99 protein-coding genes are annotated in these 115,343 nt (G+C 48.3%); 40 read left to right on the plus strand and 59 right to left on the minus strand.

The genetic code is table 11. The annotated features are described in order from the left end of the window. Window positions 1-315 precede the first annotated feature (315 nt). The 24 genes from ABD744_RS21510 to ABD744_RS21625 form a co-directional block, all read right to left on the minus strand. Complete coding sequence (locus ABD744_RS21510; protein ID WP_344800668.1) at window positions 316-747, minus strand: F0F1 ATP synthase subunit epsilon; 432 nt, start codon at window positions 745-747, stop codon at window positions 316-318. 26 nt (window positions 748-773) lie between these two features. Beyond that, entirely contained in the window at window positions 774-2,147 is a 1,374-nt protein-coding gene (atpD, locus tag ABD744_RS21515; RefSeq protein ID WP_344800669.1) for a F0F1 ATP synthase subunit beta, read from the minus strand. 80 nt (window positions 2,148-2,227) lie between these two features. Continuing rightward, window positions 2,228-3,091, minus strand: a complete 864-nt coding sequence (atpG, locus tag ABD744_RS21520) for a F0F1 ATP synthase subunit gamma (RefSeq protein ID WP_344800670.1) — start codon at window positions 3,089-3,091, stop codon at window positions 2,228-2,230. Window positions 3,092-3,167: 76 nt separating this feature from the next. After that, on the minus strand, window positions 3,168-4,712 hold the full coding sequence (gene atpA, locus ABD744_RS21525; RefSeq protein ID WP_344800671.1) for a F0F1 ATP synthase subunit alpha: 1,545 nt from the start codon (window positions 4,710-4,712) through the stop codon (window positions 3,168-3,170). Window positions 4,713-4,739: 27 nt separating this feature from the next. Continuing rightward, window positions 4,740-5,276: a F0F1 ATP synthase subunit delta gene (locus ABD744_RS21530; RefSeq protein ID WP_344800673.1), complete on the minus strand. Its 537-nt coding sequence runs from the start codon at window positions 5,274-5,276 to the stop codon at window positions 4,740-4,742. A gap of 14 nt (window positions 5,277-5,290) precedes the next feature. Next, the gene (locus tag ABD744_RS21535; RefSeq protein ID WP_344800674.1) at window positions 5,291-5,761 is read right to left on the minus strand and encodes a F0F1 ATP synthase subunit B; all 471 of its coding nucleotides are present in this window, start codon (window positions 5,759-5,761) and stop codon (window positions 5,291-5,293) included. 60 nt (window positions 5,762-5,821) lie between these two features. After that, window positions 5,822-6,052, minus strand: a complete 231-nt coding sequence (atpE, locus tag ABD744_RS21540) for a F0F1 ATP synthase subunit C (RefSeq protein ID WP_284383072.1) — start codon at window positions 6,050-6,052, stop codon at window positions 5,822-5,824. Between the two features lie 51 nt (window positions 6,053-6,103). Continuing rightward, entirely contained in the window at window positions 6,104-6,946 is an 843-nt protein-coding gene (gene atpB / locus ABD744_RS21545) for a F0F1 ATP synthase subunit A (RefSeq protein WP_344800675.1), read from the minus strand. Between the two features lie 33 nt (window positions 6,947-6,979). Further along, on the minus strand, window positions 6,980-7,354 hold the full coding sequence (locus ABD744_RS21550; protein WP_344800676.1) for an ATP synthase subunit I: 375 nt from the start codon (window positions 7,352-7,354) through the stop codon (window positions 6,980-6,982). A 226-nt stretch (window positions 7,355-7,580) separates the two neighbouring features. Further along, a complete protein-coding gene (locus ABD744_RS21555) occupies window positions 7,581-8,471 on the minus strand; it encodes a ParB/RepB/Spo0J family partition protein (RefSeq protein ID WP_344800677.1) in 891 nt (296 codons plus the stop codon). Between the two features lie 52 nt (window positions 8,472-8,523). Next, a complete protein-coding gene (locus ABD744_RS21560) occupies window positions 8,524-9,315 on the minus strand; it encodes a ParA family protein (protein WP_344800678.1) in 792 nt (263 codons plus the stop codon). 97 nt (window positions 9,316-9,412) lie between these two features. Then, window positions 9,413-10,066 (minus strand): 16S rRNA (guanine(527)-N(7))-methyltransferase RsmG, encoded by a 654-nt coding sequence (gene rsmG / locus ABD744_RS21565; protein ID WP_344800679.1) that lies wholly within the window; start codon window positions 10,064-10,066, stop codon window positions 9,413-9,415. Continuing rightward, window positions 10,066-11,955, minus strand: a complete 1,890-nt coding sequence (gene mnmG, locus ABD744_RS21570; RefSeq protein ID WP_344800680.1) for a tRNA uridine-5-carboxymethylaminomethyl(34) synthesis enzyme MnmG — start codon at window positions 11,953-11,955, stop codon at window positions 10,066-10,068. Before mnmG ends, rsmG begins: the two co-directional genes overlap by 1 nt. Window positions 11,956-12,618: 663 nt before the next feature. Continuing rightward, on the minus strand, window positions 12,619-13,992 hold the full coding sequence (gene mnmE / locus ABD744_RS21575) for a tRNA uridine-5-carboxymethylaminomethyl(34) synthesis GTPase MnmE (protein WP_344800681.1): 1,374 nt from the start codon (window positions 13,990-13,992) through the stop codon (window positions 12,619-12,621). A gap of 150 nt (window positions 13,993-14,142) precedes the next feature. After that, the gene (gene yidC, locus ABD744_RS21580; protein WP_344800682.1) at window positions 14,143-15,813 is read right to left on the minus strand and encodes a membrane protein insertase YidC; all 1,671 of its coding nucleotides are present in this window, start codon (window positions 15,811-15,813) and stop codon (window positions 14,143-14,145) included. A 175-nt stretch (window positions 15,814-15,988) separates the two neighbouring features. Further along, on the minus strand, window positions 15,989-16,360 hold the full coding sequence (gene rnpA / locus ABD744_RS21585; protein ID WP_344800683.1) for a ribonuclease P protein component: 372 nt from the start codon (window positions 16,358-16,360) through the stop codon (window positions 15,989-15,991). Between the two features lie 20 nt (window positions 16,361-16,380). Then, window positions 16,381-16,515 carry a 50S ribosomal protein L34 gene (rpmH, locus tag ABD744_RS21590; protein WP_344800684.1) on the minus strand — a complete coding sequence of 45 codons (135 nt, stop codon included), beginning with the start codon at window positions 16,513-16,515 and terminating at the stop codon, window positions 16,381-16,383. Between the two features lie 173 nt (window positions 16,516-16,688). Continuing rightward, window positions 16,689-17,138: a YiiD C-terminal domain-containing protein gene (locus tag ABD744_RS21595; RefSeq protein ID WP_344800685.1), complete on the minus strand. Its 450-nt coding sequence runs from the start codon at window positions 17,136-17,138 to the stop codon at window positions 16,689-16,691. A gap of 90 nt (window positions 17,139-17,228) precedes the next feature. Next, on the minus strand, window positions 17,229-17,882 hold the full coding sequence (locus tag ABD744_RS21600) for a hypothetical protein (RefSeq protein ID WP_344800686.1): 654 nt from the start codon (window positions 17,880-17,882) through the stop codon (window positions 17,229-17,231). Further along, window positions 17,879-18,460 carry an RNA polymerase sigma factor gene (locus ABD744_RS21605; protein ID WP_344800687.1) on the minus strand — a complete coding sequence of 194 codons (582 nt, stop codon included), beginning with the start codon at window positions 18,458-18,460 and terminating at the stop codon, window positions 17,879-17,881. Before ABD744_RS21605 ends, ABD744_RS21600 begins: the two co-directional genes overlap by 4 nt. A gap of 274 nt (window positions 18,461-18,734) precedes the next feature. Continuing rightward, window positions 18,735-19,958, minus strand: a complete 1,224-nt coding sequence (locus ABD744_RS21610; protein WP_344800688.1) for an aspartate aminotransferase family protein — start codon at window positions 19,956-19,958, stop codon at window positions 18,735-18,737. A 53-nt stretch (window positions 19,959-20,011) separates the two neighbouring features. Continuing rightward, window positions 20,012-21,490 carry a succinylglutamate-semialdehyde dehydrogenase gene (astD, locus tag ABD744_RS21615; protein ID WP_344800689.1) on the minus strand — a complete coding sequence of 493 codons (1,479 nt, stop codon included), beginning with the start codon at window positions 21,488-21,490 and terminating at the stop codon, window positions 20,012-20,014. A 16-nt stretch (window positions 21,491-21,506) separates the two neighbouring features. Next, entirely contained in the window at window positions 21,507-22,556 is a 1,050-nt protein-coding gene (astA, locus tag ABD744_RS21620) for an arginine N-succinyltransferase (RefSeq protein WP_344800690.1), read from the minus strand. After that, window positions 22,553-23,578, minus strand: a complete 1,026-nt coding sequence (locus ABD744_RS21625) for an arginine N-succinyltransferase (protein ID WP_344800691.1) — start codon at window positions 23,576-23,578, stop codon at window positions 22,553-22,555. Before ABD744_RS21625 ends, astA begins: the two co-directional genes overlap by 4 nt. A 300-nt stretch (window positions 23,579-23,878) precedes the next feature. Between ABD744_RS21625 and dnaA the strand changes: the two genes are divergently transcribed. The 5 genes from dnaA (at window position 23,879) to gyrB (ending at window position 31,888) form a co-directional block, all read left to right on the plus strand. Next, a complete protein-coding gene (gene dnaA, locus ABD744_RS21630; protein ID WP_344800692.1) occupies window positions 23,879-25,672 on the plus strand; it encodes a chromosomal replication initiator protein DnaA in 1,794 nt (597 codons plus the stop codon). A gap of 131 nt (window positions 25,673-25,803) precedes the next feature. Next, entirely contained in the window at window positions 25,804-26,904 is a 1,101-nt protein-coding gene (gene dnaN, locus ABD744_RS21635; RefSeq protein ID WP_344800693.1) for a DNA polymerase III subunit beta, read from the plus strand. Between the two features lie 360 nt (window positions 26,905-27,264). Beyond that, window positions 27,265-28,245 (plus strand): esterase/lipase family protein, encoded by a 981-nt coding sequence (locus ABD744_RS21640; RefSeq protein WP_344800694.1) that lies wholly within the window; start codon window positions 27,265-27,267, stop codon window positions 28,243-28,245. Window positions 28,246-28,363: 118 nt separating this feature from the next. After that, entirely contained in the window at window positions 28,364-29,455 is a 1,092-nt protein-coding gene (gene recF / locus ABD744_RS21645) for a DNA replication/repair protein RecF (protein WP_344800695.1), read from the plus strand. 18 nt (window positions 29,456-29,473) lie between these two features. Beyond that, on the plus strand, window positions 29,474-31,888 hold the full coding sequence (gyrB, locus tag ABD744_RS21650; RefSeq protein ID WP_344800696.1) for a DNA topoisomerase (ATP-hydrolyzing) subunit B: 2,415 nt from the start codon (window positions 29,474-29,476) through the stop codon (window positions 31,886-31,888). Window positions 31,889-32,022: 134 nt separating this feature from the next. Here gyrB and ABD744_RS21655 read toward each other — a convergent pair whose 3' ends face one another. The 8 genes from ABD744_RS21655 to def all read right to left on the minus strand — a co-directional run bounded on the left by ABD744_RS21655 (window position 32,023) and on the right by def (window position 42,373). Continuing rightward, window positions 32,023-32,805: a lysophospholipid acyltransferase family protein gene (locus ABD744_RS21655; RefSeq protein ID WP_344800697.1), complete on the minus strand. Its 783-nt coding sequence runs from the start codon at window positions 32,803-32,805 to the stop codon at window positions 32,023-32,025. Window positions 32,806-33,076: 271 nt separating this feature from the next. Next, window positions 33,077-35,143 carry a glycine--tRNA ligase subunit beta gene (glyS, locus tag ABD744_RS21660; protein WP_344800698.1) on the minus strand — a complete coding sequence of 689 codons (2,067 nt, stop codon included), beginning with the start codon at window positions 35,141-35,143 and terminating at the stop codon, window positions 33,077-33,079. Next, entirely contained in the window at window positions 35,143-36,135 is a 993-nt protein-coding gene (gene glyQ, locus ABD744_RS21665) for a glycine--tRNA ligase subunit alpha (RefSeq protein ID WP_344800699.1), read from the minus strand. The genes glyS and glyQ overlap by 1 nt, the downstream gene beginning before the upstream one ends. A gap of 268 nt (window positions 36,136-36,403) precedes the next feature. After that, window positions 36,404-37,852 carry a TrkH family potassium uptake protein gene (locus ABD744_RS21670; RefSeq protein WP_344800700.1) on the minus strand — a complete coding sequence of 483 codons (1,449 nt, stop codon included), beginning with the start codon at window positions 37,850-37,852 and terminating at the stop codon, window positions 36,404-36,406. A 67-nt stretch (window positions 37,853-37,919) separates the two neighbouring features. Continuing rightward, window positions 37,920-39,296 (minus strand): Trk system potassium transporter TrkA, encoded by a 1,377-nt coding sequence (gene trkA / locus ABD744_RS21675; protein WP_344800701.1) that lies wholly within the window; start codon window positions 39,294-39,296, stop codon window positions 37,920-37,922. 106 nt (window positions 39,297-39,402) lie between these two features. Beyond that, entirely contained in the window at window positions 39,403-40,704 is a 1,302-nt protein-coding gene (rsmB, locus tag ABD744_RS21680) for a 16S rRNA (cytosine(967)-C(5))-methyltransferase RsmB (RefSeq protein WP_344800702.1), read from the minus strand. A 133-nt stretch (window positions 40,705-40,837) separates the two neighbouring features. Then, a complete protein-coding gene (gene fmt / locus ABD744_RS21685; RefSeq protein WP_344800703.1) occupies window positions 40,838-41,788 on the minus strand; it encodes a methionyl-tRNA formyltransferase in 951 nt (316 codons plus the stop codon). Window positions 41,789-41,857: 69 nt separating this feature from the next. Continuing rightward, complete coding sequence (gene def, locus ABD744_RS21690; protein WP_344800704.1) at window positions 41,858-42,373, minus strand: peptide deformylase; 516 nt, start codon at window positions 42,371-42,373, stop codon at window positions 41,858-41,860. Between the two features lie 160 nt (window positions 42,374-42,533). Between def and ABD744_RS21695 the strand changes: the two genes are divergently transcribed. From ABD744_RS21695 to ABD744_RS21720, 6 genes are all read left to right on the plus strand, one after another. Next, on the plus strand, window positions 42,534-43,580 hold the full coding sequence (locus ABD744_RS21695) for a LysM peptidoglycan-binding domain-containing protein (protein WP_344800705.1): 1,047 nt from the start codon (window positions 42,534-42,536) through the stop codon (window positions 43,578-43,580). Between the two features lie 130 nt (window positions 43,581-43,710). Further along, window positions 43,711-45,057: a DNA-processing protein DprA gene (gene dprA, locus ABD744_RS21700; protein WP_344800706.1), complete on the plus strand. Its 1,347-nt coding sequence runs from the start codon at window positions 43,711-43,713 to the stop codon at window positions 45,055-45,057. Between the two features lie 105 nt (window positions 45,058-45,162). Then, the gene (tsaC, locus tag ABD744_RS21705; RefSeq protein ID WP_344800707.1) at window positions 45,163-45,726 is read left to right on the plus strand and encodes an L-threonylcarbamoyladenylate synthase type 1 TsaC; all 564 of its coding nucleotides are present in this window, start codon (window positions 45,163-45,165) and stop codon (window positions 45,724-45,726) included. Between the two features lie 179 nt (window positions 45,727-45,905). Beyond that, window positions 45,906-46,814 (plus strand): oxygen-dependent coproporphyrinogen oxidase, encoded by a 909-nt coding sequence (hemF, locus tag ABD744_RS21710; RefSeq protein ID WP_344800708.1) that lies wholly within the window; start codon window positions 45,906-45,908, stop codon window positions 46,812-46,814. A gap of 2 nt (window positions 46,815-46,816) precedes the next feature. After that, a complete protein-coding gene (gene aroE / locus ABD744_RS21715) occupies window positions 46,817-47,683 on the plus strand; it encodes a shikimate dehydrogenase (protein ID WP_344800709.1) in 867 nt (288 codons plus the stop codon). A 238-nt stretch (window positions 47,684-47,921) separates the two neighbouring features. Further along, complete coding sequence (locus ABD744_RS21720) at window positions 47,922-49,358, plus strand: substrate-binding domain-containing protein (RefSeq protein WP_344800710.1); 1,437 nt, start codon at window positions 47,922-47,924, stop codon at window positions 49,356-49,358. A 137-nt stretch (window positions 49,359-49,495) separates the two neighbouring features. On the opposite strand, the gene ABD744_RS21725 is transcribed toward ABD744_RS21720, so the two are convergent. From ABD744_RS21725 to ABD744_RS21735, 3 genes are read right to left on the minus strand one after another with little or no spacing between them, the layout of a single operon-like run. Continuing rightward, complete coding sequence (locus ABD744_RS21725) at window positions 49,496-50,050, minus strand: gamma carbonic anhydrase family protein (protein ID WP_344800711.1); 555 nt, start codon at window positions 50,048-50,050, stop codon at window positions 49,496-49,498. Beyond that, a complete protein-coding gene (locus ABD744_RS21730) occupies window positions 50,047-51,180 on the minus strand; it encodes a cache domain-containing protein (RefSeq protein WP_344800712.1) in 1,134 nt (377 codons plus the stop codon). The genes ABD744_RS21725 and ABD744_RS21730 overlap by 4 nt, the downstream gene beginning before the upstream one ends. A 44-nt stretch (window positions 51,181-51,224) precedes the next feature. Next, window positions 51,225-54,068 carry a response regulator gene (locus tag ABD744_RS21735; RefSeq protein WP_344800713.1) on the minus strand — a complete coding sequence of 948 codons (2,844 nt, stop codon included), beginning with the start codon at window positions 54,066-54,068 and terminating at the stop codon, window positions 51,225-51,227. 311 nt (window positions 54,069-54,379) lie between these two features. Here ABD744_RS21735 and prlC point away from each other — a divergent pair, with 311 nt between their 5' ends. The 3 genes from prlC (at window position 54,380) to ABD744_RS21750 (ending at window position 57,710) form a co-directional block, all read left to right on the plus strand. Then, complete coding sequence (prlC, locus tag ABD744_RS21740) at window positions 54,380-56,443, plus strand: oligopeptidase A (RefSeq protein ID WP_344800714.1); 2,064 nt, start codon at window positions 54,380-54,382, stop codon at window positions 56,441-56,443. 108 nt (window positions 56,444-56,551) lie between these two features. Next, window positions 56,552-56,797: a YheV family putative zinc ribbon protein gene (locus ABD744_RS21745; RefSeq protein ID WP_344800715.1), complete on the plus strand. Its 246-nt coding sequence runs from the start codon at window positions 56,552-56,554 to the stop codon at window positions 56,795-56,797. A 115-nt stretch (window positions 56,798-56,912) separates the two neighbouring features. After that, window positions 56,913-57,710, plus strand: coding sequence for an alpha/beta fold hydrolase (locus ABD744_RS21750; protein ID WP_344800716.1), 798 nt, complete (start codon window positions 56,913-56,915; stop codon window positions 57,708-57,710). 30 nt (window positions 57,711-57,740) lie between these two features. On the opposite strand, the gene ABD744_RS21755 is transcribed toward ABD744_RS21750, so the two are convergent. From ABD744_RS21755 to ABD744_RS21770, 4 genes are read right to left on the minus strand one after another with little or no spacing between them, the layout of a single operon-like run. Beyond that, complete coding sequence (locus tag ABD744_RS21755; protein ID WP_344800717.1) at window positions 57,741-59,156, minus strand: MATE family efflux transporter; 1,416 nt, start codon at window positions 59,154-59,156, stop codon at window positions 57,741-57,743. 21 nt (window positions 59,157-59,177) lie between these two features. After that, window positions 59,178-59,975 carry an iron chelate uptake ABC transporter family permease subunit gene (locus tag ABD744_RS21760; RefSeq protein ID WP_344800718.1) on the minus strand — a complete coding sequence of 266 codons (798 nt, stop codon included), beginning with the start codon at window positions 59,973-59,975 and terminating at the stop codon, window positions 59,178-59,180. Beyond that, window positions 59,968-60,768: a zinc ABC transporter ATP-binding protein ZnuC gene (znuC, locus tag ABD744_RS21765; protein WP_344800719.1), complete on the minus strand. Its 801-nt coding sequence runs from the start codon at window positions 60,766-60,768 to the stop codon at window positions 59,968-59,970. Before znuC ends, ABD744_RS21760 begins: the two co-directional genes overlap by 8 nt. Then, window positions 60,765-61,265 carry a Fur family transcriptional regulator gene (locus ABD744_RS21770; RefSeq protein ID WP_344800720.1) on the minus strand — a complete coding sequence of 167 codons (501 nt, stop codon included), beginning with the start codon at window positions 61,263-61,265 and terminating at the stop codon, window positions 60,765-60,767. Before ABD744_RS21770 ends, znuC begins: the two co-directional genes overlap by 4 nt. Window positions 61,266-61,336: 71 nt before the next feature. Between ABD744_RS21770 and ABD744_RS21775 the strand changes: the two genes are divergently transcribed. The 7 genes from ABD744_RS21775 to norR all read left to right on the plus strand — a co-directional run bounded on the left by ABD744_RS21775 (window position 61,337) and on the right by norR (window position 69,109). Next, entirely contained in the window at window positions 61,337-62,314 is a 978-nt protein-coding gene (locus ABD744_RS21775; protein ID WP_344800721.1) for a zinc ABC transporter substrate-binding protein, read from the plus strand. Window positions 62,315-62,370: 56 nt separating this feature from the next. Beyond that, a complete protein-coding gene (locus ABD744_RS21780; protein WP_344800722.1) occupies window positions 62,371-63,213 on the plus strand; it encodes a hypothetical protein in 843 nt (280 codons plus the stop codon). A gap of 612 nt (window positions 63,214-63,825) precedes the next feature. Then, window positions 63,826-65,235: an FAD-dependent monooxygenase gene (locus ABD744_RS21785; RefSeq protein ID WP_344800723.1), complete on the plus strand. Its 1,410-nt coding sequence runs from the start codon at window positions 63,826-63,828 to the stop codon at window positions 65,233-65,235. Window positions 65,236-65,531: 296 nt separating this feature from the next. Continuing rightward, the gene (locus ABD744_RS21790) at window positions 65,532-65,891 is read left to right on the plus strand and encodes a hypothetical protein (RefSeq protein ID WP_344800724.1); all 360 of its coding nucleotides are present in this window, start codon (window positions 65,532-65,534) and stop codon (window positions 65,889-65,891) included. Window positions 65,892-65,969: 78 nt separating this feature from the next. Further along, on the plus strand, window positions 65,970-67,199 hold the full coding sequence (gene hmpA / locus ABD744_RS21795) for an NO-inducible flavohemoprotein (protein ID WP_344800725.1): 1,230 nt from the start codon (window positions 65,970-65,972) through the stop codon (window positions 67,197-67,199). A gap of 97 nt (window positions 67,200-67,296) precedes the next feature. Next, window positions 67,297-67,515, plus strand: coding sequence for a hypothetical protein (locus ABD744_RS21800; protein ID WP_344800726.1), 219 nt, complete (start codon window positions 67,297-67,299; stop codon window positions 67,513-67,515). Window positions 67,516-67,525: 10 nt separating this feature from the next. Further along, window positions 67,526-69,109, plus strand: coding sequence for a nitric oxide reductase transcriptional regulator NorR (norR, locus tag ABD744_RS21805; protein WP_344800727.1), 1,584 nt, complete (start codon window positions 67,526-67,528; stop codon window positions 69,107-69,109). A 20-nt stretch (window positions 69,110-69,129) separates the two neighbouring features. On the opposite strand, the gene ABD744_RS21810 is transcribed toward norR, so the two are convergent. The 3 genes from ABD744_RS21810 to ABD744_RS21820 form a co-directional block, all read right to left on the minus strand. Next, window positions 69,130-69,948 carry a substrate-binding periplasmic protein gene (locus ABD744_RS21810; RefSeq protein WP_344800728.1) on the minus strand — a complete coding sequence of 273 codons (819 nt, stop codon included), beginning with the start codon at window positions 69,946-69,948 and terminating at the stop codon, window positions 69,130-69,132. Between the two features lie 196 nt (window positions 69,949-70,144). After that, a complete protein-coding gene (locus tag ABD744_RS21815; protein WP_344800729.1) occupies window positions 70,145-71,764 on the minus strand; it encodes a cytochrome-c peroxidase in 1,620 nt (539 codons plus the stop codon). Between the two features lie 125 nt (window positions 71,765-71,889). Beyond that, a complete protein-coding gene (locus ABD744_RS21820; RefSeq protein ID WP_344800730.1) occupies window positions 71,890-72,591 on the minus strand; it encodes a response regulator in 702 nt (233 codons plus the stop codon). Between the two features lie 221 nt (window positions 72,592-72,812). Here ABD744_RS21820 and ABD744_RS21825 point away from each other — a divergent pair, with 221 nt between their 5' ends. Together ABD744_RS21825 and ABD744_RS21830 are read left to right on the plus strand one after the other, a co-directional pair. Continuing rightward, complete coding sequence (locus tag ABD744_RS21825) at window positions 72,813-73,460, plus strand: TetR/AcrR family transcriptional regulator (protein ID WP_344800731.1); 648 nt, start codon at window positions 72,813-72,815, stop codon at window positions 73,458-73,460. Continuing rightward, a complete protein-coding gene (locus ABD744_RS21830) occupies window positions 73,457-75,355 on the plus strand; it encodes an MFS transporter (protein ID WP_344800732.1) in 1,899 nt (632 codons plus the stop codon). Before ABD744_RS21825 ends, ABD744_RS21830 begins: the two co-directional genes overlap by 4 nt. Window positions 75,356-75,425: 70 nt before the next feature. Here the strand turns inward: ABD744_RS21830 and ABD744_RS21835 are convergent, their stop codons facing one another. Beyond that, the gene (locus ABD744_RS21835) at window positions 75,426-77,186 is read right to left on the minus strand and encodes an ATP-binding protein (RefSeq protein ID WP_344800733.1); all 1,761 of its coding nucleotides are present in this window, start codon (window positions 77,184-77,186) and stop codon (window positions 75,426-75,428) included. Between the two features lie 72 nt (window positions 77,187-77,258). Next, complete coding sequence (locus ABD744_RS21840) at window positions 77,259-77,747, minus strand: putative pterin-binding protein (protein ID WP_344800735.1); 489 nt, start codon at window positions 77,745-77,747, stop codon at window positions 77,259-77,261. Window positions 77,748-78,033: 286 nt separating this feature from the next. Here ABD744_RS21840 and ABD744_RS21845 point away from each other — a divergent pair, with 286 nt between their 5' ends. Then, window positions 78,034-78,510: a GNAT family N-acetyltransferase gene (locus ABD744_RS21845; protein ID WP_344800737.1), complete on the plus strand. Its 477-nt coding sequence runs from the start codon at window positions 78,034-78,036 to the stop codon at window positions 78,508-78,510. A 14-nt stretch (window positions 78,511-78,524) separates the two neighbouring features. Here the strand turns inward: ABD744_RS21845 and ABD744_RS21850 are convergent, their stop codons facing one another. The 4 genes from ABD744_RS21850 to ABD744_RS21865 all read right to left on the minus strand — a co-directional run bounded on the left by ABD744_RS21850 (window position 78,525) and on the right by ABD744_RS21865 (window position 82,222). Beyond that, complete coding sequence (locus tag ABD744_RS21850) at window positions 78,525-79,457, minus strand: LysR family transcriptional regulator (protein WP_344800738.1); 933 nt, start codon at window positions 79,455-79,457, stop codon at window positions 78,525-78,527. A 40-nt stretch (window positions 79,458-79,497) separates the two neighbouring features. After that, window positions 79,498-80,766 (minus strand): OmpP1/FadL family transporter, encoded by a 1,269-nt coding sequence (locus ABD744_RS21855; RefSeq protein WP_344800739.1) that lies wholly within the window; start codon window positions 80,764-80,766, stop codon window positions 79,498-79,500. Between the two features lie 169 nt (window positions 80,767-80,935). Continuing rightward, the gene (locus tag ABD744_RS21860) at window positions 80,936-81,892 is read right to left on the minus strand and encodes a homoserine kinase (protein ID WP_344800740.1); all 957 of its coding nucleotides are present in this window, start codon (window positions 81,890-81,892) and stop codon (window positions 80,936-80,938) included. 24 nt (window positions 81,893-81,916) lie between these two features. Further along, a complete protein-coding gene (locus tag ABD744_RS21865; protein ID WP_344800741.1) occupies window positions 81,917-82,222 on the minus strand; it encodes a DUF2782 domain-containing protein in 306 nt (101 codons plus the stop codon). A 167-nt stretch (window positions 82,223-82,389) separates the two neighbouring features. On the opposite strand from ABD744_RS21865, the gene polA reads away from it, so the two are divergent. The 6 genes from polA (at window position 82,390) to ABD744_RS21895 (ending at window position 95,670) form a co-directional block, all read left to right on the plus strand. Beyond that, on the plus strand, window positions 82,390-85,155 hold the full coding sequence (polA, locus tag ABD744_RS21870; protein WP_344800742.1) for a DNA polymerase I: 2,766 nt from the start codon (window positions 82,390-82,392) through the stop codon (window positions 85,153-85,155). A gap of 538 nt (window positions 85,156-85,693) precedes the next feature. Next, a complete protein-coding gene (locus ABD744_RS21875) occupies window positions 85,694-88,048 on the plus strand; it encodes a TonB-dependent siderophore receptor (RefSeq protein ID WP_344800743.1) in 2,355 nt (784 codons plus the stop codon). A gap of 130 nt (window positions 88,049-88,178) precedes the next feature. Then, window positions 88,179-90,356 (plus strand): TonB-dependent receptor family protein, encoded by a 2,178-nt coding sequence (locus ABD744_RS21880; protein WP_344800744.1) that lies wholly within the window; start codon window positions 88,179-88,181, stop codon window positions 90,354-90,356. A 140-nt stretch (window positions 90,357-90,496) separates the two neighbouring features. Next, the gene (locus ABD744_RS21885; protein ID WP_344800745.1) at window positions 90,497-92,389 is read left to right on the plus strand and encodes an IucA/IucC family protein; all 1,893 of its coding nucleotides are present in this window, start codon (window positions 90,497-90,499) and stop codon (window positions 92,387-92,389) included. Continuing rightward, complete coding sequence (locus tag ABD744_RS21890; RefSeq protein ID WP_344800746.1) at window positions 92,386-94,380, plus strand: IucA/IucC family protein; 1,995 nt, start codon at window positions 92,386-92,388, stop codon at window positions 94,378-94,380. The genes ABD744_RS21885 and ABD744_RS21890 overlap by 4 nt, the downstream gene beginning before the upstream one ends. Window positions 94,381-94,383: 3 nt before the next feature. Further along, on the plus strand, window positions 94,384-95,670 hold the full coding sequence (locus ABD744_RS21895) for an MFS transporter (protein ID WP_344800747.1): 1,287 nt from the start codon (window positions 94,384-94,386) through the stop codon (window positions 95,668-95,670). On the opposite strand, the gene ABD744_RS21900 is transcribed toward ABD744_RS21895, so the two are convergent. From ABD744_RS21900 to yihA, 3 genes are all read right to left on the minus strand, one after another. Then, complete coding sequence (locus tag ABD744_RS21900; RefSeq protein ID WP_344800748.1) at window positions 95,654-96,649, minus strand: FecR family protein; 996 nt, start codon at window positions 96,647-96,649, stop codon at window positions 95,654-95,656. The two genes, ABD744_RS21895 and ABD744_RS21900, sit on opposite strands and share 17 nt — an antisense overlap. Before the next feature lie 104 nt (window positions 96,650-96,753). Then, window positions 96,754-97,272, minus strand: a complete 519-nt coding sequence (locus ABD744_RS21905; protein WP_344800749.1) for an RNA polymerase sigma factor — start codon at window positions 97,270-97,272, stop codon at window positions 96,754-96,756. A gap of 172 nt (window positions 97,273-97,444) precedes the next feature. Continuing rightward, window positions 97,445-98,101 (minus strand): ribosome biogenesis GTP-binding protein YihA/YsxC, encoded by a 657-nt coding sequence (gene yihA / locus ABD744_RS21910; protein WP_344800750.1) that lies wholly within the window; start codon window positions 98,099-98,101, stop codon window positions 97,445-97,447. A gap of 224 nt (window positions 98,102-98,325) precedes the next feature. On the opposite strand from yihA, the gene ABD744_RS21915 reads away from it, so the two are divergent. From ABD744_RS21915 to ABD744_RS21925, 3 genes are all read left to right on the plus strand, one after another. Continuing rightward, a complete protein-coding gene (locus tag ABD744_RS21915; protein WP_344800751.1) occupies window positions 98,326-98,928 on the plus strand; it encodes a c-type cytochrome in 603 nt (200 codons plus the stop codon). Between the two features lie 203 nt (window positions 98,929-99,131). Continuing rightward, the gene (locus ABD744_RS21920; RefSeq protein WP_344800752.1) at window positions 99,132-99,761 is read left to right on the plus strand and encodes a thiol:disulfide interchange protein DsbA/DsbL; all 630 of its coding nucleotides are present in this window, start codon (window positions 99,132-99,134) and stop codon (window positions 99,759-99,761) included. 38 nt (window positions 99,762-99,799) lie between these two features. After that, entirely contained in the window at window positions 99,800-100,720 is a 921-nt protein-coding gene (locus tag ABD744_RS21925; protein WP_344800753.1) for an endonuclease/exonuclease/phosphatase family protein, read from the plus strand. Here ABD744_RS21925 and phoR read toward each other — a convergent pair. From phoR to ABD744_RS21945, 4 genes are all read right to left on the minus strand, one after another. Beyond that, window positions 100,689-101,996 carry a phosphate regulon sensor histidine kinase PhoR gene (gene phoR / locus ABD744_RS21930; protein ID WP_344800754.1) on the minus strand — a complete coding sequence of 436 codons (1,308 nt, stop codon included), beginning with the start codon at window positions 101,994-101,996 and terminating at the stop codon, window positions 100,689-100,691. The genes ABD744_RS21925 and phoR overlap by 32 nt on opposite strands. 104 nt (window positions 101,997-102,100) lie before the next feature. Further along, window positions 102,101-102,796 carry a phosphate regulon transcriptional regulator PhoB gene (gene phoB, locus ABD744_RS21935; RefSeq protein WP_344800755.1) on the minus strand — a complete coding sequence of 232 codons (696 nt, stop codon included), beginning with the start codon at window positions 102,794-102,796 and terminating at the stop codon, window positions 102,101-102,103. Window positions 102,797-102,905: 109 nt separating this feature from the next. Next, window positions 102,906-103,781, minus strand: coding sequence for a 4-hydroxybenzoate octaprenyltransferase (gene ubiA / locus ABD744_RS21940; protein WP_344800756.1), 876 nt, complete (start codon window positions 103,779-103,781; stop codon window positions 102,906-102,908). A gap of 53 nt (window positions 103,782-103,834) precedes the next feature. After that, window positions 103,835-104,356, minus strand: a complete 522-nt coding sequence (locus tag ABD744_RS21945) for a chorismate--pyruvate lyase family protein (protein WP_344800757.1) — start codon at window positions 104,354-104,356, stop codon at window positions 103,835-103,837. A gap of 225 nt (window positions 104,357-104,581) precedes the next feature. On the opposite strand from ABD744_RS21945, the gene ABD744_RS21950 reads away from it, so the two are divergent. The 4 genes from ABD744_RS21950 (at window position 104,582) to ABD744_RS21965 (ending at window position 107,481) form a co-directional block, all read left to right on the plus strand. After that, window positions 104,582-104,749, plus strand: a complete 168-nt coding sequence (locus ABD744_RS21950; RefSeq protein ID WP_344800758.1) for a rubredoxin — start codon at window positions 104,582-104,584, stop codon at window positions 104,747-104,749. A gap of 132 nt (window positions 104,750-104,881) precedes the next feature. Beyond that, the gene (locus ABD744_RS21955; protein ID WP_344800759.1) at window positions 104,882-106,039 is read left to right on the plus strand and encodes an NAD(P)/FAD-dependent oxidoreductase; all 1,158 of its coding nucleotides are present in this window, start codon (window positions 104,882-104,884) and stop codon (window positions 106,037-106,039) included. Between the two features lie 186 nt (window positions 106,040-106,225). Beyond that, window positions 106,226-106,543, plus strand: coding sequence for an HU family DNA-binding protein (locus tag ABD744_RS21960; RefSeq protein WP_344800990.1), 318 nt, complete (start codon window positions 106,226-106,228; stop codon window positions 106,541-106,543). Window positions 106,544-106,620: 77 nt separating this feature from the next. Next, window positions 106,621-107,481 (plus strand): hypothetical protein, encoded by an 861-nt coding sequence (locus ABD744_RS21965; protein WP_344800760.1) that lies wholly within the window; start codon window positions 106,621-106,623, stop codon window positions 107,479-107,481. On the opposite strand, the gene ABD744_RS21970 is transcribed toward ABD744_RS21965, so the two are convergent. From ABD744_RS21970 to rph, 4 genes are all read right to left on the minus strand, one after another. Further along, window positions 107,405-107,884, minus strand: coding sequence for a MarR family winged helix-turn-helix transcriptional regulator (locus ABD744_RS21970; RefSeq protein ID WP_344800761.1), 480 nt, complete (start codon window positions 107,882-107,884; stop codon window positions 107,405-107,407). The genes ABD744_RS21965 and ABD744_RS21970 overlap by 77 nt on opposite strands. A 48-nt stretch (window positions 107,885-107,932) precedes the next feature. Next, window positions 107,933-109,330 (minus strand): aminoacyl-tRNA deacylase and HDOD domain-containing protein, encoded by a 1,398-nt coding sequence (locus tag ABD744_RS21975; RefSeq protein WP_344800762.1) that lies wholly within the window; start codon window positions 109,328-109,330, stop codon window positions 107,933-107,935. Between the two features lie 87 nt (window positions 109,331-109,417). Next, a complete protein-coding gene (locus ABD744_RS21980) occupies window positions 109,418-111,316 on the minus strand; it encodes a methyl-accepting chemotaxis protein (RefSeq protein ID WP_344800763.1) in 1,899 nt (632 codons plus the stop codon). Window positions 111,317-111,603: 287 nt separating this feature from the next. Then, window positions 111,604-112,323 (minus strand): ribonuclease PH, encoded by a 720-nt coding sequence (gene rph / locus ABD744_RS21985; protein ID WP_344800764.1) that lies wholly within the window; start codon window positions 112,321-112,323, stop codon window positions 111,604-111,606. Window positions 112,324-112,475: 152 nt separating this feature from the next. Between rph and ABD744_RS21990 the strand changes: the two genes are divergently transcribed. The 3 genes from ABD744_RS21990 (at window position 112,476) to ABD744_RS22000 (ending at window position 115,290) form a co-directional block, all read left to right on the plus strand. Continuing rightward, window positions 112,476-113,342 carry a YicC/YloC family endoribonuclease gene (locus ABD744_RS21990; protein ID WP_344800765.1) on the plus strand — a complete coding sequence of 289 codons (867 nt, stop codon included), beginning with the start codon at window positions 112,476-112,478 and terminating at the stop codon, window positions 113,340-113,342. A 351-nt stretch (window positions 113,343-113,693) separates the two neighbouring features. Next, window positions 113,694-114,950 (plus strand): tyrosine-type recombinase/integrase, encoded by a 1,257-nt coding sequence (locus tag ABD744_RS21995; RefSeq protein ID WP_344800766.1) that lies wholly within the window; start codon window positions 113,694-113,696, stop codon window positions 114,948-114,950. Between the two features lie 13 nt (window positions 114,951-114,963). After that, window positions 114,964-115,290: a hypothetical protein gene (locus ABD744_RS22000; protein WP_344800767.1), complete on the plus strand. Its 327-nt coding sequence runs from the start codon at window positions 114,964-114,966 to the stop codon at window positions 115,288-115,290. Window positions 115,291-115,343 lie beyond the last annotated feature (53 nt).

The raw sequence follows: 115,343 nt of genomic DNA on the forward strand, positions 1-115,343 counted from the left end.
TACCGTAGTCTAACCAGCTTTCCCGCTTGCCCCTCTCAGAACGTGGAGCGCATTATAGGCATCCCCACACACAACACAACCCCTTTCTGCACTTATTTTTAATTTAATTTCAAAGCGGTTAAAAACCGCCCAACAACGATCAAAATACACACAAAATCCAGTGTGGGCGTACAAAATTCAACCAACCCAATCCAAAATTTCACCTTAACCCCAAAACACGAATCTACCGGACACAAAAAAGGCGAGCTAAGCTCGCCTTTTAATACCCGAAAAAAAAGGCAGCCTAAGCCACCTCTTTTCTGCGTCTGCCCGCTACTAACGACCACCACCAACCTTCTTACGAAGTTCGGAGATGGTACGAAGCATTGCGGTAGCTTCAGCAAGTTTTGTCGCAGCAACCGAGTACTCGAAGTCATCGCCACGGCTCTCAAGCTCAGTCTGAGCCTGATTTCGTGCTTCTTCAGCAGCTTGAAGATCCAATTCTTCACCACGTAATGCTGTGTCAGCCAATACGTTGATCAAGTTTGGTTGTACTTCCATAAAGCCGCCAGTAACGAAGAAAACTTCTTCTTCACCATTCTGTTTGATTACTCGAACAGGGCCTGGCTTTAACTCAGTCAGCAAAGGGGCGTGACCAGGGGCAATACCCAGGTCACCCATTTTACCAGCTGCAACCACTAACTCCACCAATCCTGAAAAGATCGACTCTTCAGCGCTTACGATATCGCAATGTACGGTGATAGCCATGTCAGTTGCCTCTTTTACCGGTTAACTTAGACAGTCTTTGCTTTTTCAACTGCTTCTTCAATTGCACCTACCATGTAGAAAGCCTGTTCAGGCATTGCATCGTAGTCACCAGCCAAAATACCTTTAAAGCCACTGATAGTGTCTTTCAAAGATACGTACTTACCAGGAGCACCAGTAAATACTTCAGCTACGAAGAACGGTTGAGATAAGAAACGCTGAATCTTACGAGCACGAGATACAGTTTGCTTATCTTCTTCAGATAGCTCATCCATACCCAGGATCGCAATGATGTCTTTCAATTCTTTATAACGCTGAAGAACTGTCTGTACACCACGAGCAATTTCATAGTGCTCTTGACCAACAACTAACGGGTCCAACTGACGAGAAGTTGAATCCAGCGGGTCAATCGCAGGATAAATACCAAGCTCAGCAATTTGACGAGATAGTACAACTGTCGCGTCTAAGTGAGCAAAGGTGGTTGCAGGAGACGGGTCAGTCAAGTCATCCGCAGGTACATATACCGCCTGAATAGAAGTAATAGAACCTTCTTTCGTCGACGTAATACGTTCCTGAAGTACACCCATTTCTTCTGCAAGTGTTGGCTGATAACCTACCGCTGAAGGCATACGACCCAGAAGTGCAGATACTTCAGTACCCGCAAGCGTGTAACGATAGATGTTATCAACGAACAATAGTACGTCACGACCTTCGTCACGGAACTTCTCAGCCATAGTCAGACCAGTCAACGCAACACGCAGACGGTTTCCTGGAGGCTCATTCATCTGACCATAAACCAACGCAACTTTATCGATTACGTTAGAGTCTGTCATTTCGTGGTAGAAGTCATTACCCTCACGAGTACGTTCACCAACACCAGCAAATACTGAGTAACCTGAGTGCTCAATCGCAATGTTACGAATAAGCTCCATCATGTTTACAGTTTTACCTACACCAGCACCACCGAACAGACCAACTTTACCACCCTTCGCGAATGGGCAAACCAAGTCAATTACTTTAATACCAGTTTCAAGTAGCTCGTTAGAAGCTGCCTGCTCTTCATAAGAAGGCGCTTTACGGTGAATCGCTGCACGAGCTTGCTCACCGATCGGGCCTTTCTCATCGATTGGGTCACCAAGAACGTCCATGATACGACCCAGAGTTTCTACACCCACAGGTACTTCAATTGGAGTTCCAGTGTTTTCAACTTCAAGACCACGAGATAGACCTTCAGTTGAACCCATTGCAATGGTACGAACGATGCCGTCGCCCAATTGCTGCTGAACTTCAAGCGTAGTTTCTTTGCCTACAACTTTCAGCGCGTCGTACACTCTAGGTACGTTGTCACGTGGGAATTCCACGTCGATGACGGCGCCGATAATCTGTACGATACGTCCGCTCATATTGGTTCCTCATTAACCAAATATAATTCGTTTACAATCGCCAAGCGTGTTTGTATTCAACAACGTTACACGTTGGATTACTAAACAGCCGCTGCGCCACTCACGATCTCAGACAATTCCTGAGTAATCGCTGCCTGACGTGCTTTGTTATAAAGAAGCTCAAGCTCCTTGATAAACTGACCTGCGTTGTCGGTTGCGTTTTTCATTGACATCATACGAGCAGCTTGTTCGCTCGCATTATTCTCAACAACAGCCTGGTACACCTGAGACTCAACAAAGCGTTGAAGCAACTTCTCAAGAAGTTCTTTTGCTTCAGGCTCATAAATATAGTCCCAGTTGTGAGCACGTTCGGTTACTTCTTCTGCCTTCGGCAATGGAAGTAACTGAGTCGTCGTTGGCGTCTGTGTCATACTGTTCACAAAAGTGTTGTATGACACATACAGTCGATCAATTTTGCCTTCAGCGTACGCATCCAACATAACTTTTACGGCACCTACTAACTGTTCAACCGAAGGGGTATCACCCAACTGGTTTACTGAGCCGTCGATTTTCATGCCTAAGCCACGGAAAAAGCTCTGCGCTTTAGTACCTATGGTACAAAGGCTGATTTCCGCACCTTGGTCAACCCACTGTTTCATGTCTTTAGTAAGACTACGGAACAAGTTTGAGTTTAAACCACCGCACAAACCGCGATCTGAACTGACAATAATATAGCCAACACGCTTGACCTCACGCTCTTGCATAAAAGCGTGCTTGTACTCTGGACTGGATTCCGCAACGTGACCAATCACTGAACGCATACGGTCAGCGAAAGGACGGCTTGAAGCCATTCTGTCCTGAGCTTTACGCATCTTACTAGTCGCAACCATTTGCATTGCGTTAGTAATTTTCTGCGTGCTCTTCACACTACCTATTTGGGTGCGAATCTCTTTTCCGACTGCCATGATGTCACTGCCTATAAACGTTGATCCAGGCCACTCATGATAAATTCAAAGCTCGTCCTAAGACGAGCTCAGCAGATTACCAAGTTTGAGTAGCTTTGAATTTCTCGATAGCTTCTTTCAGACCAGCAGCGATGTCGTTGTTGTAATCGCCTTTTTCATTGATCTTAGCCATCAAAGTTGCGTGTTCTGCATTCACGTAGCTCAATAGTGCCGCTTCGAATGCTACAACTTTCTGTACTTCAACGTCGTCGAGGTAACCCTCGTTAGCAGCGAACAAGCTCACAGCCATTTCCGCAACGCTTAGTGGAGCGTATTGCTTCTGCTTCATAAGCTCTGTCACACGTTGACCGTGCTCAAGTTGCTTACGAGTTGCTTCGTCAAGGTCAGATGCGAACTGAGCAAACGCTGCCAATTCACGATACTGAGCCAATGCCAGACGAACACCACCACCCAACTTCTTAACTACTTTAGTCTGTGCCGCACCACCTACACGTGATACAGAAAGACCGGCGTTGATCGCTGGTCGGATACCTGAGTTAAACAGGTTCGTTTCCAGGAAGATCTGGCCATCAGTAATAGAAATTACGTTAGTAGGTACGAACGCAGAAACGTCACCACCTTGAGTTTCAATGATCGGCAATGCCGTCAATGAACCCGTTTTACCTTTCACTTCACCGTTAGTGAACTTTTCAACGTATTCTGCGTTAACACGAGAAGCACGCTCAAGTAGACGAGAGTGAAGATAGAAAACGTCACCAGGGTATGCTTCACGACCAGGCGGACGACGTAGTAGTAGAGAGATCTGACGATATGCCCAAGCTTGCTTGGTCAAGTCATCATATACAATCAAACCGTCTTCACCGCGATCACGGAAGTATTCACCCATTGCACAGCCAGCATATGGAGCAAGGAATTGCATAGATGCTGGTTCTGATGCAGAAGCAACAACGATGATGGTGTGATCCATTGCACCGTGCTCTTCAAGCTTACGAACAACGTTCGCAATTGAAGATTGCTTCTGACCTACGGCAACGTAGATACATTTAACGCCAGTGCCTTTCTGGTTAATGATTGCGTCGATAGCGATCGCAGTCTTACCTGTCTGACGGTCACCAATGATCAACTCACGCTGACCACGACCAACAGGAACCATGGCATCAATTGATTTAAGACCAGTCTGAACTGGCTCATCAACTGACTGACGCGCAATAACACCAGGAGCAACTTTCTCTACCGGTGCCATTGTTGCGTTTTCAATCGGACCTTTACCGTCAAGTGGGTTACCCAGTGCGTCAACAACGCGACCAAGCAAACCTTCACCTGTAGGAACTTCAAGAATACGACCAGTACATTTTGCTTTCTGACCTTCTTGCAGACCTAGGTAGTCACCCAATACGATTGCACCTACAGAATCACGCTCCAAGTTCAGAGCCATACCGTAAATGCCACCGTCAAATTCAATCATTTCGCCGTACATCACGTCCGCTAGGCCGTGAATACGTACGATACCGTCAGATACACTGACGATTGTGCCCTCGTTGCGGGCTTCAGAAGTCACATCCAAACTTTCGATGCGCTTCTTGATAATATCGCTGATCTCTGATGGATTCAGTTGCTGCATGCTTTTATCCTCAATGCTCAAGGCAACTTAGGAATTGATCGCTTCGGCCAACTTTTCAAGTCGTCCAGCCACTGAGCCGTCAATAACCATATCACCTGAACGAATTACGACGCCGCCAATCAATGCTTTATCAGTGCCTGTAGACACATGAATTTCTCGATTGAATTTCTGGCTAAGTGCCTCAGCCAATTTTTGTTGTTCGTCATTCGCCAGATCAAACGCAGAAGTAATATCCACGTCAATAGATTGTTCTTGATCGGCTTTATATTTATCAAACAAAACTGATATTTCTGGCAACAATGCCAAACGATGGTTTGCTGAAAGAACCATTAAAAAGTTCTTTAAGCCATCGTTGATCTGTTCACCACATACATCGATGATCAGTCCTGCTTTCTGGTCAGAAGTCAATTGCGGAGCGGACAACAATTCAGCTGCCTTTTCATCCGCCGCTGTCTGAGCAGCAATGCCCAAACCAGCTGACCACTGATCCAATTGGCTGTTCTCAAGAGCAAACTTAAAAGCTGCTTTTGCGTACGGCCGCGCGAGTGTGGTTAATTCAGCCATTGATCAACCTCTGCTTAAAGCTCCGACGCAAGTTTGTCGAGCAGCTCTTTATGTGCATTTTCATCGACTGAACGCTCAAGAATCTGTGCTGCACCTGCTAGAGCCAGTGTAGCAACTTGTGCACGCAATGCTTCTTTAGCACGGTTCACTTCCTGCTCGATTTCTGCTTGTGCGCCCGCTTTGATGCGATCGCCTTCGGCATGAGCAGTTTCTTTTGCTTCGTCGATAATTTGATTTGCACGCTTGTTGGCTTGCTCGATTAGTTGCGCAGCTTCTTCTTTACCTTCACGCATTTGTTGCTTAGCTTTTTCTTGAGCTAGCTCCAAATCACGCTCAGCACGATTAGCGGCATCCAAACCATCAGCAATTTTCTTCTGACGTTCTTGAAGAGCAGCCATCAATGGTGGCCACACATACTTCATGCAGAACCATACGAAAACCGCAAACGCGATAGTTTGGCCAATCAGTGTCAAGTTAATGTTCACGCCAACACCCCTAAAACAGTGAATTAATTTCGGTAACCTTTATTTCGGGTAAACCAAAAATTAAGCTACTGCGAAGATTAGGTACATTGCGATACCCACACCGATCATTGGAACAGCATCCAATAGACCAGCCATAAGGAACATCTTACCTTGAAGCATTGGAGCCAATTCAGGCTGACGTGCAGTACCTTCCAGTAGACGGCCGCCTAGCAAACCAAAACCGATCGCAGTACCTAATGCACCTAGACCGATCAACAATGCGCTTGCGATGTAGATCAAACCTGCATCCATTTTCTTCTCCTAAATTTAAAGGTTGGTTAAGTTAAAGTTTAAGGTTTTTAATTAATGGTCTTCATGCGCCTGACTTAGATACACCACGGTTAGAACCATGAAGATATAAGCCTGAAGCGAGATAACCAGAATATGGAAAATAGCCCATCCTAATTGCAATACACCACCAAGTACGCCCATTGCCCAGCCTGCGCTGTACAGTAAAGCAATCAAGATGAAGATCATTTCACCGGCATACATGTTTCCGAACAAACGAAGGCCAAGTGAAATAGGTTTTGCAATTAGGTTTACAAGTTCAAGCACCAGGTTGAAAGGAATCATAGCCCAGTGGTTGAATGGGTGTAGGCCAAGCTCTTTTGAGAAGCCGCCAATCCCTTTGATTTTGATGCTGTAGTAAAGAATCAGAGCAAAAATGCCCAATGCCATACCCAGTGTGATGTTCGGGTCTGTGGTTGGTACCACTTTCATGAAGTGAATGCCGACCATCGTACTCAGGTGCGGAATCCAGTCAACCGGAACCAAATCCATTAAGTTCATTAAGAAAACCCAGGTAAAGATCGTCAATGACAATGGAGCGATCAGTGGGTTACGGCCATGAAATGAACCTTTTACCGTGCTATCGATGAATTCAAGTACCATCTCAGCGAAATTCTGGAAACCGGTAGGAACACCAGTCGACGCTTTTTTCGCAACGCTACGGAATAAGAAAAGGAAAAGAACACCTAAAGATAGTGTCCAAAACATGGAATCTACGTGAATTGCCATGAAGCCCATATCGGAAGCTTCCTGGGCAGTGTGAGCAAAGCCCCAACTACCATCTGCTTTTTGACCATAAGTCAGGTTTTGCAAATGATGTCGGATATACTCGGTAGAGGTTAATGCGTCTCCGGCCATAGTTTCTCTCAACGTCCTAAAGGTTAGTAGTTATCAAAACTTTATATAAAGCGGCGCTAAAATGTTGCACATCATAGCTGCCATAAAGGTTGTAAACACGGCGATTAAATCGGCTTGAGGATAACTCTTAAACAGCAAACCGAACAACGCAGCTGATAATAGCATCTTCCATGTTACACCTTTGTAAAAAGACTGAACTGCATGAGCCGCCTGACTGGCGCCTACATGTTGCCAAGCCTTTTTAACAAAATACGCATTGGGGACCGTATAAATCATGCCGCCAAAAAATGACGAAATTGCGGCAACTTCACCCGCAGCAAAAAAAAACACACTTGCAATCACACAAGTTATGATGCTTTGGACAATGATAATTCGAAATACAGGCGGTGTTGGAATCGTAGATTGCATACGCGTTTTATCTCTTCCCACCACTTACGAATTTATCGCTCAAATCACAAAAATTGGTTACCGGTCCCAGTACCCCTGATTTTGAGTTCGCAAAGTATATTGATAATGCCTGTGCTCTTCAACAACTGTGGGAAAAAATGTAGCATTTTTTTGATTAAATAATATACAAACACTAGATATAGGGAGTGAACGGCCATTCACTCCACTATTCGGGCAGAAAAGGACACTAGTTCAAGTGTTTCAAGATCCCATCCAACTCATCCAAAGAGCCGTACGAGATGGTCAACTTGCCTTTTCCTTTATCAGAATGGTTAATTTTTACCGGCGATCCCAGACGATTTGCCAAGGTTTCTTCCAAACGCAGGATATCCGGATCAACTCTCTTTTCTTTGACTGGCGGTAAATCGTCCTGACTTAATACCTTTTTAACTAACGCTTCGGTTTGTCGAACCGTCAACTCCTCAGAAACAACCCTTCGAGCCAACAGAATTTGCTCATCCCCTTCCAAAGACAGCAAAGCCCGGGCATGCCCCATATCCAGGTCGCCACGCTCAAGCAAGGTTTTCACTTCGTCCACCAGATTCATAAGACGCAACAGGTTAGTCACCGCCGTGCGTGATTTGCCCACCGCATTCGCCACTTCCTGCTGAGTGAGTTCAAACTCTTCCTGCAGACGAGCCAATGCCCTGGCCTCTTCAATCGGGTTCAGGTCTTCACGCTGAATATTCTCAATCAGGGCCATGGCAATGGCGGCATCGTCTGCAATTTCGCGAATCACGGCAGGAACTTTTTCCAAACCAGCCATTTGTGCCGCTCGCCAACGTCGCTCGCCCGCAATGATTTCATAACGATTGGCTTTGATTGGGCGAATGACTATTGGCTGCATGATGCCCTGCGCTTTGATCGACGCAGACAACTCTTCTAAAGACTGAGGGTCTATATCCATACGAGGCTGATATTTACCTCGCTGCACAAATTCCACCGGAACTTCCGTGTACGAGCCATCCAGAGAAGAAGCGGCTCCCGCCTCAAGTTCCGGATTTGAGGCTTGCTTGGCCGATGTAGCACCCAATAGAGCGTCCAGCCCACGACCTAATCCACGTTTTTTTGTTGCCATTAATTCACTACCTACGTATTCACCACAGTCCATTGCCTATGTATCACCTGTATCAGGCAGGAACTAAGGCCGCTCTCTCTGCTTTGGTTTTTCGATTAACTTCTCCGGCCAACGCAATGTATGCCTTCGCCCCTTTTGAATTTCGATCGTAACTGATGACAGGCAAGCCGTGACTCGGAGCTTCCGCCAAACGAACATTACGGGGGATTACCGTGGTATACACACGATCATCAAAATAACTGATCAGTTGTTCCGAAACATCCCGAGTCAGGCTGTTTCTCGGATCAAACATGGTTCTCAGTATGCCTTCCACTTTCAGTGCCGGATTGACCCGTTCAGAAATTTGCTGAATGGTATTCATCAATGCACTCAAGCCTTCCAACGCGTAATACTCACATTGCATCGGAATCAAGACACCACTGGCAGCCGTTAACGCATTCACGGTCAACATATTCAGTGATGGCGGACAGTCAATCAGGATGTAATCGTATAACTCCCGAACATCGTTCAGAGTGTTTCTCAAACGCAGTTCTTTGAAATCCAAATCCAGTAATTCAACTTCTGCAGCGGTAAGATCGCCATTGGCCGGAATCAAATCATAACCGGCAGGCACCTGTTTTTTAATGATGTCGTAAATATGCGCCTTGCCGACCAGCAAATCGTAAACGGATAATTCAAGATCGTGTTTATCAACGCCACTGCCCATGGTCGCATTGCCCTGCGGGTCCATGTCAATAATCAGTACTTTACGCTTAGTCGCAGTCAAGGACGCGCCTAAATTGACACAGGTCGTTGTTTTGCCTACGCCACCTTTCTGGTTTGTCACAGCAATGATTTTAGCCACAGGCTTTTTCCTTAAACAGGTTTGTTCTTTTGGGAAGTTCCTTTAAGAACGCGAGTCCCTAATGAAGCCAGCTGAATAAGCTTAATCGTCATGAAGATCAGCTAGCATCAGGCTTAAGAATGATCAGATGACGCTCACCTTCAAGGTTAGGGACATGCAGTGGTATGATCTCTTCCACCGAAACCCAGCCCGGTAAATCGGCTATTTCTTCGTCCGGCACCACGCCTTTCATCGCAACAAAACGACCATCTTCGGCAAGCGTATCACGGGCAAGTGTAACCATATCTGATAAGGATGCAAAGGCTCTGGAGGTGACGATTTTATATCTTTTATCTGAATTCCCGTTGGCACCTGAGACGGCCTGCTCTACCCGGCCGTGAATGACCGTCACATTCTCTAATTTAAGGCTGGTTTTGGCCTGTGTCAGGAAACGAGTTTTTTTGCCATTACTGTCCAGCAAGGTAATGTCCAGCTCCGGCCGGGTAATGGCCAAAGGAATGCCCGGTAAACCCGGACCGGTGCCCACATCCAACAGCGGGCTGTCATCAATGTGCTTGACGATGGAAAGGCTGTCGAGCAGATGTTTCACCACCATTTCTTTCGGATCACGGATGGCGGTCAGGTTGTAAGCCTTGTTCCACTTCATCAACAAATCAATGTAATCGGCCAGTAAATCGACTTGCGACGTGGTCAGATCCAACTCCAGGCGATCAACACCCTGAATCAGTTGTTGTTTTAACGCTGTTTCCATTAGGCACTCTGTTTTGTTACTAAATCACGTTTCTTTAGATGCACTAACAACAATGAAATTGCCGCCGGTGTGACGCCCGAAATACGGGATGCCTGAGCAATGGTGGCCGGCCGGACGTCTTTCAGTTTTAATTTGATTTCATTGGATAATCCAGACATAGCATCGTAGTCCAGGTCATCCGGCAGCTTGGTGTTTTCATTTTTCCGAAGGCGTTCAACTTCTTCTTGCTGACGCTGAATGTAACCTTCGTACTTAATCTGAATTTCAACCTGTTCCGCCACTTGTTGACTCTCTGTGACTGGCTCGCCTTTCAGGGCTGCCACGTCCTGATAGCCGACCTCTGGGCGTTTAATCAAATCAAACAAGGAGTATTCACGATTCAGAGGGCTCTTCAACTTAGGATTGATCAACTCGGCTTCCTCGGTATTCGGCAATACCCAGGTTGAGGCCAAACGCTGATTTTCTTTTTCAATGTGGTCACGCTTTTCACAGAACACTGCCCAACGGTGATCGTCGACCAGGCCTAATTCGCGACCTTTCTCGGTTAAACGAATATCGGCGTTGTCTTCACGCAAAATTAAACGATATTCGGCACGGCTGGTGAACATTCGGTACGGTTCTTTGGTGCCTAATGTAATCAGATCATCCACCAATACCCCAATGTAGGCTTCATCCCGACGAGGGCACCAGGCCTCACGCCCCTGCACTTTCAAGGAAGCATTGGCACCGGCCAGCAACCCTTGGGCGGCGGCTTCTTCATAACCGGTTGTGCCATTGATCTGCCCGGCAAAAAACAAGCCGTCAATAAATTTGGTTTCAAGTGATGATTTTAAATCCTGAGGATTAAAGTAATCGTATTCAATGGCATAACCAGGGCGCACCACATGCGCATTTTCAAACCCTTTAATGGAGTGAATCATGTTCAGCTGCACATCAAACGGTAAGCTGGTTGAAATGCCGTTCGGATAAAGCTCATTGGTGGTCAAGCCTTCCGGCTCCACAAAAATCTGATGAGAATCCCGGTCGGAGAAGCGAACCACTTTGTCTTCAATGGACGGACAATAACGAGGCCCCACGCCTTCAATCACCCCCGCATACATAGGCGAACGGTCAAGCCCGCCACGAATGATATCGTGCGTTTTCTCATTGGTGTAAGTGACATAACAACATACCTGCTCAGGATGCTGCTCTACTGAACCAAGGTAAGACATCACAGGTAGTGGGGTATCGCCCCACTGTTCCTGCATCACAGAAAAATCGACCGTGCGACGGTCAATTCGTGCTGGTGTTCCGGTTTTCAGGCGATCAACACGAAATGGTAACTCTCTTAAACGTTTGGCTAAGGCGATGGACGGTGCGTCTCCGGCACGGCCACCGGCATGGTTTTCCATACCAATATGAATAACACCACCTAAAAAGGTACCTGTGGTTATAACAACACTGGGGGCCATAAAGCGAACGCCCATGTTAGTAATAACCCCTTCAACACGATCACCCTGAACAATTAAGTCGTCTGCCGACTGTTGAAAAATTTGAAGGTTAGCTTGGCTTTCTAAAATTTCCCGGATCGCAGCTTTGTATAATTGACGATCGGCCTGGGCACGGGTGGCTCGAACTGCCGGTCCTTTTCGTGAATTTAATACCCGAAACTGAATGCCACCTTTGTCTGTGGCTACAGCCATGGCACCACCCAAGGCATCCACTTCTTTGACTAAGTGACTTTTACCAATGCCGCCGATGGCCGGATTACATGACATCTGACCTAATGTGTCGACGTTGTGGGTCAATAATAACGTTTTGCTTCCCATACGTGCAGCGGCTAACGCAGCTTCTGTACCTGCATGACCACCACCAACAACAATGACATCAAAACGATCTGGAAAATTCACTGGATGTACCTCAAGTATTACGGACTAAACGGGCTTTGTGATGACAAAATCAATCGGCCTGTCTGAAAAGTTGGCGCATTATATATGTAAGGTTAATAAATGACCAATTGATTCAAGCTTATCTGATTAATAAATTATATCCGCTTTCTTTATGTATATTTATATATTGTATTTCTTTTATGTTTTTTAGATATATGTAGTAATTATTGTACCCCCTGTTTTCTGTGTATAACTAACTTAAGACTATGAAAAAAAAGGCTTATTTGAAGTTATAAGTCGGTATGTAAGCTCGGTAAAACCTCAGCAAAGGCTGGTAATAAGTGGTTGAACAACCCTAGGGTTATCCACTTGCTAAAGTTTTCCACAATTCATACCGGGTAGGATGAAGAATTTGTTAGGCCTCTTATCAAAATGTTATTCATTTGGGGGGTTATGGTAAATGTATGAAATTTCTTTGTGGATAAATAGCTTTGTATAAATCAACTAACTTCAGATTATGACTCTAAGCATTTGTTTTTAATGATTATAGTTAATTAATGAAGTTGTGAATAAAAATAGGAATAAGTGTCAGAAGCCGAGAGTTTTTAATAACTTAAGGTATTTGGAATGGAATAAGCGGCAATGTGAAAATATAGCTCTTCAGTAAGAAGAGCTTGGTAAGCGTTATTTTCCGATACAAAAACTGGTGAAAATCCTGCCCAGCAGGTCGTCGGGTGTAAACTGACCGGTAATTTCAGAGAGGTGATTTTGCGCGTCTTTCAGGTCTTCGGCGAGTAACTCGCCTGCTCCCATCATGACTAATTGGTCTAACCCTTTTTCCAAGGCTTGCTCGGCTCGGTCAATGGCGTCCAGGTGACGACGTCGGGCGATGAATCCGCCTTCGGTGGTGCTTTGGAATCCCATCGATTCTTTCAGATGTTCTTTTAATAGCTGAATACCGTCTTGGGCTTTGGCCGACAGGCGAATTACCTTTTGTTGTTGATTGTTTTCAACCAATGAAGCCGTTTCATCCGATTGATCGATTTTATTGCGAATGATGGTGATCGGAATGTTGGTCGGCAGCTGATGGACCAATTCTGGCCAAATGGCTTCCGGATCATCAGAATCGGTTTCTGTGGCGTCCACCATGAGTAAGATGCGATCGGCTTTTTCAATTTCCTGCCAGGCGCGTTGGATGCCTATTTGTTCGACCTCATCGGGACTGTCGCGTAAACCCGCAGTGTCAATGATGTGAAGTGGCATACCGTCGATGTGGATATGTTCCCGCAGTACATCGCGGGTGGTTCCGGCAATAGAGGTCACGATGGCGCTCTCTTTACCGGATAAGGCATTTAATAAGGAAGATTTACCTGCGTTGGGCCGACCTGCAATGACCACTGTCATTCCTTCCCGCATCAATGCCCCTTGATTGGCTTCGGCTTTGACCGAATACAAATCTTGTTGAATGCTTTTGAGGTCATTCTCAACTTTTCCATCGGCCAAAAAATCGATTTCTTCCTCCGGAAAGTCAATGGCGGCTTCCACGTAAATACGCAGTTGAATTAAGGATTCAACCAACACATTAATGCGTTTTGAAAATTCACCCTGAAGGGAGCGCAAAGCACACTTGGCGGCTTGCTCGGAAGCGGAGTCGATCAGATCGGCAATGGCTTCGGCTTGAGTCAGATCCATTTTATCGTTGAGAAAGGCGCGTTCAGAAAACTCACCGGGCTTCGCCATACGAACACCGGCTTTGACGATCGTGGAGAGCAGCATGTCGAGAATGACCGGGCCGCCATGACCTTGCAGTTCAAGCACATCTTCGCCGGTGAATGAGTTGGGTCCCGGAAAAAAGATGGCCAGACCTTCATCGATCTGATGGTTGTCCAAATCGTAAAACGGCCCATAGTGCGCGTATCTCGGTTTTAACTCTCGTTTCACCAATTGTTGTGCAAGGGTTCGTGCTTTTGGGCCGGAGATACGAATGATGCCGACACCGCCTCGCCCAGGAGGGGTGGCTTGCGCTGCAATGGTGTCTTCTGTGTACAGTTTGGACATGGATAACTTCTATTCAACAAAAAATGATAAGCCGTCTAAGACAAACAATAGGCTTTGAATAGGAAATTTTATACGGCCTGTGTCGCTGGCGGTAGTCTTACAGGCATAAAAAAAGCTCCCGAAGGAGCTTTTTAAACGAGATAAGCGGGCTTATCCGGCGATTTGTTTGTTGATGTACCACTGTTGGGCAATCGACAAGATGTTGTTCACCAACCAGTACAATACCAAACCGGCCGGGAAGAACATGAAGAAGAAAGTGAACATGATTGGCATCATCTTCATCACTTTCGCCTGCGTTGGGTCTGGTGGTGTTGGGTTTAATGAGGTCTGGATGAACATGGTGACACCCATCAAGATTGGCAGAATGAAGAACGGATCTTTCACTGACAAGTCGACGATCCAAAGCATGAACGGCGCCTGACGAAGTTCCACACTTTCCATTAACACCCAGTACAAGGCAATGAACACCGGCATCTGAACCAGAATTGGTAAACACCCGCCTAATGGATTGATTTTTTCTTTCTGGTACAGCGACATCATTTCTTGCGACATTTTTTGACGATCGTCGCCATAACGTTCTTTCAACTCTTGTAGCTTAGGTGCCACGCGGCGCATGTTCGCCATCGAACGATAACTGGCGGCAGACAGCGGGAAGAAGATGGCTTTAATGACCACCGTTACCAAAATAATAGCCAAGCCCCAGTTCTGAACCATGCCATGCAACACATTCAATAACCAGAACAATGGTTGGGCAACGAACCATAACCAGCCATAATCCACTGTCAGCTCAAGGCCTTCTGAAATCTCAGCAAGACGTTCTTGCAGCTTTGGCCCCGCATAAAACTGCAGACCTACGGTTTCTGTAGCGCCAGGCTCAACGGTAAAACGACTGCCTGTCATGCCAACAATGTATAAGCCTTTGTCTTTAAGCACTCGGGTCTGATAGTTGTATGCATCGTGAGAAAGCGGTACCCAGGCACTGACGAAATAGTGTTGAAGCATGGCCAGCCAACCGTTGTCGACTTTCTGGCTGAAATTACCGTCGTCCATGTCGTCGAAATCAATTTTGGTGTAAGGCTGATCCTTGGTGTATAACGCAGCACCTAAATACGCCTGCATGCCCATGGCGTTGCCCTGGCTTGGGTCTGCACTTCGGTCGCGTTTGATTTGGGCAAAGACATTCGCATTCCAGACTGCATCGGTCTGGTTATTTACGATGTGCTCCACTTCAACCAGATAGTCACCACGGGTAAAGATATAACGTTTGGTGATGGAGATATTGTCCTTGGTGTACGTCAAATCCACAGATAATTTTTCTTCGCCGTCTTTCAGAGTAAATTCACTGGCGGACGTTTGATAAACCGGGCGGGTTTTGGATGATTTATCCGGGCCGTCTTTGCCGATTAAGCCGGATTGGGCTGTGTATATGCGCGTTGGCGTTTGCTCCAACAGGCGGAATGGGGTGTCCGGCTGGTCGATTGATACAGGGTATTGCGGAAGTTGGACTTCAATGATGTCGCCACCGAGGGTATCAATTAATATTTGCTGAGTGTCGGTTGTGACACGAATGATACGGCTTTTGGTTTGGGTATCTTCCATCGGTGTGACTACCGCTTCTTCAACAATGCTTGGAACATCGCTGGAGGAATCGGTTACCTGAACTGTTTCTGTCGGCAAACTTGCGGTTGGCTCGGAAGAAACCGGGGCGGAAGATACTTGTTGGGTAGTTGCTGGTTGACCGTAGTCCTCATTCCATTGGAGTACCAACAGATAAGAAACAACCGCTAAACCAAGAACCAATGCGACTCTTTGAAAATCCATAATTTAGGCCAAACTTCTATTTTAAATGAGTTTGAGGAAAGCCTGAAATTGGCTTCCTGTGAAAACAGCGCACATTTTATTCATTTGTAGCGAGAAGAGCCAGAAATAACCTGCCTATTTATGGTGCTATCGCAAAGAAAATGGCAATTTTAAGGCGGATTTTAGCAAAACGGAATTATTTGGATTCTGCTTTTTTCGCTTGTTCGTTGAGTTTGTGCCAACTGTATTTACAGAATTTGGTGATGGCGAGGTTGTCTTTTTTATCAATGCCTGGACGGGCAATAAAAACGATATCAACGGCGGGCAGCTTATGTTGATTCAGACGATAACAATCCCGGATGATGCGCTTAATACGATTTCGGCCGACGGCAAAACGCACTTTCTTTTTGGCGATGACAAAGCCAAGACGAGGATGATTCAGTTGATTGGGAGTAGCGATGAAGAGGCCAAGTGGGCCGGAGACTTTGAACTGACTGTGGTCAAATACCTGGCTATAGTCCCTTGGGGTTAAGAGTCTTAACTGTTTGGGGTAGCTATAACCAGACATTGAATAAGTTTCAACTGCAATTAAACAGTTAAAGCCTTACGACCTTTTGCACGACGTGCATTAATGATCTTACGACCGTTAGCTGTCGCCATACGAGCACGGAAACCGTGAGTACGCTTACGCTTTAGTACGCTAGGTTGAAAAGTTCTTTTCATAATATTACTACCTATTAAGGCAAATGAATTGTATACACTTCAAATTTGAGGCCGAGGATTATAGTGAAAACAAGACGGCCGTACAAGCATTGTTTAATTTTCAGGCACTACTTTTTATCATTTAAAGCAAGATTTTGGCTTATAAAGGCTCATCTCTGGATATTTGGTGGTATTTAGACCGTTTGCTGGATGAATGCGTAGGTACCGGTGGTGCGACAGCCGGTGCCTTTATCGGTTAACACTTCAATTTCTACGGTCAGTTTTGCCCGGCCCTTTTCTTTGTATTTCTCAATGAAGGAGACAAAACTGGGTTGATCCAGTTTGGCCTGAGCGACCAGGTCGGTGGCGACCGGTTTCTCAAATAAAATATTGGCTTCGGCGATGACTAAATCCCCTGCAGGCAACCATTGATCGGTGATTTGAGAGTGGATCAGGCTCCAGCCGGTCAACAGCGCAATCGACGATAAACTGCCTCCAAACGCGGTGCCGTGCATATTACTGTTGCTGGATAGTGGGGCTTTCAGAGTGAGTGAGTATTTACTTACATTAATCACCTCAACATTCATTGCCTTGGCTAATGGGATGTTGTTGTATAAATATTCTTTGATTTCGTGTTCAGTCATAACCGGCTCGATCGATACAGAGAGGCTGCAGTATAAAGATATCTCCGGGAATATCGAGTTGGGGACTGACGTTTGTTGACTGAAGTCAAATCAATCCGGTGCGCTGACCGAGGCCATGATCAACCCCTTCTCTTTCCATAGGGCAACTTTATAGCCATCACTGTATTGAATTATAGGCGTCAGTCCGGCATCCACGTCGGGAATGTTCTTAAAAACCGATGGCTCGTAAGCCGTTTCATACAAGGTGGTCATCTCCCCGTTTTCATTTTGATAACGGATTTGTGCCGCCATCACGCCTTCAATAGAGCAGTACCGACCGCCTATCAGAGTGCTGTTCTGAGGATCGAATAACTCAGAACGACTCGGACGGAAGTCCAGTTGGGTAAAGTAATCGCGGACTTCATGAAATGCGCTGCTTGTGACTTCCAGGGGCCGTAATTTTCGATGATTAAGGGTGACCTCTTCTGCGATGCGCTGAAATTGATGTTGAGCTTCCTGAGCAGCGACAGAGGTATCGGGCAAAACCTGAGTGGATGAAAACTGAGTTCCAAAGATTATGCCTGCAGTTAAGGCCAGCAACAAGGTGGCGGCAATGGCATAAGGCGGCGTTTTGCGCGGCTGTGGTTTGGCTTCGTCGACTTTGTATTGCGCTTGTAGCCGATCCAGTTGATTCAGCTGTGCCTCGCTCAGCTCAACGGATTGATAATGTGCTTTGAGTGCGTGTTTTAGTGGTTGATCACTCATGATTTGCTCCCGTTGCGGTAGCCGGTCATTCGGGTGGTGTATTGTTCGGCTTTCTTTCGGATTCGGTGCAGTTTAGACAGCAAAGTACCCTTGGGCTTGCCGGTTTCATCAGAGATTTCCTGAACGGTGTATCCTTCAACGGCCCAGAAATACAATAACTCATTTTCTTCGGTGTTCAGTTGTTCGGTAAATGCGTTCACTTGTTGTTCATTGATGAGTGACTCTTCCAGGCAATGGGTATTCATTGCGACCAGATTATCGTAGCCGGAGTGGACTGTGCCGTCTTGTTCATGGCTGATGGTGTCTTCAATGAATACTTCCCGTTGGTGTCGGGACGACTTTAAATGATCAATAAACGCATTTTTGATGGAGCGCTTAAGGTACGCCATGGCTTCTTGTTTTGGCTGGTTTTGTTGCAGGTAACGTTCCAGAGCGCCGTAAACCAAATCGTAGGCATCGTCTTTATTTTTCGTCAGCGCGTTGGCGTACTGATACAGTTGATTCAGTTGCTGTTCATTAAACATGGTGTGATCCCGGCGTTCGATGCCTGTTTGTGTGATCACTGAGTGAGATAACAATCATTGCTTTCGGTTCCACTGAGCATCATCCATTGGTTTCACTTAGGGCTAAACGGGTGTGTACCAAACCAATAAACTCAACGACGTTTGAGCCGTTGTTGAGTGTTGCATTTATTATTTGAACTCGAGTCCGGATGCAAGGGAAAGTGATACACAATATGAAGGACGAATGATGCTGTGGTTTGATTGCAACCAAGCAAGTTTTTTCGGACAAAAGGCCGAGGGGAAACGAAACAAACGGCCAGCAGGAATGGGTGCTGGCCGTTGTCAGTTCTTATTCCTGTTCAGCAGGTGCCTGTTCGGCCACAAACTGTTCAATGGCTTTATCCAGACTCATCAAACCTTGTTCGATGTCGCTGTCCGGGATAATCAAAGACGGTGCCAGGCGCATAACATTCGGGCCTGCAACCAATACCAGTAATTTGTGCTTTAAAGCCAAGGTCAGCAGATCCTTCGCTTTGCCATGGTATTCCGGCTTTAATTCACAACCAATTAACAAGCCCATGCCTCGGATGTCTTTAAATATCTTGTGGCGTCGATTGATGTGATCCAATCCGTCTATGAACTTCAGGTGTTTGGCCTGGACATTATCCAACAGCTGACGGTCTGAGATGATATCCACAACCACTTCTGCCACGGCACAACCCAGCGGGTTACCACCGTATGTGCTGCCGTGTGTGCCGACGACCAAAGACGCTGCAATGTCGGTGGTGGTTAACATGGCGCCGATCGGGAAGCCTCCGCCAATGCCTTTGGCGGTGGTCAGAATGTCAGGTACCACATCATAACGTTGATAAGCATAAAGCTCACCGGTACGTCCTGCGCCAGTCTGAATTTCATCAAAAATGAGCGTTGCATTGTGCTGATTACAGAGTGCTCGTAAGCCGTTCAGAAAATCTTTGGACGCGGGTGTCACACCGCCCTCTCCTTGGACGGGCTCAATGATAACTGCACAGGTTTTGTCTGAAATGATGGCTTCTACTGACGCTAAGTCGTTGTAGGTCGCGTGCAGAATGTCGCCCGGTAATGGCCCGAAGCCATCGGAATACTTGGCCTGGCCTCCGGCAGAAACCGTAAATAAGGTTCGTCCGTGGAACGACTCGCTGAACGATATAATCTGAGTCTTTTCTGAGCTGAATTTATCACTCGCGTATTTTCGCGCCAACTTTAATGCCGCTTCATTGGCTTCCGCGCCGGAATTACAGAAATAGACTTTCTCAGCGAAGGTTAATTCGGTAAGTTTTTTAGCAAGACGTAATGCCGGTTGGTTGGTCATCACATTGCTGACGTGCCAAAGTTTTTCAGACTGTTGTTGAATCGTCTGAACCAGTTTCGGGTGGCAGTGACCTAAACTGGAAACCGCAATACCGCCTGCTAAGTCTATGTATTCGTTGTCGTCTTCATCCCACAAACGGCTGCCTTTTCCGTGGGAAGGAATCATTGCCAAAGGGGAATAGTTCGGGACCATGACATCATCAAAGGTCGATCTGTTTGTCATTGTTGTACAGACCTCAAAATAGTTTTATAAAAATTGTCTTGTTGGCCAATATGCTATTGGGTCAGGTTAATGCCCGGAATGGGTGAGGAAGGAAAAGAAACGCCTTGCTGGCACATTGTTGTGGTTGGAAATGCACAATAATCTGCTGAATACCACCCTCCTGGTCGGTGATTGCCACTAAGCCCTATGCCTCCATAAGGTGCAGCACCGCTAACGCCCGTTATTGGTTGGTTCCAGTTAACTACACCCGCCTGGATTGTGCAATCAAATTCATCAAACTGGGATTGTTTATCACTGATTAAACCGGCGGTGAGCTTATATTTGCTTTGGTTGGCCATTTCTATTGCCTGCTCAAAGTGCTGGTAGCGGGATACCTGTAACACAGGGCCAAAAATTTCTTCGTCAAAAGGCTCTTTGATTTCAGTGACATCCAGTAACCCCGGACTCATGAACGCGCTGTTTTCATCCGCTTGATTGGCGCTGAGTAATACATTGGCGCCTAACGACAACAAAAGCTGTTGTTGTTTGAGTATCTGTTTGGCGGACGGAATGTTGATTACCGGGCCCATAAACGGTTTGGGTTCTTCATTATAGTGGCCGATAAATAATAAATGGCATTGCTCGATCAGCTGCTCCAGTATTTGATCACCCTGGGCATTATCCGGTAAAAATAACCGGCGAGCATTCGAACAACGTTGGCCTGAAGTAATGAACGCTGAGTGAAGAATTTGATAGAGCGCGGGGTTGATTTGCTGGGTGTCGCCAACGATCAGCGGATTGTTGGCGCTCATGTTCAGGCACACCAGCTTGTCGGGTCGAGTGGCCATGGTTTGGTTGATGCTGATGCCGGTTTCCGTTCGCCCGGTGAATAATACGCCGGCAAGGTCAGGGTGATCGGTCAGTGTTTGACCAATGTCGTTGCCTCCCTGCACTAAGTTGAAGACGCCGTCAGGCAATTCCGCTAAGTGCCAAAGTTGGGTTAAGTAATCGGCCACCTTTGGCGTCATTTGACTGGGCTTGTAGACAAGGGTATTGCCCGCTAACAGCGCAGGAATGATTTGACCCATAGCGATTAATGCCGGGAATGAAAACGGGGTGATGACCGCCAATGGGCCATGGGGGCGATGACGTAATTGTATGTGGCCACCGGTGGTGGCCATCACTCGTTCTCCGGTTCGTTGTTGATAAGATTCAAAGGCCAATTGGGTTTTATCCACCACCGCCTGAACTTCCAGCTGAGCCTCCCACATGGGGCGGCCAGTGTCATGACAGACGGCCTCAATCAGGTGGTGTTTATGGCTATGAATCAGTTGTTCAAAGTTATGAAGGTATTTTAAGCGTGCTGAAACGTCCAGCTTACGCCATGGGTCAAAGGCTTCGCTGGCCGATGTTACGGCTTGATGCACCTGATGAACGTTTGCTCCCCGACCTTCCCAGACTACGTCTTGGCTGGCCGGTTCTCTGGAGCAAAACTCTCCGCCCATCCCTGCTTGCCATTGTCCGTTAATGAGAAGATCGAGTTTGGTCTTCATGCTTACCTTGTCATATTTAGCCTGTCATGGTGAATAACTGGCTCTGGTCTCTGGCATACAGTGATGCCACCGTGACTTGGTTATCCTGTAAGTTTAGTGCATCCAGCACCTGAGCAGGTAACTGGATGCTGTTTCCTTCTATTCGGTACTGAAAACTGAGCGTGGTTCTGAAGTCTTCCAGTGACTGATTAGAAAGCAAGATCGGCGGTTGTTCATCGGCATTGTCAGTGATCAGCGCTTCGGCCGTAAATACGATGGAATCTTTGATTAATCGCAGATCATCGATGTAAGCTTCCATAACAGGGCCGCCATCAAAAATGGCAATGTAATTTTCAAACCGAAGCCCTTCTTGTTTCAGCATTTCCAGCGCTGGCTGGGTGTTCGGATGGACCTTACCAAAGCAGGCGCGGGCGGACTCTGAGAGTAAATGGCTGTAGACCGGGTATTTGGGCATGAGTTCAGCAATCACGGAACGTTGTCCCCGACCGGTCAGAAAATCAATACGGTCAAATTCCATGTTAAAAAACTTTCGGCCCAGGTTATCCCAAAATGGCGATTGACCTTGTTCGTCGTTAAAACCTCGCATTTCGGCGAAAATCTTTCGGGCGAACAGTTCTCGAAATTGGCGAATGAACATAAAACGCGCCCGGCTTAATAACGGCCCGTTTTTCCGACCCCGGGCATCGGGATGCAACAGGAGTGAGCATAATTCCGAATAGCCAATCTGGTCGTTGGTTAAAAACAAGGTGGGGGTATTGCTGTAGATGTTGATGTCCTGACAGGCATGAACCATCTGGCTGATGCGGTAGGTATACCAAGGTTCATCCCAACCGATGGAGGCCTCAATGCCGCATACGCCCAGCGCCCGATCCTGGTCATCGGCCAACACAAACAAATAGCTGGCTTGCTCTTTTGGCAGCGACAGATTGAATGATTGCACTGCGCGGTCGATTTTCTTGGCCAGATAGGCTTTGTCTGCGGGCAGGCTGTTCATCCCGACGCCGACCGATTGAGCAAGGGCGTATAACGCGTCAAGGTCTGAAGTCTGAATGGGTCTGACGATCATAATACGCCCTCCCCTTGATGATGTTCTGACATACCTTCCGTGTTCAATGTGACCCAACGTATCCACTCTTTAGACGTTAAGTTGAGCGGTTGAATGAAGTCAGGCTGGTGTTGAGGCAATAACAAAATAAGTGGGTGCTCCTTGCTGGTGTTCATGGCGATGGTGTCGGTGTGATTTTCAGGCAAACCCGTCAGGCGGGTTCTGGCGCTTTCTTGTTTGGTCCAAAGCGAGGAAGTAAAACAGGTCAGGCATGGGCCACCATCAAAAATATCGATATGACTTGACGGACGAAACCCTTCACTGATGAATGCCTGATAGTAATCGGCCAGATCCTGTTGCGGCTCACCGAGGGTTGATTGGGTGGTGTTACTGAGCAGGTTCTCGTACAAAGGTTGGTTGGGCATCAGCTGCGCGATCAGAGCTTTGTCTTCTATGCTGGCGTGATAACAGGCTTCTTTGAGACTCATCTGGAAAAAGTGTTGGCCAAGGTCATTCCACAATGGGGATTCTCCCCGTTCATCTTTAAATCCTGGAAATTCGAAGAGTAACCGGTCGCTGAAATAGGACGCATGTTCGGCAATAAAAAGCAGTATGCCCTGAATCAGAAAGGCAATGGCCCTTGGGTTGCGATGTTCGCTGGCCAGTGTGATGGAGTGAAGCTGTGAGTAACCGGCCAACTCATGCGATTGATATAACACCGGTATGGATTGTTTTACCTTTAATCGATAACTGGCGTTGATCAGTGTTTCCCGGCGGTAACTGTAAAACGGTTCTTTTTGACCCGTAAATGCTTCGATGGCGATGGTGCCGACGACCTGATCCTGATCGGTTAATACCCAGAAGTAATTCCCGGACTGGGCTGTCAGGCCTTTGGGGGTTCGGAATGAATCTTCACTGGTTTGTATGAAGCTTCTCAACGACTGTGTTGTTTTTGGCAGGCTGGCATGGCGAGCGCCCTGTTCGTTGGCGAGCGGTAAAATCGCCGTTATGTCCGATGGTTTTGCAGGTCTTAGAGAATACATCCAGGCTCCTCATAAATTTGTCTGTATAGAGTTTAGTTCAGATAAGTGGTCTCGCTGAGAGATTGACCTTTAGCTTGTATATATGTTTGTTGGTAAGTATGTGGATATATTGTTGTAAACTTGTTCTTAAAAGGTTGTTAAGTTTGTAACTTATTGTTTATAAACGTCTAATTAAATTCATGCACCGTAATGTATCATAAAATAAATTGTGGATATATGTGTTGGTAGTGCTATTTTTTATTGTTCATGCTGTGATCTTTTAGGTACAATCCTGCGGCTGTAATAACTTTGGAGTTTGTCGTGTCTGTTGAGCTATGGAAGCAATGTTTGAGTTGCCTTGAGAGTGAGTTGCCTTCTCAGCAATTTAATACTTGGTTACGCCCTTTGGAGATCGAAGGGGATGAAAAAGAATTGACCATAGTTGCGCCTAACCGATTCATCCGAGATTGGGTGGCTGATAAATATTTAAGCCGCATCACCAGTTTGATGATGGAAAGCTCCAACTCGGCGCCTCCCCGTTTGACCTTTGAAGTTCGGCAAGGCGGTCGTGGCAGTTATGGCATGAACCGACCAACCCGACCAATGAATAACTCGCGGGTCTCTGCTCAATACGAAACGTCCAACAGAGCGGCGGAATCAAATAATCACTATGGGGTGGAGAATCCTCCGAGCCAGCCAAACTTTACTCCGCCCTCGGGCATGTACTCCACTCAAAAAACACCAAGCTGGAGTGAATCCGGAACAACGAATGAAACCGGCCAGTCGGGTATCAGCGTTGAATCGGCGATGCAGAACCTTGCCAGCTCCGAATCTGTGATTGATTCGGAAAGCCCTTCGGTCCAAGTCTCTCAGGCGATGTCTGAGCAAGGCGGTCAGGCGCAGAATTACGCATCCGTATTGGAAAACAGTTCGGCGATCATTCACCGTGCAACGCCTCCGCCACAACAGCAGGAGCCGACCCCTTCCCGTTCAAACTTTGGGACTTCTTCGTACGACACTGGTGGTCAAAGTGCACAGTCGAGTGCGCCATTTCAGGGGAATCGAAATCATGGCATTGCCGGTAAAATTCATCGCGAATCGAATCTCGATCGAAATCTGACGTTTGAAACCTTTGTTGAAGGTAAGTCCAACCAGTTGGCGTTGGCTGCGTCGTTGCAGGTGGCAGAAAGTCCTGGCGGCAGTAATAACCCTCTGTTTTTGTACGGTGGTGTGGGTTTGGGTAAAACTCACCTGATGCACGCCATTGGCAACTATATGTTGCAAAAAAATCCGAACGCAAGAATTTTGTATCTTCGCTCCGAACAGTTCGTGGCTGATATGGTTCGTGCCCTGCAATTAAATGCCATTACTGAATTTAAGCGCTATTACCGCCAGGTGGATGCGTTGCTGATCGATGACATTCAGTTTTTCTCGGGTAAAGAGCGTTCTCAGGAAGAATTTTTCCACACCTTCAGTGCTTTATTGGAGGCCGGCCAGCAAGTCGTGATGACTTCGGATCGGTTCCCGAAAGAAATTGACGGTGTGGACGATCGATTGCGTTCGCGCTTTGGTTGGGGGCTGACGTTTGCGGTGGAGCCGCCGGAGCTGGAAACCCGGGTGGCGATTCTTAAGAAAAAAGCAGAAGAACAACGTGTTGACCTGAAAGATGAATCGGCTTTCTTTATTGCTCGTCGTATACGTTCGAACGTGCGAGAACTGGAAGGTGCCTTGAAGCGTGTTGTGGCGAATGCCCACTTTACCGGCAGTGAAATTAACCCGGACTTCATTAAAGAATCTTTGAAAGACTTGCTGGCTCTGCAAGATAAACAAGTCAGCATTGATAACATTCAGAAAACGGTAGCCGATTACTTTGATATTCGTCAAAAAGACATGAACTCGAAGCGTCGAACACGCTCGATTGCGCGTCCACGACAAGTGGCGATGGCCTTGGCGAAAGAATTGACCAACCACAGCTTGCCTGAAATTGGTGAGGCCTTCGGTGGCCGGGATCATACAACGGTGTTGCATGCGTGTCGTAAGATCAAAGAGCTGAAAAGCACAGACAACGACATGGCGTCGGATTATGGAAAACTGATCCGAATGTTAACAACCTGATCACAGAATAACGAAGCAATTTGTGGATAACCTTTAAAATTTGCTCCACTTTGCATTCAAAGGTGCATCCGATTGTTTTTTAGTGAATAATAAACTCATTTGAATTACTTAGAATAAGAGAGCGGGATCTAATGAAATTTGCGATTTCCAGGGAAGCTCTGTTGCGGCCTTTGCAGCTGGTCGCAGGGGTGGTTGAGCGTCGACACACATTACCAATTTTATCCAATATTTTAATGGTACTCGAAGACGGCCAGTTAAAATTGACTGGTACCGATTTGGAAGTTGAATTGGTGGGTGCTTTAACGTTAGAACAACCGGGAGAGTCCGGGCAAATTACAGTACCGGCTCGTAAGTTACTGGATATCTGTAAGTCGTTACCCGACCAGTCTTTATTGGAGTTTTCCACCGACGGTGCCAAGGCTCAGGTAAAAGCCGGTCGCAGTCGTTTTGTGTTAGCGACCTTGCCTGCGGACGATTTCCCGAAAGTGGAAGAAAGCGAAGCCGCTTTGAATTTCACCATGAAAGCGGATGATCTGAAAAAACAATTTGATCAAACCAGCTTTGCCATGGCACAGCAGGACGTTCGTTATTATCTGAATGGCATGTTGCTGGAAGTTTCTCAGGGTGTGGTTCGTACAGTGGCGACTGACGGTCACCGTCTGGCGATGTCCGACAGTTCAGCGGATGTGGCTTGCGATAAAAAGCAGGTCATTGTACCTCGTAAAGGGGTCATTGAACTTCAGCGTTTATTGGGCGACAGTGACGATGTGATTTCTGTTACGGTTGGCAGTAACCATATTCGTATTGGTGCAGGTGACTACCTGTTCACGTCAAAGCTGGTGGAAGGCAAGTTCCCGGACTACGAACGTGTTGTCCCGAAAGGGGGTGATAAATTCTTGTGCGGAAACCGTCAGGAATTACGTCAGGTTTTCCAGCGTACGGCGATTTTGTCGAATGAAAAATACCGTGGTGTTCGTTTGACGGTAGAAGGTGATTCGCTGCAAGTGGTGGCCAACAACCCTGAGCAGGAACAAGCGGAAGAAACCGTTGGCGTCGATTACGAAGGCGACTTGTTGGAAATTGGTTTTAACGTGACCTACTTGCTGGATGTGTTGAATGCCCTGTCCGGTGAGCAAGTAAAAATGACCCTGTCAAATGCCAACAGCAGTGCCTTGGTTGAAGATTTTGACGGTGGCACGTCTGTGTATGTAGTGATGCCGATGAAGCTCTGATTGAGCGATCAAACTTTACGCTGAAGAAAGGAATGCTTGATTAAGTTGGGCCGTTAAAATCTTCAATGTAAAAAAATGAAAAGCCGAATACGTTAATCAACGTATTCGGCTTTTTTTTGCCTGCTTGTTTTGAAGCACGTCCCAAAGCTCGGTTTGCGTGGGTCGTTTCATGTTGATGAGATTGAAAGATAAACCTTTCGTCTGACACCCGTTTGGGTGGGGTTCAATCTACCTGAACTATCGCTTCTTAGGTCAGTTGAGACCTGTTCAGTTTTTAGTCCTCTACTATAATCAATGGATAGCTACACAAAGTAGCAAGCCGTACCTCGTTAACAAAAATAAAATATTGAGGACAACAACATGAAATACTTCCTTAACTGGGCTGCTCGCTTAGCGACGGCATTCACTCTTCTTATTGTTAGTTATTCTGCATCAGCGGGCTGCTGGTTTTTTTGCAGCAACGACAACAGTAATTATGCACAAACAAAATACCCTATCGTGTTAGTTCACGGTATGTTGGGGTTTGACAGTATCTTGGGCATGGACTATTTCTATGGCGTGGAAGATGCGCTTGAAGACAAAGGGGCCAATGTCTTTGCCGTTCAGGTCACAGCACTGGACTCTTCAGAGGCGCGCGGGGAAGAGCTTTTGCTCCAGGTTCAGCAAATCCTTGCGGTATCGGGTGCTTCCAAAGTGAATCTGATCGGTCACAGCCATGGCGGCCCTACCGCTCGTTACGTGGCATCTATTCGTCCGGATTTGGTGGCATCGGTGACCAGTGTCGGTAGCCCTCACACGGGTTCAGATGTCGGTGATTTGGTACAGGACATTTCCGACAGCAGCGACACTCTGACCACAGGTATCAGCGCGATTGTTAATGCGTTGGGCAGTTTCATTAATCTGTTATCAAGTAATCCAACCGATAACGGACAAAATTCTTTGGGTACTTTGGAGTCATTAAACTCTGAAGGTGCGGCTGCATTTAATGCGGCTTACCCGGAAGGTATGCCTACTTCGTACTGTGGCAGTGGTGCTAACCCAGCGTCGAATGGCGTTCATTACTACTCTTGGAGCGGAACCTCTCCTTACACAAACGTGTTTGATCCGGTTGATCCGTTTTTGGCCATTGCTTCCACGGCATTTGCTCTGGACAGCGGCGAAGCAAACGATGGTTTGGTTGGGCGTTGCAGCTCTCATTGGGGCACCGTTATTCGCGACAACTACCGGATGAATCATCTGGATGAAGTGAACTTGATGATTGGTATCCATCACTTGTTTGAAACGGACCCTGTCTCTGTGTTTGAACAACAGGCGAATCGTCTTAAGAAGGCGGGTTTGTAAGTCTAAGGTTAAAATTGTTAGACCAAAAAAATCCCTGCACTGTGGTCATTATGGTGTAGGGATTTTTTTATGGGGTTGCTAAAATGGTTGCTCAATACATACCTGTTTTAGGAATTTCATGCTGATTACTCAGTTAAAGGTAAGTGGGCTTCGTAACCTTCAAGACGTAACCGTTCCGATCGGCTCGGATAAGCACGTCAGCCTATTTGTTGGTAATAACGGAGCTGGAAAAACCAGTTTCTTGGAAGCCATTCATTGTTTAGCCACTGGCTCGACCTTTCGAAATTCGTCAATCAAACACCTTATTGGCCGAAGCGATGATGCCTATTTCATTCATGCCAAAGCCGAATCGTCAGGCGCCTTTTCAGAAACCAGTGTCGGCATTACCAAGAACAAAGCAGGCAAAGGTGAGGCTCGGCTCAACGGTGAGAAAATTCGGACTCAGGAGGCGATCAGCTCTCTTTTTCCTGTGATGGTACTTGAACCAGGCTCATTTGATCTGGTGATCGGTAGCCCGGATTATCGCCGAAAGTTTCTCGATTGGGGTGTGTTTCACGTGAAACATGAGTTCTGGGCTTTGTCGGCCAGATACAAAAAAGCGATCAAACACAGGAACGCCCTCCTCCGCAAACAAGCCGACCCTTCTTTAATATCTCCATTCTCACAGCAGCTGGTTCAGCTTGCTGATCAGTTGACATTCATGCGTGAAAGTTACTTCCAGCAATTAAAAGTTGAGTTCGAGGCCGTCGCAGGTCAATTAACTGATTTAGAAAATGTTGAGATGAGATATAATAGGGGGTGGTCGAGAGACCTGGAGTACGAAGACTACCTAAAGGTGAACTTCGACAAAGATTTAGAGTCCGGTTATACCCGTTATGGACCACATCGAGCAGATTTGGTGATACGGGCTTCCGGGCTACCCGTTAAAGAGGTGTTGTCCCGAGGACAGCTCAAACTGTTGGTTTGTTCATTGGTGCTTGCACAGTGCCGTTTGTTTGAGCGGAACGGGAATAAAGAAACTATTCTGTTACTGGATGATTTGGCTTCAGAACTGGATGAACAACACCGAAATAAAGTATTGCATGAGCTGGTTCAAATGGGACGTCAGGTGTTCATGACGTCGGTGGATTTGAATGGGTTTAGTGAAGAGATTTTGAATCAGACTCAAGTGTTTCACGTGAAACAAGGGAAGATAACAGTAAGCTCATAATGAGCTATGAGGAAGGTTATGTCAGAACAAGAATATAATTCGTCCAGTATTAAGGTATTAAAAGGCCTGGATGCTGTAAGAAAAAGACCTGGCATGTATATCGGTGATACCGACGATGGTACAGGTCTTCACCACATGGTGTTTGAGGTGGTCGATAACTCCATTGATGAGGCATTGGCTGGTTATTGCAGTGATATCCGTGTCACTATTCATCCGGACGAATCCATCAGTGTGTCGGATGACGGTCGTGGTATTCCGGTGGGTATTCACGAAGAAGAAGGCGTTTCTGCTGCCGAAGTTATCCTGACGGTACTTCATGCCGGTGGTAAATTCGATGACAACACCTATAAAGTCTCCGGTGGTTTGCACGGTGTGGGTGTTTCGGTTGTGAACGCATTATCCGAAAAGCTGAAGCTTACTATTCGCCGTCAAGGTAAAATCTGGGAGCAGGAATACGTACACGGAGTACCAAAATCTCCGCTAGCCCCTGTGGGTGATTCTGAAGCCACAGGTACTGAAATTCACTTCAAGCCTTCCGCTGAAACCTTCACTAACATTGAATTTAGCTTCGATTATCTGGCTAAACGTCTTCGTGAGTTAGCATTCTTGAACTCTGGCGTGGGCATTATCCTGAAGGATTTACGCTCAGGCAAAGAAGAAACCTTCAAATACGAAGGCGGCTTGAAAGCGTTCGTTGACTATTTGAATACCAATAAGACGACCGTTAACAGTATTTTCCACTTTGAAAATGAGCGTGAAGACGGCATTTCGGTGGAGGTTGCTCTTCAGTGGAACGACAGTTTCTCGGAAAATATTTTCTGTTTCACCAATAACATTCCACAGCGTGATGGTGGGACACACCTTGCCGGTTTCCGTGGTGCTTTAACCCGTACGTTGAATCAGTACATTGAGAAAGAAAATCTTCAAAAGAAATCGAAAGTAGCCACTACCGGTGACGATGCCCGTGAAGGTTTGACGGCGATTATTTCAGTAAAAGTGCCTGATCCAAAGTTCTCTTCTCAGACTAAAGACAAGCTGGTTTCTTCGGAAGTGAAATCGGCCGTGGAACAGGAAATGGGCGCGAAGCTGGTTGAGTTCCTCGAAGAAAATCCGAACGAAGCCAAGATGGTTGTTCAGAAGATGGTGGATGCTGCACGCGCCCGTGAAGCGGCGCGTAAAGCCCGAGAGATGACGCGTCGTAAAGGTGCATTGGACATCGCAGGTCTGCCGGGCAAACTGGCAGACTGCCAAGAGAAAGACCCTGCCCTTTCTGAAATTTACCTGGTGGAGGGTGATTCAGCGGGTGGTTCTGCAAAGCAGGGCCGTGACCGCCGAACCCAAGCGATTCTGCCGTTGAAAGGTAAGATTCTAAACGTTGAGAAAGCACGTTTTGATAAGATGTTGTCGTCTGTTGAAGTGGGTACTTTGATTACAGCGTTGGGTTGTGGCATTGGCCCGGAAGAGTTTGATCCGGACAAACTGCGTTACCATCGCATCATCATCATGACCGATGCCGACGTGGACGGTTCTCACATTCGAACCCTGTTGCTGACCTTCTTCTTCCGTCAAACACGGGAATTGTTAGAACGTGGTCATATTTATATCGCTCAGCCTCCTTTGTATAAAGTGAAAAAAGGCAAGCAGGAACAATACATCGACAGTGATACAGACCTGGACAACTTCCTGGTGCAAATCGCTTTAGATAATTCGTCACTGCACATCAATGCTGATGCGCCAGGAGTCAAGGGTGAGTCTTTACAGCTGTTGGTGGATAAATACCGCAGCGTGATTAAGATGTTGGATCGTCTGGATCGTGTTTATCCTAAGAAGATTATGGAAGACCTGATTTACAGCCCGGCCATTACCTTAGACGGATTAAAAGACGAAGCCTTTGTTACGGACTGGGTAACTCAACTGAACAGCGAACTGGAAACCGGACGCCGCAGTGGCATTCATTACCACTTATCGGTTCGTAAAGATGAAGAGCGCGGTTTGTTCTTGCCGGTTATCGCAGTGACCGAACACGGGTCGACGCAAGAATATTTGGTCAGCCATGAGTTCTTTGACTCTCCTGAATACGCCAGTATTCTTGATCTGGGTAAAAACATTGCTACCTTGCTGGAAGACGGAGCTTACGTTCAGCGTGGCGAACGCGTTCAGGAAGTGTCTTCGTTCAAAGAAACTTTGGAGTGGCTGATGAAAGAAGCGCGTAAAGGCTTCAACATTCAGCGATACAAAGGATTGGGTGAGATGAACCCAGAACAGCTTTGGGAGACAACCATGGACCCAGATTCTCGTCGTATGCTGAAAGTGAAAGTGGAAGATGCCATTGCCGCTGACCAAATGTTCACCACGTTAATGGGCGACGACGTAGAGCCTAGACGTGAGTTCATTGAGAAGAATGCATTGAACGTGTCTAATCTGGATTTCTGATTCAGGATGCATGTGGAGCGTTAACGCTAAGCTAGGGGCAGCGCTCCATACCCGCATACAGGCCAAATACAAAAAAACCGCTGAGGAATTAACTTTCTCAGCGGTTTTTTTGTGCGTTGTTTGTTAGTTGTTGATCAAAGTGCCGTGCGGTTATGGTGAAGGTGATCAGTTATGGCGGATGCAGCTTTGCTCTCCCCTTCTATGGCCTTGAGAGCGTGCTCAGTCCAGTTTCTAAGTTCGTGGGTAAGTTGGCCTGGGGATTTTTCTTTGCTGCTGATAGGCGGCCCGATATGAACCCGAATTGTGCCCGGATACTTAATAAAACCGCCGTTGATGTAATAGCGTCCTGCGTTGTGGGCAATGGGTAATACCGGAACATTCGCCTCGATGGCCAGCGTTGCGCCGCTTTTGGCGTAGGAGCCTAAGTGCGTCGGTGGATTTCGGGTGCCTTCCGGAAAGATCAGTACCCAGATGCCGGTCTTCAAATACTGCTTACCCTGTTCCATTATCTGGGCTCTTGCCTGCTGGCGGTTGCCCCGGTCAATTGCAATGGGTTTGAGCAGCGAATAGGCCCAGCCAAAAAAAGGTATCCAAAGCAGCTCTCGTTTTATGACCTGTGTCTGAGGAGTGCAAATGGACTGAAGAAAAAAGGTTTCCCAGGCACTTTGGTGGTTACTGGCAATCAGGCAGGGTTGTTCGGGGATGTTGTCGATGCCGGTGACTTGATAACGAACACCGCAGATGACCTTCAGTAACCAAATGAAGCCGCATGTCCAGGTGGTGATGATCAGCTTGTACCTGAGTTCGTAAGGTAAAAAGAGGCCAATCAATAAACCTAAGGTGTTTTGAATGATAGAGAAAACTACGACGACCAGATAGAAAATGACCGAGCGGATAAACAGCGACTGAGGCAGCATATTGTAAGAATCCAAAAAAAGCGGATTATCTCGCAACCGACCATACAGCCCATTATCTTTTGTTAAGACGCTGATAATTTTTGGGATGATTTAGCGGACTCTTGATGGGTGGTGAGTGATATTAAAAGGCGTGCTATGTATGTGAATGCTGGGCATTAAAAAACCTTAGCTGAATGGATATTCAGACCAAGGCTTTTTAAGTGTTTTAGCTGATGGTCAACCTGGGCAACTGCAGATGGTCGTCACCCGGTTGAACGCGCAGGCGACCACTCTATTGCGCCTGAAGTAACGAAATATCTGCAACTTCAAGGAATAAGTTTCTCAGGTTGGACAGCAATGCTAAGCGATTTGCGCGAACCGCTTCGTCGTCGGCCATGACCATTACTTGGTCAAAGAACTGATCCACAGGCTCACGAAGCTGGGCTAAGGTTTCCATGGCTACGGTGTAATCTGCGGCCTTGAATACGGCTTCCAGTTCATTGGCAACGAGGGTTACTTTTTCTGCCAACTGCTTTTCAGCCTCTTCTTGCAATAAAGATGCATCCACTTGGTTACCGACGCCCTCACCTGCCTGCTTTGCCAGGATATTGGATACACGCTTATTGGCGGCGGCCAACGCTTGTGCCGCTTCTAATTTATAGAAGCCAAATACGGCGTGAACCCGGCTGTTGATGTCCAGTGGTTTAGTGACTCCGCGAGCACGAACCGCCTGGAATACTTCCGCCGGAATATTTTCGTCCTGATACCAGGCGCTGAAGCGATCCAGCATGTATTCGGTTAAGCTGGCTTTGGTTTCTGCTTTCAGTTCGATCGGCCAGTTATTGTCGATGGCCCAGTCGATCAGATCGGACAAGTCCAGGTCCAGGTTCTTTTCAACAAGAATACGCAGAACGCCAAGAGATGCGCGTCGTAATGCAAATGGATCTTTGGTGCCGGTTGGTACCTGACCCAGGCCAAACAAACCGACCAGGCTGTCCAGACGGTCTGCCAATGCGATGGCGGTACCGGTTGCGGTGGCAGGCAGCTGATCACCGGCGTAGGCTGGCATATACTGCTCAACCATTGCGGCACACACTTCGGCGTGCTCACCGTCGTTTTCAGCGTAATAACGGCCCGCGATGCCCTGCATGTCGGTGAATTCATACACCATGTTAGTGACCAGATCGGCTTTACACAGCTTGGCTGCGCGCTCGGCCAATGCAGTGTCGGCTCCGGTGTTGGCTGCAATCTTGGAGGCGAGAGCGGCAATACGTTGTGATTTGTCTGCAATGGAACCCAGCTTATTTACCCAGACCACCGAACGTAACTTATCAAAACGATTTTCCAGCGGCTGTTTTTTATCGGTATTCCAGAAGAACGCGGCGTCCGCCAAGCGAGGGCGAATCACTTTTTCGTTACCGGCAATGACTTGCGCCGGATCTTTACTTTCAATGTTGGCGACCGTAATGAAGTTCGGCATCAGCTGATCGTTACTGTCCACCACATGGAAGTATTTCTGGTGTTCCTTCATTGACGAGATCAATGCCTCAGAAGCCACTTCCAGGAAGCTTTCTTCAAAGTTACCAGCTAAGGCAACAGGCCATTCATTCAATGCCGTTACTTCATCCAGTAAGTCTTCGTCAATGACGGCCTGGCCACCGAGTTTTTTACCTTCGGCAGTCACTTGCTCTTGAATTAAGCTTTTGCGCTCTGCAAAACTTGCCATGACATAGGCTGCGCGAAGTTTTTCTTCGTATTCCGCCGGAGAGGCAATTTCAATGGCGTCGGGTGCATGAAAGCGATGACCCTTAGTGGTGTTACCTGCTTTCAGGCCTAACACTTCCCCTTTCACTACGTCGCTGCCTAATAACATGATCAGCCAGTGGACCGGGCGAACAAATTCAGTACGGCTTGCCCCCCAACGCATCCGCTTAGGGATTGGGAGTTTGTCCAGGCTGTTTTGAACGATGTTGGCCAGCAATGAGGCCGTTTGTTGGCCTTTAATGCTCAACTCAATCATGAGTTTGCCGTTGTCTCCGGTCTTAATCTCAGACACGTCGACGCCGGAACGCTTGGCAAAGCCTTCTGCGGCTTTGGTTGGATTACCGGCTTCATCAAAGCCGATTTTAGCCGGTGGTCCATAAACCACTTCTTCTTTGTCTTCCTGTTTTTCCGGCAGGTCAGCAATGCGAACGGCTAAGCGACGTGGCGCAGCGAAGATTTCAGTTTTGGTGCCTTGCAGGTTTGCGTCCGCTAAACCTTGTTCGATGCCTTGGGCAAAAGCTTCGCTGAGTTTTTTCAGTGCTTTTGGCGGTAATTCTTCGGTGCCTAGCTCAACTAGGAAATCCTGAGTCGACATTATTTATCTCCTTTTTGAGCGTTTTCTTTCTGAGCCTTAGCGGCCTGATATTTTGCAAGTACTTCAGCCCGGGTAGCTTCTTCAGCTAACGGAAACTCAAGTTCGGCCCGGCTGTTGAAATACGCTTCGGCGACGGAACGAGCCAAAGTACGAACGCGCAGAATGTAACCCTGTCGCTCGGTCACTGAAATGGCACCGCGCGCGTCCAGCATGTTGAAGGTGTGCGATGCTTTTAATACTTTCTCATAGGCTGGCAGTGCCAAACCGGCGTCAATCAGGCGAGCGCAATCTTGCTCATGCTGGTCAAACGCTTTAAACATGAAGTCTGTGTCGGCGTGTTCGAAGTTGTAAGCAGACATTTCCACTTCGTTCTGATGGAACACATCGCCGTAGGTGACTTTGGAGCCGTCCGGGCCGTAGCACCAGGTCAGATCGAAAATACTGTCGACGCCCTGCAAGTACATGGCAATACGCTCAAGGCCATAAGTGATCTCGCCAGTGACCGGGTAGCACTCCAGGCCACCCACTTGCTGGAAGTAGGTAAACTGGGTCACTTCCATGCCATTCAGCCACACTTCCCAACCCAGACCCCAGGCTCCTAAGGTCGGTGATTCCCAGTTATCTTCCACAAAACGGATGTCATGGACACTCGGGTCGATGCCCATCATGCGCAAAGAATCCAGATACAGTTCCTGGATGTTGGCCGGTGAAGGCTTCATCGCCACCTGAAACTGATAGTAATGTTGCAGGCGGTTCGGGTTTTCACCATAACGGCCATCGGTTGGTCGACGGCAAGGTTGGACGTAAGCGGAGTTCCACTTCTCCGGGCCAATGGCGCGTAGGAAGGTGGAGGTATGGAAAGTCCCTGCGCCGACTTCCATATCAATGGGCTGATTGATTACGCAGCCTTGTTGAGACCAGAAATTTTGAAGCGCGGCTATGAGCCCCTGAAACGTTAGTACATCTGGTTCTTGATAAGTTGGTTTGGTCACAGAAGACCCCTTAATTTAGTAACATTATTTTGTTAGTACCGCCAGCGTGTGATGAAGGATGTCTTGAGGCGGATGACATGGTGCTGACGGCTCAATCAATCTGTCATTATGGACGAGTTAAATAAACGGATAATGATAAAGATAAAAGGCCTCTCCATGCAATGGAAAGGCCTATGGAATGGCAGTATTTATCGGATTTATTTCAAGTTTACGGTCGAAACAGGTTCCACACCGTGTGATTCAGAAATCAAACCGGGTTGACCGTGTGTTAACGCTCCCAGAAATCAGGAATAAATAACACCAGCACCGTAAAAATCTCCAGACGTCCGAGCAACATGGCTGCGCTCAAAATCCATTTGGCCGGGTCATTGATTTCACCGTAGTTGGCCGCCACTTCACCGAGTCCTGGCCCCAGATTGTTAATGCACGCCCCAACCGCAGACCAGGCCGTGACCATATCCAGGCCGGACATGAGTAAGCCGATCTGAAGGCCAATGAAGGTGATGATATACACGGAGAAGAATCCCCAGACGGCCTCAATTACCCGATCCGGTACCGGCTTTCGACCCACTTTGATCGGAATGACCGCATTCGGGTGCAACAGACGACGGATTTCACGCAGTCCTTGCTTGTAGACCAACAGGGTACGGATGACTTTCATTCCGCCCCCTGTGGAACCGGCACAACCGCCAATGAAGGCTAATGAGAACACCAGAAACGGCAGGTAGCTTGGCCAGCTGGAAAAATCGCCGATGCCGAAGCCTGTCGTTGTGGCTACCGAAACCACGCCGAATAGCGCATGTCGCCATGAATCCGTTTCTGAATAAGCCTGGGTGGTGGCCAGCGTTAAACCGGTGATGATCACCGCCAGCGCTAAAATGCCTAAGAAAAAACGGGTTTCCGGGTCTTTCCAGTAATAAATGAAGGAGCCTCGGCGCCAGGACAAAAAGTGAAGGCTGAAGTTAAAGGCCGAAATGATCATGAAGAACACACAAATGAGTTCAATGGCGGCGCTGTTAAAATAGCCCATGCTGGCATCGTGCGTGGAGAATCCACCGATGGCGACAGTGGCGAAACTGTGGCAGATGGCATCAAAGACATTCATTCCGGCAATCCAGTAACCGACAGCACAGGCGACGGTTAAGGATAAGTAGATGTACCAAAGCGCTTTGGCGGTTTCGGTAATCCGGGGCGTTAATTTGGAGTCCTTCATGGGGCCGGGGGTTTCTGCCCGGTACAACTGCATACCACCAATGCCCAGCATTGGTAAAATGGCGACCGCTAATACGATGATGCCCATGCCGCCCAGCCACTGAAGTTGCTGGCGATAAAATAAAATGGAATGGGGTAAATCGTCCAATCCAGTGATGACGGTGGCACCTGTGGTGGTTAAGCCGGATAAAGACTCAAAAAAGGCGTCGGTGAAGGAAAGGCCGGGGTGATCAGATAACATCAACGGAAAGGCACCAAATAAGCCCAGTACCAGCCAGAACATCAGCGTTACAAAAAAGCCGTCGCGCACGGAAAGTTCTTTTCGATACCTTCGGGCGGGATACCAGAGAATAAATCCGGCGATTACGTTGATGGCAAAGGCAATGCCAAAGGCTTCGGTGCCGCCATCCTGATAAATTAATGAGATAACGACAGGGGGGAGCATCGCCAAACTGAAGATCATCAGCAGGATGCCAAGAATGCGTGAAGTCAGCACTAAATGCATAGAAAACTTTCCGTATTAAATCGATTCGTCACAGCCATTTGAATGGTGCTGTTCTGTCGTTTAAACATCAGAAGAACATAAACGAAGGTTGGAACAAACGCTCTACTTCCGTCACCCGGCGCTTATCCACCAGAAACATGATGACATGATCGTTCTGTTCGATGACGGTATCGTGGTGTGCGATGATGACCTGCTCTTCGCGAACGATGGCGCCAATGGTGGTGCCTTCCGGCAGTTTAATGTCTTCAACGGCGCGTCCGACCACTTTACTGGAGCGTTTATCGCCGTGGGCAATGGCTTCAATCGCCTCTGCGGCGCCTCTTCTCAGAGAGTGAGCACTTACTACATCGCCTCGTCGTATTTTGCTTAACAGGCTACCAATGGTTGAAATCTGAGGGGAAATGGCGATGTCGATGGCGCCGCCCTGAACCAGATCCACATAAGCCGGGTTATTGATCAGCGCCATGACTTTGCGTGCGCCCAGTCGTTTGGCGAGCAAACAGGACATGATGTTGGCTTCGTCTTCGTTGGTCAGTGCACAAAAAACGTCGGTTTCTTCGATGTTCTCTTCCAGCAACAGCTCCTGATTTGAAGCATCGCCGTGCAATACGATGGTTTTGTGAAGGGTATTGGATAAATATTCACAGCGATCGTAATTACGTTCAATCAGACGAACCCGGTACAGGTGTTCAATGTCGCCTGCCAGCCGCTCACCAATGTTGCCGCCACCGGCAATGGTGATGCGTTTGTAAGAGCCTTCCAGCTCGCGTAATTCACTCATTACTTCGCGAATGTTCGATCGGGCAGCGATGAAAAAGACTTCGTCGTCCGCTTGCACGATGGTATCGCCGGTGGGAATGATCGGGCTGTCTTTACGGAAAATGGCCGCAACACGGGTATCAATGTTGGGCATGTGCTCACGAATGTCTTTCAGTTCATGGCCGACTAAAGGCCCGCCTTCTCGCGCTTTGACCGCCACCAGTTGCACTTTTTTATCGGCAAAATCCAATACCTGCAGCGCGTCCGGGTATTGCAACAGACGTTTGATGTGGTTGGTGACCGCTTTTTCAGGACTGATGACATGATCCACCGGGAAAGCTTCACGAAGGAACAAAGAGTCTTTCAGGTTGGTGTAATTGGACGACCGAACCCGGGCAATTTTATCCGGAGTTCTGAACAGGGTGTGAGCCACCTGGCAGGCCACCATGTTGATTTCATCGGAGTTGGTCACTGCGATCAACATGTCAGCGTCTTCCGCCCCCGCCTGCTTCAGCACGTTGGGATGGCAACCCATCCCTTGGGTGGTACTGATATCCAGCTTTGCTTGAAGATCTTTTAACCGACCTGCATCCAGATCGACGACAGTGATGTCCTTATCTTCGCTGGACAAAGTCTCGGCAAGAGTGCCGCCGACCTGTCCTGCGCCCAAAATAATGATCTTCATAAGAGCGAAATCCGGGAAATTGTGTTCAGATTTAAAGGCTGAATATTGTACTCGGATTATCCTTAAAATAAATAAGGATGTTTGCTTTGCTCAAGGAATTCTGGGATTAGTGGCTTCCTTTCTTTATTTTTGCGTAATAGAAGCCGTCCTGTGCACCCTCTTCGGGCAAAAATTGCCAGCCAATGGTTTGTTTGAAACCGGTAGGCAGTTCGATGGGGACAATCTCGGCGTCGGGGTGCTGAGCTATAAAGCGCGACATCACCTGTTCGTTTTCGGGTGGTAATATCGAACAGGTGGCATATAACAGCTCCCCCTGCTCTTTTAACAATGGCCAGAGTGCGGTCATCAGGTGCAGTTGGGTGTCTGCCAGTGCATTGATGTCTTCCGGGCGGCGCAGGTACTTAATGTCGGGGTGCCGACGAATGACACCAGTGGCTGAACACGGGGCGTCTAATAGGATGCGGTCGAACGGTTCCCCATCCCACCACGCCTCGGTGTCGGCAACGTCTCCGGCCTTGAGGGAAGCACTTAAACCTAAGCGATCGAGATTTTGCTGCACTCGTTCCAGCCGGTTGGCTTCAAGGTCGATGGCCGTTAATTGTTTGAGCGCAGGTTCCGCTTCGAGCATGGCGCAGGTTTTACCCCCCGGAGCACTGCAGGCGTCCAGTACATTCAGACCCGGTTGCAGGTTCATTAATTGCGCCGAAAATTGTGCCGCTGTGTCTTGGACAGAGACCAGCCCTTCCCCGAACCCCGGTAACACCCGCACATCAATGGCCTGTGTTAAGGAGATGAAACCGGTGGTTGGGTGCTGCTCAAACTGAATGCCTTCGGCGGTCAGTTGCTCGATGTAGTCGGTCAGGCTTATTTTCGCTTGATTGACCCGCAAGGTGATCGGTGGCTGACTGTTGGTGGCTTGGTACACGGCCTCGGCTTGTTCAGGCCAGAATTTACGAACACGCTTGGCCAACCAGCCGGGAAAGGCACTTTGGAAACAAATATCGTTGGCCAGTTTGTCTTCAATTTTAGCTTTGTCGCGCTGGAAGTTACGCAGCACGCCGTTGACCAAGCCTTTTGCCCAGGGTTTTTTGAGGGCTTGGGTGGCATCGACCGTTTTGCTGAGAATGGCGTGATCTGCAATTCTCATGAACTCCAGCTGATAGAGACCGATTAAAATCAACGCCCAAATGTCTTTGTCTTTTTCTTTCAGAGGTTTCTGAACCAGTTGAAGTGCGATTCGTTCCAAACGCGGTGCTTGCCTTAATGTACCGAGAATCAATTCATGGGCCAGCCCCCGATCTTCAAAACTGATGTTATTTAACATAGGCTCAAGCGTTTGAGACAGACTGCCCTGGCCTTTGAGGATTGGGGCAAGCAGGGATGCGCATTTAGCTCGGATGTGACTCATAAAGATCGCTTTTGGTTCGTTATCAGGGATTCAGAAAAAATCTTACCAGCGCCATCGATGTCATGTTCTGGCGGTCATTAAGCCAGTGCCTGTCATTAATGGGTACTGGCCGAATGTTTTAACAAGGCACTGCTTACTGGAAGCATTGGCCTTGGCTGAACAGCTCTTTGTTGCCATTCAGAACCTGCTCTGCGGTCATTGCTTTTTTTCCGGCGAGTTGCAGTTTTTCAAGCCGAATGACACCGTTGCCTGTGGCTACACAAATGCCTTGTTTGTCGGCTGAGATGATCTCACCGGGTGCCGCCTGAGTACTTAGGTTTTCAGACGTTGCCTGATGAATGCGTATGTTGTGTTCGTTCAAAAACGTATACGCCGACGGCCATGGAAATAATCCGCGAACTTTCTGTGCAATGGCGTCTGCCGACTCAGACCAGTCAATCTGCCCTTCTTCTTTGGTCAGCTTATGGGCGTAATTGGCTAAGGCGTCGTCTTGTTTCTCCGGCGTTAATCCGTTGCTTTTCAACTGTTCTAACGCAGTTAAGAGCGCTTCACCCCCCTGGATGGCCAAGCGATCGTGCAAGCTGGCGCTGGTGTCCGTGTCTTCAATCGGGGTATGCGTTTTGAGCAGCATGTCGCCGGTGTCTAAGCCCACATCCATTTGCATGATGGTGATTCCGGTTTCTTTGTCGCCGGCCAACAGCGCCCGGTGAATGGGCGCAGCCCCGCGCCAACGCGGTAGCAACGATGCATGAACATTAATGCAGCCATATTTTGGCGCATCAAGAATGGCTTTGGGCAAGATTAAGCCATAAGCGGCGACGACCATGACGTCGGCATTCAGTTGCTCCAGTTCATACTGACTTTCGTCGTATTTCAATGAACGAGGCTGGTAGACAGGAATGTTTGCTTCAACAGCCACTTCTTTCACCGGGCTGGGTTTCAGCTTTTGGCCTCGACCGGCTTTACGGTCTGGCTGGGTATACACCGCAATGACTTCATCTGGGCCATTTAATAAGGCTTTCAGTGATTCGGCTGCAAACTCGGGTGTGCCGGCAAAAATAATTTTGAGCGGTTGAGCAGACATGGGCTTCCTTGAAAATGAGGGTGGTGATGTTGACGGAATGAAGGGCCATTCCGTCTGGCAGAAAAAAGATCAGGCGCGTTTTGCCTGGCGCTTATGTTCTTTTTCCAGTTTGCTTTTGATGCGGTTACGTTTCAGTGGAGAAAGGTAATCCACGAATAACTTACCGTTCAGGTGATCCAGCTCATGCTGAATGCAAACGGCCAGCAAACCGGTGGCTTCCATTTCAAACGCTTTGCCCTGACGGTCAACGGCTTCGATTTTTACGTGCGCAATGCGCGTCACGTCTTCGTAAAAACCGGGAACCGAAAGACAACCTTCCTGCATGGTTTCAGGATCGCCGTTCAGAACGGTGACTTTTGGGTTGATAAAAACAAGCGGCTCGTTTTTATCTTCAGAAATATCAATCACAACAATTTGTTGATGGATATTTACCTGAGTAGCGGCTAAACCAATACCAGGAGCTTCGTACATGGTTTCGAGCATGTCATCGATGATGGTACGAATTTCATCATCGACATTTGTGACCGGTTTGGCTTCTGTACGCAGTCTTGCGTCAGGAAATTCTAAAATTGTGAGCTTTGACATAACAAGGTTTTCAACATTAGGTAGTAAATCTGTGGATTTGGCTGCTAATATTAAGCAATGCCATTAATAACCCGCGCGATAGAGTTCAATTTTGAATCTATTCTAGCAAAAAGCGCAGGTGACCGCACTGTTGGTCACGAGACAAATAAGGATAATTGAGATGCGAACTTGGCTTATATCTGTTGCCATTGGCTGTTTTATCAGCCTGTATTCCGTCGCAGCAGATTTTGCGGCACAGAACCCATTAAAAGATGGTCACCCTGATAAGTACATTGTGCTGAAGGGCGATACCCTGTGGGGGATTTCTGACAAGTTTCTGGAGAGCCCTTGGTTGTGGCCTGAAATCTGGCAAGTGAATCCGCAAATTGAAAACCCGCACTTGATTTTTCCGGGGGACACTATTGGTTTGGTGTACGTGGATGGTCAGGCAAAACTGACGGTATTGCGTCGTGGCGCTCAGGGCAGAACGGTGAAGTTAACACCGACCGCCCGGATCACACCGATTGATACCGCGATTCCTTCCATCCCCATGGATGCGATTGACAGCTTCATCGTGAATAACCGCATTGTGGAAGAAGAGCTACTGCTACGGGCGCCTTACATTATTTCGGGCGAAGAAGGTCAGCTGATCGGAGGTAAAGACGATAAGGTTTATGCGCGTGGTAATTTTGGTGGCCAGCCATTAAAACGTTATGGCATCTACCGTGGTGGTGATCGTTACATTGATCCGGTGACGAAAGAATTGCTTGGCTTCGAAGCTCTGGAAATGGGGTCTGCTAAAGTCACGGCACAGAATAACGATGTTTTGACGATGATTCTGACGGAAACCAACCAGGACATCCGCATTGGTGATCGTCTGTTGGAATCGGAAGAAGTGAAATTGGAAACGGTATTCCATCCGAGTTCACCAGAACTGGACATTCGTGGTCACATCATTGCTGTACCCGGTGGCGTGAGTCAGGTGGGTCAGTTTGATGTGGTGGTAATTAACAAAGGTGAGCGTGAGAAAATCAAGCCGGGCAATGTGTTGGCCATTTACCGCAAAGGCACTTTGGTGAAAGATCCGATTGCCAAAGAAACGGTGGAGTTACCTGCTGAACGCGCCGGTTTGCTGATGATCTTCCGTGTGTTCGACAAAGTAAGTTATGGCTTGGTCCTGCGTTCGAAGCGCGTTCTGTCGGTATTGGATGAGGTTCGTAACCCATAGTTTTCGCTGATAATCACTCAACCCATTGAGTGACTTTCCTTTAAAAACCGAAGGTTTTCCCTTCGGTTTTTTTATGCCTGTTGCTATTTGAGTAGACTGAACCGTTCCATTTAATAACAGGCTGCTCTGTATGGCTCGGGAACAATCCACTCACGACTGGTTATTGCTTTCTCTCATTCCCGGTGTTTCGACCCGAACCCTGATGAAATTGTCGACCATGTACGCTTCTCCGAAAGAGATTTTGGCGGTCTTGATCACGGAATGGCGTCACTTGCCATTACACAAAACGGCCAGACAATGGCTGGCAGAACACGGACATCGGATCGAACAAGCGTTGTCACCGGTACTCACTCAAACGGATCGTTGGCAACAACAAGGGGGTGTCATTCTGGATTGGCACAGTCCTGCTTATCCGACGCTGTTGAAGGAAATATACGATCCACCAGTGGTGTTGTATGCCCTGGGGCGGACGGAGTTGTTGCAAGCCTCGTCTGCGATTGCGGTGGTCGGGAGTCGCAAAGCCACTACGTATGGCGTGGCAATGGCAGAACAGTTCGGTTATCAGTTCGCAGAACAAGGTTGGCAGGTGATCAGTGGTTTGGCGCTGGGCGTGGATGGTGCGGCCCATCAGGGGGCGTTAAATGCGTATCAGCGACTGCAGGCGGGCTCAACCATAGCAGTGGTCGCAACGGGGTTGGATCAGGTTTATCCTTCGGCCCACAAACGGTTACATGAAGCGATATGTAATGAGGGTTGTGTGGTAAGTGAGTATGCACTTGGGGTGGTGCCGAGAGCCAACTTTTTTCCCAGACGGAACCGGATCATCAGCGGTTTATCACGAGGCATTGTGGTGGTGGAGGCCAGCCGGAAAAGCGGTTCTTTGGTGTCCGCTCGCTGTGCTTTGGAACAAAACCGTGACGTGTTTGCGATTCCCGGAAATGTCACCAACCCACAGGCGGAGGGTTGTCATCTTTTGATTCAGCAGGGCGCCAAGTTAGCGACGTCTGCTAGCGATGTGCTGCAGGAGCTTGAGTATCCGGTGTTTGAGCGACAAGCTCAGGCCACAGGAGAGGCTTTGCCAGTTTCATTGGAAAACAGAACAACGCCCATCGCCAAGGAACCTCAGCAGCTGGTCTTGAGTCAGGAGAAGGCGCTTCATGAGAGTGATGTTGCAGCGGGCGACTCTGTTCAGAGCGATCCTATTCAGGACGATCATTGTCGTGACGACTCTGTTCAGAGCGACCCTGTTCAGGAGGACCCTATTCAGGACGATCACTGTCGTGACGATCCCTTACTCATGGTGATGGGGGTTGAGGTGTGTACGGCGGATGAGCTAATTGTAAAGACCGGAATGTCCTGGGCGGAGCTGAGCCAGAAGTTATTGATGCTCGAACTGACCGGTAAAATACGCTCCACTCAAGGGGGCTATCAAAGAAGCCTCGAACAAAGAAACACTGATCGTTCATTTTCAGTGTAATTTGCCACTTTCTTTATTCTACGATGAAATCATTTTTGCCCAGAAACTTGCAGGATTCGTTCAGTCTGTCGACAATGTCAGTTTTAAGTTGATGAAGTGATGCGTATGTATGTTTCTCCGGTTCACTTAGGTTTGGCCAGTCGCGTTCTGAATCATGGTGGTGTCATCGCCTACCCTACCGAGGCCGTTTGGGGTGTTGGGTGCGATCCTTGGCATGCCGATGCTGTGTTTCGGTTGTTGATGATCAAACAACGTCCATGGCAAAAAGGGCTGATCATAGTGGCGGCCGATATGAAGCAAATAGAACCTTTGTTGGGCAATCTGAATCATGCTCAGCTTGCCAAGCTTGAAATGAGCTGGCCCGGGCCGGTGAGCTGGGTGTTGCCGGATACCGAAGGGTGGGTGCCTGAGTGGACGCGCGGTGAGCACAGCTCGGTTGCGGTTCGGTTATCGAATCACCCGTTGGTGCATGGCTTGTGCCGTCGTTTTGGACGGCCGATTATTTCGACCTCAGCCAATCTTGCAGGTGAGGAGCCCGCCAGAACCAAGCAGCGATTGTCCGCAATGGTGGCTTCCAGGCTGGATTACATCGTACCGGGTGAAACACAAGGGCTTGAGCAACCTTCCGTGATTCGGGATATATTGACGGATAAAGTGTTCCGAGCCTGAGGCTCAGGACTCAGTGCTCGGTTATTCGTGCTCGGTTATTCGTGCTCGGTTATTCGTGCTTGGTTTTTAGCGCATTAATAATGCCTCAGGATCAAACCGTGATGGAAATCAGTCGCGGGTTTGCTCTTCATATAACAAAGAAATAAACATCGCTTGTCTGAGCGGATTAGGAGAAAACAATGACCGATATGGTCTCAGTGGTAAAAGAATTTTTATTGGATCTTCAAGACCGTATTTGTGAAGGCATTGAACAGGAAGACGGCCAGGCAACTTTTTTTGAAGACAGTTGGACCCGCGAGCAAGGGGGCGGTGGTCGCACTCGGGTGATTACCGATGGCGCAGTCTTTGAAAAAGGCGGTGTTAACTTCTCTCATGTTCATGGCACGCAGCTGCCAGCGTCAGCCACAGCCAACCGACCTGAGCTTGCCGGCCGCAGTTTTCAGGCGCTGGGCGTGTCTTTGGTGATTCACCCTAAAAACCCATACGTACCGACGTCTCATGCCAATGTTCGCTTCTTCATTGCTGAAAAAGAAGGCGAAGCGCCTGTGTGGTGGTTTGGCGGAGGCTATGACCTGACGCCGTATTACGGAAACCTGGAAGATTGTCGCCATTGGCATCAAACGGCCAAAGAGGCATGCGACCCGTTTGGTGATGACGTTTATCCAAAATATAAAAAATGGTGCGATGATTATTTTCACATCAAGCATCGGGATGAGCCTCGTGGTGTGGGCGGTTTGTTTTTTGATGATTTGAACGAATGGGGTTTCGACCGGAGTTTTGCGTTCATGCAGTCGGTTGCTAACAGTTATATTGATGCTTATCGTCCGATTGTGGCGCGCCGTAAACACACCGAGTTTGGCGAACGTCAGCGGAAGTTTCAGTGTTATCGACGTGGCCGTTATGTGGAATTTAATCTGGTGTATGACCGGGGCACGATTTTTGGGTTGCAGACGGGAGGCCGCACCGAGTCGATTTTGATGTCATTACCTCCGGTGGTGCACTGGGATTACGACAGTCAGCCTGAGCCGGGCAGTGAAGAAGCTGAATTGTATGAGGTGTATTTGAAGCCGCAAGCGTGGGTGTCTTAAATATGACCTTAACCAATGAACCTTCTGAACAAGCGAATGCGTCGGCACCGGACTTGTATGCCGTGATCGGCTCTCCGATTCAGCACAGTAAATCACCGCTCATTCATAATGCGTTTGCACAACAAACGCAGCAGTCCCTTTCGTATGAAGCCGTACTCGGGGACGAAAATGATTTTAAAGGGTCGGTCGATGCCTTCCGCGCCCGTGGTGGCTGCGGTTTGAATGTGACCGTGCCGTTCAAACAAGACGCGTTTCAATACGCCACCGAACACTCTGAGCGGGCGCTGAGAGCGGGTGCGGTGAATACGTTGGTCTTTCGTGAGGATGGCAGTGTCCTGGCAGAAAATACCGATGGCGTGGGCATAGTGACGGACATCCAGAATAATCATCAGGTTCTGATCTCGGATAAGCGGGTGCTGATTTTGGGTGCGGGTGGCGCGGTACGGGGTATTTTAGAACCTTTGCTGTCTCAGCGTCCGGCGGAGGTGGTGATTGCCAACCGTACGGTCAGCAAGGCCGAAGAACTGGCCACTGACTTTTCCGATCTGGGCTGCGTTGCCGGCTGTGGTTTTGAGGCGGTGGAAGGTGTGTTCGATCTGATTATTAACGGCACTTCGGCCAGCCTGGCTGGCGAACTTCCTCCGGTACCGGAAGCCGTGATCGGGGCGGAGACCGTTTGCTATGACATGATGTATGGCGCAGATCAAACGGTGTTTAACGCCTGGGCTGATAGGCTGGGTGCGAAAAAAACCATAGATGGTTTAGGCATGCTTGTTGAGCAAGCGGCGGAGTCTTTCTTTATTTGGCGAGGAATTCGCCCCGAGACCGGCGCTGTCCTAGAAAAACAAAGGGCTTTGTTGCATCAGTAATTTATTGTCACTTATATCAATAAGTTAGCTTTTGTTTTTCTGTAACAAAATTGTCATAAAACTGACTTATAGTGCGCGCTGATAAAACATTCAGACTAAGGACTGAGTTTTTCAGCGCATACTGTGTCGGACTTTCGTCGCTTGTTTTCTCAGAGACAACGGCCGCCACGAGTACTTATCTGCTGAATAACCGCTGAATGTTTTCCATTTTTCGCTTTTTTAAAGCCGGGGGCATTCAATGAATTCGTCAAAGACTATTTATCCAGCAACCATCTTGGTTTGGTTTGCTACTGCCTGTTTATGGATTGTTTCATTCTTCTCTTTAATTCTGGTTTCTGTGAATACCCATGCACAGCCCTACCCGATGACGTCGGTGTCGACTGTGAATGCACATCAGCTGGCCAATAAGACCGACACCTGGATTCACATGCAAGGCTCCAATACCGTGGGTGAACGTTTAACTCCGGCCATTGCCAAGGCGTTTTTGGAATCGAAAGGCGTTCAGGACATAGGTTTGACCACTGGCCGGGATCGATATGACAAGTTCATTCAGGGGTATGACCCGAAGAATGACCGCTATGTTCAGATTCGTATAGAGTCCTATGGTTCCAGTACCGGCTTCAAAGGCCTGATGGCAGGGGCTGCGGATATGAGCGCATCGTCCCGTCCTATCAAGCAGAAAGAAGTTGAGAAACTGAAAGAGATGGGCAACATGACGTCTCAGCAAGCCGAGCACGTAGTGGGGATTGATGGTCTGGCAATTCTTGTGCATCCGTCCAATCCTGTGACGTCATTGACGGTGAAACAGATTGCAGAATTGTTCAGTGGTCAGATTAATAACTGGCAAGAAGTGGGTGGCCCGAATCTGGCGGTGAGCCTTCATGCCCGAGATCATGAATCCGGCACCTGGGATACCTTTAAAGGGTTAGTGTTGGCGAAGAAATATAAACTAGACGCTTCGGCCAAACGATATGTGTCTAACGATGCATTGTCGCAACAGGTGTCTGAAGATGTGGGAGCCATCGGCTTTTCAGGCCTGAGTTCAGTAGGCAACAGCAAATTACTTGCGGTGGCTGACGGAGACAACGCCCCTGCTCTGTACCCAACCCGGTTAACGGTGGGCACCGAGGATTACCCGTTGGCTCGCCGTTTATTTTTGTATACGCCGGTGAAGGATAAGAAAGCGGTGGTGGATGAGTTCATTCAGTTTGCTTTGGGGCCAAAGGGGCAAACGCTGGTGGATGAAATCGGTTACATTTCTCAGAACATCGAAAGCCATACCTTGGCGGTGTCCTCTGATTTGCCGGAATATTATCGTCAGGCGGTGGCGGGTGCGGATCGATTGTCGTTGAATTTTCGGTTTAAAGAGGGCAAATCAAAGTTAGACAATAAAGCCTTTGTTGATGTGAAACGTTTGGCTGAGTTCATGAATGCTCAGGGCAATGAGCAAAAAAGTGTGGTGTTGGTGGGGGCTTCTGATCCTCGCTCAAAAAATGAAAACGCTGTGCTGTTATCCAAACTGCGGGCTAAAGTGGTCAGACGGGAGTTAATTGACCTGGGTATACCGCGAAACCGGATAAAGATGGTGGCAAACGGCGCTTTACTGCAAGTGGCTGATAATAGCTCTTTAACCAGCCGGATTAAAAATCGTCGTGTGGAAGTTTGGTTGCAGTAAGTGTTGGTCTGAATTCACGTAGCGGCCCCTGAACCAACCTGCTATTTACAACCTGTTACTTAGCCCGAATAGCCCTATGGCATCTTTGCCTAGTGCTATTCGTATTATTCGTATTATTCGTGCTCGGGCTTTTTGGTTCAGGGTTCGCTTTCATGGTGCGACGTTGCAAGGTATTCGTTTTTCAGTTTCAGGTAATTCTGTGCAGAGTACGTCAGGTAATGGTATTCAGAGTCTTTCAGAGGACGAATTTTTTTGGCCGGACGCCCCATGTACAAATGACCGGATTCAAGTGTTTTGCCGCCAGGCACTAAACTGCCTGCACCTATGATGACGTCATCTTCGACCACGGTGCCATCCATAATCACGGTATCCATGCCCACCAGAACTCTGGAGCCAATACTGCAGCCGTGCAGCAACACCCTGTGGCCTAAGGTGACGTCGTCACCAATGGATAAGGGGTAGCCACCTGGATTGTAATCACTGGCGTGGGTGATGTGTAAAATGGAGCCGTCCTGAACGCTGGTGCGATCCCCTATCGTAATTCGGTGCATGTCCCCGCGAATGACGGCGGTTGGCCAGACTGAGCAGTCTTCACCCATAGTGACGTCGCCAATGACCTGGGCGCTGGGGTCTACCCAGGTGGTGACCGGAATGGATGGGGTTATGTTTCTGTGTGATCGTATGTTGTTCATGAGTTTGGTTCTCTGGGAATCAGGTACACGCTGAAAATATATACAAATAAGCCTGCCAGGAAAGCAACGAGTAAGTAAATGACTAACTGCCACATAGGGGCATGGTATTCAGACAGGCGAATTGCTTTTGCCAGAGAATAATTGGTGTTGCTGATGGGGGTAAAGAAAACCTGGTACTCTTCTCCATCAAACAAAGCCTGGCCATTGCCCTTTTTGCCAGACACCATGTTGCGGCCAATACTTTTTAAGGAGTCTGACTTCTCTGCCAGAATGTTGAAAAGTTCGACCGTTTTCTCCCCCCGTCGATCGAGAATTTCTTTGCCTTGATCATCGGTTTGCACTTGGATGACCTTCTCCGGCTGCCAGTGATACCAGTAATTACCGTCCTTTGAAACCAGCATGTATTTGGCTGCGGCCGCTTTGATTTTAGATGGTTCTTTGGTTTTAGATGGTCCCTGGGCTTTGGTGCGTTCGTTGGCTTCGGGAGGTTCGGAGCTCTCGGAGTTGGCGGACAAGTTGTGGATCAGTTTTGTAATTTTACGCCAGGAGATGGAGCCGCCTAACAGGCCAATGACGTTGTTTTGGTCATCGTGAATGGATGAGGCTACGATGACCTGTTTGATGCCTGTGGTATAGGAGATCATTGGATTTGAAACGTAATCGATGCGTTGGTTTTTAATGTTTCTGCCCACGGTCACTTGCCAGTAGTCGCGTTGGGTGATGCTTTTGGGTTTGGCGGTCGGACTTGCATCGTCAAAGGTTGCCAGATTCTCTGCGTGTGGGTTACCTGCCAGGGTGGTGTAGAAGTGGCCATTGGGTAAGCCAAGCACCAGCTTCTCAAAATTCCGCTGACCGATGCTTTTCTGAGTCAGAAGAAAGGGTCTGATCTGAGCCCAGTCCATGGATTGAAGGGTGGCGGTATTGGACAGTGAACGTATTTCCGCTTTGCGGGCTTCGATGAAATCGGCAATGGCTGCGGCACTGGAATTGAGTCGGTACTGGTAGACATCCTGCTGCTGTTGTTCAAACAACGGCATGATCAATGCGCGAACCATGAGCAAAGTGACCAGCAAAGAAGCTGCGCTGGCGAGTAAAAATCGGGTTGGTTTGGTGCGGTGTCTTTTAGCCATAAGTTATAAATATAGCAGTTTGAACGAAATGATCCTTATCCGGGTCACAACCATTTTAGTAAAATTTTGTGCAAATCCTTCATGTGAAAGGGTTTACTGAGGTAATCCTTCATGCCTTCCTGCTGGTATTTTTGTTGGTCTTCTTTCATGGCGTTGGCAGTCAGTGCCACGATGGGCGTTTTCTGATTAATGCCCTCCTGAAGAATGGTTCGGGTGGCCTCGATGCCATCCATGACCGGCATCTGAATGTCCATTAAGATTAAATCGTACTTTTGAGCTTTCGATTTTTCTACGGCCTGTCGCCCGTTTTCAGCGGTTTCCACTTTGATGCGGCCAGCCTGTTTGATCATTTCTACGGCGATTTCGCGGTTAATCATGGTGTCTTCCACCAGCAAGATATTGCCTTCGATGGGCTTGTCGAAATCAAGGGTGACGGAATCTTCAGACAGGTCTGCCTGGTGGCCGATCGGGAAGGTCAGAGTGAAATCAAACGTGCTCCCTTTGGTTAGCTCAGATGAGACTTCGATGGAGCCTCCCATCATGCGCACTAACTCCTGTGAGATGGAAAGCCCCAAGCCGGTGCCGCCATACTCTCGTGTGGTGGAGTTGTCTGCTTGCTTAAACGCTTTAAACAAGGTGTTAAGCTTTTCCTTGGCAATGCCGATGCCGGTGTCTTTTACCTGAAAGGTGAGCACGACTTGTTTGTCGTCGGTTTCCAGGCAGCGAACAATCAGTTGAATGCTGCCTTTGTGGGTGAACTTGGTGGCGTTGGTGCCTAAATTCAACAGCACTTGTTTGAGCCGGTAGGGATCACCAATCAAGGTGGCTGGGATTTTTTCGTCGAACTCTAACTGCAGTTCAATACTCGACTCGGCCAGCTGGATGCTCATCATGGATTCGATGTCTTTCATGAGTGCTTTGAGGTCGAAGCTGATCGTTTCAATATTAAGTTCACCGGCCTCGATTTTGGAGCAGTCCAGAATGTCGTTGATCAGATTTAATAAAGAGTTGGCGGAGTCGTGGACGTTGGTTAATTGTTGCTGCTGTTTTTCATTCAAATCGGAATTCAGGCACAGTTCAGTCATGCCTATGATGGCGTTCATCGGAGTGCGAATTTCATGGCTCATGTTGGCCAGGAAACGGCTTTTGGCATGATTGGCGGCTTCCGATTTTTTTTGGGCTATCAAGGCTTCATCGCGGGCAACGGCCAACATTTTATTGGTGTTGGTCAGTTCTTTGGTTTGTTCATGAATGCGTTCTTCCAACTCATTATTGAGCGTTTTTAGTTTTTCTTCTGCCTCCACCCGTAACGTGATGTCGGTCAGAATTCCGACCACGCGGGTGGGCCAGCTGTCTTGGTCCGGCCGAACGGCAATGGCTTTCGCTTCGACGTGCACGTAATGACCCAGTTTATGGCGGATACGGAACAGGGCTTCGAAGCCGTTGTTCAGGCCTTGAAGGTAGGTATTAAACTGCTGCTCTACCCGCGCTTGGTCTTCGGGGTGGATCAGATCCAGCCATATCTCGATGACGGTGCCCAGCTCATCTGGTTGGTAACCGACGATGGCTTTCCAGCGAGGTGAGTAATATACCGTATTGGCTTTAACGTCCCAGTCCCATAAACCATCGTTGGCGGCTTTCATGGCCAGGGCAAACCTCTGTTTACTGGCTTTTAAGTCGGTTTGACTCTCTTCCAGGCTACGAATCAGCTGGTTCAGGGAGGTGCTGATGTCCTGCAGCTCCTTAGGCCCTTTCGGAGTGAAGGGCTTGAGCTGTTGATGCCGGGCCTGATCCGATAACGCGGTGCTTAAATTGGATAACGGCCTTGAGATGGCGCGACTGTTCCACCAAACCCCAAGGGCAATCAGAATAACGGTAATGAGCAATAAAACACTGTAATAACGCACTAAGTTGAACGCCGGGGCATTGACGGTGGATTCATCAACAAAGGCGGCAATGGAGTAGTTGGCGGCTTTAATGGGGGCGTAAAACAGATAGCCGTGAGTTTGTTCTTTGTCGAGATTAAGGTAAGTGTAGCCGGAACCTCCGGCAATCATCCGGTTGCCGGTGTTGCTTAGCTTCAGATTGGGCTCTTTTAAAATATTGCTGATGATGGTCTTATCTTCACCAATTTCATCCACAGCAACCTTGCCCTGCTGATTGGTTTGCAGATGAATAACCCGTTTCGGGTCCCAGTGATACCAGTACACACCATCTTTGGACACTAACATAAAGCGGGTGTTTTCCGGGTAATATTGCTTGAGCTGTTGCTGCATGTTGTTGATCAAGGTTTCCATGTAGCTCCATGGCAGAGCGCCGCCAATCAAGCCAATCACTTGCTGCTCGTCATCAAAAATGGTGGAAGCAACCACCACCTGTTTTACTCCGGTGGTGTAAGAAATCATGGGGTTGGATACGTAATTCTGATCCAGATTCTCGCCGTTTTCCCCCACCGTATTTTTCCAGTAATCCCGTTTGCGGATATTTTTAAGCTTGGCGTGAGGGTCGGTGTCATCGAACGTTCTGAAGTGGTTTTGATGGGGATTGCCACCGGCGGTGTTATGAAAATAACCATTGCGGTTGCTGATAATGAATTTTTCATAAATTCCGGCGTGACGCTCCAGTTTGTCCATCAGAAATGGTCGCATATGAGGGAAGTCCATTGAGCGGACAGCTTCGTGCTCGGAATAGAGGGAGATTTCGGTCAGGCGTTCGGTAAAAAACCGGGACATGGTTTCAGCCCCGGTTTCAATGGAGGCGACCATGGTTTGGAGTTGTAATTGCTTGGTTTGATTCAGACTTTGAAACAGGGCAATGATCATTGCTATGGAGATGGGCAATAATGCAATAAACAGGTAGCTGATCAGAAGTCGGGATCGGATTTTCATCAATATAAGTCAGGGTCCGGAATGAAATTTTTATAGGACTAGGGAACTGAACATGCCCTTAATGGCTCATAACCTAGTATAGACAGTTAAACCAAGTCGCAAGCTCTATTATTTCGTGTTAACCGTTTCCTAAATAATCGAAGGGGGCTTTAAAAAAACTTCGATAGCCCTATATATTTGGTACTATGTTGTGAATTGTGAATATTGAACAGAGCCTTATTAGCGCGTGCAGCGATCAACCGACTTGTTCAGAAGCTCCCAGCTTTTCTTCACAGGAACAGAATTTAACAGGCAGGTTAAATAGGATATTTATGACAAACCCAAACCCATCGGCCAATCCGTTGTTGAAAAACCCTGAATTACCTCATTTTTCTGAAATCAAACCAGAACATGTACAACCTGCGGTTCAGCAGTTGATTGAAACCAATGAAAAGAACATTGAAGCGCTGTTGGCCGACTTGGGCAGTGACCCGACCCGCGTCACCTGGGATAACCTGATTACGGCGTCCGATGACTGGGATGATCTGCTGGGTAAAGCCTGGTCACCGGTCAGTCATATGAACTCCGTGGTTAATTCGGATGAACTCAGAGACGCATACAATGCCTGCCTGCCGTTATTGTCAGAGTATTCTACCAAACTGGGTCAGAATCAGGACTTGTTCGCGGCCTATAAAGCCTTGTCGGAAAGCAGTCAATATGCTGAGTTAGACGAGGCTCAAAAACAGGTCATTCAATATGCGTTGCGTGATTTTCATTTGTCGGGGGTGGACTTACCCGAAGACAAAAAACAACGCTATTCAGAGCTCAAAAAGGAGTTGTCGGAGCTGACCAGCAAGTTTTCAGAAAATGTGCTGGATGCAACCAATGCCTGGTCAAAACTGATCACCGATGAACAAGCGTTGTCCGGCGTCCCCGAGTCTGCGCTGGGGCTAATGAAGCAACAGGCGGAACAGCGCGAGCAACAAGGTTATTTGCTGACTTTGGACATTCCCGTGTATTTGCCGGTGATGACTTACTGTGATAACCAGGCATTGCGTCAGGAAATGTATACCGCATTTGCCACCCGAGCGTCGGATCAGGGGCCTGAGGTGGGTGATTTCGACAATACCCCGCTGATGTATAAAATTCTTAACTGTCGCAAAGAGCTGGCGAAGTTGTTGGGTTTCAATAATTACGCAGAGCGCTCGATTGCAACCAAGATGGCCGAATCCACCGATCAGGTGGTTGAGTTCTTGTATGACCTGGCTGAAAAATCCAAACCGGTGGCTCAGCGTGACTTGGATGAACTCAAAGCCTTCGCTCAACAAGAGTTTGGTGTGGATGAACTCAATCCATGGGATGTGGGTTATTACGGTGAAAAACTGAAACATGCCCGCTACGACATCAGTCAGGAGCAGTTGAGACCATACTTCCCGTTTCCGAAGGTTGTGTCCGGCATGTTTGAACTGGTGTCACGTCTTTACGGGGTCGAAGTGGTTGAAATTGAGACCTTTGATCGCTGGCACGAACAAGTGTATTTTTATGAAATCCGCAAAGCGGGTGAAGCCATTGCTCGCTTCTATCTGGACCCGTATGCCCGTCCTAAGAAACGTGGTGGAGCCTGGATGGATGAATGCCGGGTTCGTCGGATTGATGGACAGGGCGCGTTGCAGCTGCCGGTTGCGTATCTGGTTTGTAATTTCACACCTCCGGTGGGTGATGCGCCGGCGTTACTGACCCACGATGAAGTGACCACTTTATTCCATGAGTTCGGTCACGGTCTGCATCACATGCTGACCCGAATTTCTTACTCGGCGGTCTCCGGGATCAATGGTGTGGCCTGGGATGCGGTGGAGCTGCCGTCTCAGTTCATGGAAAATTTCTGCTGGGAAAAAGAGGTGCTGGACTTCATCTCCGGTCACTACGAAACCGGTGAAACCCTGCCGGACGAGCTGTTAAACAAGATGTTGGCTGCAAAGAACTTTCAATCGGGCATGATGATGGTGCGTCAGTTGGAATTCTCTTTGTTTGATTTTATTTTGCATCGTGACTTTGATGAATCCACTGATGTGCTTGAAGTGCTTCAGCAGGTTCGGGATAAAGTGGCGGTGATCATTCCACCGGAATGGCACCGTTTTCCGAACAGCTTCAGTCATATTTTTGCCGGGGGTTACGCCGCCGGATACTACAGCTACAAGTGGGCTGAAGTATTATCTGCCGATGCCTACAGTCGCTTCGAAGAAGAAGGCTTGTTCAATCCGGAAGTCGGTCAGTCCTTCCTCAGCAGCATTCTGGAAAAAGGCGGATCACAGGCACCGATGGATTTATTCGTGAATTTCCGTGGCCGTAAACCTACGGTAGATGCTTTGTTAAGGCATTCAGGCATCACCGCTTAAAACACGAGTGCAATGTTTTCAGTCCGCTTCTGTCTGTCAGAAGCGGACTGCCCTTCCCCGTTTTTTATTGTAAAATATTCTTATCAACCTTCGTGAAGAGAGACCAACATGAAAAAGCGTTTCATCGCAGGTGCGGTATGCCCTCGTTGCAGTGAGATGGACAAAATAGTGATGTACACCTCGGACGATGGCAGTCAAACCAAAGAGTGTGTGGCTTGTGGCTTCTCTGAGAACATGAAAGATTTGGAGAAACAGCAGGAACTGGCAACGCGGGTGACGCCCGTACAAGAAGCCGTTCGTGATGAAGAAGTGCAAGTATTGCAGTTCCATTCAAACCCGACCTCCAAACACTGAACCTGAGGTGGTATTGGTGGCGAAAATCGCATAAATAAATGCATTTTTGCCACTGCTGTTCATTCCCTTTTCGCCGTAGTCTGCTGTGTATTCAACAGCACTTGAGGACTACCGCATGCAACTGACGGTCAACGGTCAAACGATTAAATACCTTCTTCGTGGCGAAGGTGAACCCATTTTGTTTTTGCATGGCAACCCGGATACATCGCATCTTTGGTCGGGCATGATTGCCCTCCTGGAAAAACAGTACCTTTGCATCGCACCCGATCTGCCGGGGTACGGTGAATCAGAGATAGCGCCGGATTTTGACTTTTCGTTATCGGGTCAGGCCAATTTCATTGATGATTTCGTCAAAGCGCTGAAACTGGACTCCCCCGTGCACTTGGTGGTGCATGATGTGGGGGCGTTCTTTGGGCTGAGTTGGGCGGTGGCGTGCAGTGAACAGGTTCGGTCGATCACTATTTTTAACACGGCTTATACCCGTGACTACCGTTGGCATAAATTAGGACGTATTTGGCGGACGCCATTATTGGGTGAGCTAAGTTTGGCGCTCATGGATGAACGGACATTTGTGGGCAGCATTCGTCGGGTGGCGCCCAAGCTGCCTAAAAATGTGATCACACAAAGTTATCAACAGCTGACCAAGAAAACCCACAAAACCATGTTAAAGCTGTACCGGGCGATGAACCCTTCGGTCTTCATTGGCTGGGATGAGCGCTTTCAGCGTGTGGCCAGACAAACGCCTGTGCAGGTGGTCTGGGGCAGCCAAGACCCTTACATCGAACGAAGGATTGCCCGGACATTCGGCACCGAAAAGATCACTTACCTGGAAGATTACAGCCACTGGGTGCCAGCGGAAGCGCCGGAGCAAGCCGCTGAATGTTTGGTTTCGTTTTTAAATGACCTTGATTGAGCAGACCGTCAGAGAAGCGAGTTATAACGCTTAGCTGAACCACTGCCGGTGTTTTGAATAGTGACGGCTACACAGCGCCATGCCCAGGCTTCTGGCGGCGATGAAGGCGCTCATTGCCAGCCACAGGCCGTGGTTTTGCCACTGCTCGCTCTGACTGAACCCAAAGTATTGATTGAGCCCAAGGTATTGGCTGAACCCGATGAGCGGCAGAAAGATCAAAAAGGTGCTGACCAGCATGATGTTTTGCATGGCCTGAACCTTGGTGGAGCCAATGAACACGCCATCGTAGGTATAACACCACACCCCAATTAACGGCATCGCGGCCAGCCAGGGTAAATATTGGTTGGCGAGGGCACGGATGTGGCTCAGGTCGGTCAGCCATGAAATCAACAATGACCCGCCGAGGAAAAAGGCCAGCGTTAATATCAGCGCCGAAATGGCAGACCAAATCAGGCAGACCCGGATGACGTTCACTACCTTCCCGTGATTTTTTTGACCACAGGCTTCACCGACCAACGCCTCTGCGCCGTGAGCAAAGCCATCTAAGGCATTAGAAATCAACAGTAAAAAGGTTAATAACACTGCGTTGGCGGCCAGCGTTTCCTCCCCTATTCGAGCGCCCTGGGCGGTGAAGAGGGCAAAGGTGAATAATAAGGTGCCGGTGCGGACAAAAATATAACGGTTGATGAACACCATTTCTTTCAGGGTTTTCAGGTGCGGCAGCCAACGGTGAATTTTCTGAAACTCATCACGGTAGTGATACAGAATGAAGGTGCCGCCCAATAAGGTGGCTGAAATGTCCGCCGATAACGTGGCAAGCGCTACCCCTTCGACATTCATGCCGAAGCCGATGACTAAAATCAGATCCAACAGGATATTGATCAAATTGGCAACCACCAGCATGTACAACGGGATTTTAGTGTTCTGGCGGCCAACGAACCAGCCTATGATGGCGTAATTTAATAACACGAAAGGCGCGCCCAGAATACGCCATTGGGCGTATAAGGTGGCCTGCAGATATATTTCATGGTTGGACGTTGCGTCATTGCCTGCCAACAGACTCAGCCCCAAGGGCATCCACAGCGGACTGAGTAGCACTAACAGTAAACCGATGAATACGGCCAGCCAGCCTGAAGACAGCAACAGTTGCAGGATGCGAGGGGTGTTTTGGCTGCCGACCGCTTGCGCGGTCATCCCGCAGGTGCCCATGCGTAAAAATCCGAACAACCAGAAAACGGAGGTGAACAAGGTGGTGCCCAATGCCACGCCAGCCAGGTATTTGGATTCTTCCAAATGGCCCAGTACGGCAGTGTCGACCAACCCCAACAGCGGCACTGTGATGTTGCTTAACATCATCGGCCAGGCCAATAACCAAAGGCGCCGATGCAAATTGACCGGCGCTGGTGTTTCGGAAGGTTCCGTTTGAGAAGGGTTGCTTGAACTCATAATTTGGGTCGCGTTGCGGACTTAGTTTTGCTGGCCTTGAATTAACCGCACCAAACTGTGGGTGATCAGAAACATCATTCCGGCGCTGGTGACAATGGCCGGGCCAGCGGGGAGATCCATAAACCAGGAACCGGCCAAACCAGAGCACACCGCCAACATGCCGAATAAAGTGGCAATGACCGCCATTTGTTCGGGAGACTTACTCAATACCCGGGCAATGGCGGGTGGAATAATCAGTAACGAGGTGATCAATAAAATACCGACGATTTTCATGGCCAAGGCAATGACGACTGCAATCATGATCATCAGTATCCACTGTAACCACTGGACTTTATACCCTTCTGCGGCGGCCAGTTCAGGTTGCAGAGTGATCGACAGCAAGCCCTGCCAGAGCTTCACCAACAACCCGATGATGATCACGGACAACGCGGCGATCCAATAAAGGTCGAAGGGTTCAACCGATAATAAATCACCAAACAGGTAGGCCATCAGATCGATTCTGACGTCATCCATCATTGCTGTGACCAGAAGCCCCAGCGACAGAGTGGTGTGGGACATGATCCCCAGCAAGGTGTCCATCGCAATGGTTCGGCTGTGCAAAATAACCAGCGACGTTGCTAACAGCACGCAACCGGCAGTCACCGCCAGCATCAGATTGATTTCAAGCAACAGGCCTAAGGCAATGCCCAGCAATGCCGAGTGCGCCAGGGTATCACCGAAGTAGGCCATTTTACGCCAGACCACGAAGCAACCCAGAGGCCCGGCCATTAATGCGATGCCCAAACCGCCCAAGAGTGCGTACAACATAAACTCAGGCATGTTTTTGTCCTTCGGTGTGTGAATGGCTTTTGGCCATGGTCTGATCGGACGGATGGCCTTCATGTTGGCAGTCACCGTGCAGATCATGGGTGTGATCGTGATGATGGGTATAGTGTGCCAGCATCGGGTGGATTTTCTGAGGACCGAAAATCGAGATGTATTCGTCGCTGCGGGTGACTTCGTCGGGGTGCCCTGAGCAGCAAATATGGTGGTTCAGACACAATACCTGATCGGTTGCCGCCATGACCAGATGCAAATCGTGCGACACCATTAACACGCCACAGCCCAGTTCGTCCCGAATGGACTGGACCAGCTGATACAGTTCTGCCTGACCATTGATGTCTACGCCCTGCGCTGGCTCATCGAGAATCATTAACTGGGGCTTGTTCAGAATGGCTCTTGCCAATAACACCCGTTGTTGTTCGCCGCCCGAAATGGTTTGCAGCGGAGACTCTGCAATGTGATCGACCGACACGCGTTGCAGTGCCGCAAGCCGGTCATCTTTGGAAGACTTAGGGCCTAACGATAAAAACCGGTCGACGGTGATGGGCAGGCTTTGTTCGACGTGCATTTTTTGCGGCATGTAACCGATGCGGGCACCAGGTTGAATAGTGACATTGCCTTTCTGGTATTTTTGTAAGCCCAGAATACAACGAATGAGCGAAGATTTTCCGGCACCGTTCGGGCCGATCAGGGTGACGATTTGCCCGGGCTGAATGGTGAACTCAATCTGATCAAGAATGGTTCGTTTCTGCATCTTTAAGGTCAGTCCCGAAACGGTTAACAGGCTCATGCCAACCCCTTATTGTTGTCGTGCTCATCCGGGTGTTGGCACTGTGGACATAACCCGTAGACTTCGGTGACGTAGCTCTTCATTTGAAAATGATGCTGTTCGCTGACCTGTTGAATGGCGTGGAGAATGTTTGCGTGATCCACTTCCTGAGCGTGTTCACACCGTTCACAAATGATGAAGGTGCCGGTGTGGCGTGCGCCCGGCTGGCAGCAACCAATGAAGGCGTTCAGTGAGTTAATGCGATGAATTAAGCCTTGTTCCAGTAAAAAGTCGAGCGTGCGGTACACCGTCGGCGGTGTCGCTGAAAAATCACTGTCCTTGATTTGATCCAGCAATTTATAAGCGGTGACAGGTTTATGACTTTCCCAAATCAGAGTAAACAATTGCTCCCGAAGTTTGGTGAAGCGAACGCCTTGTTCTTCGCACAAGCGGCGAGCCTGTTCGACGGCCGAGGTTTGACATTGATGATGATTATGATGGGAAAACGCAGAATCCACTTTCCAATACGCCTGTAAAAAAGAGATAATGTAATACTATAACATTTATTTGAAGTATTGAGAGCGTTTTAATGGGGTTAGTTGGATTTAAACGAGCGGCTCGCAGAGCGTTGAGTTGGCCATCACAGGCCGTGTCGTGGGTTGTTTTGAGTATGGCGGTTGGGCTTGTGGCTTATTCTGGTACGGCGAGTGCCGGGTCAGACCCCCAAATTCTTGCCTCCATACCGCCGCTGGCGATGATTGCACGCGATGTTGCCGGTGGGAAAGCGCAGGTCAGTGTATTGAATCAAAATGGCTCACCGCACCACCGGGTGTTGAAGCCTTCTGACATCCGGGCAATGACCAGTGCCGACATCATCTTATGGGTGGGGTTGCCCTTGGAACAATACATGGTTCGTTTTGAATCACGCTACACCGATAAAATGTTGGCCATGCTGGAACACACCAGTGATGCGACCCATTTATACAATGACGGTCACTCACACCACGACGCAACGGACCACCATGGGCATGCCCATGGCTCGGTCGATCCCCACATCTGGCTCAGTGAACAGGCCACGATTGAACTGGCTCTTGTGATTGCCGACCGGTTGTCGGCGCTTAACCCGCCGCAAAGCAAGTACTACCAGGCGAATGCGGCCCGTTTTGCAGAACAGGTCAGCGCTTCACAGAACCAGTGGGCGCAACAACTGGCACCTCATCGTGACGCGCCTTATTTTGTCTATCACAATGCCTACCAATATCTGGAAAAGTCATTGGCCATCGCCAACCAAGCGGTATTAACCGTCAATCCCGGCATTAAGCCGACGGCCGCTCAATTGGGCCGGCTTGCCAAAACCCTCGACGGGGTGACGAAAGCCTGCGTATTTTATGAGCCTGAGTTTCAACAGATTCGGCTGGATCGGGTCACGAATGCTCAGTTGTATTATCAGGTGCTGGACCCGCTCGGCAGTCAGTTTCAGCTCTCGTCGGATCAACCAAACCAATACATCCGGTTTATGAACGGGCTTGTTGATCAACTCTCGGGATGCCTGTCACAGCTAAAATGAGTTTTCTAAACTAAACTCAGAGATGTCTTTTTTTTGAATGGGAAAGTGAATCCAGTATGAAAGAGTCTCAGGTGTTTCGGTCTCTGTGTTTTGGCTTGGTCGTATCTATGACCGGGTTGGTGGCTTTGCCGGTGGCAGCGTTGCCCAAGGAAATAGAAATAGATCGCCTGTTGTTGGCGGTGGAAACGTCGGTGGCCAATCAAAACTGGGACAAAGCGAACGCCCGGCTCATTTCGGTGAAGGCTCTGGACGATGCCCCGCCTGCGGAATTTTATTATTATCGGGGAAAGGTATCGACCGAACTGCAAGAGTATTCAGAAGCCAAAGAAGCGCTGGAGTTTTATCTGGAACAACAAGGCCGGGAGGGCGAGTTCTATCGCGCCAGTCTTGAGTTACTGAACCGTATCGAAGATTCTGAAGTGAAGCAGCAGACGGAATCGGCACGTAAGTCGATGGGCAGTCAGCTGGTCATCGAAGATAAAGAACATAAGAATTACATCAACAAACTGCAAAGTCTGTATTTGGTGGATTCAGGCCGGGACGCGCTGGAACTGCATATCAATACCTTGTTATCCAATCACAGATACATTCCCGGCCGATACCGGGATACCCGGAAATGGCTTGGCAGCGAATATCAGATTCAGGTGCGCCGGGGTGTCGTCTCCATTCTTGAAAAACGATCCAACCAGTCAGGTGGCTACAGCCTCAATCAGGATCAAATCACTGTCTATGGGGTTAACCCTTACTTGGGGGTTGAGTGTGATTCGGTTGGCGATCAATGCTGGATTAATCACCCTGAAACCGGTAAGCACTGGTTGGAGTTGGAGCACGATCGTGATGCTGCCAGTAAGGCGGCAGAAGCCTTTTCTCACCTTATTCGTTTGATGCAGAGCAGCTAACCCTATCTGCTTCCATTTGCGGTTGTGAATGAAAATTGGTCGCATTCTCTGTAGCTGCTGTGAGCATTCTCCTTTATTGGTGATTTGCCACACAATTGTCATAAATTAGACCTATCTTATAAGTTGATCAATAAACAACCAGTTTAGTGCGTCAGCGCGTTTCCATGCCCCGTTGGAGTTCGTTTTTTGAACAGTAACAGACAAGAAAATTTGTCGGCTTTACTTAACTGTTTGAAAAAGAATGAAAATTTTAAATTGGTACAGCTGATGCTCTGACTAAAGTGTCAAAAAAAGCTTATTCAAACTTTGGAGAATATCATGTTGGACGATAGCAGCTTTGTAGTAATGATGGCATCGACAGAAAAGGAACGTGAAAGCATGCGGGCTTTGAAAGATTATTTTGAGGGCATGTATTTCGCAAACTGATCGGTACGATGCTTTGATTGCTTGTACAACCGTTTTACCCTGAGACCCCACCTCTCTGTGTAGCCGCTTTCTTAAGCGGCTTTTTTGCGTCTGGGTGAAAAATAGTGCACCAAGAATTTTGATTTATATCAGCCAGCCTGCCATCATTCCGTGCTTTCATGGCCAGAATGCTTGTAGGGGAACACCATGGCGCAAAATATCGGATCACAAACATCTCACAGCTCGCATTACGATGTGCTTATTGTTGGCGGCGGAATGGTCGGCAGCGCCATTGCCTGTCAGTTGGGTCAGGTGGGAATGAAAGTGGCTGTGTTTGACCGTTTTGCGCCGAATGCCTTTGATGCCAGTCAGCAGCCGGATCTAAGAGTATCTGCATTAAGCCCGGCGTCGATTGAGCTTTTAAAGAAAGTGCACGCCTGGAAAAACATTGAGGCGATGCGCTACGCACCTTATCAACGCATGGCCGTGTGGGAAAAACTGCATCACCCGATTTCCGGCGCAGAAATACCAACGCGGATGAACCGAACCGAGTTTGACGCCGAAGAGCTGGGTGAACCTTTATTGGGGGTGATTGTTGAAAACCGGATCACCCAGCTGGCATTGCATCAGCGCATTGCCGAACTCGATACCGTGGATTTAATTGTTCCGGCGGAAGTGGCAGACATTGAACAGACCCAAGGCGTTGCTGTTACCCTGGCGGATGGCCGTCGTTTCACAGGAGAGCTACTGGTGGGCGCTGACGGTGCCAATTCGGTGGTTAAACAGTGGGCTGGCATTGATACCGAAGCCAAAGCGTATGAGCAACACGCGTTGGTGGTGACGGTAAAATATCAGGGCCGACAGGAAGACATCACCTGGCAAGGGTTTACAGCCACCGGGCCGGAAGCGTTTTTACCGTTACCGGACATCAACGGTGAGCATTATGGTTCGTTGGTGTGGTACAACACGCCTGAAAACATCGATGCCTTAAATTTGTTGAATGACGAGCCGTTTCGGAAAAAACTGCAACGCAGTTTTCCGGATGAATTACCGGAAGTGACGGAAGTGCTGGAACGAGGCAGTTTTCCTTTAATCAGGCGCCATGCAGAACGTTACTTCGGTGAGCGCGTGGTGCTGGCTGGCGATGCCGCGCACACCATCAACCCGTTAGCAGGTCAGGGGGTGAATTTAGGTTTTCAGGACGTGCTGACCTTAACCAATAAAATCATTGATGCGCGAGATCGCTGCGAAGACTTCTGGACTCTGGACGTGCTGAGCGGCTATCAAAACGTCCGTCGTCCTCAAAATGCGATGATGATGCGCATCATGGACTTGTTTTATCATACCTTCAGTAATGACATTATGCCGGTGAAGCTGGTCCGAAATCTGGGGCTGAGCGTTGCCGGTCGTTTTACTCTGGGCCAGAAACTGGTGATGAAATACGCGATGGGTTTGGTGCATGTGTGGCCGGAAAAGCTACCTAAGGTGCCTGCATTGTCTGAACTGACCAGCAACAACCCACTGGAAATGATCAAATCCCAGTTGAGTGGAATGCCTGACCTTCCCTCTCCGAAAAGCCTCTGGCAACAATTCAGAAACCGCGATAACTCTCTTTAAGGCGTCCTGCAACAAGGCTGTCCATCCGGCTGCGATTTCATCGCGGCCTCAGGTGGAACATCATGCCCTACTTGTTTTCTGATTCTGGATCACCTTCGCCGTTCAGGCTTTCCCACAGTTCGCTTTCGCGTCTTCATCTTTTGTTGTCTAAATCACAACATTGTTGTCTTTATGACCATTGTTTTCTGTGTCTTTATCACAACCGGTGAAAAATATATTGATCTAAATCAATAGTTTAGTTGTTGGCATGGCTCTTGGAATGGTTAAAGGACTTTTAACCACTTGAGAGTAAGGCGATGAATAAATCCCTTCTTCTTTTTTTAATCAGTTTATATGGGGCTGCGTCCGTTGGGTACGCCGATGAAGTGATCGGTCGTGCGCCCAATAACACCGCTGGCCATTTTATTGGCGGCTGGACCGGGGTAATGACCGGCGGGGTCGTGGCGGGACCTGTGGGTGCTATTTTGGGCGGCCTGGGTATCGCTTGGTTGGGCGGTCAACTGCAGGAGACTTCCGGGTTGAGCGAGCAGGCTTATCAGGTCAGTAATGAGCATGGTGACGTTCAGGTGGTGCGGTCGCCTAATCGTCAGTGGAAAATAGGTGATCAAGTCGCCGTGGTTGCCAACCGTCTGCAACCGGCAGCCAAGCAAGATTGATCCCCGGTTTTCAAAATTACAGATAAAAAACACAAATTTAAAATCAAGACCAAAAAGACTCGAATCAGGAAAATAAACATGATCTCACAACAACAAAAAGCCATTATCCAGGCAACATTACCAGCGGTTGAGCAAAACGCAGTAAACATCACCTCGTGCTTTTATCCGTTGATGTTTCAGCGTTACCCAAGCGTGTTGAACTATTTTAATCAGGCCAACCAACAACAGGGAACCCAGCGTGAGGCGTTGGCGAATGCGGTAGTGGCCTATGCGAAAAATCTGGATCGGTTGGATGTTTTATCCGATGCGGTGAGCTTGATTGTTCAGAAACACTGTTCATTAGGCATTTTGCCCGAACATTATCCGATCGTGGGCGAATGTTTGTTGGCGGCGATTGCAGAGGTACTGGGCGATGCCGTTGATGATGCAGTGTTGGATGCCTGGGGTGCGGCTTATCAGCAACTGGCCGAGATCTTAATCGGGTCAGAACAAGCGACGTATCAGTTCATGGCGGAGCGTCAGGGTGGTTGGAATGGCCTGCGCGATTTTGAAGTGATTGAAAAGCGTCAGGAAAGTGAAGTTATCACCTCGTTTGTGTTGGCTCCGGCCCATGATCGTGAGGTGATCGACTTTCATCCAGGACAATACATCACCATCGTTAAGACCCTCAATGAGAGGCAGGTCAGACGCAGTTACAGTTTGTCGTCGTCGCCGGGACGGGACACTTTGCAAATCAGTGTCAAACGGGAAGACGGTGGCACCCTATCAAACCATTTACACGATGACGTTCAACCCGGCGATGTACTGGCGCTTACGGCCCCGTGCGGTGATTTTACCCTGAACCAGAATCCTAAACCTCTGATGCTGGTGACTGCTGGCGTGGGCATTACACCTGCCTTGTCGATGTTGAAGGCCAGTCTGGGCGATTATGCAGTGGCAGGTCGGGAGATTCATTTTCTGCATTGTGCCCGCAATGGCCAGGCGCATGCTTTTGGTCGTGAGGTCAGACACCTGGCCGAGACTCACGCGCATGTATCGAGCACCTTTATTTACAGTCATCCGGCCGAGTCTGATTTGTCTGGGGAAACGGGGCTGGCCGATGACTTCGGTTTCTTAACGGAAACGCACCTGAAGGATCATTTGGGCGCAAAGCGAGACGTAGAGCTTTATGTGCTTGGCCCTAAGATTTTTATGCAACAAGTGTTGCAGCTGGCGGCTGATCTGGGCATTCCGGAAGCTCAAACGCATTTTGAGTTCTTTGGGCCGCTGGAAGAGTTAGCGATTGACCGGAGCCAACACGCAGCGTAATTGGAACCGTGCCGCTGGTGGTGCTCGGTGCATTGATCTTCACCGACCACCACCTGGTTGGGTCGACTGTCCGGTACGAAGTGAACGAGGAGTGATAATGAACTATCAAACGATGTTATTGGTGGCCAATCAGGCCATGGCGGCTACATTTTTATTGCTGCTGGTATCGCTGGCGGAGGCCTTTTGGTTGCCTTTAGAATCGTTGATGCTGACGGTGGTGGCACACTTGTCGAACATTGTTTTGGCGACGGCCTTAAAAATCAGTTATATACTTCGGCTCATAGCGCAAAAAGAATTGGGCCTACAGCTTCGCTAGGTTGCGATGTTTGTTCGAAATATTAGGAGGGCGTGTCACTTTGACATCCGCGTTGTATCAGGTGTTGGCTGAAATCCTGGGCGATTTATCAAAACATATGACCAGCCAGGCGCGGTATCAGCGGTTGATGGATGCCTGGTTAACATTAATGCCCTGTGATGCTTGTGCCATGTTACAGCTGGAAGGGCATCAACTGGTGCCGCGTTCCGTCAATGGCTTTGGTTCCGACATGATGGGGCGGCAATTTGCGGTGGATGAACATCCCCGTTTGGCTCACATCTTACACAGCCGTCAGTACGTCCGGTTTGATCTGGACTGCACCCTCCCCGACCCTTATGACGGCTTGATTCCCACCGAAGATGGTCACCTTCATGTGCATGATTGCATGGGGGCTTCGTTGTACATCGATGAGCAACCCTGGGGCGTCATCACTTTGGATGCATTAACCCCCGGAACCTTTGATCAAATTGACCCGCCGTTGTTGCACACCTTGATCCGGATAACCGAAGCGGCGATCAAAACCGCTGCTTTGATTGAGCGTTTAGAGCAGGAAGCTGAACATCAAACCGAAGTGGCCCGGGCGATTTACGAACAAAAAGCCAAATTCAGCTTCATCGGCCAAAGTCCGGCGTTTAATCGTTTGATGGACGAGATTGAGACGGTGGCTCAGTCCGATTTAACCGTATTGATCACAGGCGAAACCGGTGTGGGTAAAGAGCTGGTGGCGCACAGTATTCATCAGGCGTCAGGCCGGGCCGATGCCCCTTTGGTGGCGGTGAACTGCGCGGCGTTGCCTGAAGCCTTGGTTGAAAGTGAATTGTTTGGCCATGTGGCGGGAGCGTTTTCCGGCGCCACCAAGAACCGGGCAGGCAAATTTGAATTGGCCGATGGTGGCTCGTTATTTCTGGACGAAGTGGGCGAGCTGCCATTGGTGGCTCAGTCTAAACTGTTGCGAGCCATTCAAAGTGGTGACTTGCAACGTGTCGGCTCTGACCGTGAACTGCATGTGGATGTGCGCATTATTGCGGCCACCAACCGGAACCTTTCTCAGGAAGTGGCCGAAGGTCGCTTCCGGGCCGATCTGTATCACCGTTTGAGCATTTATCCGATTGCTGTTCCGGGATTGCGGGACAGGTTGTCGGATATTGGTCCGTTATCCGGTTTTTTTCTGAGCCGGATGCAGCGCAAGTTGGGCCACATAAACCTGGCATTGTCTCAGTCTTCTGAGCAAGCATTGGTCAGTTATGGCTGGCCGGGCAACGTGCGGGAATTAGAGCACGTCTTGAGCCGGGCCGCGTTAAAAGCGTTTGCGGAGCGCGGTAAACAGGATCGGTTGGCGGTGATTGAACCTCATCACTTAGGACTGAATGAGTCTTCGCATTCGGTGTCGGTTGGTTTGACGACGGCAGCAAAACAAGATGCCTGTGCTGAGTTTCAGGCGGGTGATTTAAAGTCTGCCATGGACGAGTTTCAGGCCAATTACATTCGTAAGTCGTTGGTTGCGTTTCAGGGCAACCGATCCAAAACGGCGGCGGCTCTGGGGCTGGATCGGAGTAATTTTCACCGATTGTTAAAACGGTTGGATATTAGCTGATCACAGAAGGTGATGCGTCATCATTCGAAGAGGCTGCCCAGGTAAAAGGCGTTTCGGATGTTGGCCATTTCTTCCGATTCGCGAACGTCGGCGATGGTTGTCCAAATGGTTTCTGCAAGCTCCGGGTGGTTTCTTGCCAATTCAAAAGACAGCATTAAATAGTAAGGCTTGGTCTGAATGGGCACTTTGTATTTTTTTATGTTTGCGTCTAAATCCGGATTGTTTTTAAGAATCAAATCGACTCGGTCGGTGTGCATGGCGGCACCGGCGGCTCGGCCTTCTATGACGATTTTTAAATTGTCTTTCGGGTTGGTGAACTCGACGGTTTGTACCCCCAGTTTTCTGATGAGGTCGCCAATCGAGAAACCGCTTTGAATGGTGATGGGGCCGTCCAGATTGATGAAGGTTTCGCCATTCCAGCCAAGTTTGGATTGTTTGGGAATGTAGAGTGAATAACTCGAGGTATGAATACGCCGGTTTGCATTCAGGTTCCCTTTGGCGGTGACCGGGTAACGGCCCATGTTTAAACGCTCTGCTTTAAAGCTGGCTCCGATGGCGCCATGTACCTTGGCGTTTTGCAGATGCAATAAACAGCGCTTCCAGGGCAAAGAAATAAACTCCACCGGAATATTGATTTTTTGGGATACCAGTGACAGTAAGCTGATGTCCAGCCCTTGGTTTTTGCCGTCCACTTGGAATACCCAGGGATAAGCGTTTTGGTCTTCATGACAGAACTTTAATGACGTTAGCGCAGGCTGAGGTTCACTGGCAATCAATGCCGGGGATACGCTAATGATACACCACATAAGAACGGCTCGTGTCCTTGCGAAGGTTGTCATGAATAGTCGCCTTTTTTAACCCTGAGTCATGTGTATTGATGAAGTATAGATAGCTTATGGCGGGCGTGGGGTTTGTTTATCGGAAGTCTGTGGTTTGTATGCTGGTGAGACGGGGGCTGGTGAAGACGTTCTGAAGGGCACCGAAAGTACAACGTCAGTGTACTTAATCAGCACACTGGCGTTGTATTCAAAAACATTAAAGCAGGTTGTTGTTTTGATCGACGGCGTTTAACTGATTGCCGTCCGGGCCGGTATTATCGGTGTCAGGAATCCAGGGTGAAATACAGCTTCGGTCATTAATGCAAGGGTCGGTGAGGGCTTCTAAAAATGCCACTAACTGATTCACTTCGTTGTTATTCAGTCGTGCATTTTGCGGGAAACGGGACGTGCCCGCCTGGCGTTCAGCATCGAGTTTGGTCAGCGCCAGATTCGAGTTACTCTCAGCGTTAGGATACAACGTAGCACAATCAGCAACATTATCGAATTGTTCCAGTTGGCACCAGCCGCCATCGTCGAAAAAGTCATCCACCCGGCCTCTTGGGTTGGTGTAATGTCGAACCACTTGGGACAGTGTTTTATAGGCTCCGGTGTGGCCATAAGGTGCGGTTTCCGCAATGTTCAGTAACGAGGGTGTTCTGAATTTATAACGATCATCGCTGTCGCCCGTGACATTTTCTCGGGCAAAGTCGTCGTTGTTGGGGTTGCCTTTGCCTGGGCCAAATTGGGGGAAGGCCACCGTATTATGGCTTTGATCCGAAAACAGGTCGCCATTATGGCAAGCGGCGCACCCCGCCCCGCCTTGGTCGACGGAGGTGAAGAATAAAATCGCCCCTTCTTTTTGTTCTTCGGAGATGGCATTCAGGTCACCGTTCAGGTAGTTATTCCAAGGGTTATTCACAAACACCAAAGAGCGTTCGTATTCACCAATCGCCTGAGCGATATTGTCGAACGTAATTAAGGTTTCGGCGTCTGCGGTGCTGCCAAACGCGGTTTGAAACTCGGTCAACCAATCGTTGGTGGTCAACTCCCCTGCCCCGACGCCATAATTCCCGATTCTGGCGGCCAGATGATCACGAACCGTGTCGTTGTCGCTGCCGACTTCAAAACTGTCCGTCTTCATTTCTTCGGCGGACGTCACCGGAAACCGCGCTTGCGCTGCCGTCAGGTTGGCGCCGGCATTGGCATCGGTGATCCCAAAGCCGCTGTCTGGGGTACTGATGCCGGACAAAGCGCCGTTGGTGTCGACCTCTTTGCCTTGGCTTTCCACGCGTGAATCAAAAAATAAACCCACGTCCCACAGCGCGACGTTAAATACTGTGGGAGCGTTTCTCGGTACCACTGGGATGCCGTCGGCATTTTGCCGGCCTTCACCCAGTTGATCCGGGTTGAGCGCAGCCACACCGATGGAAAGTGAAAGGTCATCATCGCCTCCCAATGCGGGGTGATGACAGGAAACACAGGCACTGTCCATGGCGCCCCCCAGACTTTTGCTGAAAAACAGTTTCATTCCCAGTTGGGGTAAATCTTCTGTGATGTCGGGCAGATCTCGGTTTTCGGTCGGGTTCCCGGACAGGTTTCGATCGGTAATGATCACCGATAAACTTTCATCGGCGGCGGTCAGTGTCACGGTATCGTTGTTGCTGTCTTCGGTCGTGGCGCTGTTGTCTGCCGAAACGTCGTCGGAGCTGTCGCTGCTGCCACCGCCACCACAGGCGGTCATTAATGTGATGGCGGCAATCAGTGTCGGTAATCGAAGCAAGTTCCCGGATGATGTGACTTCTTTATTTAAGGTTGGCTGTTGTGTTGTTGTAAGCATGTCCCCTCCTGACATCAAGCCTCTGGAACGAGGCACTGTGTATGTCAATCTAGAGCGGCACCATGCATCAAAAGGTCACAAATTGTGCAAAGACTGTGGAAGCGCGAGCGAGTGTGCCACAGGTCTCACAAAGTGGTTTCAGCGTGATCAGGGTTGTGTTTGGCGATCAGCGATTTAATTTTACCGAAGGAGAGAGGTTTGCAGAGATAGTCGTTCATGCCTGCTGCCAGGCAGCGCTTTTCAAAGCCACGGGCGTTGTTGCTGGATAATGCAATGATCGGAGTGGCCTGATAGACGTTCCCCATTGCCCGGATTTCGCTGGCGGCCGTTAAACCATCCTTAACGGGCATTTGGCAGTCCATAAAAATGATGGACCATGGGTGGTTTGAAAGAAGGTCGAGAGCCCGCTGCCCGTCGCAGGCAACCACCGGTTGGTAGTTCAGCTTAGACAGAGTTTTAGTCAGTATCCGTTGGCTGACCGGGTCGTCTTCAACGATCATTGCGTAGGGTTTTTGATCGGTCAGGCAATCCCTCGTAGATTTTATTTCATTGCGTTTCGTGGCGATCACTTTGATGTAAAACCATATCAACAGAGCAACGCCGACGAACATCCCTTGCAAAAGCGACGGTTGGTCCATGTTAAAAAAGGTCGTTTGAGGAGAGGCTGACTGAAGATTGGTAGGCGTTGTGTCTTCAAAAGCTGCAGTTTCAATAGCCTGAGGTGGCAAATGGTTGGCAGGCAAAGCGTGTGAAAATGCCAAACCGAAAGCGAGCGTCATTAAAAGAACGGCGCGCAGGTGCAGATGATAAGAGCCAATGACTTCCATGCGATGGTTATTAATCTTTTTGTCAGTAAATCCATATTTGGCTGAAAGATACCAGATATTTGTGAGTGAGTGCTCAATTCGACCGGATTAATGGATGAGCGGTCTGCTTTATAAGAAAACGTTACTTGAATTTTAATTGAACAGTGTTAAATTTATGGTTAATTGAACGGTGTTCATTATCGATTATTCAATAGTAATTATTAGTTATGGGTTAGGTGAGCATGGCAAGACGATCAGACCATTCCGCGCAACAGATTACCGAGATGACTGTGGCCTGGGTACAGGATTATTTGAAAGGGCAAAGCCATCAGCAGTTGAGTTTGCGTCAGATAGCAAAAGCGATTGGCTATTCGCCAGGCACTTTGATTAATCACTTTGGCAGCTACGCTATGTTACTGTTGCACGTGAATGCACACACTCTGGATGCATTATCGGATACGATGGCGGGCAGTACGGTGGTGGGTAGTACGATGGCGCCTCTTCCACCGCAACAAGCGCTGTTGGCGATGGCAAAAGCGTATTTGAACTTTGCCCAAAATCAACCTTATGCCTGGCGACTGGTGTTTGAGCATCGGTTGGCCGCAGAGGAAGCGATTCCTGAGTGGCAACTGCACCGCATTGATCAGATGTTTGCTCAATTGAAGGCGCAATTAATTCGGCTGAATCCGAGCGCCTCGGAGGACGGGTTGGAACAAACCGCACGAGTCTTATGGGCGGGCGTTCACGGCATCTCAGTGTTGGCCGTCGAAGACAAGTTGTTTTCGCCCATAGACATTTCAAAGGAACACATGGTAGAAAATCTTATGACACATTTTTTATCGGGTTGGTGCAATGGTGAGACATCATTTACTCAGGGAGCGACGTTATGAGTCAGCACAGTCAATTTGAACTCTTAAAGACAAAGCGGTTTTTACCTTATTTCTTAACTCAGGCATTGGGCGCGTTTAATGACAATGTGTATAAAAATGCGCTGTTATTGTTTGTTGCGTTTGGCACCTTTGCTTCCATGGGGGATGCTTCAGAGGGCGGTCTGGATAAAAACCTGATTAATAACTTGGCGGCGGGTTTATTCATTTTACCTTTCTTTATTTTTTCGCCTTTGGCCGGACAGTTGGCTGACAAATATGAAAAATCTCAGCTGATTCGTAAGATTAAACTGTTCGAAATCGTGGTGATGGGCCTGGCCTGTGTTGCCATTTGGTCTGAATCGATCTGGGGCATGATTTTACTGTTGTTTGCGATGGGCACACAGTCGGCATTTTTTGGCCCGGTGAAGTTTTCGATTTTACCTCAGAATTTGAAACGAGAAGAATTGGTTGGAGGTAATGCTTTGGTCGAGATGGGAACCTTTCTTGCCATCTTGTTAGGCACCATCTTTGCTGGGTATTTAGTTAGTGCTACCGATGTAAAAGTGACGGTTCCAATCGCGATAGTTGTATTTGCGATGTTGGGATATCTGGTATGTCGCAGCATTCCAAAAGCTGAGGCTCCTTCACCGAAGTTAAAAATAAATTGGAATCCCGTAACAGAATTGTCAGGTGTTTGGAAAAGTACCTTGGCGAACAGACCAGTGTATTTGTCGATTATGGCAATCAGTTGGTTCTGGTTTATTGGTTCAAGTTATTTAACTCAATTCTCAAGCTTCACAAAAGATGTACTCAATGGGAATCCCGAAGTATCAACACTATTATTGGCCCTATTTTCAATCGGTATAGCCCTTGGTTCTTTGCTGTGTGAGCGCTTGTCCGGTCGAAAAATAGAACTAGGCATTGTTCCGATTGGTTCGCTTGGCATGAGTGTATTTGGCATTGATTTATTTTTCGCAGTACCGGACGCTTCGGCAACGGACATAGGGGCGGTCGACTTTATTCAGAACACTGAAAATTGGCGCCTGATGGCAGATTTATTGCTTATTGCTATGTTTGCAGGTTTGTTTATTGTCCCTCTGAATGCATTGATTCAGCAGCGCTCTAATGAAGAAGAGAGAGCACAGGTTATGGCTGCTAATAATGTGTTTAATGCGTTATTTATGGTAGTTGGAGCTGTGTTCTCTATCATATGTTTAAGTGTTATAGAGTTATCCATTCCTGAGTACTTCTGCGTTTTAGCGATTATGAACCTTGTGGTGGCGGGGTACATTTATAGTCAGCTTCCGGAGTTCGTCCTTCGGTTCTGCATTTGGATGTTGTCCCATACCATGTATCGGGTGAAACACCAAAACCTCGATAACTTACCTGATGAGGGTGCTGCTGTGATCGTAGCCAATCACGTCAGTTTTGTGGATGCCTTGCTGATTGCCGGGGCTTGTCGTCGACCGCTGCGTTTCGTAATGGACAAACCCATTTATGACAGCAAAGGGTTGAACTGGTTTTTCCGTTTGGCGCAAACTATTCCGATTACCTCTGAGCGTCGTGATCCGGCGGCTTATCAAGCGGCCATGGATCAGGTCAGTGAGGCATTATCGAACGGTGAAGTGGTGTGTATTTTCCCGGAAGGCCGGTTAACCCGTGATGGTGAAATCGATAACTTCAGACGCGGTATTGAGTTGATTCTGGAACGCAATCCGGTGCCTGTGTTACCGGTGGCCTTACGTGGTTTGTGGGGGTCTTTTTTCAGCCACGGCAACGGTAAGGCGTTGGCCAGTTTGCCAAAACGGTTTTGGTCGAAAGTGGATATTTTTGCGGGTGACCTGGTGGGCGCTGAGCGGGCGTCTGCTGAGTATCTGGAATCGACCATTAAAGGATTGCGTGGCGACCGGGCCTGACCCTTGCTGTTTTCGAAAGGAAGGCCCTGGCGGGCCTTAAACGATGGTTATTTACTGCATTGATAGCCCGTCACAAGGTATCAAAGTGAAGTTTCAGCGCCGAATGCAGTGACTCCAGTTTGAACGGCTTGGAAATGAAGCCGTTCATACCAGCATCAAAACAAGCTTGCTGGCTTTCGATGGTACTGTTGGCGGTGAGTGCAATGATGGGGGCGGTATAGCCGCCCGTTCGGATTTCTTTGGTGGCCTGAATCCCGTCTTTTTCGGGCATTTGCAGATCCATTAAAATCAGATCAAAGTCATTTTCAATGACCGCCGTCACCGCTTCGCAGCCATTATTGGCCAGCATCACATTCAGCCCTAACTTGGTCAGCATGGCCTTGGCGATTTTCTGGTTGACCAAATTATCTTCAGCTACCAGGACATTCCCCTTGAGCAAAAAGTCCTGTTGCTCCTCGTTATTCAGCACCTTGCTTTCAGCCAATAACACATCTTCTTCCACCGGATAAAACGGCAAATGAATAACAAAGGTGCTGCCTTTGCCAGCTTCACTGGTGACGGTTAAGTCCCCATTGAGCGCTTCGGTGAGCTTTTTACTGATGGTCAGGCCAAGCCCGGAACCGCCGAAACGGCGGCTGATGGATGAATCTTCCTGACCAAAGGGCTGGAAGATGGCGTCGATGTTCTCGTTGGCGATGCCGACGCCGGTGTCCTCAACTTCGATGGTCAGTTCCTGTTCGACGACGTACAGTTTCAGGGTGATTTGTCCCTGTTCGGTAAACTTGATGGCGTTGCTGATCAGGTTTAACAGAATCTGACGCAGCTTACTGGGGTCGCCCAGAGTAATCAACTGGTGGTTGGATCGTAAAAAAGGCTTGAGCTCATGGTCTTCCAGAATCAGTTGCAGGCCTTTGTTGGTGGCCTGAGCCGAATAAATGGAAATTACGGCTTTGACTAAGCCAATCAGGTCAAACGGAACGTGCTCGATGACGTGTTTCTCGGATTCCATTCGGCTGTAGTCCAGCACATCGTTGATTTGCGCCAACAATGCTTCAGAGGATTGTTCGAGGGTATCCAGCAGGGCTTTTTGGTCGTTATGATCGGGCGTTACTCGCATCAACTGAATGCTGCCAATGATGCCATTAAGGGGGGTTCGTATTTCATGACTCATGTTCGCCAGAAACTGGCTTTTGGTTTTACTGGCGCGCTCGGCGGAGATTCTTAGCCGGTTACTGCGTTTAAATTCCTGATATAAAATGTAGGATAAGATGAAGATGATCAGCCCCAAAGCAATGATCAGGTTGCGGGTGACCCGGTAAGTGTCCTGAACTTCATTGGCAATGTCGTGGAAGTTGGAATAACTGCGCTGGAATACTTCCCCCATTCTTAACTGATATTGGGCAGCCCATTTCTGGTTAACCCTGTGCAGTTGTATGGCGGTGTTTTGGGTCATCCGATAGAGTTTATTTTCGTTTTCAAATAAGTACTTCTGGATGTTTTTTAAAAACTGGTAAGACGTTGGGTCATAACGTTTTAAATCCTGGCCTGCTAAGCCGCCCACTAGAACATCCGCCCGGTTCCACATCAGTTCCATTCTTAAGATGGCTTTTTCGCGCGCTTCTTGCGAGGGGGTGTATTTATAGTTGAGTAAGGCGCTGTTCAGCCGTTCCATTTCAATTTGAAACTGGGACAGGTGCCATGGCCGGTTGTCCGTGATGATGTCGGAATAATTTTTTATTTCGTGGGTGATGCGCACGAAAATAATGGCCAACCAAATGGACACGGCCACAAGTAAGAAAAGCCAAATGCTGAGAATACTGAAGCGCTTCATGAATAGCGTACTGTCATTGAGGTTCGGTTTATGTTGGTGTTAGATACGTGTTACTGATGTTCGTTGTTACGTTCACTCAACGTTGATTTCAATCATTTGCCAAATGGACCAGTCCTGATACTGACGATCGTTCAGTTCGGGTTGTTCGCTCCACGGGAAAATGATCCAGAATGGGCCTTTGTTGCGAACGCGCATGGGTTGATTGTCGATGTGTGATACCACAAATGCATTGGCTGCAATGGCTTTTTGCAGGTCAATTTCGACAACATAATCATTCAATGCTTTGGCTTTGGCAATCTTTCCTTCAATTTTAAAGTGTTTTAGTAAAGAAGCTAAGGTTGCTCCCTGAAACGTATGTGGCTCATCTGTCCAAGGTGTGATGGTGACCAAAGATTGATTGGTTAATGCATGAAACTCAGACTGATTCACGGTGTGCTTGGTGTTCTGGTGTATCAAGGTCAATTCATAGCCAAAAACGTGACTGGTCATAAGTAAACAGAAAATGGTCAAGACACGAAGACCATGTTGGTATGACTTGTTATGTACACTCAGATACTGCATAAAAACCTCATAGATTAACCGATGTTGAATTGTTCATTGTTTTATTGTGCCTTGGCCGGAATGTGTTTGATGACCAATGATGTATTGTCTTGTAAAAATATATTGCTTTGTAAAAACGACAGTGTCGTACGCAAAACCAGCACAGCACATATAAACTTAGCAAACTTATGACTAAATAAGGAAGTCACGAATCACCTGATAATGTGTTCTTATGGTCTGCCATGGAAATTCAGTCCGGCTGAGTTGAAGGTGATTGTGGATAAATTGATCCAAAGGAGGTGGAATAATGTTACTGAGACCGATAGAAACAAAAGATAATCCGGCCATTGAGGGTGTCATTCGGACTGTATTAACCGAGTTCGGGGCGAATAAGCCGGGGTTTGCCTGGCAGGACCCGGAGCTGAGCCGACTGTCAACGGTGTATCAGTCGCAAGCGTGTTGTTACTTAGTGGTAGAGCACATGGGGAAGGTGGTTGGCGGCGGAGGCATTGCTCCGTTTGTATGTGATCGGCCAAAGGTGTGCGAGTTACAAAAAATGTACTTGTTGCCGGAAACTCGCGGGCTGGGGTTTGGTCAGGTGCTGATGACGGAACTGATGTCCAAAGCAAGTTCATTCGGTTATCAGTGCTGTTACCTTGAAACCATTGCAGAGATGAAAGGCGCGAACGCTCTGTATCAGAAAAACGGTTTTAAACGCATCGACCAGCGTCTGGGCAACAGCGGTCACAGTGCATGCGATGTTTTGTATCTGAAAGAGCTGTAGCCTCTGGCGGAGGTTCAGAATTCAAGGTGATCCAGTATCAGTTGCCGAAACCATTGTTGTTCCGGTGGCTTGTGTTGGCGCTGGTGCCAAATGGCTTTGTAAGAAAAGGAAGGCGTCACCAATTCTTTGGGAATGGGTAAGGTGGTTAAGCCCAGCTGTTCAAACAGAGAGTCATTAATCCCTTTACCGCCCAGCATGACATAATCGGTCACTCGTAAGCTTTGTAATGCACTGTTGATGTTGTGGGTTTCAAGGACGATGTGCCGCTCTTTCCCCAAGGCGGCCAGTGCTGCCTGGTCTTTTTGGTGAGTGTCGTTGAATTCCGGGATCACCATTTTAATGAACGAATACGATAGAAAGTCGTCCAGATTTGCGTGGCCTTGATTGTTTATGCGCTGAATGAGTGGGTGGTCTTTTCTTAAAATGGCACAGGGAGCAATTTTAACCACTTCGTGCTGATAAAAATTGGCGCGGTCAATTTCCACCAGATTAACGGCAAGGTCGAGTTGGCCGGAAGCCATTTCATCAAAACTTTTCTTGGTCCAGGGTTTGATATGCAGCTTTACTTTGGGGGCTACCTGGCTAAGTGTCCGTAACAACGCGGGACATAGCTTGACCGCAATGTGGTCCATCAGTGATACCCTAAATACCCGATCACATTCAGCCGGATCAAAGACAGGCGGTTCCACTAACTGCTTGAAATGCTCTAAGGCCGTGTAAAGCGGCTCCCTGAGTGCGAGTGCCCGCTCGGTGGGTTGAATGCCATGGGTTGTGCGGAAGAATAAATCTTCACCAAACATGTCTTTTAAGCGAGCCATCATCTTACTCATGGCTGATTGGGTGACATAAAGTCGCTCCGCAGCGCGGGACACGTTTTGCTCTTCCAGCAATACCTGAAACGCCACTAACAGTTTGATGTCGTATCGAGCCAGTTCTTCCAGTTTCATACCATAGCGGCCTTGTGAGCAAACGTCTCTTGGATATACGTTAAAATTTATAGTTTACCGATAAAGAACCGGCGATGGCACTGTTATCATAATCACCTGCCGGACTGGCCAACAGGCCTTCGTGCTCTTCAATTTTAGCGTTACCCAAGTCTGCATATTCCAAACCCAGTGATAATTGCGTTTGATCGTCCATCTGATACATGGCGCCCAAAGTGTAGCGTTTAATGTCATCCAGAGGCAGGTCGGCCGTACGGTCTTCCGTTTCCACCGGGCTTTCGTCATAAGAGAAACCGGCCTGCAGGGTCAGGTCTTGAGTGAGCTTGTAATGGCCTCCGATGGCGTAACGGTTGGCGTCTTGCCAGTTCCGTTCGATCGGAATGTCCAGCCCGTCGCCCAACTCGGCACTGATGGTGGTGGTTTCGAAGCTGCTGTAAAAGGTGCGGCCTACGTCCCACAGAAACGCAGTTTTATCGGTGACCTGATGATAACCACTGACCATAACACTGGCCGGGTTCTCCCAGTTCAGGCGCGTGGTGGCGCTGCTGTCCATTAAAGGGGTTCCGCCGATGTTGGCGGTGATGTCGGCATCGCCTTTGAGGTCGGTTTCCACTTCCGAGCGATAGACCACGCCCATGCGATGATCCTGATTGAACTCCCACATGGCTCCGGCGGTCCAGCCGTAATCGATACCGTGAGCGTCCAGCGCCATATCAGCTTCTGCGGTTTGTTCAAAAGGCCCGACGCCAACGGTAAAACTTGGAGACAACTCCTGCTCGGCCGTGGTGTAGTTGATGTTCACCCCGCCGCCCAGTGATAAGTGTTCGTTGACTCGATAAGAAATCGTCGGCTGGGCCTGAATGGTTTGGACGCTGGCGGAGGTTACCGCATTACTGCCGGTCCATTGACTGCCGTAGTCAATTTCACTGCCGAACGGTGCCAGCACAGTGAAGCCGAGTTTTACGTCATCGCTCAGGCTGTGCACGTAAGCAAAGGATGGTATCACGACGGTGCTGCCGGAGTCGCCGCCACTTTCCTGGGTTGAATCGGCGGCATCAAATTGTAAGTCGGTGTCTGCGACGATGGCACCAAAGCCGATCTGATTGCCCTCGACCAATGACATGGTGGCCGGGTTGGCCCAGCTCGAACCTGCACCATTGCCTTCGGCCGCATGGCCTGCACCGGCGGTACCAAAGTTGGATGAACCAGGCATGAGTTGCAAACCCACGGCGTGAACGTTTGAGGCCAATAACGGACCGCCCATAGCCACCGCTGTTAATAGGGAAGTTTTCTTGAGTTTGTTGGCGTTCATTAAGCAGCCCTTCTCCGTTGTCTGTTGAGGGCTGCCAATCTAACCTTTGACCGAATGGTTAAGGTAATGAAGTTTTGGACTACTGGATATTCCTGTAAGGAACGGAACTTTTTATAAAATTTCTGACAAGGAATAATGTGTTTTGTATAAGTTTGTGCTCACTTACAGTTTAATCCTCGGTAGCATTGCGTGTTGTCTGCAGCGATATTAAAAAATATTTCATTGCATTTGGGTCTTTGGTGGAGATATGCCCGTCGTTTTGGTGCTGTTGAAAGGTTTGTTCGGTGTCGATGCGGGATAACCAGAAACGTAACGCTGCCGCTTGCTGCATGATCGGCAGTGCGGTTTGTTCAGCAGCAGACAGCGGGCGTAAACTTTGATAGCCATCTAACATTGCTTGATATTTAACGCCGTCACATTGATGGCGGTCATCGTACGCCCAGTCGTTTAAGGTGATTGCAAGATCGAAAACAGCGAGGTCGTAACTGGCATTAAACAGGTCAATGATGGCGGTCAGCTTTCCTTCGTTGACCAGTACGTTATCTGCAAATAAGTCACCGTGCACACTGGTTTTGGGTAAGCCCTCACAGACCGACAAATAGTCGCTGATCACCGATTGAATCAGTTGGACGTCATCATCTGGCAGGTTACTGAATGCATGGACACTTGCTTGCCAGAACGCAAGCCCCTTCGGGCACGCGTGTTGTTGGGGATAACTTTCTCCAACCTGATGGAAGCGGGCCAGACCTGCGCCGCACTGAAAACATAACTCGGTTGTGATCTGTTCTGGTGGCCGGCCCGGTAAGCGCGGAAAGACTGCGCCCGGTTTATCATGCAAGGTGATTAAACGGTGGCCTGCTTTATTCAGTAACGGGTCGGGAACCGGTACGCCACCCTGATACAAGTGATCATAGAGTTCGAGGTAATAAGGCAAAGACGCAGGTTGTGTGTATTCGAACAAAGTGAACACCCACTCGTTGATCTGGTGGTCTTTTTGAGTTTTAAAGAAATACGTGGTGTTTTCAATGCCGTCCGCAACCCCTTTAAATTCAATGGGCGTACCTAATTGATAGGCTTGGCTGATGTATTCAAAATCTTGCTGATCTAACTGGGTGTATACGGACATAAAAAGGCTCTGACTGCAGAGTGATTACCACTCAAGAATTTTCCAACCGGGGACTAATAACTGAGATTCGTCAGTGCGAATCATCTGGCCGCTTTCGGCGGGTACCAAATAATAGGCGGGCGCATTTTTTGGCTCCACTTTAATTTCCACCAGAATACCATTCACATAATATTCCGAAATCTTTTTATTTTCGCTTTGTTTAATAATGACTTCCGGCTCGGAGATGTCATTCTCGGTTTCCGCAAAACCCGGGTTGCTAAACGTCGCAAAGGTAAACAGCAAACCTGTGGCAAATGCGAGTCTGTATAAACGTGATCTTGGTTGTTTCATGGCTTAACCCTCTGCCGTCTGCTAATATCTTGCGCCAGTTCGATGATAACGGTTTGGGTATCCCGCTGTACACTGCCCATCGATTTGTTCCTGTCTGTATTCATGGTTTTCTAGCTGTCAGACAATAACGTTTTGCTTTCGTTTGTTTAATTCTGGATGAGTTTGTTATGAGTGATCAGCCTGCCGCTCCCTTAATTCTAGTCGATGGATCATCATATTTGTTCCGCGCCTTCCACGGTTTGCCGCCGTTAACCAATAAAGACGGTCACCCAACGGGCGCGATCAAAGGCGTCATCAGCATGTTACGTCGCATGTTGAATGATTATCCGGGCAGTGATGTGTCGGTAATTTTTGATGCCAAAGGCAAAACGTTCCGTAATGATATGTACGAAGAATACAAAGCCAATCGTCCGCCGATGCCGGACGATCTGAGAGTCCAGATTCAACCGATTCACGACATTATTCGCGCGATGGGTTTACCCTTGGTGGTGGTGGAAGGGGTTGAGGCAGACGATGTCATTGGTACCCTGTGTCGTCAGGCCACCGAGCAAGGTGTGGATACCATCGTCTCGACGGGCGATAAAGATATGGCGCAGCTGGTGACCGAACATGTCTCGCTGATTAATACCATGACCAATACCACCATGGATCAGGCTGGGGTGGTGGAAAAGTTTGGCCTCAAGCCGGAACAGATCATTGATTATCTGGCGCTGATGGGCGACAAGGTGGATAACATTCCCGGTGTTCAGGGATGCGGTCCGAAGACCGCTGTAAAGTGGTTGCTGCAATATGAAACCCTGGAAAACCTGATTGAACATGCCGATGAAATCAAAGGCAAAATCGGTGAAAAACTGCGAGCCAGTCTGGATCAGATTCCGTTGTCGAAAGCGTTAGCGACGATCAAATGCGATGTACCGCTGGATAAAGGCCCGAAAGACTTTCAGCTGGAAACCCCGGACAACGATATTTTATTGGACTTCTTTGAAACGTTTGGTTTTAAAGGTTGGGTGGAAGAGCTTAAAAAACAGGGGGCATCCGGCTCTGGTGCCATGTCGGTGGCGGCCAGCCCGGTGAAGGCCGAAGACCAGGCAGAATCTCAGGACATTGAACCCCCGGAGATTGCAGAAACCGACTACCAAACCCTGCTGACCGAAAATGCGTTGATGGGCTGGGTGGCTCAGGCGTCCAAGAAACCGCTGTACGCATATTATCCGGTGGTTTCGGATGATCATTATAAGGCGGCCAAACTGATCGGTCTGGCTTTGAGTATTGAACCGGGTAAAGCGGTTTATGTGCCGTTTGCTCATGATGTGGTGGGTGCACCTGAACAGCTGTCGGCAGATCAGGCATTGTCCATTTTGTCGCCTGTGTTATCCGGTGGGCACTGCAATCAGGTTGGTTATAACACCAAAAAAGACAGTCACATTCTGGCGAACTACAACACTGAGTTGGTTGGACAGGTTCATGATGTGATGTTGCAGTCTTACGTGTTTAATTCTGTGGATTCCAAGCACGAGCTGACCGACATGGCGTTCACTTATCTTAATCAGACCATCGACAAAGATGAAGTGTTGCAGGGCAAGGGTAAAAAACGTTTGGCGGCGGGTCAGATTGAAATCGAGGCAATGACAGATTTTGCCTGCCAACAGGTGGACATGATCATTCGCTTGTATCAGGTATTAACGGCCAAACTGAAGCAGGAAAGTCAGTTGGAATGGGTGTATCAATGGATCGAGCGCAAGTTGTCACCGGTGTTGTCGGACATCGAAGCGAACGGTGTGACGCTGGATCAGGCGGAGCTGCATCAGCAAAGCACGCACTTGGCGGATACTTTGGCTGAGATTGAGCAAAAAGCCTACGACTTAGTGGGCGAGCCGTTTAACATGAACTCGCCCAAGCAGATCGGCGAAGTCCTGTATGAAAAGCTTGAATTGCCGGTGAAAAAGAAAACGCCAAAAGGCGCTCCGTCTACGGCCGAGCCGGTGCTTCAGGAGTTGGCTCAGGAGTTTGAACTGCCTCGTTTGATTTTGACCAACCGCAGTTTGGCCAAGCTGAAATCCACTTACACCGATGCCTTGCCCGAATTGATTCGACCGGAATCGGGTCGGCTGCACACCACTTATCAACAGGCTGTTGCGGCCACAGGTCGCTTATCTTCGACCGACCCGAATTTACAGAACATTCCGATCCGTACCGAAGAAGGTCGTAAAGTACGTAAGGCGTTTGTTGCGCCGGCAGGTTATAAAATTCTGGCAGCGGACTATTCGCAGGTTGAGTTGCGAATCATGGCCCATTTATCGGGTGATGAAGGTCTGGTGTCGGCGTTCCGGAATAATCTGGATGTACACAGAGCCACCGCAGCCGAAGTTTTCCATGAAACCTTAGACGAAGTGACGGCGGATCAACGTCGTAAAGCGAAAGCCATTAACTTCGGTTTGATTTATGGTATGTCGGCGTTTGGTCTGGCACAGCAGCTGGACATTTCACGTGGCGAAGCCGGCGAATACGTGAAGCGCTATTTTGAAAAATATCCGGGCGTGAAAGAATACATGGATCAAACCCGTGGTGAAGCAGAAGACAAAGGTTACGTCGAAACCTTGTTTGGCCGCCGTTTGTATTTACCGGGCATCCGGGCTTCTAATCAAATGGTCAAACAAGGCGCGTTAAGAACGGCGATCAACGCTCCGATGCAGGGAACGGCGGCGGACATCATCAAAATGGCGATGATTGATGTGCATAACTGGTTACGAGAGTCACACCTCAACGCGCGCATTGTCATGCAGGTTCACGATGAATTGGTGCTGGAAGTGGCGGAAGCTGAAGTTGAAGCGGTGACCGAAGGCATTCGTTTCCGTATGGAGAATGCGGCCTCGCTGGCGGTGCCGTTGCTGGTGGATGTGGGTGTGGGCGATTCCTGGGATGAAGCCCACTAACGAGCCACTCCGCAGGTTCAAACGGTTGTTTTAAATAAATTTCAAATATTTATGAACCAAATTGAGGTATTGAGTTCTAACTCAATAACACGCACATAATGTGCCATACGTCATGTGTTTCACTCTTTGTATTTCATACCGAGTATTTCATACCGAGCGTGTAGTGTTTTCCTCGTTATTCTCTGTTTTCAGGTAGTTAGCCCCGATATTTATCGGGGCTTTTTTTGTCTGGAATTTTTTGTCAGGAGTTTTTTGCCTGAAACTTTTGGACTGAAACTGCTTAAGAGTGGGTGATCAAGATGCATTGCTCGCCGCTGTTGGTTTGACTCGCTTGGTTTGAAAAGCGAAGCATGGACTCTCCTATTACCAAAGTATGGCTCTAGGCCATTCTCTCTGCTCTCTAATTATTGATATCAGCCTTTTTGCTGTTGTTTGAGTATTGACAGTGTTCGTTAGGAAAATATTTCGTTTCAATTGATAGTGATTATCATTATTATTGTCGTGGTGTTGCTGGTCGTGATGTAAGCCATGAGGAAATATGTATAGGTGTTTATGCGCAGTAATTTTGTTCGTTGTTACTGCTGAGTACTCAGCTGCAACGGCCATTTTCGGCGTCTCAGATAAGGCTGATCCAACCGGCGAAATAACTGATGAAGTGACACCCGGCTCAAGAGATCAAAAACACACCTTTAACATTGATTTACCTGCCAGTGATTTGTCTCAAGCGCTCATTCTGTTTTCTGATCAGACTGGCGTGCACCTGATTTATTCTTCAGCCCTCACAGAGGGACTCTACTCAACTGGCTTGAAGGGGATATACACATTACAGAGCGCTCTGGATGTCTTACTCGAATCTACCCACCTGAAAGCCGTTAGAGTCAATGAAAATACCCTATCCCTGCAACAAGGCTCAGACCGAAAGGCCTTGGAAGTTCAGACCTTAAAGAACATTAATGTCGTCGCTCAACCATGGGACTATGAGCAAGCCCATCAATCCACTCCGATAGCCAGCCAGGCTGTCACCAAAAGCCAAATAACAGAACAAGGCATGCGGGATACCCGTGATGTGCTTCGAATGGTGAGTGGCGTGGTTGCGAACGATGGCGAGTCCCGACGAGATGAGTTTTTTATTCGCGGTTTTAACGCCCAGAGAGATACCTATATTGATGGGGTACGAGACGACAGTCTTTATTTTCGTGACCTATCGAATACCGAACGTATTGAGGTGATCAAAGGTCCGGGAGGTGCCATTTACGGTCGCGGGTCGGCTGGAGGGGTGATCAATCGTGTCACCAAAAAGCCTCAAGCCACGGCTTTACGTGAGGCTTCTCTAATCCTGGGTTCGTATGACAAGGTACGAGTAGAACTCGATTTTGCCGGTGCGGTGGCTGCTCGTCCGGATTTTAATTACCGCTTTACGTTGGCTAATGAAGATTCGGAAAGTTTTCGGGACAACGTCGAATCACAGCGGTTTGCCATGGCTCCAGCCCTGAGTTGGTCGCCTGATTTAAATACCGAAATTTTACTGCAGGCGGAATATCTGAAACAGAACAGTGTTCCCGACAGAGGTCTGATTGCAGACCCTGAACAAGGAGAAATTATTGATGACGACATCACTCGTTTTTACGGTGAGCCAACCGATTACATTGATAATGAAATATGGAATGTTCGAACACGGTTCACGAAACGTCTGTCCGAGCGGCTGAGTTGGGAATCTATAGTTCAATGGTCGAAAGCCACGCTTGATGCAGTTAACTCCAAACCCTTCGGCTTCGATGAGGACATCAATGGTAGAACGACGGTTAAGCGGACAGCGATTTACTTTCCCCAGACACAGCAAAACTGGCTGCTGAAAAGTGAAATGAAATACGAGTTGTTCTCAGGTTGGATGGATCAGGAGTGGCTGATCGGCATGGAGTGGTTGAATCAGCGCCGTGAGCTTTGGGTTCAAAAGACGAATGTTCCGAACATTGATTTGTTAAGCCCTGAATCACAGAGTCCCCCGGTTCGTTTTAGCGAGGAACCAACGGTGGATTCTCAGTTCACTGCCCGGACCTGGGGCGGGTATTTGCAAAGTTTATTTAGCTGGTCTTCTCGTTGGCATGTGCTGCTGGGAGGCCGTCTCGATTACTTCCGTGTCCGTCAGTGTAATCTCGATGCGTGTTCGGTAGGCAATCCTTATAAACGACGTGATTGGGAGTTCACTCCGAGAGTGGGATTGACCCACCAATTTTCTGAAGAGCTTTCTTTTTATGCTAATTACAGCCAAGCATTTATACCCAGCGGTTATAAGTTATTTCAATCCAATCCTGAGGTTTTGAATCAAAAACCAGAACAGTTCTATCAGCGGGAAATTGGATTTAAAACGCACTTGTTTCAAGACTTTGATGGCTCGCTGGCGCTCTATCAGATTGATAGTAAGTCGCCTCTGACTGCTGTTCAGGAAGGTTGTGGCTCAAATCACAACAGAAAGCAGAGTCAGGGGATGGAAGTGAATATTAACGGGGAAATGATCAACCGCTGGTCTGTGCATGCCAATCTGACCTATACCGAGACCGTGGAGAAAAGACGTTGTGAGGTGGAAAATAAATTTGCAAATATTCCTACTTGGCAAGCCGCCCTCTGGAATAGCTATCGATTTCAACATGGATTTGGCGCTGGCGTGGGCATTTATTATGTGGGTGACCGTTTCGCCAGTTATCAGAATAAAGTGACGCTGCCCGCTTATACGCGCGTGGATACCACGTTGTTTTATGAATCCCCACTCTTTGACGTTCGGTTCTCGCTGAACAATATTTTTGATCGTGATTACGTTGAATCGGCAAACCGCGCATTATTGGTTGCCCCTGGAGCCCCGTTGAACTGGCACTTCGCGGTTACCACCCGACTGTAATTAATCTAAATAAAAATTATTATTATTCTTATTGGGGGTGTTTGAAATTTCCGTCGTCTTATAGTTGCTTTTAATTGATTTGTCACGACCTCAAGTTGTTGTGGCTTTGTAAATCATAGGGAATAACTGAATGATGACGAAGAATACCCTTTTACAAAATGGCGTTATGGCGTGCTTGTGCTTTTCTGCTGCACCGTTGCTGTTAGCAGAGGATTTAAACAACGCGCTAGACCAGGAACCGCCGGTACTTATGGATGAGCTTGTGGTTCAGGGCGACTGGCTGGTGAACGCAAAAAACCAGCAAGTATTTGAACATCCGGGCGCCAGGACTTTGGTTGATCGGGATGATTTTAAAAAAGAAGGTGCCAGTAATGTACAAGAGGCATTAAGAACGGTGCCTGGTGTCTTTGTTCCGGAAAATACAGGCAATTCGGACAGCTCGCTCCGACTGGGTATCAGGGGGTTGAACCCTCGCTTTTCGGCGCATACCAACGTGTTGCTTGATGGTGTACCGTTGGCCGTTGCTCCTTATGGTATGCCCCATTTGTCCATTGCTCCTGTGGCGCTGGGTAACCTGGAAAGTATCGATGTGGTGAGAAACGGTGGTGCGGTGCGATACGGCCCTCAGAACGTCGGTGGAATCGTGAACTTTAATACCCGCGAAATACCTTTGGAGCATCAAACTACGATTAAGGTTAAGGGCAGCCACTGGTCTGATTCTCCCAACAGTACGTTGGGCCAACAGAATTATGACGTCTTCACCGGCGGTACGCTGGATAATGGCTTGGGCTTGGCTTTGATGTATTCGGGTCAGAAAGGTGACAGCTATCGTGAACACAGCAGCAGCGACATTGATGATGTGATCCTGAAATACGATTATGGCCTGACTGAGGCTCAGTCGTTATCCGGGCGCTTTCACTATTACCATGCCGATAATGAAATGCCCGGCGGTTTAACCCAGAGCGAGTTTGATGATGATTCGCTTCAATCCGCTCGGCCTCTGGATGCGTTTAAAGGGTATCGAAAAGAAGCGGTGGTGAAATATCAGAATGAGTTTTCTGAATACAGTACTTTTGACGTCACCAGTTACTACACAAAAAGCCTGCGTGAATTTACCTATTTTAATTTGCGGGATCATGTGAACCCGGCCAAGGGGGATAAATATTATCGTAAGCCAAGATATTACGATGTGTTTGCGATTGAGCCCCGTCTCAGCCATTTATTTGTGGGTTCCGGATTTGACCAGGAGGTTTCCGTTGGGTATCGCTATTTGGAAGAAGATGCTGAAGAAAAGCAGTATTTAACGCCTGTGGATGCAGACTTGAATCCCAATGGTTCTGAATCTGCGTTGGAGACTAAAACGGTTGAAGGGGAAACCACCGCTCAGGCGTTCTATATTGATGATCGAATTTCTTTTGGTGACTGGGAGGTAACCCCAGGCATTCGTTACGAGAAGGTTCGGTTGTCGGTGGATAAGCCGAATGTTGATCAATATGAAGTTAGAAAAAATGACTATGAAGCCTTCTTGCCCTCGTTAAATGTGCTGTACCGATTGAACGACGCCACGCGCTTGTTTGCCAACTATAACGCTTCTTTTGGGAGCGTTACGTTTAATGCCCTTAGTAAGAATGAAGACCTGGAAGAAGAAAAAGCGGGCATTACTGAATTGGGCGCTCGGTACAGCCAAGGGGGCGTTGAAGCAGAAATCACGCTATTTCATATCAAATTTGAAGACATTCTTTACTCTTCTTACGACCAGAGTACAGGGAGTACCTTGTTTTTTAATGCGGCCGAAGCAACACATCAAGGTGTTGAACTTGCTGCCGAGTTTGATCTTGGCCTGCTGCTGAATTGGTCGGGCTTCAGTGTCTTCGGTACATATACTTGGCTGGACGCGCGTTTTGACAAAGGCGTTGATAGTAAAAATGTATCGTTTGCCGATAACCGGACGCCGTTTGCTCCGAAACATGTTGCCACTTTGGGAGGGCGTTATGAAACGGGTAACTGGACATATCACCTGAATGCCTACGCGCAGAGTCATCAATATGCGGATGTGCATAACTCGGAGAAAGCAGACCTTACCGATTGGGAGCAGGAGTTGGGCTATAAAGGCAACATTCCTGGCTTTGGTTATGTGAATGCCCGAGTGGACTATCAATTACCTGTGACCGGCTTGGATGCGGTTATCAGTGCCGGGCTGAAAAATATGTTCAATAAAGAATATTACTTAAGGTCGGATACCCAGCTCGCGGGTCTTTATGCCGGAGCCCCTCGTCAGTTTTATGTGGAAACCGAGATCAATTTCTAACCACATAACGATTTAGTACACACAGATCAGTCATGATGCCGTTGAAGAAATTTCACTTTGAATGAAGTTTCTTCGGCTGGCTGGTGCCTGTCTGTTATTTGAACGCTTATCTCTGTAAAACTTTAATGGAAGGGTTGATTATGTTGATAGCTACGCAAATACATGAACAAAGTGAAGCCGATAAAGAAGCCAGTCAATTTACAAGCCAGAGTTTATTGAATTGTTATTTGAGGGAAGTGGCGGCACCCGGAGGTCACATTACGATAGAAAAACCGGGCGATATGAAGGGCTGGCCTGAGCACTTGACTGCCCTTCAGAGGGTGACCGATGGGATGTGTTTAATCGTAAGTCTGCCGATGGTTCAGCGATGCGTAATGATTTTGGTGGATAAAATATCACTGACTCAAAATTATCGTTACCTTTCAAGTGCTTATTTGATTGAAGATGATAAACCCCAAGCGATGCTGGATTACAGCGGGTTGGCTCAATGGCTACTGAAAGAGTTAGCTGTGATGTTCGATCAGCCATTGAATGATGAATTATTTGAGCAAATTCAGAACAGTTTTCAATTAACAAGAATGATTTTAGAGGCGGAACATCCCCCTTTGTTAGCTGAACAGCCGATGGCCGCGTATTTGCAGTCGGAACAACTTTTATCATTGGGTCATAATTTTCATCCTGCGCCTAAGAGTCGTCAGGGGTTGAGCTCTGTTCAGTTAAAGGCATATTCACCGGAATTTCATACCGGCTTTGCTCTACATTATTTTAGGGTTCAGAAAGCATTAATTGTTGAGCAGTCCTATCTATCAGAAAGTTGCAGTGAAATTATTACCAGATACGCGCCTGAATCTATTTCGGCGGCAACGGGCTTTGCTTTGATTCCTGTGCACCCCTGGCAGGCTGAGTATCTGTTGGAGCAATCGTTGGTGGTGGATGCAATTGCGCAGGGAAAACTAGAATACCTGGGAGCACATGGCGCGTTGTTCCATCCCACATCTTCTGTGCGAACTCTTTATAATCCGAATATTCCTTATTTTTATAAAAGTTCTTTAAATGTCCGATTGACCAACTGCGTCCGTAAAAATGCCATTTATGAACTGGAGAGTGCACTCTTTCTGAGTCAATTAATAAGAGACGGCGCTGACGAAAAATTCAGTGAGTTATTTCCTGACGTGGTGTTTATGGAAGAGCCTGCGTTTATGTCTGTTGATCTGGGAGGCAATGATGAAAAGGCGCGCTTGGAGGCATTGGAAGGGTTTGGTTTGATTTTACGTGAAAACGTGACAGAAACACTTCGTGAGAATAATACAGCTGTATTAGCAGGCACTCTTTTTTCTCAATCCATCAGTGGCCCTTCGTTAATACAAGACCGACTATGGAACCTTGCCAGAGCGCAGGGGTGTGATCATCAAAAAGCGGCGATCTTGTGGTTTTCAGACTACGTGGAACGATTATTACATCCCATTTTGTACAGTTACTTTAGGCTGGGAATTGTTTATGAACCCCATCTTCAAAATGTACTGATTGGTCTTGATGGTCACCAGCCCCGACAGCTGTTTATTCGTGATATGGAAGGTGTCAAATTGATGCCTGAGTATTGGCCGGAAGAGCGCTTAACTGGCTTGAGCGAAAGAGCCAGGCAAGCGGTGTATTACGATGAAGAAAAAGGCTGGAATCGGATTGCCTACTGTTTGTTCGTGAACAACTTATGCCAGGCGGTGTTTTACATCAGTGCAGGCGATCCAGTCCTGGAAGCTTGTTTATGGAGCCAAGTGGGTCATCAACTTAAGCGCTATCAATCATTGTATGGTTGCGCCAAATCAGGACAACGTATCCTGTCGTTGCTTAATGGTGATCCGCTCCCGAATAAAACGAATTTACTCACTCGCGTTTTAAAACAGGCGGATAAGCAATCGGGCTACGTGCCTCTCACCAATCCGATTATTAATCCCCAGCACTCTAATTTTCAAGCCGTCCCCAAAGTGCAGAGTATCGATCTTGAGGCCATTCAAACACAGGGGGTCAAAGCATGATAACCACCGACGGCAGCAAACTGGGCGATTCCGAGCATGTGATTTCTTGTTGGCCGGCTTTGAAGGCTAGAATCGACGCTCAGAAAACAAACTGGTTGGCTCAATTAGATACTGAGTTAACTTCACATCGTTCGTTTTCAATATCCAAGATACATCATTGTCTGGAGATAGCGGAAAAGCGCAGCCTTCAAAAATTGCTTAATGCCATGTTGAGAGAGGGCTTATTAACGTTTCAAGACACCGAATTCTTTTGTCTTGAACGAAAAGACAGATGGATTTGCATGAATGGGCAGGCTCTGTTGAAGGCCTCTTCCGCGCTCAGATCAGGTTTAGGGGGGCTTCTGGTTTTTGATGGTCTGATTCGAGTGCTTCCGTTAAATATAGAGGGGCGTTGTGTATCAGAGATCAATTATTCCGTTGAGTTATTAAGTGTGCTGGTGGACTCTGGTCAGGTGAGTCTTGATGTGGCCAGGCGGTTCTCTTTCGATGTCCAAGACAGCATTTTGAACGATGCTCTGGCGCTGGCTTACAGAGACTCGTGGGATGCGTACCTCCGAGATCAAATGGTAGAACATCAAACGGAGAATCTTTGGTGGTGGTGCCTGAACGTACTGCCGGCCAACCAACGATCCATCTTTTTTGAGCAATGGGGGACGACCGGACACCCTTTTCATCCGACAGACAAATCAAAACAAGGGCTGTCTCCCGCCGAAGTGGTTTCTATGTCACCAGAGTATGAGGGGGGCGCGGAAGTCCGGTTAGCGGCGATCGCTAAAGTGCATGTTCATGTGGAGTCGATGGACAACCTGCTTTATGAAGATTGGTTTAAGGCGCATTTTCCTGAATGGTTTGGCCAGTGGCAAGCGAGGCTGGAAGCCCTGACATTGAGACCTGAGGATTACTGCCCTATTCCCGTTTACCCTTGGCAGGCAGAGAATATCTTGCCTGAACTGTTTGAACACTTGCTGGAGAGTCGAGACTTGGTGTTGTTGGATGGTCCACTGCTTGAAACACGGGCAAGCATGTCATTTCGGACCATGATGGCAGCCGATTTGTGGATGAAACCGCACATTAAGTTGCCGATTGCTTTGCAAATGACCAGTGCAAAGCGGTTGCTGTCGACTCGTTCCTGTGAAATGGGCCCTCGTTTCAGTCAGCTGATGAAAGGCTTGCTCATTCGGGATGCACGGTTAGGTCAATATTTAGCCATTATGCCTGAGTTGGTCGGTGTTCATTATCGTACGGATCAAGGCAATGAAGACTCACTGGGTGCCAACTTATCGGTGCTATTCAGACTAAACCCTCAGTTATGCTGCGAGTCTGGGAAAATTACGGTACCTGCCGGCAGCTTATTAACGAACCTGCCAGAGTACCCGGGAAAAACGGCAGGCTCATCTCCTTTTATCGTTGACGTAATGCATTGCAATGGTGTGGTAACCCGGGATCAGGTCTTGGCGTATGTTAAGACTTATCTTCAGGTGGTTTTAGACGGGCCATTACGACTGTATTTGCAATACGGTATCGCCTTGGAAGCTCACCAACAAAATAGCCTAATTGAGTTTGATCCGGATGGCACGCCCAGAAAAATCATCGTCAGAGACTTTGGCGCATTTCGTATTCATAAAACGCGCTTTTTGCGCGCAGGCTTATCGATGACATTTCATCATGATCAAAGGTTACTGACCGATGATTTAAATGAGGTAAGAGACAAGCTGATTCATGCGTTGCTGATTTCTCATGTTGGGGAGTTGGTTCAGGCGGTATCTCTTCATTATCAAATACCTGAAATTAACTTCTGGTGTCTGGTTCGAGAAATCATCGATGGCGTAATGTCAGGCTACAGAGCCGAAATGGAGCCGGAGTCTTTTGCTGCTGATTATCATGCCCTTGTCCAGCAAAGGTGGAATATTAAAGCGTTATTACGCATGAGGCTTGAAAATACGGGCGACTATATTTATCAGCGTTTAGACAATCCTCTGACAAAGGTGTAGTGCATGGTAAGTCTTGAAAACACTCTGCACCTGAACACGGGTAATGACTGGCAGAAACAGGTGCATTTGCTGTGGGTATGCCAATTGGTTGCGATCGCCGCATTGGAAATGAGCGGCCCTTTCTGGCCTGTTTACTTGCGTCAACTGGGTGTTTCCAGTGATGCGTCATTGCAGTTTTGGAGTGCTCTTATCTATATGGTTCCTTTAATCGGGGCTATGCTAACGGCCCCGCTGTGGGGTCGGTTAGGTGATAGGATAGGGCATAAGTACATGATACTTCGTGCTTTATTCGCATTAGGATTGACACAGATCTTGATCACTTTCAGTAACGACCCTTTGGTCATTGTGATTGTTCGATTCGTTCAAGGCGTTTTTGCTGGCTCTATTGCGGCGACGCAAGCTTATGCTCTTAATGCAAGCCCGGATCATAAACGCAGCTATGTGATGGGGCGGCTGCAATCTGCAGTCGCAGCAGGTTCCTTATGTGGCCCCCTGATTGGCGGCTGGGTCATTGATCAATGGAGTATGAACCATGTGTTCACGACCGGGGCCTTTGCTTGTCTATTTATGCTGATGGTCATGATATTCCGTTTACCCGATCAACAGCCTTCGTCTCAACGCGTTCTTCAGCGTTCTCATCAGGACCCTTCTCACGATTCTTCTTTCGACTCTTCTCATTCCAAGTCGGCACAGAAATTAAAGAAGGCGAACGCGGTGGATATCAATGACCGTTTTCGGATCAATCTTTATCTGCTGTTGTTGGTTATTTTAGTGGCCCAAATCGCAAAGCGAATGCCAAGTACGTTCTTTGCGCTCTATGCTGAGCAGTATTTGTCGGCTTCCGCTTTGTTAGTGGGTGGTTTATATGCCGCGACAGGTTTGTCTGTGTTATTGGCGGCACCTTATTGGGGGAAATTCTTTGATGGCATCTCACTCTCTCAACGAATCCGGTGGTTAACCGGCATCAGTATGGCGGCAGCTTTGACTTTGTTGTTACAGGCGTGGGTGGTGGAGGTTTGGCTATGTTTTATTTTACGTCTGTTATGGGGCGTTTGGCTGGCCGCGTTATTACCTATGTTATTTGCGGTATTGAGTGTACAGGCAGAGCAGCAACATCTTGGTCAAACCATTGGCGTTGGTAATAGTGCAACCAAACTGGGTGGGCTACTGGGCATTTCCATCGGTGCTTTGGCTGCGGCAGCGTTAGGTAATCAATACGCATTCATTGCGATTGCGGTAACTTATCTGGCGTTGGCTGGAATGTTACTTTTTGCTAATAAAGCACCGTGAGGTATTCCCCTAACTGATGCTTTTTAAGACCCATACTCTCTTGCAGAGCAGTTAAAGCCTGGTGTACATCGGCAATATGGAAAACTCCGTTCACTTCCGATACGGCAAGTGAACGGTTTAATAAAATGATCTGGCCTGGATAGTAATGATTGAGTTCTGTGATTACATTCTCCAGTGTTTGATTATCAAAAATTAATTGCTGATTCTGCCAGGCAAGTTGATGAAAGTTTGCAGTTTTAACGGCGGCCAGTTGATCTGCACTATAAGAGACCTGCTTTCCGGCTGTTAAAGCCGTTTGCTGGTTCGCTGTCGCGACGGACACCTCGCCTTCCTTTACAATGATTTCGACGTCTTCTTGATAGTGGTCAACGTTAAATTGGGTGCCTGTCACTTTGGTGACTCCTTCGCCGGCCTTCACCATAAATGGCCTACTCGAGTTTTTAACGACCTTGAAGAATGCTTCGCCTTCTATGAGTTCTATTGAGCGCTCATGTTCATTGAAATCAACATTAAGAATGGTGTTGCTGTTCATGAAAACGGTGCTGCCATCCGTTAACTGAAACTCCATTTGTTGGCCTGGTTTGGTGTAATAGTCGCTACGCAGTGCTTTGGTATTATTAAATATCATCAAGCCGATAAAGACGGTCAGCATTAAACTGCAGGCAATGGCCAGAGAGTGTTGTGGCCACCACGCATTTTTAGGTGAGGTCTTGGCTGCTCGCAGAGCGGCTTCAATTTCTTTTTGATAATCCGGGTAGATTTCCTGTGCTGGTGAATCGACGGCTTGCCATAAGCGAACTGCGCTTTGATAGGCATCGCTATGTGCTTGACTCTGTGACTGCCAGCTTTCAAAGGCATCCAGATCTTGCTGAGAGTGAAGATCTGATTGCAGCTTTGCTACCCATTCTAAAGCTTGATGGTCTATTAATTCTAGGTTGTTTACTACAGGCGCATCAATTTGCTTTAAATTATTGGTCATCACTCGTTGCCTCAAAGCGTCACTGCTTCTTAATTGTCACATCTTTTTTAATTATTAATGTCTGAGAGTCATCATTAGGACCTTATATTGTAAGACGTCCATGTTTAAAAGCTCCCCCCTTCCCATTTCAATTCTTTTTTACATATTTTCAGTGCTTTACTTATATGCTTTTCAACGGTTTTATGCGAAATCCCCAAATTTTCAGCAACTTGGCTGTAAGTCAGGCCATTTATCTTATGCAGCAGAAAGACAACCCTGCATTGGGATGGCATTTTTTTAATGGCTTGCTGAAACAAGGCGTATTGTTGTTGTGACGCGAGTATTTGGTCTGGCGTAGGTGAAGGAGACTTTTGTTGTTTTAGCGTTGTGTCGGGCAAATCAACTTCGGCCAGTCTTTGTTGTTTTCTCCAGTAGTCAATCACCAGGTTTTGGGCCACCCGAAATAAGTAAGCTTTTACATCTTGAATGTTATCCGGCCGTTCAAGTTGGGAAAACCGAAGATAAACCTCTTGGGATAGGTCTTGTGCGGCATCAGGCCCTACTTTAAGGGACAAAAACTGATTTATCTCTGAGGCATATTCATGAAATATCGAGGTTAACCGCTCCATGGTCTGCTTTGACATAACAAAATAACCCATTTAGGAAATGCAGGCTATATGCTAATGCAAGTGATTATCATTTGGAATAGTGGTTTGGATGAACTTTTAAATATGATAAGTGCGACGTAGTTTTATTGTGCGGCAGGCTCTCAAACAGTCTGCTGTTTGAGAGCACAACACTCATTAAATGAATGGCTTATTCGTCTTCATCAATAAGAGCATCAATAAACGGCTCAATGTCTTCGGCACTTAACCATTCGTTGAGACGATTTTTCAATTGATCCAAGCCGTCTCGTTTTAACGCGGAGAAGGTTTGAACGGAAACTTCACCCTGGAAATCTTTCAGTGCACGGGTAACGTCCAACATGGTGTTTTTGGCCGGGCCTCGTTTCAGTTTATCGGCTTTGGTCAGCAATACATGCAAAGGCATATTACTTTGCTGAGCCCAGTCAATCATCATCTGGTCAAATTCAGTTAATGGGTGCCGAATGTCACTGACCAGCACCAGACCGCGTAAAGATTCACGCTCTTCCAGATATTTAGCCAGATTTTTCTGCCACTCCAGTTTGGTTTTCAGCGGCACTTTGGCGAATCCGTAGCCGGGCAAATCCACCAGCCTCGTGTTTTCATCGCCTAAGGTGAAAAAGTTGATTAATTGAGTTCGACCCGGTGTTTTACTGGTTCGGGCTAATTTCTTATGTTGGGTCAGGGTATTAATGGCGCTGGACTTACCAGCATTCGAGCGGCCGGCAAAGGCAACTTCGGCTCCGATATCCGGCGGACATTGCTTGATGGTAGGGGCACTGGTAAGAAACGCAGCGGCGTTAAATTTAATTGGGGTTCGTTCAGACATGAGTGATCTCTTGTAAAACAGCAAAATGCTAATATTAGGGCTATCTTAGCACGTACCGGAATAACCGTTTGGAAGTTGAGATAGATAGTATATAATACCCGCACTTTTTTGGTGGAGTCTTGGATTTTTCCTCGATTTCAGAGAATTATAATGATGAGGAGAGCGAAATCGCCTTAATTGCGACTATTTCGCTCACACGTTTAAGAAAAGAAACGGGTTTTCCAATGAAAAAAATCATTCTGACTGCTTTGGTTGCACTGAGCGTTACGGGTTATAGCCATGCTGAAGGTAATGCGGAAGCGGGTAAGGCAAAAGCTGTAGTATGTGGCGCGTGTCATGGTCCTGATGGAAACAGCGCTGCACCTAACTTCCCTAAACTGGCTGGTCAGGGTGAAAAGTACCTGTTAAAGCAAATGAAAGATATTAAGGGTGGCGATCGTAACGTCCTTGAAATGACAGGTATGCTGAGCGCGTCAAGCGATCAGGATCTGGAAGACTTAGCGGCTTACTTCGCATCTCAAAACGGTTCTGTGGGTTACGCAGACAAAGAGCAAGCGGAAATTGGTGAGAAGATTTACCGTGCCGGTATCGCAGACCGTGGTATTGCAGCGTGTGCAGCATGTCACTCTCCTTCGGGTCAGGGTAATGATGCAGCGGCGTTCCCTAAATTGGGCGGTCAGCACGCGGCTTATACTGTTAAGCAGTTGAAAGATTTCCGCGACAGCAAGCGCGCAAACGATCCGAATGCGATGATGCGTGACAATGCTTATACCTTGCGTGACGATGAAATCGATGCCGTTGCTCAGTACATCCAGGGTCTTCACTAAACAGAAGTCTGATCTGGATCAATAGATGGTCAATTAGTCTATTGAGCAGTCGTATAAGGGAACCATCTCTTATTCGTAGCATCTTAATAAAAGGGAGTCTGATGACTCCCTTTTATTTTGCCTGGAATAAATATAAATTGGATGTCAAAACAGGGCTCCATATATATGGATACGGGATTAAGCACTATTACTAGGAGTAATGAATGAAGAAATTAATGGTTTCCTTGGTGGCGACGTTTGCGATGTTGCTTTCTCAATTATCGGTAGCGGAGAACTTCGTTGCCGGTAAAGATTATCAGCAACTGCCCTATCCTGTGGCGACCCGTGACGAGAATAAAATCGAGGTCATTGAATTATTCTGGTATGGCTGTGGTCACTGTTTCAAGTTTGAGCCTATGATCAATCGCTGGATGACGACCGTTGCGGAAGACGTGGACTTCCATCATCAGCCTGGTGACTTTGGTGGCTGGGCCCCTGAAACACAGTTGCATTATGCGATGGAAGCCGCCAACGTGTTAGAAAAAGGCCGTGCAGCGGTGTTTAATGAGTATCATGTATTGCGTAACAAGCTGCGCAGTGAAGACAAGCGCATTGCGTTCTTTAAAACCTTGGGTGTTTCTGAAGAAGACTACAAAAAAGCCTGGAATTCATTTGCGGTGAAAAGCAAAGTGAACATGGCTCAATCCCGTACACGCAGTTATCGCGTTACCGGTGTACCGGCGATGATCGTGAATGGTAAATATCGTGTTGACTCTCGTTCAGCGGGTTCTTTCGATCGTATGCTAAAAGTTGTGGATCATCTGATAGAATTAGAAAGAACGGCCAAAAAATAATTCTCCGGTGATCGGCGAGAGATGAGAGGGATTCTCCAATGCTTGAACGGGTTAAGAAACGAGTAGAACAGGTAAGGGATGCAATCGATGAATTGCGATCTCTTTCCCTGAATCGGTCTGAAGTTCAAGCCCCGATTGAATACCCCGCTCAAAAGTATCTGCCCATCATTGAAGATGATGGGTTAGAACACGTTCGGTTGATCTCGTTTAATATCCAGGTCGGCAATTCCGTTGGCCGTTATCTTCATTATCTGACCCGCAGTTGGCAACACGTCCTGCCCCACTCTGAACGCATTGATAACATGGATCGAATCTCCGATGTGTTGTCCCATTTTGATGTGGTGGCGTTGCAGGAGGCCGACGGTGGGAGCCTGAGAAGCGGTTTTGTGAATCAGGTGAAATACCTGGCTGAAAAAGGCAAATTCTCGTTTTGGCATCAGCAGCTGAATCGTGATTTCGGGCTACTGGCTCAACACGGCAATGGTGTTTTGAGCCGGATCATCCCAACCAGTGTGAATAATCATGTTTTGCCTTCATTGATTCCTGGCCGGGGTGCCATGTTCATTGAATATCAAACCACTACCGATGAGCCGCTGTTGGTGGTGATGATGCATTTGTCTTTGTCCCAACGGGCACAAATGAATCAGCTGGCCTACGTGAAAGAACAGATCGAGAAGTACAAGTATGTGGTGTTGATGGGGGATTTGAACTGCCATGCGGAGCGGTTATTGGATGATTCCCCGTTGAAAGAAACCTCGCTGGCGCTAGCCACCGATGGCATCAGCACTTTTCCCAGCTGGGCGCCTCAGCGCGGGCTGGATCATATTCTGATCAGCCCTAATTTAAGAACACACGCCATTGATGTTTTGGATCATCCGATCTCAGATCACCTGCCGGTGGCCATTGATGTCAGCTTGCCTTCCGGAGTCAGTTTGACGGATCGGGCAAACCAGAGCTAAGCACTGACAGCGGAAATTCACAGCTGAATTTACTGCCGTACCCTAATTTACTTTCAATCAATAAGTGGCCGTTGTGGCGCATCAGAATATGTTTGGTGATGGCTAATCCCAGTCCCGTACCGCCGGTGTCTGATTTGCGGCTGGCATCCACACGGTAGAAGCGTTCGGTCAGGTGTGGGATGTGTTTTTGATCGATGCCGGGGCCGTTGTCGATGACATCCACCCGGATACTGGTTTTGTCGCGGTAACCGGTGATGTCTACCCGGCCGCCTTCAGGTGTGTATTTCACCGCATTGAAGATCAGGTTACTGAAGGCGCTGCTCAGTTCGTCGTAACAGCCGTCAATTTCAATATCGATCGCCGAAATCTGAATTTCATGGCGACCGTTGCTGAAAGAGCGGGCTTCTGCGGCTAAGTGCTCCAGCAGTTGCTTGAGGTTCACCGGTTGCTCTTTCACATTGATTTCGGTGGTTTCCAGACGGGTCAGAATTAGAAGATCATGCACCAGATCTTGCATCCGAACGGCCTGGGACTGCATCTGATGGTAGATGCGTAACCAGCGGTTGTCGCTTTCGTCCGAGTAATCAATCAGCGTTTCAAGGTAGCCGATTAACACCGTCAGCGGGGTTTTTAATTCATGACTGACGTTAGCCACGAAATCTTTGCGCATGCGTTCCAGGTGTTCAATGTGAGTGATGTCCCGCGCGGTAATCAGGCGTTCATCGTTCCCAAATGGGGTGATGGTCATTTCCAGGGCAACGCTTTGATTGATCGGGCTGTTGAGCGTTAACGGCGTGGTGTAATCACCGAGTTCGAAGTATTCCACAAAGTCCGGGTCGCGGATCAGGTTGGTGATGTGCTGACCACCGTCCACCGGTGTTCTGAAGCCTAATAAGGCTTCGGTTGAGCGGTTCCACCACTCCAAAGTGCCATCGCTTTCGACCATGATGACGGCGTCCTGCAGCGCAGAAGTGGATTGTTGTATTCGGTTGATGATGGTCTGAAGTTTGCGTTTGGCCGTTTGGTGATCACGCTCCTGACGGTAAATGGAGTCAAATAATCTTCCCCACAGACCTTCACTTAACGGTAACTTGTCGAGTTCCTGATGTTGCAGCCAGGATTCAAGCCGTGACATTTGGCGTATGGTCCAGACCACGTAAGCGATCAGGCCGAGAATCAGGCCCACGACGGGATAACCGAATAAATAACCAATGAGGGTGGTGGCCAGCACCAATAAGGTCACGCGCTGTAATTCAATGTACCAATTACTTAACACTCAGCTTCCTTACCTAGGCAAGATAATAAAATACAGGGATTCATATCAGAAACGCAGCCTCAAAGGCTGCGTTTCTGAATGAGGTCATGCTGCAACAGCTTACTCTATGCCGCATTTGTGGAAAAGCGATAACCTGTGCCACGAACGGTTTGGATCAAATTATCATGACCGGTTTCAGTCAGCGCTTTACGTAAGCGACGAATGTGAACATCCACCGTACGCTCTTCGACATAAACGTTGCCACCCCAGACATGATCCAGCAGTTGGCTTCTGGAATAGGCGCGCTCCTGATGAGTCATGAAAAACTGCAGCAGTCGGAACTCGGTTGGCCCCATATCCACAGCATCACCATTGGCGATGATGCGATGGGAAACCGGGTTCAGCTCAAGGCCATTGACCTCGATGGTTTCTTCAATGCCCTGTGGGGTGGTTCGACGCAAGACCGCTTTGAGACGAGCCACCAATTCTCTTGGAGAAAACGGTTTGGTGATGTAATCGTCCGCACCCGCTTCAAGGCCCTGAATTTTATTGTCCTCTTCGCTTTTTGCGGTCAGCATGATGATAGGTACATCTGCTGTCAGCTCATCTTTCTTAAGGCGACGTGCAAATTCAATCCCTGACGCACCTGGTAGCATCCAGTCTAATAAAATTAAATCCGGTTGCTGATCTACGATGATTGAGTGGGCTTCCTGCGTATGCTCTGCTTCCAGACAGTCATAACCTGCCATTTCCAGAGCGACCATGATCATTTCACGGATAGGCGCTTCATCATCAACAATAAGAACTTTTTTTCCCGCCATCACTTTTGCCTGTTAGTGTGGTTGTTAAAAGACAGTCTTATTAGAAGACACTTTTGTTACAAAAGTATGACAGGTTTTCGACCGTCTGCGTGTGACAGAGGCGGATTTGCTAAAAAAAGGAATCCACCAGAATGCCACTGAAGACTGCAGTGCCTACCCAGTGGTTGTTCAGAAATGCTTTAAAACACATGTCCGGGTTGCGGTGTTGGGTAAGGACATACTGGTAACCAAATAAGCCGGCGGCGACTGCCAAACCTAGGTAATAAGCGACCCCGGCTGAGAGCTGTTGCCCCATCAGCAGCAAGGTGATCATCGTCAGTACCTGAAGACTGATGATGGCGATATTGTCCATTTCGCCAAACAAAATGGCCGTGGATTTAATGCCGACTTTTAGGTCGTCTTCCCGGTCCACCATGGCGTATTGCGTGTCGTAAGCAATCGTCCAAAGTAATGTAGCTATATAAAGTAACCAGGTTTCTTCAATCACGGTGCCGGTTTCTGCGGTGAATGCCATCGGTACGGCCCAGCCAAAAGCGGCCCCTAAAAATACCTGTGGAAAGTAGGTAAAGCGTTTCATGAACGGATAAAGGGACGCCAGAAACACTGCGCCAAATGACATATAAATGGTTTCTTTATTGGTGAACAGCACCAGAATAAAAGAAATAAACACCAGCGCACCGAATAAACAGAGTGCTTCTTTGGCGGTCACCCGGCCAGACGTCAACGGCCGCTCTTTGGTTCGTCGTACATGAAGGTCAAAATCCCGGTCGGCGTAATCGTTGATTACACAGCCGGCCGATCGCATCAACACCACACCCAAAACAAAAATGACCAGATTACTCAGCTGGGGGAAGCCGTCAGCGGCAACCCATAATGCCCATAGCGTCGGCCATAACAGCAATAAAATGCCGATGGGTTTATCAAGACGCATTAAGCGGGTGTAATCCGGAAGCTGTTGTTTTATGTGGGCACTGAGTTTTGGCATGATTTCCGTTATCTTTCGGTTGGCTCCATGTTGAAGCCTGAATACTAGGAGGATTAACCGGAAAACACAACGGGCAGGAAGGTTTCACTGACCAATAAGGATTTATGGCTGTGTGAACAGGTAAAAATGGATCTTCGTCCCCACAGAAGTTCTTTATCAGAATTGAGTATCCGGCCTATTTGAAACTGACTGCGCTGATATCGGGGGCTACTGAATAAAAAGTGGCCAAGGGGTTTATTGCCCAGATATCTTAACTTCAGGTCTGGCCCTGTGAGTGTGGATAAAGGCACAACGCTGCGTGCAAATACCCAGACCTGGCCATCGACGATTAATTCCACTTCACGAACCCAGCCGCAATCGGATGGGTTGTTCAACACTTGTTTCTCGTGCTGGAGCATCCTGGCTACGCCTTCACATACCACATTTACCCGGAAACTGTGTTGGCTACAGCCCATCAATCGACGCGTCAGCGAGCCGCGATCCAGCAACCAGTTTTTTTGCTCGACGGATAAGATCGGGGAATATTTCTTATAGGCTGATGTCCAACGGTGTATATGAGGTAAGTTCTTTTTCATTGGCCTGTCTGAATTTACGACGATTCAGGTGACGGTTGGTCGGTCTGAAATGCCTGTTGAAGCTGGCGGTATATTGTAGGATTGTCTAACAATAGTTAATAATTTAGAATGCGTATACCAATTTCTAGTGATATATTGCCGAGCGTTTACTCAGCTTGCACTCAGGAAATTGGCACAGGCTCTCAGATAAACAGATAAAAAACAACATAAGTTTGAGGACGTACCATGAAAAAATGGCAATGTGTCGTGTGTGGTTGGGTTTACGACGAGGCGCTGGGGTATCCGGAAGAAGGGATAACACCTGGCACCCGATGGGAAGATGTACCGGACGATTGGGAATGTCCAGATTGCGGAGTCGGTAAAGAAGATTTCGAAATGATTGAGATATCGTAGCCATCCTTAGCGGAATCTCAGACACAACGGATAGTCGCCAAAAGCGCAATGTGTCCTTGCTTTTTTATGTACCCCCTATTGACCAAACAAAATGGCGATGGGACGTAGAGATAATAATCTAAGGGATACTGAATGACAGATAATACAGACAAACCAATCGTAATTTTGGGTTCTGGACTGGCGGGTTACAACCTGGCCAAGGAATTCCGAAAATTAGATTCAGAAACGCCGTTGCTCATCATCACGCATGACGATGGTCGTCAGTATTCTAAGCCGATGTTGTCGGCTGGTTTTACTAAAGATAAAACAGCGGCGGCATTGGCGTTGGCAAATGCGGGTGACATGGCAACACAGCTGAAGGCGTCTATTCGTACCAAAGCAACGGTTACCGGCATTGATACGGAAGCACATACCCTTCAATTAGGGGATGAAACGCTGGCGTACAGTAAGTTGATCCTGGCGGTTGGTGCTAAGACCCACAAAGCTCCGCTGGAAGGTGATGGTACGGATCAGGTGTACTCCATCAATGATCTCGAAGATTACGACCGTTTTCGACAGGCCGCAATTGGTAAGCAACGCGTTGCCATTGTCGGTGCCGGTTTGATTGGTTGTGAATTTGCCAATGACCTTCGTAACGGTGGTTATGAAGTGGATGTGATCGCCCCGAGCCAGACGGTATTGCCGTCGATGTTGCCGGAAACGCCAGCCAAGGTGGTTCAGGCCGGGTTGGAAGAGATTGGCGTTCGTTTCCACTTGGGCGCATTAGCGCACCGAGTGGTGAAGCAGGACGACGGCGTGAAGCTGTGTTTGTCCAATGGTGAGGAAATCGAAACGGACTTGGTCATTTCAGCGGTGGGTTTAACACCAAACGTGGAACTGGCCAGTAAAGCCGGTCTTGCCCATCAGAAAGGCATCTCGGTGGATCGCTTGTTGCAGACGTCGGTGCCGGATGTATATGCGCTGGGCGATTGTGCCGAAGTTGACGGTCTGGTGTTGCTGTACGTCTTACCTTTGATGAGTTCCGCTCGTGCGCTTGCAAAAACGTTGACAGGCACCCCGACCGAGGTGCAATACGGCGCGATGCCGGTTGTGGTTAAAACCCCGGCTTGTCCGACGGTAATTGCTGCCCCTGCAGATCAGAATGGCGAATGGCAGATCGAAGGCGAAGGCCAGGATCTGAGTTGCTTGTTCAAAGACGCGGAAGGCCAACTGAAAGGGTTTGTGCTGACGGGCGCGAAAGTTGTGGATAAACTGGCTTTGTCCAAGGCATTGCCACCGCTTTTGACGTAAGTCGTATTTCTGAGTTTTGCTCATTAAAAAAAGGGAGATCTTGTGAAAGAGCTCCCTTTTTTTGTCATCAATCTGTCAAATAAGCCCATGGTTATGGGATTTCTTCGGTTTTTTCTGGCATTAAAAGCTTTTTGTTCTAGTCTCTATACATTCTATTAATAATAGAGTGTAATCAGAAATACTGATCTGAATGATCAAGTTTACTTTGATAACAATAAAGAAGGGAAATATATGCGTAAGCCAGAATTAGCTGCTGCAATTGCAGAATCTGCTGGACTATCCAAAACAAAAGCCAATGAAGTTTTAACTGCTTTGACCGATGAAATCACCCGTGCTGTCAGTGGTGGTAATGCGGTTCAGTTGATTGGCTTTGGTACATTCGAAACTCGCCGTCGTAATGAACGGACAGGTAAAAACCCGCAAACGGGTGAAGCGATCAAAATTCCTGCGAGCAACTACGTTGCTTTCAAACCGGGTAAAGCATTGAAAGAAGCTGTAAACTAGCCTCTGCTTTATTTGAAAAAGCCGGGTCAGCCCGGCTTTTTGTTGTCTGAATTTTCTAACAGAAAGTCTAGTGCTTCATGTTGTATAGGTTGAGTGTATTACGATTATTATCGGTGGTCGTTTTAGTGGTTTGGAGTCAGGCTGCTAAACCGGACGGCACGCAGGCGTGTGATCGGTTATGCCAGACCAAGGAGGTGCTTTCAGTGACGCCGGTGTCTCTGGTGGTCTCGGAAATGCACGGCCAGCTGGAAAGCTGGGCCAACCTGTTGTTGACCATCAACGATGCGCCTACCTATAAGGTGTATATGGCCGGTTTTGGTGTCGTCAACGAAGCCCGTCTCGACCGCTATCTGGTTCGTTACAGTCGGCGTCAGTTGTCGGGTGAAGAGTTGAATGCGTTGCATCAAAATGCTTCGCTGGCCAGTCACGCGTTAGTGACCAATGCGCTTACAACCGCCCAGGATGTCGATCAACAACAAATGGAAGCCTACATCAAACGGCTGATGTGGGTTCGCATGCGGGAAACCCGTCGCTATCTGGTCGAACGTCTGGATACCGCCTATGGCTTGTCTCGGCTCAGAGCCAGGTTACGCCAGCTGAATCAAGGGTTTGTCAGTCGTTATATGGTCAGCCAGGTGGAAGCCTGGATGTTTCCGGACGGGGGCGCCATGCATTCCGACGCCAAAAAAGCGATCAATCGGTGGTTGCGGCTGGAACTCGATCAAAGCGACAGCGATCTGCAAGCAGAGAGCTACCGGCAATCGATTGATTTGCTGACGTTCCTGCTAAAGAACATCAGCGATGAAGAAATTCGGGATGCCTTGGTGTTTTACGAAAGCGCCCGTTATCAAAAGCTACTGGCTACGATTGAAAAGGCGATGGATCTTCATTATCAGCGGCTGGTACTGAAAAACAACCTTTCTGACCCAGCGACATAAGCTCGGTTAACACCTGACAAAAGTGATTGAGCTTTTCTTTGCCGAATTTGTCCAGCATGTGCTGGTTGAACTGATCCAGCATCGGTTGCACGTTGGACAGGGCATCGCGGCCCTCTTCGGTGAGATGTAAGGTAAAAGCGCGTTTGTCTTTTTCGGAACGCTGTTTGGCGATCAGCCCTTTTTTGGTGAGTCGTTCCACCATACCTGTGATGGCGGACGTGTCCAGCTTCAGGCCTTCGGCCATGTCTTTTTGCTGACAACCGTCGTGTTTTTCCAGGTAAAACAACGCACCGGCCTGAGGCCCTGAAATACCAGCGACCTGCATCAATGCCCGATCGACCTGCAGGCTCATTTTGTGTTGTGCCTGACTGAGCAGGAAGTAAATTCGTTTATCTTCTGACATCGGGACCGATTACATCTCTGGTCTGGGGTTCTCAATAAAAGTTCGGTATCAGCGCATCAGAGCCTGAGCCATATTTTTCAGGTCTGAACTGGACTCGATCACCTTGTCGATGATTTCAGTCACTGTCTCCGGATCGAGACCGAGTCTATCATAGAGTGATTCCGGGACATAAGACGTTGTCGCATTTCCGATGCCCCGTTTCTTCAACTCCGCCTTGGCCAGATAAATGAGGTTGGCGTAAGCGTGAAACTTGCCATCGTAATCCGGGTTTAACTGGTGTTTTAAACCTACGCAGATTTCTGTGGGCATTTGCCAGTAGTTCATTAACCAGCTGCCGACTTGATAGCGGTTCACTTTCATAACCTGATTATCAATGGCCACGTCCGGTAAATGTTTATTCACTTCAAGGTGACGACACAAGCGATCGAAATGCGGAGGAAACACATAAGCCAGCACCAAATAACCGATTTCATGCAGTAAGCCGGTCAGGTAGCTGAGGCCGAACGACGGCCGTTTTTCGCGAGAGATCGCGGCCACCAAACCGCCAATGGACGCCGCCACGAACACCGATTCGTACCAGAAGGGGGTATAACCATTCGGCCCTTCTTTCGGCAAAGGCAAGGTGCGACCTAACGCTAAACCGAGAGACAGGTTGAGCACCATATCAAAACCAAGTACCCGCATGCAGGCGTCGTGTACGGAGCGTACTGTGCCCGGAGGGTTATAAATGGGCGATGATGCCCAGCTGACGATTTGAGCGGCTAAGCTCGGATCGGTTTCAATGATGTTGGTGAGCTTGTCGATGTCGGCGCTTGGGTCTGATCGTAAACGAATGATTTGTTGAGCGGACGTCGGTAAAGGCGGAATTTCCATGGTCTCTTCGAGGCGCTGCTTCATCCGCGTCGGGTTAAATGCAATCACCGCCTGAGAGATGGTTTCCCTGTCTTCTTCTGTGGTGGTATTCATTTCACCAATGTGACGAATATCGATCGGGGTGCTGATGTTTTCCGGACGCGCTTTCGGACACAGTTTCAGGAAATCTTTGGTGTCCATTTTAATCCAATGGCCGTCTTTTCCTGATTCAATGTAAATGAATGGCAGTTCAAGCAAATTTTTATCAATGATCACGTCCAGCCGGGTTAACGCAGGCACCGCCGGCAGGGTTTCCACATTGATGGTTTCACACATTCTGGCGACGGTATCAGGCTTGGCCGGAGAGAGTTGTCGGCCAATGACGTTATTGAGCAGAGTCAGGTCTAGAAAACTGTTGTAGGGAGTAATTACCTGAACTTTGCCGACTTGATCCATCAGTACCGTGGATCGGGTGCAGTGGCTTAATGTTGATCTTTTTTGAGAGAATCCGTCCAGGTTTTGCAGTTTTTCTTCAATAACGTATTCAATCTGGTTTTTAGTTAGTAACAGCTTTAATGAGGCTGCAATCGACATAGTGGCTCCAACAACTACAAATGATCATACCTTGATCAAAAAAAATTAACTTAACCTAGTTTAGACTATATCCACAAGATTAATCCGCTATTCCTTAGGAATTATACGTTCGATTACATCGAGAATGGCCGTAAACGTGCGTTCGATAACGGGCCTTGAGAGGTTATGGTCGTCGGCGAGGTGCTCAATTTCATCCGCTAAGACCTCTAATTCTTTGATTAATGAAAATACATCATGAAACACCGCCGTGGAGAATTCCATTGGCTGCTGTGAGTGGTTGCTTACCGAAGTCTGCAATTCAGCCAATTGTGAAGTAATGGTGGTATCCACTTGGTTGGTGGCGGTGCGCAATTGTTTGATGTGATTTTCGATCGTCAACGAGGCTTCCTGAGATTTATGTGCCAGCTTCCGGACTTCGTCTGCAACGACGGCAAAGCCCCGGCCCTGATCCCCGGCTCTTGCGGCCTCAATGGCAGCATTTAATGCGAGTAAGTTGGTTTGGTCGGCTATTTCCTGAATGCTTTTCAGCTCGGTTTCCATGCCGGAGGTTGGGTTCAGAATGGCATTCCAGGCATTGGAGAAATCAAACTCGTTCAGCTGGGTATTGAGCTGCGCCTGCTGCTCGGCTTGGCTCTGATGGTTTTCTGCCAGTTGGTTTACCAGTGCGTTCTGTTCGTGTTGGAACTCAGTTAAAACCTGATGTAGCTGTTCCAGGTTTCGCCTGATGTCGCTTCTGGATTTGGACAACAGGGCATTTTGTGTCTGCTCCGGTGCCTGGTGGTTGAGGCTGGCGGCCTCAATCTGTTGTCTGGCCTCCCGAAGTTGTGCCATATCTTCCACTGACAGTGCACTTTGCGCAGGGTGCTCATCATGGTCGGTGCTTTCGGTATTTTTGACGACACCTGAGAGGTTGCTGACCGGATCAGTCATCGCTCGTTTCCGGACGAAATACAGTGCAAGTAGCAGACACCCGCTGAAGCTTGGCAATAAGATGAGCCAGGTCAGCAGGTTGCTTCCGTCAGGGATTTTCGACGAGGCTTGATCGACGCTGAGGCTCAGCCGCCAGGGTTTGTAATGCTTGAGCGCTTGCTCGTCCTCTGCTGAGGACAGGTTTAAATGGTATGTCCGATTGGGCATTGGGTTCGTGAGAATCGTCTGTTGCAGATTGTCGATGGCAACGCCGATGATCAAATAGCCCAGTGTGGTTCTGTTCTGCTCTATTTTGGTCATGACGAAGGCTTGTGGCTGATTGGCAGGTAAGTAAGGGCCAAACCCCAAATAATGGGTTTTCAGGTTTTGTTGTTTTCTCAGTGTGGTCTGGACGTATTCCGCAAGGTTGTTTGCCTCGGTTGGTAAGGTTTTGAGGTTAGTGCCCAGATCAATGCGCTTGCTGGTGGAATAAATGATTCTCAGGTCTTTATCCGCCAATAATAAATCACTGGCGCCAGACAGCTTCACGATGCGTTGAAACGCGGGATGAAAGGTGCGATGAACACGGTCGTAATCATCGTCGTTGTCTGGCCCTTCGAATTCAATGGCTTCGGGAGCGGAAAACTTATTGCCTGCCAAATACCGAATCTGCATTTGTTTGGCGATGTCGTCCAAACTACTGAACCACTGGTTTTGACTGACGCTCTGGCCTGCGAACAACGACGCTTTTTCGCGCTGATAATAAACATCCAGGTGCTGATCGGGCGTCAGGGGCATATTGTTGAGAAAGGATACGCCCATTTCAAAATGGGTTAACGCATCGGCGGTCCAGGTCTGGCCAGCTAACTCGTTTGCCGTTTCAGTCAGAAGACTTAAGCGCTGATCCAGTTGTTTGATGATTTGGCTGTCGAAATGATGCTGTGCCTGCCGGTTGTTTTGCGTTAGTTGGTCAGATATAAGCTCGGATTGAAAGTGGCTCGTTGTGACGGTCGCGGCAAGGGCAATGATAACGAAGAGTATCGAAAGAGAGATGCCAATGCGCAAAGGTTCAGTCATATACTGCCTATAAACTGTGGTTCTAAAAATCAAAGTACACACATTTCATCGGATCAATGATTTGCCAATGGTCATACGCGTTAACAGGTTATCGGCCGAACGGGTTTGAAAGTTTAATGAAATGTTGTTCAGGAAAGTGTAGTTCAAGTGATCAGGGTTTGTGATCGGGATTGATGCACGGGGTGGATCATTTTAACGCTTAATGGGATGAACAGAGCGATTTAAGAAAAGAATAAGTGTGGCTCTGGAGCCGGAAAACCAACTCCAGATCAGCAAGCTAAGTTGCTTTATGCCTGATCCAACGCCTGACGCTGAATCTCGATGATTTCGGCAATGCCTTTTTTGGCAAGATCCAACATAGCGGTCAGTTGATCACCGCTGAACGGAGCGCCTTCTGCGGTGCCCTGAATTTCAACGAAACCGCCGTCTTCCGCCATGATCACGTTCATGTCGGTTTCTGCGTTGGAATCTTCCGGATAATCCAGATCCAGCACTGCGTGATCTTCATAAACGCCCACAGAGATCGCAGCAATCATTTGCTTGATTGGGTTTTTCTTGATCATGCCTTCTTTCAGCATGTGATTGACGGCATCGACCATCGCCACACAAGCACCCGTGATGGACGCTGTACGAGTGCCGCCATCCGCCTGAATCACATCACAATCGATGGTGATCGAGTTTTCACCCAACACTTCCAGATCAATTGCGGCGCGTAATGAACGACCGATCAAACGGGAGATTTCAACCGTCCGGCCACTTTGCTTGCCTTTTGCTGCTTCACGGATCATACGGCTGCCCGTAGAGCGTGGCAGCATTCCGTATTCTGCCGTGACCCAACCCTGTCCTTTGCCTTTCAGAAAACCAGGAACACGAGACTCCACACTGGCAGTACAAATGACTTTTGTATCACCAAATTCAACCAACACCGAGCCTTCGGCATGACGAGTAAAATTACGAGTGATTTTGACTTCTCTGAGTTGGTCTGTGCTTCGTCCACTTGGGCGCATACAAGATTCCTAAATAAATGAGATAAAAAATGGATTCGACATTATAGCAAAGGTACGGCCCTCAACTTCAACCATTAATCCGATGTGAACAAACCTGACCTGACGGCTGAAAACCGCTACAATTCAGCACAGACACTTTTCAAGGATTTAATATGACTCGAAGTATGACCGCCTTCGCCCGAGCTGAGGGTACATTTGACTGGGGCACCATCGTTTGGGAACTGCGCTCAGTAAATCATCGTTATCTTGAGGTTTACCCAAAATTATCCGAAGGCTATCGCGATCTCGAGCAAATCGTTCGTGAGACGGTTCGTAAGAAATTAAACCGAGGAAAAGTCGAATTACAACTGAAAGTGCAACTCAGTGCCGAAGCCAACGCCGCCATTGATGTCGACATGGCGCGGGCGCAGGAAGTGGTCTCAGCGCTGGGTAAAATCGGTGAACTGCTGCCGAAGGACGGCGCCATCAGCCCTGCCACCGTCTTGAACTGGCCGGGCGTGCAAGTACTGCCGGAAGTGGATCGTAAGGTGATTTTGCAAGATGCCTCCGGCCTGTTGAACAAAGCACTGGACGAACTGCTGGAAACCCGCGCTCGCGAAGGTGGCGAGCTAAAACAGTTCATTGAAAGCCGTTTGGTTTCTGTTTCTGAGATCACCGCACAGGTTCGTGAAAAGCTGCCGGAGATTCTTGAAAAACAACGCCAGAACCTCAAAGACCGTTTGGAAGAACTCACCGCAGAACTCGACAATCAACGCATCGAACAGGAAATCGTGATCCTGGCCCAAAAAGCCGATGTGGACGAAGAAATCGACCGCATGGACGCTCATGTCACCGAAGTCGCCCGGGTACTCAAACAAAAAGGCCCGATCGGCCGTCGCCTGGACTTCCTGATGCAGGAAATGAACCGTGAAGCAAATACCCTGTCCTCTAAATCCATCGTCACTGAAACCACCAAATGTGCGGTGGAGCTGAAGGTGTTGATTGAACAGATGAGAGAGCAGATCCAAAACATCGAATAGTTTTTTTACCCGTCCAAGAATGTCTTAAAAGCCCTGTTATTTGCTTGTAAATAAAGGGCTTTTTTATTTACCCCGTCCAAATCGGTTTGCAGATGTCCGTTACCAGTTGCTGTTTAAGTGGTGGGCAAAATGGTGGGCAAGACCTGTTTTTTTGACTCAATAAGCAAAAAGTCAAGGTATCTGGTGAGCAGATTTTTGCATCTATCTCACCACCGCCTTATGCCATCTCCACTTATCGTGCTGCTTGCAGATTGTTCAATCACTCAACTATCGAACCAATCGATAAACAAACAGTGGTGGGCAATGGTGAGCAAATTTTAACGATTTCTTAGGAATATAGAGTAACAAACGATGGCAAAACTAACCGCAACTCAGGTGCAGTCTTATGCTCGCACCGCAGCAGCAAATAAAAAATACAGTGATGGTAATGGCCTATATTTTTGCGTAAGAAAATCTGGCATGCCGTATTGGATGCTAAGGTATACCAGTCTAAACGGACGACGAGAAGCCACGCTCGGTCAATATCCAAGCATGACCTTAGCAGAGGCTCGACTTGAATCGTCTAAAATGCAGCTACAACTTCAGCAAGGTGAAGATCCATTAGCAATTCGCGCTATTGAAACCATCCCAGAGATCCAAAATGTCAGCCAGCTGTTTCAAGACTGGTATGCCAAAGATTTAAGTCGCCGGTTAAAGCACCCCAATATACCCAAACGTGTTTTTACCAAAGAGATTGCACCAGTGATTGGTCAACTCCATATCCAAGCAGTGCGGCCAACACATGTACGTGAAGTATTGGAACGCATTCGAGAAAGTAACCGCCCTACCATAGCCAACGATACCTTAATGTACATGAAGCAGCTGTTTCGGCATGCGATAAAGCTCGACTTAACCCTGAACAACCCAGCCGCAGCATTTACCGTGGACGATGCCGGTGGCGTGGAGTCCAGTAAAGACAGGATGCTTAGCAAAGAGGAAATTCACTACGCCTTTAGCGTGTTTCATACCCATATCAATAGCTTTGGCCGCGACAACTACCTCGCTTGCTGCCTGTTTTTGGTGTTGGGCGTGCGCAAAAGCGAATTGTGCGAAGCCATGTGGCGTGAAATGGATTTAACCACGGGCGTATGGGACCTACCCAAGGAACGAAGTAAAACTGGCGTCCCAATCAGCATTCCCTTACCACGCCAAGCTATTGCCTGGTTTAACGAGTTGCAAATCCGCGCTTGTGGCTCGCCTTATGTTTTCCCAGCCAGACGAGCAAGCCATCGTCCACATATGGGGCCAGATACGCTAAACCGGGCCATTTCTAAACTCTTTGGTCGCGAGCCTGGGCGCAAAAAACAGCCTCCCAACAAAATGGGCAAACTTGAACACTTCACCGTACACGATTTGCGCCGCACCTTTCGCAGCCTTGCCGCCTGTTTAGGCATTGCAGGCAACGTGGCCGAACGCTGTCTTAACCATAAGCTAAAAGGCGTTGAGGGCATCTACGACCGCCACGATTACTTTGAAGAGCGCCGAATTGCCCATCAAACCGTGGCTGATGTGGTTGAACCACTGGTGAACTTTGAGCCACATTCGCAACAGCACGCAGGAGGGCGTTAACATGCCATTTATGATGCGACTTGCCCCCATTACCTTTCCAATCGCCATGCTGGCAGGCCTTGGTTGGTGTATTGGCATTGCCCTACTCGAACAGCCTTATGGTATAGGCTACGCATTTACTCGGTATTGCCTGATGGTATTCGTGGTACTCGCTCCTTGGCTGACGCTAAAACTCACGTTCTACGTGATTGTCAGTCTAGGACGCAAACTGGGGCTCATCCCGCCTGCACGTCCAACGCACAGCTTGGGGTATGAAGAATCACTCTATTGGTTCAGAGTATTGGCCTTCTTCGATGGCAAACGCAGCCGCATGCCGAAAAGGCCCATCAGGCGAAGCTAACAAGACAGCCAATTGCGCACTTACCGTGGGCAGTTGGGACAATGGGGCAACAC

It is taken from the genome of Litoribacillus peritrichatus (assembly GCF_039537985.1).
GTDB classification, from domain to species: Bacteria; Pseudomonadota; Gammaproteobacteria; order Pseudomonadales; family Litoribrevibacteraceae; genus Litoribacillus; species Litoribacillus peritrichatus.

What these genes read in the sequence shown, in the direction of transcription:
- ABD744_RS21510 (WP_344800668.1), bottom strand. Translation starts at nt 747, where the DNA reads ATGGCTATCACCGTACATTGCGATATCGTAAGCGCTGAAGAGTCGATC.
- atpD (WP_344800669.1), bottom strand. Translation starts at nt 2,147, where the DNA reads ATGAGCGGACGTATCGTACAGATTATCGGCGCCGTCATCGACGTGGAA.
- atpG (WP_344800670.1), bottom strand. Translation starts at nt 3,091, where the DNA reads ATGGCAGTCGGAAAAGAGATTCGCACCCAAATAGGTAGTGTGAAGAGC.
- atpA (WP_344800671.1), bottom strand. Translation starts at nt 4,712, where the DNA reads ATGCAGCAACTGAATCCATCAGAGATCAGCGATATTATCAAGAAGCGC.
- ABD744_RS21530 (WP_344800673.1), bottom strand. Translation starts at nt 5,276, where the DNA reads ATGGCTGAATTAACCACACTCGCGCGGCCGTACGCAAAAGCAGCTTTT.
- atpE (WP_284383072.1), bottom strand. Translation starts at nt 6,052, where the DNA reads ATGGATGCAGGTTTGATCTACATCGCAAGCGCATTGTTGATCGGTCTA.
- atpB (WP_344800675.1), bottom strand. Translation starts at nt 6,946, where the DNA reads ATGGCCGGAGACGCATTAACCTCTACCGAGTATATCCGACATCATTTG.
- ABD744_RS21550 (WP_344800676.1), bottom strand. Translation starts at nt 7,354, where the DNA reads ATGCAATCTACGATTCCAACACCGCCTGTATTTCGAATTATCATTGTC.
- ABD744_RS21555 (WP_344800677.1), bottom strand. Translation starts at nt 8,471, where the DNA reads ATGGCAACAAAAAAACGTGGATTAGGTCGTGGGCTGGACGCTCTATTG.
- rsmG (WP_344800679.1), bottom strand. Translation starts at nt 10,066, where the DNA reads ATGGAAACAGCGTTAAAACAACAACTGATTCAGGGTGTTGATCGCCTG.
- mnmE (WP_344800681.1), bottom strand. Translation starts at nt 13,992, where the DNA reads ATGTCCAAACTGTACACAGAAGACACCATTGCAGCGCAAGCCACCCCT.
- yidC (WP_344800682.1), bottom strand. Translation starts at nt 15,813, where the DNA reads ATGGATTTTCAAAGAGTCGCATTGGTTCTTGGTTTAGCGGTTGTTTCT.
- rnpA (WP_344800683.1), bottom strand. Translation starts at nt 16,360, where the DNA reads ATGTCTGGTTATAGCTACCCCAAACAGTTAAGACTCTTAACCCCAAGG.
- rpmH (WP_344800684.1), bottom strand. Translation starts at nt 16,515, where the DNA reads ATGAAAAGAACTTTTCAACCTAGCGTACTAAAGCGTAAGCGTACTCAC.
- ABD744_RS21595 (WP_344800685.1), bottom strand. Translation starts at nt 17,138, where the DNA reads ATGACTGAACACGAAATCAAAGAATATTTATACAACAACATCCCATTA.
- ABD744_RS21600 (WP_344800686.1), bottom strand. Translation starts at nt 17,882, where the DNA reads ATGAGTGATCAACCACTAAAACACGCACTCAAAGCACATTATCAATCC.
- ABD744_RS21610 (WP_344800688.1), bottom strand. Translation starts at nt 19,958, where the DNA reads ATGACAAACAGATCGACCTTTGATGATGTCATGGTCCCGAACTATTCC.
- astD (WP_344800689.1), bottom strand. Translation starts at nt 21,490, where the DNA reads ATGAAGACCAAACTCGATCTTCTCATTAACGGACAATGGCAAGCAGGG.
- astA (WP_344800690.1), bottom strand. Translation starts at nt 22,556, where the DNA reads ATGATCGTCAGACCCATTCAGACTTCAGACCTTGACGCGTTATACGCC.
- ABD744_RS21625 (WP_344800691.1), bottom strand. Translation starts at nt 23,578, where the DNA reads ATGTATTCTCTAAGACCTGCAAAACCATCGGACATAACGGCGATTTTA.
- dnaN (WP_344800693.1), top strand. Translation starts at nt 25,804, where the DNA reads ATGAAATTTGCGATTTCCAGGGAAGCTCTGTTGCGGCCTTTGCAGCTG.
- ABD744_RS21640 (WP_344800694.1), top strand. Translation starts at nt 27,265, where the DNA reads ATGAAATACTTCCTTAACTGGGCTGCTCGCTTAGCGACGGCATTCACT.
- recF (WP_344800695.1), top strand. Translation starts at nt 28,364, where the DNA reads ATGCTGATTACTCAGTTAAAGGTAAGTGGGCTTCGTAACCTTCAAGAC.
- gyrB (WP_344800696.1), top strand. Translation starts at nt 29,474, where the DNA reads ATGTCAGAACAAGAATATAATTCGTCCAGTATTAAGGTATTAAAAGGC.
- ABD744_RS21655 (WP_344800697.1), bottom strand. Translation starts at nt 32,805, where the DNA reads ATGCTGCCTCAGTCGCTGTTTATCCGCTCGGTCATTTTCTATCTGGTC.
- glyS (WP_344800698.1), bottom strand. Translation starts at nt 35,143, where the DNA reads ATGTCGACTCAGGATTTCCTAGTTGAGCTAGGCACCGAAGAATTACCG.
- ABD744_RS21670 (WP_344800700.1), bottom strand. Translation starts at nt 37,852, where the DNA reads ATGCATTTAGTGCTGACTTCACGCATTCTTGGCATCCTGCTGATGATC.
- trkA (WP_344800701.1), bottom strand. Translation starts at nt 39,296, where the DNA reads ATGAAGATCATTATTTTGGGCGCAGGACAGGTCGGCGGCACTCTTGCC.
- rsmB (WP_344800702.1), bottom strand. Translation starts at nt 40,704, where the DNA reads ATGAGTCACATCCGAGCTAAATGCGCATCCCTGCTTGCCCCAATCCTC.
- fmt (WP_344800703.1), bottom strand. Translation starts at nt 41,788, where the DNA reads ATGTCTGCTCAACCGCTCAAAATTATTTTTGCCGGCACACCCGAGTTT.
- def (WP_344800704.1), bottom strand. Translation starts at nt 42,373, where the DNA reads ATGTCAAAGCTCACAATTTTAGAATTTCCTGACGCAAGACTGCGTACA.
- ABD744_RS21695 (WP_344800705.1), top strand. Translation starts at nt 42,534, where the DNA reads ATGCGAACTTGGCTTATATCTGTTGCCATTGGCTGTTTTATCAGCCTG.
- dprA (WP_344800706.1), top strand. Translation starts at nt 43,711, where the DNA reads ATGGCTCGGGAACAATCCACTCACGACTGGTTATTGCTTTCTCTCATT.
- tsaC (WP_344800707.1), top strand. Translation starts at nt 45,163, where the DNA reads ATGTATGTTTCTCCGGTTCACTTAGGTTTGGCCAGTCGCGTTCTGAAT.
- hemF (WP_344800708.1), top strand. Translation starts at nt 45,906, where the DNA reads ATGACCGATATGGTCTCAGTGGTAAAAGAATTTTTATTGGATCTTCAA.
- aroE (WP_344800709.1), top strand. Translation starts at nt 46,817, where the DNA reads ATGACCTTAACCAATGAACCTTCTGAACAAGCGAATGCGTCGGCACCG.
- ABD744_RS21720 (WP_344800710.1), top strand. Translation starts at nt 47,922, where the DNA reads ATGAATTCGTCAAAGACTATTTATCCAGCAACCATCTTGGTTTGGTTT.
- ABD744_RS21725 (WP_344800711.1), bottom strand. Translation starts at nt 50,050, where the DNA reads ATGAACAACATACGATCACACAGAAACATAACCCCATCCATTCCGGTC.
- ABD744_RS21730 (WP_344800712.1), bottom strand. Translation starts at nt 51,180, where the DNA reads ATGGCTAAAAGACACCGCACCAAACCAACCCGATTTTTACTCGCCAGC.
- ABD744_RS21735 (WP_344800713.1), bottom strand. Translation starts at nt 54,068, where the DNA reads ATGAAAATCCGATCCCGACTTCTGATCAGCTACCTGTTTATTGCATTA.
- prlC (WP_344800714.1), top strand. Translation starts at nt 54,380, where the DNA reads ATGACAAACCCAAACCCATCGGCCAATCCGTTGTTGAAAAACCCTGAA.
- ABD744_RS21745 (WP_344800715.1), top strand. Translation starts at nt 56,552, where the DNA reads ATGAAAAAGCGTTTCATCGCAGGTGCGGTATGCCCTCGTTGCAGTGAG.
- ABD744_RS21750 (WP_344800716.1), top strand. Translation starts at nt 56,913, where the DNA reads ATGCAACTGACGGTCAACGGTCAAACGATTAAATACCTTCTTCGTGGC.
- ABD744_RS21755 (WP_344800717.1), bottom strand. Translation starts at nt 59,156, where the DNA reads ATGAGTTCAAGCAACCCTTCTCAAACGGAACCTTCCGAAACACCAGCG.
- ABD744_RS21760 (WP_344800718.1), bottom strand. Translation starts at nt 59,975, where the DNA reads ATGCCTGAGTTTATGTTGTACGCACTCTTGGGCGGTTTGGGCATCGCA.
- znuC (WP_344800719.1), bottom strand. Translation starts at nt 60,768, where the DNA reads ATGAGCCTGTTAACCGTTTCGGGACTGACCTTAAAGATGCAGAAACGA.
- ABD744_RS21775 (WP_344800721.1), top strand. Translation starts at nt 61,337, where the DNA reads ATGGGGTTAGTTGGATTTAAACGAGCGGCTCGCAGAGCGTTGAGTTGG.
- ABD744_RS21780 (WP_344800722.1), top strand. Translation starts at nt 62,371, where the DNA reads ATGAAAGAGTCTCAGGTGTTTCGGTCTCTGTGTTTTGGCTTGGTCGTA.
- ABD744_RS21785 (WP_344800723.1), top strand. Translation starts at nt 63,826, where the DNA reads ATGGCGCAAAATATCGGATCACAAACATCTCACAGCTCGCATTACGAT.
- ABD744_RS21790 (WP_344800724.1), top strand. Translation starts at nt 65,532, where the DNA reads ATGAATAAATCCCTTCTTCTTTTTTTAATCAGTTTATATGGGGCTGCG.
- hmpA (WP_344800725.1), top strand. Translation starts at nt 65,970, where the DNA reads ATGATCTCACAACAACAAAAAGCCATTATCCAGGCAACATTACCAGCG.
- ABD744_RS21800 (WP_344800726.1), top strand. Translation starts at nt 67,297, where the DNA reads ATGAACTATCAAACGATGTTATTGGTGGCCAATCAGGCCATGGCGGCT.
- ABD744_RS21810 (WP_344800728.1), bottom strand. Translation starts at nt 69,948, where the DNA reads ATGACAACCTTCGCAAGGACACGAGCCGTTCTTATGTGGTGTATCATT.
- ABD744_RS21815 (WP_344800729.1), bottom strand. Translation starts at nt 71,764, where the DNA reads ATGCTTACAACAACACAACAGCCAACCTTAAATAAAGAAGTCACATCA.
- ABD744_RS21820 (WP_344800730.1), bottom strand. Translation starts at nt 72,591, where the DNA reads ATGGAAGTCATTGGCTCTTATCATCTGCACCTGCGCGCCGTTCTTTTA.
- ABD744_RS21825 (WP_344800731.1), top strand. Translation starts at nt 72,813, where the DNA reads ATGGCAAGACGATCAGACCATTCCGCGCAACAGATTACCGAGATGACT.
- ABD744_RS21830 (WP_344800732.1), top strand. Translation starts at nt 73,457, where the DNA reads ATGAGTCAGCACAGTCAATTTGAACTCTTAAAGACAAAGCGGTTTTTA.
- ABD744_RS21835 (WP_344800733.1), bottom strand. Translation starts at nt 77,186, where the DNA reads ATGAAGCGCTTCAGTATTCTCAGCATTTGGCTTTTCTTACTTGTGGCC.
- ABD744_RS21840 (WP_344800735.1), bottom strand. Translation starts at nt 77,747, where the DNA reads ATGCAGTATCTGAGTGTACATAACAAGTCATACCAACATGGTCTTCGT.
- ABD744_RS21845 (WP_344800737.1), top strand. Translation starts at nt 78,034, where the DNA reads ATGTTACTGAGACCGATAGAAACAAAAGATAATCCGGCCATTGAGGGT.
- ABD744_RS21850 (WP_344800738.1), bottom strand. Translation starts at nt 79,457, where the DNA reads ATGAAACTGGAAGAACTGGCTCGATACGACATCAAACTGTTAGTGGCG.
- ABD744_RS21855 (WP_344800739.1), bottom strand. Translation starts at nt 80,766, where the DNA reads ATGAACGCCAACAAACTCAAGAAAACTTCCCTATTAACAGCGGTGGCT.
- ABD744_RS21860 (WP_344800740.1), bottom strand. Translation starts at nt 81,892, where the DNA reads ATGTCCGTATACACCCAGTTAGATCAGCAAGATTTTGAATACATCAGC.
- ABD744_RS21865 (WP_344800741.1), bottom strand. Translation starts at nt 82,222, where the DNA reads ATGAAACAACCAAGATCACGTTTATACAGACTCGCATTTGCCACAGGT.
- polA (WP_344800742.1), top strand. Translation starts at nt 82,390, where the DNA reads ATGAGTGATCAGCCTGCCGCTCCCTTAATTCTAGTCGATGGATCATCA.
- ABD744_RS21875 (WP_344800743.1), top strand. Translation starts at nt 85,694, where the DNA reads ATGTATAGGTGTTTATGCGCAGTAATTTTGTTCGTTGTTACTGCTGAG.
- ABD744_RS21880 (WP_344800744.1), top strand. Translation starts at nt 88,179, where the DNA reads ATGATGACGAAGAATACCCTTTTACAAAATGGCGTTATGGCGTGCTTG.
- ABD744_RS21885 (WP_344800745.1), top strand. Translation starts at nt 90,497, where the DNA reads ATGTTGATAGCTACGCAAATACATGAACAAAGTGAAGCCGATAAAGAA.
- ABD744_RS21890 (WP_344800746.1), top strand. Translation starts at nt 92,386, where the DNA reads ATGATAACCACCGACGGCAGCAAACTGGGCGATTCCGAGCATGTGATT.
- ABD744_RS21895 (WP_344800747.1), top strand. Translation starts at nt 94,384, where the DNA reads ATGGTAAGTCTTGAAAACACTCTGCACCTGAACACGGGTAATGACTGG.
- ABD744_RS21900 (WP_344800748.1), bottom strand. Translation starts at nt 96,649, where the DNA reads ATGACCAATAATTTAAAGCAAATTGATGCGCCTGTAGTAAACAACCTA.
- ABD744_RS21905 (WP_344800749.1), bottom strand. Translation starts at nt 97,272, where the DNA reads ATGTCAAAGCAGACCATGGAGCGGTTAACCTCGATATTTCATGAATAT.
- yihA (WP_344800750.1), bottom strand. Translation starts at nt 98,101, where the DNA reads ATGTCTGAACGAACCCCAATTAAATTTAACGCCGCTGCGTTTCTTACC.
- ABD744_RS21915 (WP_344800751.1), top strand. Translation starts at nt 98,326, where the DNA reads ATGAAAAAAATCATTCTGACTGCTTTGGTTGCACTGAGCGTTACGGGT.
- ABD744_RS21920 (WP_344800752.1), top strand. Translation starts at nt 99,132, where the DNA reads ATGAAGAAATTAATGGTTTCCTTGGTGGCGACGTTTGCGATGTTGCTT.
- ABD744_RS21925 (WP_344800753.1), top strand. Translation starts at nt 99,800, where the DNA reads ATGCTTGAACGGGTTAAGAAACGAGTAGAACAGGTAAGGGATGCAATC.
- phoB (WP_344800755.1), bottom strand. Translation starts at nt 102,796, where the DNA reads ATGGCGGGAAAAAAAGTTCTTATTGTTGATGATGAAGCGCCTATCCGT.
- ubiA (WP_344800756.1), bottom strand. Translation starts at nt 103,781, where the DNA reads ATGCCAAAACTCAGTGCCCACATAAAACAACAGCTTCCGGATTACACC.
- ABD744_RS21945 (WP_344800757.1), bottom strand. Translation starts at nt 104,356, where the DNA reads ATGAAAAAGAACTTACCTCATATACACCGTTGGACATCAGCCTATAAG.
- ABD744_RS21950 (WP_344800758.1), top strand. Translation starts at nt 104,582, where the DNA reads ATGAAAAAATGGCAATGTGTCGTGTGTGGTTGGGTTTACGACGAGGCG.
- ABD744_RS21955 (WP_344800759.1), top strand. Translation starts at nt 104,882, where the DNA reads ATGACAGATAATACAGACAAACCAATCGTAATTTTGGGTTCTGGACTG.
- ABD744_RS21965 (WP_344800760.1), top strand. Translation starts at nt 106,621, where the DNA reads ATGTTGTATAGGTTGAGTGTATTACGATTATTATCGGTGGTCGTTTTA.
- ABD744_RS21970 (WP_344800761.1), bottom strand. Translation starts at nt 107,884, where the DNA reads ATGTCAGAAGATAAACGAATTTACTTCCTGCTCAGTCAGGCACAACAC.
- ABD744_RS21975 (WP_344800762.1), bottom strand. Translation starts at nt 109,330, where the DNA reads ATGTCGATTGCAGCCTCATTAAAGCTGTTACTAACTAAAAACCAGATT.
- ABD744_RS21980 (WP_344800763.1), bottom strand. Translation starts at nt 111,316, where the DNA reads ATGACTGAACCTTTGCGCATTGGCATCTCTCTTTCGATACTCTTCGTT.
- rph (WP_344800764.1), bottom strand. Translation starts at nt 112,323, where the DNA reads ATGCGCCCAAGTGGACGAAGCACAGACCAACTCAGAGAAGTCAAAATC.
- ABD744_RS21990 (WP_344800765.1), top strand. Translation starts at nt 112,476, where the DNA reads ATGACTCGAAGTATGACCGCCTTCGCCCGAGCTGAGGGTACATTTGAC.
- ABD744_RS21995 (WP_344800766.1), top strand. Translation starts at nt 113,694, where the DNA reads ATGGCAAAACTAACCGCAACTCAGGTGCAGTCTTATGCTCGCACCGCA.
- ABD744_RS22000 (WP_344800767.1), top strand. Translation starts at nt 114,964, where the DNA reads ATGCGACTTGCCCCCATTACCTTTCCAATCGCCATGCTGGCAGGCCTT.